Source organism: Marinimicrobium agarilyticum DSM 16975 (assembly GCF_000423345.1).
Lineage (GTDB): Bacteria > Pseudomonadota > Gammaproteobacteria > Pseudomonadales > Cellvibrionaceae > Marinimicrobium > Marinimicrobium agarilyticum.
In genome coordinates, this window is sequence record NZ_AUHU01000007.1 from 56,957 (window position 1) to 172,299 (window position 115,343).

Here is a 115,343-nt window from a genome sequence, read left to right on the forward strand (position 1 = left end):
CAGCTGTTCCCGGATATCGCCCACCGTGAATGCCAGCGGCAGCTGATTACGCAGCTGTTTCAGCTGCTTTCGAATACCGACCAGTTGCTTCAGACTGGTGGAGAGAACCGCCTCCAGCGACTGTGCCCGAGCCACCAGACCTTCCCGTACGGCCCGTTTGCAGGCCTCGTATTCGGCCTTGCGGCGTGGCAACTGGTCCAGAGGCAACCACTCGGCAACAGCACCTAGCAGAAGGTCGTCCACCACATCGACCCGCTTTCCCATCTCCGCAACCGACAGCGCCAGCTCGTCTTTTTTCAATAGCTCCTTGTGCAGGTACTTGGTGGTCTGCGCCAACTCCAGCAACAATAGGCGCGCCAAGCCGCGTTGGGTTTCGACCAACGCCTCGGACGCTTCGTCCCGCACCACGATCGCCACGGAGTTGAGCTGGTCAAGCAGAGCCGGGTAGGCACGAATGTCAATTCCGCCACGATTCAGGGACACCTGCTCGGGTAAATGATCCCAGTCCCACTCGGTCATGCCTTCACGTTCGATCCCCACCGCCGCGGACTGAATTTTCTCCTGAGCCTGCTCACGATACTGCTCCCGCAAGGCGTATAGATCCCGCCCTCGGGCGATACAGCGCCCCCGCTCATCCATCACCTGGATGTTCATCCGATAGAAATCATCAATGCGGGTCTGATCCCAGGCTTCCCGGGGAACCTCGATCAGCGTCTGCCGTTTCAACTGATGGGCCAGCGCGTCGGTCAGCGACGTATTATCCGGCTGCATACCCGCGAGTGCGCGATCGACCACATCCGGGACCGGCACAAAATGCTTGCGCCACTGTTTCGGAAGGCCTTTGATCAAACCGATGCACTTGTCTCTCAACAATCCGGGCACCAACCATTCCAGACGCTTCTCCGGAACCTGATGCAGCAGGCTGACCGGCACCTGCAGGTTGACGCCATCATCCTCGTGGCCCGGTTCAAACTGATACTTGAGTGGAAAGCGCACACCCCGCCACTCCAGTTCGTTGGGAAACTGGGCTTCGGTGACCTCCCCGGCCTCCCTCTGCATGAGTTGCTCGCGCTCAATAAACAACAGGCGGGGCTGAGTTTGCTCCACCTCCTTGCGCCAACGCTCAAAGCTCGCTCGGCTGACTACCTCCGCCGGCAGGCGTTCATCATAGAATTCGTAGAGCGCGTTGTCGTCGGCCAGGATATCCCGACGGCGACTTTTGGCTTCTAGCTCGTCCAGCTCGGCGATCAGTGCCCGGTTGTGGGTGAAAAACGGCGCGGTTTTTTCCTTTTCAGCGCGGCGGGCGTAGCGCCCCTCCACGAGGGCGGAGCGGATAAACACCTCCCGACTGGCCACTGGGTCCAGCTCAGTAAAATCGACCCGCTGCTTTTCCACCAACACCAAGCCATAGAGCGTCACCTTTTCAAACGCTTTGACCCGCCCGCTCTTGGGATCGTAGTGCGGCTCAAACTGCTGTCGCTTGACCAGGTGTTTGGCGGCGGCCAATGCCCATTGCGGATCAATTTTGGCAACGGTGTGGGCGTACAGTCGCGAGGTTTCCAGCAACTCCGCGGCCACCAGCCACTTGGGGGTTTTCTTGAACTGCGAGGAGCCAGGAAAGATCAGAAACTTCCGGTTGCGCGCCCCCAGGTATTCCCGCTCTTCAATATTGAAGCCGAGATTGCCCAGAAGCCCGGTCAGCAACGCCCGGTGGGTTACTTCATAATCCGCCGGCTCCTGGTTCTGCTTCAACGACAGTTCACGCAGGCTGACCTTGAGCTGGTGGTGAATGTCCCGCCACTCGCGCCAGCGCAAATAATTGAGGTACTCTTTTTTGCATTGCTTGCGCATCTGATTCTGCGACAGATCCTGGCGCAGCTTCTCAAAGTAGTCCCACAACTGCACAAAGCCGATAAAGTCCGATTTTTCGTGCCAGAAACGACGGTGGGACTGGTCCGCCGCCTGCTTCTTGTCCGCCGGGCGTTCGCGCGGGTCCTGCACTGACAGGGCACTGGTGATGATCAATACCTCCCGCAGACAGTTCAGTTCACCCGCCGCCAGCAGCATCCGGGACAGTTTGGGATCGAGTGGCAAACGGGTCAGCTGCTTACCCATGGGCGTCAAGCGCCCCTTGCCATTGACCGCCTGCAGCTCTTCCAGCAATTTAAAGCCGTCGTTGATCAGACGACGGTCGGGTGGGTCAATAAACGGAAACTGGTGAATATCACCCATCCGAAGCTGCAACATCTGCAGAATAACCGCGGCCAAATTGGTCCGCAAAATTTCCGCGTCGGTGAATTCGGGGCGGGAGAGAAAGTCTTCTTCGCTGTACAGGCGAATGCAGATCCCCTCGGCCACCCGACCGCAGCGGCCCTTGCGCTGATTGGCGCTGGCCTGGGATATGGGCTCGATGGGCAAGCGCTGCACTTTGGTGCGGTAACTGTAACGGCTCAACCGGGCAAAGCCCGGATCGATGACATAGCGGATGCCGGGCACGGTAATGGACGTTTCCGCCACGTTGGTGGCGAGCACGACCCGTCGCCCTTTGTGAGGGGCAAATACCTTTTGTTGTTCAGCCATGCTCAGGCGGGCATAGAACGGCAACACCTCCATATGCTGAAAACCGGCGCGCCGAATACTCTGGGCCGCCTCGCGGATTTCCCGCTCGCCGCTCATAAATACCAGAATATCGCCGCCGCGCTGCCCCTTGCCGGCACCGCGTTCATACTCCTCGATTTCGGTAATGGCATCGAGTAGGGGTTGGTAGCTGTCATCCCCATCGGAGTCCGTGTCCAGCGGCGGCCGGTACCAGACATCGACGGGGTAGGTCCGACCGGACACCTCAATGATGGGCGCATTATCAAAATGCCGCGAGAAGCGTTCCAGATCAATCGTCGCGGAGGTGATTATTACCTTCAGATCCGGGCGCTTGGGCAGGAGCTGTTTCAGAAAGCCCAGAAGAAAATCGATATTGAGGCTGCGCTCGTGGGCTTCATCAATGATGAGGGTGTCGTAACGGGACAAAAACCGGTCATTCTGAATCTCGGCCAGCAGGATACCGTCGGTCATGACCTTGACCAGGCTCTGTTCGCTGGTCTGATCGGTAAATCGAACCTGATACCCCACCCGATCCCCCAGAGGGCTTTGCAGCTCCTCGGCAATGCGTTGCGCCACCGTGTGCGCCGCCACGCGACGGGGTTGAGTGTGGCCGATCATGCCACTGACGCCGCGACCAAGCTCCAGGCAGATTTTGGGCAACTGGGTGGTTTTACCCGAGCCGGTTTCCCCCGCCAAGACCACCACTTGATGCTCCCGAATCAATGCGGCGATATCTTCCCGCTTATCACTGATCGGCAGATCCGGATAGACGATGGTCTCCGGCAGGCATTCCCGTCGCCGCTCGTAACGCTCGTGTGAGCGTTGATATTGCTCGCACCACTTTGTCGCGTCTCGGCCAAGAGGGTCGCCAGCGCGGCGGCGCTCATCCAGCTCGCGCCAACGCTTCCAGAGCCGGTGGCGATCCCGGCTGAGGATGGCGTCACCATCAAAACGATCGGGCAAGGTCGTGACCGAATGGTCTGTTACGGATGTGTTCTCTGACATTTCAGGCTCTCAAGGTTGAGCCGGGGATGATAACAGATGGGTTTTACACTCGCAGGGGCGAAGTGGAGGCGCACAAAAAAGCCCCGCCAAGCGGGGCTTTGGACTCGCGACTCCCAGGGTCGGGGAGCGCTGAGCGCCAAAATGGGTTTTACTCCAGCAGACTGCGCAGCATCCAGGCGGTTTTTTCGTGCAGCTGGATACGCTGAGTCAACAGGTCAGCCGTGGCCTCATCATTGGCCGATTCAACAGCGGGGAACAAGGAGCGCGCCGTGCGTACCACCGCTTCGTGACCTTCCACGGAGCGTTTGATCATGTCTTCCGCTTTGGGAACGCCCGGCTCCTCTTTAATGCTGCTGAGTTCAACGAACTCCTTATAGGTGCCCGGTGCCGGAAAACCGATTGAACGGATCCGCTCGGCAATCACATCCACCGCTTCGGCCAGCTCGGTATAGTGTTCCTCAAACATCAGGTGCAACGTCTGGAACATCGGACCGGTCACGTTCCAGTGGAAGTTGTGTGTTTTCAGATACAGGGTATAGCTATCCGCCAACAGGCGCGACAGGCCTTCAGCAATCTGCTCCCGATCACTTTGTTTAATACCAATATCGATTTCCATGACCTTCTCCTCAATGGTTGAGTAATAAACCTTTTGCCGAATGTCTTTGCAACCCAGCTTACCCCTTTACATGATAGCCGGGTAGCCATAATTCAAGGCTCCACCTCACATACACATCTATTGAGGTAATAGCCCGGCTTTATCGACCAGACGTAATCGGGGATTACTGGCGCGGCTCATCATCGTCCTCATCCGAGAGGGGGAACAGCGGATCTTCATTCTCCAAATCAAAGCTGTCGCCCGTCTCCGGCGCACTCTCATCCTTATCCTTCGGCGGTGGTGGCGCCGACTCGGTGTCGATGCTCTGCATGAGAGGGGGCTCACCCTCGGCCGTATCGGCGGCGTCGGTCGGCGCATCCTCCTCCAGGTCTGGTGAGGCCTTGCGCTCACCCACGATGATGCGGTACGCCAGATACGCCAGCACCAGCAACAGACCGTTGGCAAGGACCAGACTGCCAACCAGAACGGCCGGATGGGTTGGTTCACTCTGAGAGGTTGAAGGTTTTTCAGCCTGAGGCTGAGCCGTCGGTTCCGGCTCATCGAGGTTGCTCAAGGTGGTGCTCGACACTGGCGCTTCTGTCGCCTCGCCTCTCCTGGCAATCTCCGCGGCTTCGCGCTGCGCCTCAAGTTGGCCTTCCTCGTTTTCGATTGCCTCTCCAACAGGATCCGGTTGGGGGTCATCCGCCTCGGGATAACTGAAGTATTGACTGGGAAGGTGCTCCTCGAAACGTTTTCCCTCGAGCGTACGCCCACTCGCCTTGAGCGAAATTCGGTAATGGCCTCTCTGCTCCGGAGTCAGTTCCAGCCGCCAAAGCCCGCGCTCAACCGGCTCCAACGCCTTGACCGAACTCTCACCACCGGAGTTTCGAACGTGTGCCACCAGACTGGTTTGTTCGGGGTTCAGTGTGTCCTTCCCATCCACCACCAATGTCCAGATCACCTGGTCCTGTTCGTGCCGCTTGGTAAAGCTTACGTCGAACTGGGAGGCCACTGCCAACTGGTGGGCATACAGGCGCGAGAACGTTTTTCCGTCGAGCGTCAGGCGCACATCATATTCGCCAGGCCGCTCGGGGGCCGGCAGCGCGAGCTCGTAGACACCGTCAGCAGGCGAGGTCTTTGGCCCGGAACGCTGGAAGATGACTTCATCCTCCGGGCCACGGATTTCGACGGTCACCGTCAGTAAATCCAGGACCTCCGGCTGATCAATGACGCCATTGTCGTCTCGCAGGTGAAACCGCAACGGCAGGTCTTCCCCTACATGGACGTTGTTGGGGACTGGCTCGACCACCAGCTTCAGATCACTGATCACTGTGAGCCGACTGAAGGGCTGCATATCCGCCTGGATTTTCCACCGACCCGGCAACGGCTCCGTCACCGTAATCAGGTCGTAGTCCTCGGTATGGTGCCAATTCATGTTGGCGAGCTCAGAGGGGTACCGGTATTCCCGGTTTTTCGGGTCGATCAGCCGGGTGGGGGTCTGTCCCGGTTCGCGTCGAATCAGGGCGGTAAACTCCTGAACGCTCTTGTCGATCAGAAAGAAACCATCATTAATGGGCAGTTGATCCGCCGGCACAGTCTGCTGAAAGATGAGCAGCAGACTGTTCATCAGATCCTCCGCATTGCGGGCCCGACTGAACAGCCCATCGGAGGTACGGGCTATCTGACGCAGGAGGTCCTCATCAGCTTCGTCGGACAGACCGATGGTGTGTACCCGGTAGCCCGCCGCTCTGAGCTTAGGCACCAGGGTATTAACCACCCGTTGTTGCTCCCGGGCGCTGACGGCGGCATCCGGGCTGACATCGACCATACCGTCGGTCAGCAAAATAATATCGGCTCGCCGACCCTCTTCTTTCAGTAGAGCGCGATCGTACGCGGCCTCTTCCAGGGCGGCGCCGATATGGGTGTAAAGCGCAACGGAGTTGATATCGTCCACACGGGTAAGCGCATGGGCTTTCCAGCCCGCATCGGCCTGCTCGTGAGGAATCAGCGTGTTGACGGAGCCCCCAAACGTCCAGACGCCAGCCCGACTGTCGGGCGGAAGCAATCGGACAAGAAGGGAGAGCGCCGGGCGGCGCAGGTTGTCCGGGTCCGTTCGGGCCATACTGCCGGAAATGTCCACCACCAGGCGGATATCCGCCGGCGCCAACGTCTCGGGGACCTGCGCTTCACGCTCTGTGGCCACCTGCGCCTTGACCGGCACGCCGAAGGCGAGCAGGACCAACAACCACAACGCCAGGCACTGACCCTTCATCGCTAGACCATAATATCCAGAGCCCGCCGACCTTTCTCGGTCAGGTACCAGCGGATGCCTTTGCGGGTGTTAAGTCTGCCGGCCAACTGACGACTGACCAGCACATTGAGAGATTTCTGGATGGTGGTTTCATCCGCTCCCGCCTCGCGGCACAGCCCCGCCATGGAGCGGTAGATGTGGCGCCCCACTCCGAGGGTCTTGAGCACCTTGCTGGCCGCGATGTCCAACTCTTCCGGCTCCATGGGGCCGGCATTGTCGTCCAGATCGGTTTCCTGCTCGGTTTCGGTGTCCAGCAGAGGCAGCAACTCTTCCTGCATGATGCGCAACTCGTGCTGCATGTCTTCCACTTGAGTACGGGCCGCCATCGCCTCGCGCAGAATGCGTTTGGGTGTGCTGGTCAGCACCAGGCGCGAGGCGATGGCCACGATCAGACAGAAGCCGGTGTAAATCAGCAGACGGGAGGGGTCATCTCGAATTTCGGTAATCAGATCACTCTGCACGAAAAACAGTATGACCGGCACCAGAAATGCCGCGCCAATGCCCATGACGATGCAACGCGGCAGTGCCGCGTCGTCTTCCCGTTCCTGAGTCATCTGATAGTAGTTGATCAGACCGCCGAACACGCCAGCGATACTCATCACCGCCGCCAAGATAAAAATATGATTCGCCATGACGATCTCCTGTGACGTCAGCCACCGTGCCTCAATACCCAAAGCAAGGGACACAGCTGGCAGTTTAATTACTCTTAGTTATAGCAGTTCTGTCCCAGAGGGCAACATCAGTCCGACGACGGCTTGGGTCGTACCAGCAGTTGGAAGACCAGGGAAAGCACCAGCGCCATCAACCACACCCCCAACAAAATCAACCCGGAACGGGAGGCACTGGCCAGGGTATCGAACCACGCATCCAGAACCATCACAAAAAGTGCTGGCGCCAAAAACAACTGATCCTCAACCACAATGGGCCCAGGCGTCAAGAGCAGGGCCGCCACTGTCACCAGCAGCAAATGCCGCCACTCCCGCTTGGCGTTACGCGTGATCCGCCACGCGACCGCCAGCAGCGCGAGGCCGCCGGCTCCGTAAACCATCCAGGCAATGGCATAACCTGTTGTCATCACTTTGTCGGCTCCTATCAGCTCCACTTGAATCGGTGCGGCCCAATCACTGTTGCCGGACGATCAATTTTACAAGTTATTGGGTCTCATCGCCTCACACCCAGGTAATGGCGTATTCTTCCCAATCTTCCTCCGGGATGTCGCTTTCCGACACAAATCGACCGGCCGCGGACACGCCCGCCCGCCGCACACTGGTCGGGTCACCGCTCAGCAATGGGTGCCAGTCTGGCAACGGCTCACCCTCGGCCAGCAGCCGGTAGGCACAGGTATCGGGGAGCCAGTGAAACGCTTCCACATCTTCCGGTCGCAACACGGTGCAGTCGGGCACATTGCGCTGTCGGTTGGGATAATCCGTACAACAGGCGGTTTCGCCATCCAGATAGCGGCAGGCGATATTGGTGAACAGCAGTTCGCCAGTCTCCTCGTCCTCAAGCTTGTGCAGGCAGCATTTCCCACAGCCATCGCACAGGGATTCCCACTCCGCGGCGGTCATTTCCTCCAACCGTTTGCGTTCCCAGAAGGCGCGCTGAGCGACCACGGCTAATGCCCCAGTTTGCTGTTGTGACCGTGAATATTCGCCGCCTCTGCATCGGCCTCCGGCCCGGGGGGCAACTGCAGGTAGTAACCCGGCTCGTCCAGACAGGCGAGCACCCGCTCGGCGCTGGTACGCGCGAGTTTGCGCTCCGGAGTGAGCGCCAGAATCATGGCCGACTGGGGCTTGCCGAAGCGTTTCAGCAAGTCCTCCGGCACACGCTCCAGGCCCTCGGCACGCTTTACGTAAAGGTACATGCCCGCCTCTTTGGGGCTGCGAAACACTTCCACCAGGGTTTTCATTGCTCACTCTCCTCGCCCGTCTCCGGCAGACTCGATCGCTCTCGCTCGGCGGCCTCCAACAGGCCCTGCCCGAGCAGCTCGAAGCGCCAGCCCTTCAACCGCTGAGGCAATTCAAACGAACCTCCCTTGAGACCGGAGCGGACAATGGCCTCATATTCGCGTTTGCGCACCAGCAGCTCCGGCGGCAACGCCAATGACTCGGCGATGCCGCGAACATGGCGCTTGAGCGCCTTCATCATCGGGGCTTCAGCCCTTCCCAGAGGCGGGTCCAAGCGCTCGGGCCAGTCACTCTCGGGCTCGCTCAGCGCTACCTGAATTTCGGCCAGCAAGGCTTCCCCCTCTTCCACCTGGGTATGCGCGGGTACGTCTTTCAACGCCTGCAGCTGAGCCCGGTCCGACGGCTGGCGACGAGCCAATTCCCACAGCCCCGCTTCCTTGATCAGACGGTTGCGCGGGCGATCGCGCTCGCGCGCTTCGCGTTCACGCCAGGCGCTGAGACGCCGAAGCACGGCCAGTTCGCGCCGACGCAACTTCCAGGCCGAACCCAGTTTGAGATAGTACCGTTCGAAATCCGGCTCGGCCTTGGCATTGGCCACCAACTCCGCACTGTCGGCCCGCGCCCACTCAAGACGACCGGTCTCGCGCAACATCTTGAGCAGCTTGCCGTAAACCACGAGCATGTGTGCCACATCAAGGGCGGCGTATTTTTTCTGGGGCACAGAGAGCGGCCTTTGCAACCAGTCCGAGCGGGTCTCCCCTTTGGGAATGTCGATATCGAGCAGGGTATTGACGAGGTTGGCGTAGCCGATGGAAAAGCCCAACCCGGCAAAGGCGGCTCCGATCTGGGTATCAAACAGTGGTTCGGGCAGCACCCCCAACCAACGCTGGAATACCTCCAGATCTTCGGAGCAGGCGTGCAATACCTTGGTGACCTCCGGGTCCTGAAACAGGGTACGGAGCGGCTCGAGTTCATCGATCGCCAGCGGATCAATCAGGTAACAGCCTCGCCCGTCGCCGATCTGCAGCAGTCCGGCAATCGGATAAAAGGTTTCCGAGCGCATGAATTCGGTATCCACCGCGATCGCCCCCTGCCCTCGCCAGCGCTCGCACAGCTCTGCCAAGTCGTGGTTTTGATCAATCCAGATGGGGTCGGTCGGAATGGGGGCTGCGGGGTTGGTCGGAGTGCTGGTCATAAGGCCTTTCGACTGGAAAATGCATGGGCGAGGGTGCCACCGTCGACGAACTCCAATTCACCCCCGAGGGGCACGCCGTGAGCGATCCGCGAGACGGCCACACCCAGCTCCTTGGCACGCTCACTGATATAGAAGGCGGTGGTTTCGCCCTCCATGGTCGGGTTGGTGGCCAGAATGACTTCGTTCACTTCGCCGGTTTTCAACTGGTTGACGAGATGATCCATACCGATCTCCTCCGGCCCGATGCCGTCGATGGGAGAAAGGCGCCCGAGCAGCACAAAGTACTTGCCCTGGTAGCCGCCAGCCTGCTCAATGGCGACGACATCGGCCGGGGTTTCCACCACACACAGCACCGATCCGTCCCGGCGAGGGTTCTCGCAGATACCACAGACGGTTTGTTCGGTGAGCGTACGGCAGCGCTGGCAGCGCCCCACGCCCTCGATGGCCTTGTCCAGGCTTCGGGCGAGGCGGGCCGCCCCCTCGCGATTGTGCTCCAGCAGGTGCAACACCATCCGCTGGGCCGACTTGGGCCCGACACCGGGCAGACAGCGCAGCGCTGAAATCAGATCGTCAATCAGGGGACTGAACACAGAGGTCACCTTTAAAACGGCATCTTGAAATCCGGGGGGATACCCATGCCGGAGGTCATATCGGCCATTTTTTCCTTGCTGTTGGCCTCTACTTTGCGCACTGCGTCGTTGACGGCGGCGGCAAGCAGGTCCTCAAGCACCTCTTTGTCCTCGCTCATGAGGCTGTCATCAATGTTAACGCTGCGAACGTCGTGGCGTCCGGTCATGACCACGGACACCAGGCCAGCACCGGACTGGCCGGTCACTTCCGACTGAGCCAGTTCTTCCTGCATTTTCTGCATGTTGGCCTGCATTTCCTGGGCCTGCTTCATAAAATCGCCCAAACCTTTCATAACTCACCTCTTACTTGATGCCCACTAGCGGGCTGCCTGCCCCCTCTTACTCCAGGGGCTGAACGGTATCCTCGCGCAACGTTGCGCCAAAGTGTTCGACCAGCTGTTGTACGATGGGGTCCGTTTTCATGGCTTCAAGCGCCTGGACCCGATTCTCTTCTTTGATTCGCTGCGCCTGGGCGGCGGGCGTCTCACCCTCGACCTCGCCAGGCTGAATGCGCACCCGCACCGGCTCACCGTAATAGTCCGTGAGCACGTCCGCCAACCGCTGCTGCTGGCCTTCGTCAAACAGGGCACTGTGGCGCTCATCCAGGACAAAGCTCAGGTCGTTACCCTGACGGCCCACCAGAACGCAGTTGGCGGCGGTGCTCTGAAGCAGCCCGCCAGCGTTGAGCCCCAGAAACACCTGAGCCCAATTTTCCGGCCGGGTATCGGCAAGCGCCACCTTGGGAACGGTTTTCTTTCGCGGCGGCGGCGCTCCGGTCTCCACAGGCTTTGTGGGGGCCGCTGAGCTGGCGGGTGGAGGCGCCGGCGGCTCAGATCGAGGCTGAGGCTCAGGCGTTCGCGGCGGCGCATCGATTGCCCCTCGCGGCTCCGGTGCATGCTCAGAGCGCTCCCGCACTTTCTTCGGTGCGGGCTGGTAGGGACCGTCGAACGGCGGCATGTCTTCTTCCGTGTACGGCGGCGGCTCTTCTTGTTGCGGCATCGGTGGTTCTTGAGCCACAGGCGCGTCCTGAGTCACGGGAGACTCTGCCGAGCGCGGCGCTACCGGCTCGGGAGGTTTGTCAGCGAGCGGCTTTGGGTCGGTGGCCGGCTCCTCCCGAGCGGTGAAATCGGGAGCAGCTTCAGTCTTCGCCGCCGGCGTCTCTTCGGGAATCTGCTCTGCCAGACGCTCGCCCGGGCTGGTCGGAGGTGTATTTTCACCCGCGGCAGGCAATGGTTTCTTGGGGATTTCAGCCAGGCCCTGAGGCTTGAAGGCCAGCATCCGCAACAGCACCATTTCAAGGCCAGCGCGTGGATCCGGCGCCAGGGGCAGATCCCGCCGCCCGAGCAAAGCGGTCTGATAAAACAGCTGAATGTCTTCCGGTGGCAATGCCTGGGCCAACTCCAACACCTTGTCCCGGTCACCGTGACTGTTGTCCACCGCTTCGGGCAGGGCCTGGGCGATCGCCACCCGATGCATCAGCGCCAGTAGCTCGGCCAGAGCGGCGGCGTAGTCCGGCGCCTGCTCTGACATCTGCTCCACCGCGCCCAGCAACGCCTTGCCGTCCTGGCGGGCCAGCGCTCCGATCATCTCGTAAATGGCGCGCTGGTCAATGGTGCCCAGCATGGTGCGCACTTCGGCTTCGGTAATCTTGCCGGAGCCGTAAGCAATGGCCTGATCGGAGAGACTCATGGCGTCGCGCATACTGCCGTCTGCCGAGCGACCCAACAACCAGAGCGCGCTTTCTTCGAACGGGACCAGCTCCTTTTCCAGAATCTCTTTGAGGTGGTGCACGATCCACTCGGGATTCATGTTCTTCAGGTTGAACTGAAGGCACCGGGAGAGAATCGTGACCGGCAGCTTTTGCGGGTCGGTGGTGGCCAGCAGGAATTTGACGTGCGGCGGCGGCTCTTCCAGGGTTTTCAGCAGGGCATTAAAGCTGTGGCCGGAGAGCATGTGCACTTCGTCGATCAGGTAGACCTTGTAGCGGCCTCTTGTCGGAGCGTACTGGACGTTTTCCAGCAGTTCCCGGGTGTCTTCAACTTTGGTGCGGGAAGCCGCGTCCACCTCGATCAGGTCGACAAACCGGTTTTCGGCGATTTCCACGCAGGCGCTACACTGACCACAGGGCTCGGAGCTGACGCCGCTTTCGCAGTTGAGGCATTTGGCCAGGATACGGGCAATGGTGGTTTTGCCGACGCCGCGGGTACCGGTAAACAGGTAGGCGTGGTGCAGCCGGTTGTGGTCGAGGGCATTGATGAGCGCCTGGAGCACGTGCTCCTGCCCCACGGTCTCACGGAACGTGCGTGGGCGGTATTTGCGGGCCAGGACTTGGTAGCTCATGCCTTCCTCAGTGGATCGATGGTGCGAATCAAAGCGCGAGTATACCGGAAGATGCCCTTCTATATATACGCCACCGGCTTCCCTCCCACTGACTCTTGTTGAGGCGTCGCGTCCGGTCCGCTGTCGGGTGCATGGTTCCCGGACACGCCGTGAACCCATCCCTGGGGGCTCGAATCGCGGGTCCCCCGCTCCACGATCCGGGAACCATGCACCCGACAGCGGACCTCAGTGCCATTAGCCCCCAAAGGAGAAGAGTCGTGTTGAGGGTTGGTCTTCGCGCTGAGGCCCGAGGAGGGGTAGACCGGTTGTAGACTCTCTGAGGCATGGATGCCGATGAGAAGCCCCCATGGATGGGTTCACGGCGGGTCTACAACCGGTGTACCCCTCCTCGGGCCGTACGTGATGACAATGAAACACCTCCCTATTTTGGGGAGCTATATTAAATGCGCTTACGGCGGGTGCGCTTCGCTTACCGCGCCCTACAGGGATACAACGAGCGAGCAACTAAGGAAAGACGTAACGGGAGAATTAAGGAGGCGACCTCACCAGCCACACCCCGGCACATGAATGACTGCTACCGTTGCTCCCTTCCGGGCCTGGCGGGGTTCACAGCTTATCATTGCGAGGGGACCGGCAAGGCCACCATAGCGGCTCGAGCGTCCGAAGCACCGGGCGGCGCCTCTCTCGAGTGGGGCGCATTATCCGCAGTTTGCCCCCACTTTGCAACCGTCCTTGAGCCTCAATCCAGCAGCATCTCCGCTCCCGGGCCGAGTGGTAGGCCGAGCCAGAACCACAAAAGCATCAACAGGCTCCAGCTTGCCAGAAACGCCAGGCTGTAAGGCAGCATCATTGACATCATCGTACCGAGCCCCAGGTTGGGCCGATACCGTTGGGCAAAGGCCACCACGACTCCGAAGTACGGCATCAGCGGGGTGATGATGTTGGTGCTGCTGTCACCTATGCGAAACGCCATCTGAGTCGCTTCCGGACTGATGCCCAGCAGAAACAGCATGGGCACGAACACCGGCGCCAGCAGGCCCCACTTGGCCGAAGCGCTGCCGATGAACAGGTTGATAAACGCCGCCATAAACACAAACACCAGCAACAGCAGGCTCTCCGGCAACGCCAGGCTTTCCAGCCAGCCCGCCCCGGCAACCGCGAGCAGTGTCCCCAGGTTGCTCCAGGCGAAGTAGTTCACAAACTGAGCGGCGAAGAACATCAGCACAAGGTAGCCCGCCATGGTGGCCATGGTGGTTTCCATGGCATCGACCACTTCGGAACTGCGGGCGTAGCGACCGCTGAATCGGCCAAAGAGCCAGCCCGCCACGGCGGCGTAAAAGGCGATCAACACCACCACGCCACGCACGGCAGCCGACCCCAGCAAGCCGGGATTGTCGGGGTCTCTGAGCGGGGCGCCTTCCGGCACGGCGGCAAGCACCACCACGGTGATGAACAGCAGGGTCCAGAGGGCGACCGCCCAGAGGCCGCGAATGTCCTCGGGCGGCATGAAGGTGCCAGCATCCGGCTCTGAAGCCGGGGCGGTGTCTTCCGTTTCCGTCCTCTGCAAATAGGGTACGACCCAACGCTCCGTCACCAGCGCCCCAACAAGGCTGAGCAGCACCGTGGAGGCCACCGCAAAATAATAGTTACTTTCAATCCCCACGGTGTAGCCGGGGGAGACGATCCCCGCCGCTTCGGTAGACATTCCCGCCAGGATGGCATCCGCCGGTCCGAGGAGAAGATTGGCGCTGTAGCCGGCCGACACCCCAGCGAAGGCAGCGGCAATGCCCGCCAACGGCGGTCGCCCCGCCACGGAAAAAAGCACGCCGGCCAGGGGAATCAGCACGACATAGCCGGCGTCCATGGCCAGATTGGAGAGGATGCCGGCAAACACCACCACCCAAGTCATCAGCCATCGGGGCGCGCCGCGTACCAGCCGCTCCAGCAGCACCCGAAGCAGGCCGGAGTGCTCCGCGATACCCAGGCCCAGCATTGCCACCAACACGGTACCCACCGGGGCGAAGCTGACGAAATTCTCAACAGTATGGGTCAAAATCCAACGCAACCCTTCAGCACTGAGCAAACTGCGGGCTACTACGACCTGAGCCTGGCCCGGCACCCGCGTTTCCGCACCCAGAGCCGCGACCAGCGCGGACACCACCATCATTGCCACGCAGAGCCAGAAAAACAGCAGCGCCGGAGTCGGCAACCGATTTCCCCAGCGAGCAATGCTCGACAGTAGGCCGTCCTCCGTTGTCGGTGTTTGGTGTTCTTTGTTCATGGGTATTCCCTTGTGGATCACGATTACGGGTGGTTCGCGTATCAAGTAAAGAAACTATAACGCCACTTGCAATATGCTCGACTCAGCGTTGTAATGCCTATCTCGCGGTCTGTCCAGCAGCCCGTGTTTTTCTCACCATTCAGCAGGAGCACAGCATGGCAACTGTTACATTGAAAGGTAACCCGTTTAAAACCAGTGGCGAGCTGCCCGCCAAGGGAAATAAGGCCCCGGAATTCACCCTGGTAAAAACCGATCTGTCGGAAGTCAGCCTGAGCGACTTCAAAGGCCAGCGTGTAGTGCTGAACATCTTCCCCAGTGTCGACACTCCCACTTGTGCTCAGTCGGTGCGCGCCTTCAATGAAAAGGCCAGTTCACTGGAAAACACCGTGGTTCTGTGTGTCTCGCAGGACCTGCCTTTTGCCCTCGCCCGCTTTTGCGGCGCCGAAGGCCTGGACCAGGTCATTCCCGCTTCCGCCTTCCGCTCCAGTTTCTCAGAGGATTACGGCGTACGCATGGCCGAAGGGCCCCTGACCGGCCTGAACGCCCGTTCAGTGGTCATTGTTGACGAACAAGGCCAAGTCATTTACACCCAACTGGTTGGCGAAGTCGCCGATGAACCGGACTACGACGCCGCCATGAGTGCATTGGGCGCCTAGACTCCACCAGGGTGAACCACAAAAAAGCCAGCCTCTACGCTAAGGCTGGCTTTTTACGTTCGGTCGTCTCGACAACGCCACCGTCCCTTCCCTGGACGGCTGCGCTAACCCTACGCCACTTCGGCGGCGGTTTTGCGCCCGCGCAAGCCCACGCCCTCAGAGGAGCGCCCTTCAGGCTTGATCCACTCGCGAATTTTTTGGGCCCCCTGAATCAAACCGCGGCTATTACTCGCTGAGGACGGGAACTGACTGGCACCCCAGCCCCACAGGTAGCGGACCCCGGACGCGGGAAGGGCCGCTGACAGTTGGGCAATCCGTCGCTTAAGCGTCGCTACCCGCACGGAGGGGTGCAACACCATAAAGCTGTCAGTGCCATAGCGAACCACGTGCTCGGCGTTGTTGAACACCGCTTGCAGTTGCTGCGCAAAGGTTCGCAGGTCTTTGTCATCCATCAGCTCCACCTCGAAGTAAAGCAGCATGAAAGGCGACGGCTGAGCCCCCTGCTCATCCACCCGCAAACGGTTAAGCAGGCGTTGATCCATGAAACTCCGGTTCCCCAAGCCGGTAACGGTGTCGTAAAACGCGGCCTGATGAGCCTGTTCCTGGGCCGCCGTTTGAGCGTCCCGGGCCCGCTCACGCGTTTTAAGATCGCTGTAGGCCACATAAATTGCCAGCAATAAAAGCGCACTCGAGACAATCGCTGTCGGCACACCCATCCAGTCCCCTTGAAGCCCATTGGAGACAGCCATCGAGGCGCCCATGGGGTAAACCGCCCCCACCATTCCCGAGTAGTGCATACCGCAAATGGCGGCACCCATAACCAACGCCGCCAGCGCCTTGACCCATGGCGCCTGCTGGGCGGAAACGGTGCGAATCCAGCGGCAAATCACCAGGGCAGCGCCAGAGGCCCCCACGGCAATCACGCCTGAAATCGTGACCCATACCGGGTCGTATTGGATGGCGGGCTGCATTTGCATGGCATACATGCCGAGATAATGCATGGAGAAGATCCCCATCCCCATAATCAGCGACGCCAACACAACCCCCGGCGGCGTGACCCGCGGCAGGGTGATTACGTGCAACGCCAAACCGGAAGCAAACAGCGCGGGTAACCAGGACAACACCGTCAGGCCCGCACTGAACGACATTGTCATCTCCATCGGCATTTCATAGGCACTCATTCCGACGAAATGCATGGACCAGATACCGGTGCCCAGACACAGCGCCCCGGCAATCAGCCAGGTGCGCCGCTTGGCCCCGTCGAGATGAAAGACCCGAGAGCCGAAGTAGATGGCTGTATAGGAGGCAATAACCGCCACACAGTAGGAGGCGATTACCAGAATCGCATTGTAAGAGCCCGTCATAGAGAGTCCCCGCCGGAAATAGCGCAATCAGAATGGTTGGCAACCAGACGATTTACGCGACACCTCCTCAAACGGATCACTATTGACGGCTCATCCCGACACGCGTCGCACCCCTTTAAGATTGTGCAGGCAATGATCCCGGGCGAGTTTGAGAAAATCCTGCATATAGGGGGCCTCAAGCTGGGTTTCCCGCACCGCCGCGTAGAGAATCGGCCACACCCCCCGGACCCCCGCCGAGCGTACTGTCAGCAGCGATTGATCAACATACTCGGCCAAGACCCAGTTGGGTAGCGCGGTTACGCCCCGCCCACTGGCCACCAGCTGGACCATCATCATCGTCAGCTCGGTCGTGCGCACAGCCGCGGGCTCAACTCCAGCCGCCTCGAGAAACTGCTTGAATACATCGAGCCGACCGCGCTCGACCGGATAGGTAATCAGGGTTTGGTCCAGCAGGTCCTCCGCCTCCAGATAGGGACGTTCGGCCAGGGGGTGATTTTTGGCCAGGGCGAACTGCATTTCGTAGGCGAACAGCGGCACATACTCAACGCCGCGAATCAGCTGTGGGTCCGCAGTGACGACGAGATCAATATCTCCCTGAATCAGCGCCGGCAGGGGTTCGAAGGTAAACCCGCTGGAGAAATCCAACTCAATCGCCGGCCACTGGTTGCGGTAGACCTCGACTGTCGGCATCAGCCAATTGAAGCAACTATGGCATTCGATGGCCATGTTCAGCCGCCCGGCCTCGCCGTGCAGGAGTTTGTGAATGTCCCGCTCCGCCTCATCCAGCCGTGGCAGAACGTCATCGGCCAAAGCCAGCAGACGTTTCCCGGCCGCGGTAAAGCGAAGCGGCCGGCTTTTTCGGGTGAACAGCTCACCCCCCAACCGACTCTCCAGGTCTTTCAACTGATGGGAGAGTGCCGACTGGGTCAAATGCACTCGCTCGGCCGCTTCGACCAAGGAGCCGGTTTCCCGCAAAGCCACCAGTGTTTTCAAATGACGAATATCCAGCATACAGCGACACCTCTAATGAAAAGCGACTCTCTTGTCATCGCCAATCATTAATATTTTTCATGGTTAAACTGAAAAAACTCAGTTTGATTCATGTTACCACTTTGCCGAGAATACTGACCATCCTCAATCACATCATTTAGCGCAAAGGTGACAGCATGAGCCACATTCAAACGCACAATCTGGGGTTTCCCCGCATCGGTGCCCAGCGCGAACTCAAACGAGCCGTAGAGGCCTACTGGCGGGGAGACCTGCCCCTGAGCGAACTGGAAGAGGCGGGACGGGAGCTGCGTCAGCGCCACTGGCAACAGCAGGCCGACGCCGGCCTGGACTGGATTCCCACCGGGGACTTCGCCTGGTACGACCAGGTGCTGACCTTGTCTGCAACTCTGGGCAATGTGCCCGTCCGGCACCGCCCCGGGGCAGCCGCGGCCAATGAAGCGAGTGAACCGCACGACGGCGGCAACTGCTGCCAGCCGGAGGACGAGGCTCTGCCCGAGGCCCCGGCCGGCCCCTGCTCCGACGTCGACCTGGACACCCTGTTTCGTATGGCCCGTGGCCGTGCCCCCACGGGCGCCACGGCAAGCGCCAGCGAAATGACCAAATGGTTCGATACCAACTACCACTATCTGGTGCCCGAATTTCACCCGGAACAGACTTTTGAGCTTTGCTATCGCCAGATCATTGATGAAACCCGAGAGGCGATCGAACTGGGATACAAAGCCAAACCCGTTATTCTGGGCCCGCTCAGTTATCTGTGGCTGGGTAAAGAAAAGGCGGCCGGCTTCGACCGTCTGAGCCTGTTGCACAACCTGATCCCCGCCTACCAGGCTCTGCTGGATGCCCTGGCGCACGCGGGGGCCGAGTGGGTTCAGATTGACGAACCGATTCTGGTGCTGGATCTACCGGGGGAGTGGCAACAGGCGTTCGAGGCCTGTTACCACCAACTGCAGACGCGCTCGCCGAAGCTCTTGTTGGCCACCTATTTTGGCGGCCTGGGGGACAACCTCTCCACGGCCATCAACCTGCCGGTGGCCGGACTGCATATCGACGCGGTGCGCGCGCCGGAGCAGCTAGTGACCGTGGTGGACCGCCTGCCCACGCACAAGATTCTGTCCATCGGACAAATCAACGGACGCAACATCTGGCGCAACGATCTGCAGGCCTCGGTGGAAACCCTTCGCGGCTTGGCCAGGCGACTGGGCGAGCGGCTGTGGCTGGCCCCGTCATGCTCCCTGCTCCACGTCCCCGTTGACCTCAAACGCGAGGCGAAACTGGACGAGGAGCTCAAAAGCTGGTTGGCCTTTGCCCAGCAAAAGGTGGACGAGGTGGTGATTCTGGCCGACCTTTTGGGCGAATCGCCGAGCGAACGGGCCGAGTCCGCGTTGAGCGCGAGCGATGCGGCGGTCCATTCACGCAAAACGTCAAGGCGCATTCACAACGACGCTGTGCAGGGTCGCCTGAAAGCCATCACCCCGGCTGACAGCCAGCGCCACAGTCCGTTTGCGAAACGCATCCAGGCGCAACAGGCTTTATTGCAGTTGCCCCTGTTTCCGACCACAACGATCGGCTCCTTTCCCCAGACCACGGAAATTCGCCAGAACCGTCGCGCCTTCAAGCTGGGCCAGCTGTCCGAGGTGGAGTACCAGAGCCGTATCCGCCAGGAAATCGCGGACTGTATTGCCAAGCAGGAACAACTGGGACTGGATGTACTGGTTCACGGCGAGGCCGAACGCAATGACATGGTGGAGTACTTCGGCGAGCAGTTGGAAGGCTATGCCTTTACCCAGTTCGGCTGGGTACAGAGCTACGGCTCGCGCTGCGTGAAGCCGCCCATCATCTACGGAGACGTCTCCCGCCCCGGCCCCATGACGGTGGCGTGGGCTCGCTACGCCCAGTCTCTGAGCCGCAAACCGGTCAAAGGCATGCTCACCGGCCCGATCACGATGCTGTTCTGGTCATTTGTCCGGGACGATCAACCTCGCGCCACTACCGCCCGGCAGATCGCCCTGGCACTGCGGGATGAGGTAGTGGATCTGGAGTCGGCGGGGATTCGCATCATTCAGATTGACGAGCCGGCGCTTCGCGAAGGCCTGCCCCTGCGGCAGAAGGAATGGCAACCCTACCTCGACTGGGCCGTGGAGGCGTTCCGCCTGAGCGCCAGCGGGGTAAGCGATGAGACTCAGATTCACACGCATATGTGCTACTCGGAATTCAACGACATCATCGACGCCATCGCCGCGCTGGATGCGGACGTGATCACCATTGAAACATCGCGGTCTCAGGGGGAGTTACTGGAGGCGTTTGAGCGGTTCGACTACCCGAACGACATTGGCCCGGGGGTCTACGACATTCACTCGCCCAACGTGCCACCCACCGAAACCATGGCAAAAGTGATCGAGCGCGCCGCTCAGCACCTGCCCAAGGAAAGGTTGTGGGTGAACCCGGACTGTGGGCTCAAGACCCGCGGCTGGCCGGAAACCGAAGCCGCGCTGGTGGGAATGGTGGCGGCCGCCAAACGGCTGCGCAAGCGTTTGAGTGAGGCCGCCTGATAGCGACGGCCCCACAGCCATCAGGCTCGCCGACGGGTCTGATGGCGGCTGCGAGTGTCCACCCTACCGGCGAGCAGGTCATACAGCCCTTCCCGGGAGCTGTGTCCAACCGGCTCGGAACGCAAGGCCATTGGTGAACGGCCGACCCATTCGGCGCGCCAGCGCCAGAACTCCGGGTCCTCCGGGTCGCCTCTGAGCTCAATAATGGCGAGCCTTGAGGGGTCCAATGGCAAACGCTCCATCAACTGCACCAGGAAGGGCTCGGCGTTTTTGCCAAAAAAGCTGGAAGCCTGTTGTTTCGGCGCACAGACAAAGAGCGTGTCGCGCTTTTCGCCTTGCAGGAATTTGACACCAAGGGTGACTGGCTGGCCCAGACGATTGGTCAGAGACAGTGGTTCAACAGCGGGATGGGGCATAGCGTACAACATTCCAGGAGGCATTGGCCTCGGCAACCAGTAATGGCCGCGCAGTGTACCCATCCGCTTCGAAGTTACAAGTGAAAATTGCGTGAAAGTTGATCAAAAACAATCGGGGACCGGTTACAGCCTCACCCACTCAACAGGGGGCCGTCTCCTTCACGCCGGAGCGAACCACCCGATTGTGGCCATGGGTTTTGGCATAATAAAGCGCGCGGTCAGCCGAGGCGATCAGGCTTTCGAGATCCTGCCCGGGGTCGCTCGCCACACCGGCACTTAACGTCAACACCCCCAGCGGGCTGGGCGCGTGCTCAATGTGCAGATTCTGGACAGCTTCTCTCGCCCGGTTGGCCCCTTGCCATGCCCCCTCCAGATCCGTATCCAGCATCAGCAACAACAGCTCTTCACCGCCGTAACGGTAGAGAGAGTCGTGCTGGCGCAAATGCAGCTTGATAGCGCCACTGACGCGCTGAAGCGCGCGATCGCCCGCCAGGTGGCCGTAGTAGTCGTTGTACTTTTTGAACCAGTCCAGGTCCAGGAGTGCAAGCGCGTACTGGCGCCCCGGCTGGTGGCGAAGGGTCTCCAGATCCCTCTCCATGGCCCGTCGGTTGCCAATGCCCAGGAGCGAGTCCTGGAGGGATTCCATTTTCAGGGTCCGGTTGGCGCTGATCAGCTCGGACTGACGCTCGAGCACCTGGATATAGGCCTGAGTCATATCCGTCTGGGTGATCATGCCCACCAGAGCGTTATCTTCGCCGAGGACCGGAATCTGTCGCTGCTCGCTTTCACGGGCGAGCTTCAAGGCATCAAGCAGGGAGGCTTTGGCGGAAACACAGCGCGGATTGGGGCTCATGACGCTTCCCGCGCACACCTGAGACAGCGCATCGGCTTCCAGCATTCGGGCAAGAACGGACACCAGGTCGCGCTCGGTGATCAACCCCACCACCTCCCGCTCCTGCAGCACCACGGCGCAAGAGTGCCGGTTCCGCTGCATGAGCGCCAGCACCTCACAAAGCCCCTGCTCGGGCGCCACAAAGGTGCCCACGGGCGTCATTAATTCTTGCACGGTAATCATCAGGGACTCCGCTTGCGAACCCGGCCTACCCCCACTCGCTCTCCACCGCCTTCACGAGAGAGCGCCAAAGACCGGGCATCATAGCACAGATGGCGTCGAATTCATCTGCATATTGTCGGTTTTCTGTCGGCTCCACCAAACCAACACCCGAAGGCCTCGTCAGTTCTGCCCCCTCCACTTCAAGGACGCCCACAAAAAAGTTCCCTCGGTACGGATTTTATCGGCCAAATCCCGGTCCAACCGCCGGACACAGGCGCCAGCATTTGACACGGCGGCCCCAGGCGCCGAGAATCGCGGGCTTCCTTAAAATCTCAGGTACACAAAGGCATGCGTAACACTCGAGACACCGGATCGATCCCCTCCCATCGCCTATGGCTTCCCGTTTTACTCGCTCTGACTCTGGGCGCCTGTGGCAGCGATGATGACGACAACCCGTCCTCCTCCAGCTCTTCCAGCTCCAGTTCGAGCTCAAGCTACAGTGGCGGCATCGAGAATGCGGGCAACACCGGCGGTATTTCCGACGCCAAGTGGCCGGAAATCAACCTTGAATCCACCGAGCCGAAGCAGCTGCACTTTTCCTGGACCCCTGTCGAGGGTGCCGAGTACTACCAACTTTGGAAAAACCCCGACGGCAACAGCGGCTACGAGCTGGTTTCGGATAACCTGACGGCTCCGGAAGCGACTGACACCATTGCCGTCCATCAGCACGATTGGGACGACGCGCTTTATCAGGTCACCGCCTGTCTGGACGCGGAATGCACCGACTCGGAGAACTCCGACGAACTGGTGACCCTATCGGCCATGCTCGACACCATGGGCTTTGTGAAAGCCTCCAACACCAACGAAGGCGACTGGTTCGGCTGGAGCCTCACCCTGTCAGACGATGGCAGGACGCTCGCGGTGGGCGCGAGCCGGGAAGCGAGCCAGGCTCGCGGCGTGAATGGCGATCAGTCCGACAACTCGGTTTTCGGCGCCGGCGCTGCCTACGTGTTCGCTCTGGTTGACGGCCTCTGGCAACAGGAGGCCTACCTCAAGGCCTCCAACACCGAGGCCCCCGCCACCAATGACGAGGGCGAGGACATCACCCGCACCAATGACCGCTTCGGCTATCGGATCGAGCTGTCCGGTAACGGAGACGTACTGGCGGTCAGCGCCGCTTTCGAAGACGGCAACGGCACCGGCATCAATCCCGAAGAAGACAACAACGCCGGCTTCCAGACCGGAGCGGTCTACCTGTTCAAGCGCGGCGAGTCCGGCTGGAGCCAGGACGCGCTGATCAAGGCGTCCAACGCCGACCCGGCCGAGGAGGACGACGAAGAGTCCACCGAAGAAGAAGCGGCGGAAGAGGATGATGGCACCATCACCATTCCCAGCAACGCCGGCGACACCTTCGGCTATCGTCTGGCGTTGTCCGAAGACGGCACCACCCTCAGCGTGAGTGCAATCTATGAGAGTAGCAGCGACACCGGCATCAATGGTGACGAAAGCCTGAACGACGCTCCCAGCGCGGGCGCCGTCTACGTATTCAGCGATGGTAACGAAGGCTGGGCTCAGCAAGCGTACATCAAACCCTCCAATACCCGCGCGGGACAGCTGTTTGGCAGCGCCCTGGGCCTATCCGCCGATGGCAATACCCTGGCGGTTTCCGCTGAAGGGGAAGACAGCGCCGCTACCGGTATTGATGGCGACGATGAGAACGTCAACGCGAGCAACACCGGTGCGGTGTATCTTTTCAGCCGTGAGGACGGCGAGTGGAGCCAGACGACCTACATCAAACCAAGCCACACCTACGAGCCCGGGTTGATTGCCGCTGGCGTTGTTCAACGTTTTGGTAGCAGTCTGGGCCTTTCCGCCGACGGCACGACTCTCGCCGTTTCCAGTTTGGGCGATGCCAGCGGCGGCGACGGCGTGGACGCAAGTCCGGATGATTATGACCTTCAGGACGCCAGCACCATCGCTCCCTACAGCGGTGCGGTCTACCTGTTCGAGCAGGACGAGGACGGGTGGAGCCAGACGGCTTATCTGAAAGCCTCCAATAGCCGGCAGAACCTGCGCTTTGGCCAAACTCTCAGCCTTTCCGGCGACGGCAATCATTTGGCCGTGGGCAGCCTGCGCGAATCCAGCGCGGAAACCGGCATCAATGGGGACGCCACCGACACCTCCGTCACCCAGGCCGGTGCCGTCTACTACTTCGTCCGTGACGGTGAGGGCTGGCGCGAGCACGCGTACGTGAAATCACCCACCACGGAAGAATACGACAACTTCGGCCAGAGCCTGGACCTGTCCCTGGATGGCAGCACCCTCGCGGTCGGCAGCCATCGCGACGACAGCGAGGCCACCGGCATCAACAGCGGGCGCAACAACAACGATGCACGCGACTCCGGCGCCGTGTTTCTGTACTAATTGGGTCCAACCGTACCGATTGATCCCAGGGGGGCGGCCCGAGTCCGCCCCCCTGCACAGACCCCCTCCAACTGTTATCATAATCCCCAACGTTTTCAACTCAGGTCAATACGCTATGCTGCTTTTCGTCGACAATCTTGCCACCGTGGATTTCAGCTTTCTGGACCCCCGTCGGGGCCTGTTGGGAGAGACTTGGCTGGCCGATGTGAAACTGGCGGGGGACCTTGATGAGCAGGGTATGGTGTGCGACTTCAGCACCGTAAAAAAGGCTCTGAAAACCTGGCTGGACAAGGAAATTGACCACCGACTGCTGGTGCCGAGCCAATCCCCGCAACTGACGATGGAAGAAAAGGGGGACCAGATCACGCTGCACTGGCGTTTTGGGGACCGCGAGGAGTACGTCGATTTAACCTGCCCGCGCCAAGCCATTGCACTGGTGGACACCGACGAGCTGACCCGAGAGAGTGTGGCCAAATGGTGCGTTTCCCAGCTCGAGAAAGAGTCGCTCTTCCCGGCCGGGACCAAGCTGGATCTGAGTTTTACCACGGAGTCCATTGAAGGGGTTTTCTACCATTACAGCCATGGTCTGAAGAAGCACGAAGGCAATTGCCAGCGCATCGCCCACGGCCACCGTTCGACAATTTCGATCTGGGCGGATGATATTCCCTCACCGGCGCTGGAAGGCGAGTGGGCCAGCCGCCTGCGGGATATTTACCTGGGCACCACGGAGGATTTGGTATCGGAAAAGGACGACTATTATCGCTTTGCGTATTCGGCGCCTCAGGGGGATTTCGATATCACCCTGCCCCAGCGCTGTTGTTATCTGATGGAGACGGACACGACGGTTGAGCTGATCGCGGATCATATCGCGAAGGTGACCAAGTCGGAGTACCCCACCAGCACCATTCGCGTCAAAGCATTCGAAGGCATGAACAAAGGGGCGATTGCTGAAGCTTGATGTCAGACGGAGATGTTTTTCACTGCGTAGAGAGCCGGATCCGGCATCGGGTAGTCCCTTCTCAAAACGCGATGAATCCATCCCTGGAGCTCCCTCACTTCATCCCTGAAGTGAGGGTTTGAGATGGGACTACCCGACACCGTATCCTCCGTTCCAGTCTGAAAATTCGATCTACGTAGTAAAGTTCTATCCGTCCACCTCGGAGGGCCCGATGCCGGGTGAGCTGTTGTCAAACCCTCACTTCAGGGACGAAGTGAGGGAGCTATAGGGACATATTCATCGCGTTTTGACAACAGCTCACTCGGTAGCGGGCCCGGACTCCACTACGAAGCTACCACCAGAGAGAATCAAGAATAAAGAGGAGGCTCGCCCTCGGGGCGGGAGCGGAAGCGCGGTTGGGCCCAGAAGTATTGCTCTGGATGCTCGCGGGCTGCCGACTCCATAAACTGGCTCACCCGCAAGGTATCCTCATACTCATCCCCCGTCGGGAAATTCTCCAACGGCGGCAGCAACGCCAACTCATAGCCACGGCCGTTCGGCAACCGATAATGGGTAAACGGAATCACCCGCGCATTCCCCATTTTCACCAACTTACCCGTCGCACTGACCGTCGCCGCCTGTACCCCGAAAAACGGCACGAACACACTGTTCTTCGCACCCAGGTCCCGATCCGGCGCATACCAAATGAAACGCCCCTTTCGCAGCCGCGACACCATGGTGCGAAGGCTATCCCTTGGAATCGTCAAGGTTCCCGGCGCGTAAGACTCACGACGATTTTTCTGCAAATAATCGTACACCGGGTTGCTGTGGGGCCGATACATCGCATCGAAGTCAGCGCGTTGCCCCAGGAGCGCCCCCCCAATTTCCAGGGTCGTCAGGTGCAGGCCCAGCAGCAAAGCCCCCTCGCCCGCCTCTTGAGCGGCCTCGGCGTGTTCGAGCCCGGTGACGTGAAAGAGTCGGCGCAACCGCCAGTTGGGCCAGAACCAGGCAATGCCGGTTTCAAACACCACCATCGCCGTGGAAACCAGGTTTTCGTTGAGCAGTTTTTGCCGCTCGGCTTCGCTCAGTTGCGGAAAGCAGAGCTCGATATTGCGTCGGGCGTAGCGATAGCGTTTCTTGTTGAGTTTCAGTAGCGGCGCCAGCGCGCGCGCCAGCCACCACTGAAGACGATAAGGCAACTGCGCCAGCACAAACCAGAACCCCGCACCGATCCAGGAGGGCCAATGCCGGGGGGCTAGCAGTTCGCGGGGAAAAGAAGACATAGATCAACCGTGCAGGGGAATCACTCATTCGTTACGCGCATTATAGGCGCTCTGCTGGGTAACTGCATCCGTTCACAACGAGCGATCATGGATCAGACGCTCCAGACGCTGGTCTTTCTCACGCCACAGGTCGTTGACCCACGATTGGAAGCGCTCCCGAAACTCGGCATCGCCCGGGTAGTCACCAATCAGATCGTCGGTAATGGGCATTGAGCGGATGTGCATATGGACGTTTCGCACCCGGCCGCAGGCGTAGTCCCAGAAGCTGGGGCGGCCTTCGGGATAGGCGATGGTGACGTCCAGCAGCTGGCGAAGTTGGCCGTTCATGGCGGCGAGGGTGAAGGCCAGCCCTCCGGCTTTGGGTTGCAGCAGGTGGCGGTAGGTTTCACCTTGTGCTCGATGTTTGGCGGGGGTGAACCGGGTACCCTCGAGGAAGTTGATGATGGTGACGGGGCTGTGCCGGTACATTTCGCAGGCGCGCTGGGTGCGTTCTAGGTCTTGGTTGGCGAGTGCGGGGTTGCGCCGGATTTGGGCTTTGCTGTGGCGGCGCATGACGGGGAAGTCGACGGCCCAGAGGGCTTGCCCCAGGAGGGGAACCCAGAGCAGTTCTTGTTTGAAGAAGAATTTGACGTAGGGGATGCGTCGGTTGAGTACGCGCACGAGGATCATGATGTCGACCCAGGACTGGTGGTTGGCGATGAGCATGTACCAGTCGTTTTTGTTGAGTGTGTCGAGTTCGCCGCTGGTGTGGATGTGGGTGCGGGTGAGGCGTTTTTGGTGGTAGCTGTTAGCTTCGATCCAGCCGCTGGCGATTTGGTCGAGGATTTGGTTGCAGGGGCGTCTGAGTCCGGGAATGAGGAGTTTGATCAGGGCGACCGGCATGATGAGCAGGAAGGCGATGATGATGGTGATCACGTAGAGGGACAGGCTTAAAATGCCAGTAAACGGCTGGAGTAGTCGCATGCTAACTCATTATAAAAATTATCTAGACGTGAACCTGAAGCGCCCTATATTAACGTCCGGTGAGAGCAGTAATACCCGTTGGAGACCCGCCGTAAACCCATCCCTGGGGGCTTCTCATCGGCATCCATGCCTCAGAGAGTCTCCAACGGGTATTACTGCTCTCACCTCCGTGCCAAAAACCAACCTGACTAGTACATCCAAGACTTTGCCAGGTCGATTTCAACTGAAACAACAAGGTATGTCCGAAAACATACTTAATCAAAACGGCGCTTTGACGACCGGGTCGGTTTCGGCTTCGTAGTCCACGCCGTCGACGCCGAAGCCGAAGAGTTTGAGGAAGCCGTCGTTGTAGCCTTTGTAGTCGGTCAGTTCGAACAGGTTCTCTTCGGTGACCTGGGGCCAGATTTCCTCGACTTTGGTCTGGACGGAGGGGTCCAGTTCCAGGTTGTCGACGCGGAAGCGGTCTTCGCTGTCCAGGCGTGGGTTGGCGCTGTAGAGGCATTCGACGAACAGGCGTTGCAGTTGTTCGATGCAGTCTTCGTGGGTGCCCTGCTCTTTCATGACTTTGAACAGGATGGACATGTACAGCGGCATAACCGGGATGGCGGAGCTGGCCTGGGTGACGACGGCTTTGAGTACGGAGACGTGGGCGGTGCCGTTGATGTCGTCGAGCTTCTGGTCGATGGCGAGGGATGCACGGTCCAGGTCTTCTTTGGCTTTGCCGATGGTGGCTTTGCCGTAGATGGGCCAAGTCAGCTTGTCACCGAGATACGTGTAGGCGGTGGTCTGGCAGTTTTTGGCCAGGACGTCGGCTTCTTTCAGGGCGTCGATCCACAGTTCCCAGTCTTCACCTCCCATGACTTTGACGGTGTTCTGGATTTCTTCGTCAGTCGCGGGTTCGATGGTGTTTTCGTTGATTTTCAGCGTGTCGGTGTTAAGGCCTTTGGAGGTGTAGGCCTGGCCGATGGGCTTGAGTACGGAGTTGTAGATGTCGCCGGTTTTGGGGTCGACGCGGCGCGGGGACGCCAAGCTGTAGACCACCAGGTCGATCTGGCCCAGGTCTTTTTTGATCTGCTCGATGGTCTGCGCTTTGATTTCGTCGGAGAAGGCGTCGCCGTTGATAGTGTGGGCGTAAAGACCGTCGGCTTCGGCGAATTCGTGAAAAGCGGCGGTGTTGTAGTAGCCGGCCGAGGCGGTGCGCTTCTCGGTGGGCGGCTTTTCGAAGCAGACCCCGATGGTTTTGGCGCCAGAACCGTAGGCAGCGGTAACGCGGGAGGACAGGCCATAACCGGTGGAACAGCCAATCACCAGCACGTTCTTCGGTCCGCCGTTAATCTTGCCTTGCTGCTTGGTGTATTCGATTTGCTCGCGCACATTGGCGGCACAGCCCTGCGGGTGGGCGTTGGTGCAGATAAAACCGCGTACTTTTGGCTTGATAATCATAAATGTCCTACTGTTTACTGGATCTCAATCTAGACTCTCAGAAGCCCCACCGCTCTTCACCGGGGCGAAAAGCCGGTATTGTATCAGCAGATTGCTTGATTTACTTATTTGGCCAATCGACTCAGGTGTGGCACTGAGGTAGCGGCGGGGTGTAGCCTTCCAAGACCGTGGAGCGGGGGACCCGCGATTCGAGCCTACAGGGAAGTATTTACGGCGTGTCTTGGAAGGCTACACCCCGCCGCTACCGGACTCGATGACAATCTCGACTAGGGAAAATGACTATGCTAAACCCCATGCTCGCCCTGATGTTCTGGACCCTCTGTGTCGCACTCTACCTGCTCACCCTTCGAATCCGGGCGGTTCGCCGGGGCGATGCCTCGCTGGGCTACTTTCGGCTCTATACCGACACCGACAAGGCGCCTCCCACTCGGGCGATCGCCGCCTCGCGCCACTACGACAACCTCTTCCAGGTGCCCGTCCTGTTCTACCTGGCCTGCGTTACCGCCCTCGCTCTGGGGCTGCCGGGGGCGCCGGTGCTGGCCTGGGCGTTTGTGGTGCTGCGGCTCATTCACGGATTCATCCACATGGGCTACAACAACGTACGTCATAGACTCGTCGCCTTTTTGGCCGGTAACCTCGTTCTGTTGGGCATCTGGGTATTGATCGCCCTCCAGGTCAGCAGCCGAGGCTGAAAGCCGGGCGGGTTTTGGCATTGGAGAAACCGCTGCCAAACCCGTAAAATGGCGCCCCCAACTTGTCCAGAGCACTACGTCCTAGATGATACCGAGCATTCGCCACACCTCCCCCATCCAGAGCCGCTACCTTGATTTTATCGAGGCGCTGCGTCAGACCGACTTTCAGGGCGACCTGAACCCGGACTACGCCAACCGCACGGTGCTGGCCACGGACAACTCCATCTACCAGGTGCTGCCCCAGGGGGTGGTCTACCCCAAAACCGTGGACGATCTGGTGACTCTGACCACCCTGAGCCACCGGGCGGAGTTTCAGGACGTCGTGCTCAGCCCCCGTGGTGGCGGCACCGGGACCAACGGCCAGTCCCTGACCGACGGGCTGGTGGTGGATACCTCCAAGTACATGAACGAGATCCTGGAGATCAACGTCGAGGAACGCTGGGTGCGGGTCCAGTGCGGCGTGGTGAAGGACCAGTTGAACAAGGCGCTCAAGCCCCACGGCCTGTTTTTTGCGCCAGAGCTGTCCACCAGCAACCGGGCCACCATTGGCGGTATGATCAACACCGATGCGTCGGGCCAGGGCTCCTGCCGCTATGGCAAGACTCGGGACCATGTGCTTGAGCTGCGCACGGTGTTTCTGGATGGCAGCGACTGGACCTCACGCCCCGTGGACGATGCCGAGCTGACCGACATCAGTCAGCGCGAGAATCGGGTGGGTGAAGTCCACCGCACAGTCAACCAGATTTACACCGACCACGCCGAGCAGATCGAAGCGCGCTTTCCCAAGCTGAACCGCTGCCTGACCGGCTACGACCTGGCCCATATCCGCACGGCCGAGGGATTGTTTGACCTGAACAGCGTGCTGTGCGGCAGCGAAGGGACGCTTGGCTTTATCGCCGAGGCCAAGCTCAACCTGCTGCCCATTCCCAAGGTCTCGGCCCTGGTGAACGTCAATTACCGGGACTTCAATGCCGCGCTGCGCGATGCCACCGAACTGATGAAAGCGGAGCCCACCTCCATCGAAACCGTGGACTCCAAGGTACTGAATTTGGCGATGAACGACATCGTCTGGCACAGCGTTTCGGAATTTTTCCCGCCCTCCTCCACCGGCGAGCCCATTCAGGGCATCAATCTGGTGGAGTACACCGCCGATACCGAGGAAGACCTCGACGCGGCGGTCAAGCGCCTGACCGGGCGGCTGGACGCCGAACTTGAAAACGACAACGGCCGACTCGGCTACAGTCTGGCCTGGGGCTCCGAGGCCGTGGCCAAAATCTGGGCCATGCGCAAAAAATCCGTGGGCCTTTTGGGCAACGCCGAGGGCGAAGCCCGCCCCATTCCGTTTGTGGAAGACACCGCGGTGCCGCCGGAGAACCTGGCCGACTTCATCATGGAGTTTCGCGCCGCACTGGATCAACGCGGCCTGGCCTACGGCATGTTCGGTCATGTCGATGCCGGCGTGCTGCACGTGCGCCCCGCCATCGACATGAAGGACCCGGCACAGGAAGCGTTGATTCGCCCAATCACCGACGAAGTGGTCGCGCTGGTGAAAAAATACAACGGCCTGCTCTGGGGCGAACACGGCAAGGGCGTGCGCGCCGAATACGCCCCGGAATTTTTTGGTGAGCTTTACCCGCAACTGCAGCGCCTGAAAGCCTGCTTCGACCCCAACAACCAGCTCAACCCGGGCAAAATCGCCACTCCCAAGACGGAGCTGGAACTGCTGACCATTGACGGCGTCACCACCCGCGGCCAACAGGACCGGAAAATTCCGGTTCAGGTCTGGGAGGGCTACAGCGAAGGCATGCACTGCAACGGCAACGGCCAGTGCCACAACTGGAACCCCAACGATGCCATGTGCCCCTCCTGGAAAGGGACCCGCCTGCGCACCCACACCCCCAAGGGTCGGGCGTCGCTGGTCCGCGAATGGTTGAAACAGCTGAGCGAGCGGGACGTGAATGCGATCGAGGAGAGTGAGGCAACGCGTAAACAGTCGTTCCTGCTGAGCTTCCCCTCGCGTCTGAAAAATACGCTCTCGAAAAAACGAGGAGAATACGACTTTTCTCACGAAGTGCACGAGTCCATGATGGGCTGTCTGGCCTGTAAATCCTGCACGGGCCAATGCCCGATCAAGGTGGACGTGCCCAGTTTTCGCAGCAAGTTTCTGGAGCTTTACTACGGCCGCTACCTGCGCCCGCTGAAAGACTATTTTATCGGCGGACTGGAATACATGGTCCCGACCCTGGCGCGGGTACCCTGGCTCTACAACGGCCTGATGAAACCGCGCTTTATGCAGGCCATCATGGCCAAAGTCGCGGGCATGGTGGACAGCCCATTGCTCACCGGAATCTCGCTGGACAACGCCCTGCACGAGCGCCGCATCCGCTACGCCAGCCCCGCCAATATCGCCGCTTTGACGCAAGTGCAACGCGATAACGCCGTGATCGTGGTACAGGATGCCTTTACCAGTTACTTTGAAACCCAACTGGTATTGGACAGCCTCGACCTGCTCACCAAACTGGGCTTCACCCCGCTGGTGGCGCCCTTCAAACCCAACGGAAAACCTCTGCACGTGCACGGTTTCCTCGGTCCGTTTGCCAAGGCCGCGGTTAAAAACGCCGCGCATCTGAACGACCTGGCTCGCAGTGGCATTCCGCTGGTGGGGCTGGAACCGTCCATGACCTTGGCGTATCGGAGCGAATACCAGAAAGTGCTGGGCAGAGAGGCTCCCGAAGTCGCGTTGATTCAGGAGTGGCTGGCCCGGCAAGGCGAGCAGTTGGAGCCTCGCAAGGATCTGTTGGAACCCAACACCTTTGCCCTGCTGGCCCATTGCACGGAAAAGACCAACGCGGCCGCGTCGATCAAGGATTGGCAGTCGGTGTTCACCGCGCTGGGGCAAAAGCTGGAGGTGGTCGATGTGGGCTGCTGCGGCATGGCCGGCACTTATGGACATGAGGCCAGCAATGTGGAAACGTCGAAGAAGATTTACGGTCTATCTTGGGCGGAAGTGGTGAACAAACCGGAAAATGCGGGCAAGCTGACGGCGACCGGTTATTCCTGTCGCAGCCAGGCGAAGCGAATTGACGGCGCGTCGATTCCTCACCCGTTGCAGGTGTTGTTGGCGCAGATGTGATGGTTGGTGGTTGCGGGACGTCCGGCCCAAATTTCAGTGCGTAGGGCACGGTAAGGCGTGAGCCGCCACCTGCCGTAAAAACCCGAATGACACGACAATATATTGCGGCGGTAATATGGTTTGGGTTCTATGGTAGGTGGCGCGCTTCGCGCTTACCATACCCTACGCCGAACTGCAGGTGTGGCACGTAGGGCTTGGGAGGAGTAAACCCTTGCAAGACCGTGGAGCGGGGGACCCGCGATTCGAGCCTACAGGGATGTATTCACGGCGTGTCTTGCAAGGGTTTACTCCTCCCCAGCCCGGACGCGACTCAACCTCCAAACCCGGAGACGAAGTATGTCCCTCCAAGACAAGAAATTCTCACTGCTCGAACTCGCATCGGTAAGAGAAGACGGCTCCATCACCGAAACGCTGCAAGACAGCCTCCGGTACGCCCAAAAAGCCGATGAACTGGGCTTCGAACGCTTCTGGCTCGCCGAACACCACAACATGGAAGGCATCGCCAGCGCCGCCACCTCCGTATTGATCGGCCACATCGCCGGCGGCACCGAACGCATCAAAGTCGGCTCCGGCGGCATCATGCTCCCCAACCACCCACCACTGGTCATCGCCGAACAGTTCGGCACCCTCGCCAGCCTCTACCCCGGGCGCATCGAACTGGGCCTCGGCCGGGCGCCTGGCACCGACGCCATCACCATGCGAGCCCTGCGCCGGGACATGCGCGCGGCGGACGACTTCCCTCAAGAAGTCGGCCTTCTGCAAAAACTGCTCGCGCCGCTCAAACCCGGGCAGAAACTCAAAGCCATACCCGGCGCCGGCACCGAAGTGCCCATCTGGCTACTGGGTTCCAGCCTGTTCAGCGCTCAACTGGCCGCACAGAAAGGCCTGCCCTACGCCTTCGCCGGCCATTTCGCGCCGCGCATGGTGCGCGAGGCGCTGCACCTCTACCGCGAGGCTTTCCAACCCTCCGAGGTACTGGATCGGCCCTACGCCATGCTGGGCGTCCCCCTGGTCGCGGCTGACACCGACGCCGAAGCCCGCTACCTGGCGACAACCAGTCACCAACGCATTCTGGCGCTGCTGCGAGGCCAGCCGCTGTGGCTCAAGCCGCCAGTCGAGGATATGACGCCGCTCTGGTCGCCCGAGGAAGAAGCCGCCGTAAAAGATTTCCTGGGCCTCGCCGTCGTCGGTGGTCCTGATACGGTGCGGGAAACGCTCGAGACACTGGCAGATGAACTGCCCTTTGACGAGTTCATGTTTACCATTGATCTGTACGATCCAAGGCGGCGTCAGCACGCCCTGGAACTGCTGGCCAAGTTGAAACTCCCGCCCGTTGGCGGTTGAGGCGGGGCGCTGCGCCTCGCGCCTCAAATCTGCTATCATCCCGCGTCTAAAGGGCCTTTGGCCCTCGCTCACTTCCGTCTGGGACATAACCGGAAACATTGCCTATGCCTCTTGCCGATGCTGTACTGGCCGTCAACAACGACCTGCCCATTCGCACTGATCAGCCCGTTCACAGCGGCAAAGTGCGCTCGGTCTACTGGCTTAACGCCACCGACAGCGAACGGCTGATCAAAGAAAAAGGCTACCCCGTCTCCGCCGACACGCCCCTGGCGATCATGGTCATCAGCGACCGGATCTCCGCCTTCGAGTGTCTGTGGAAGGGCGAAGGTGGCATGGAGGGGATTCCCGGCAAGGGCGCGGCGCTCAACGCCATTTCCAATCATTGGTTCCGGCGCTTTCGCGAAGAAGGCCTCGCTGACAGCCATATTCTCGATATTCCGCACCCGCTGGTCTGGATCGTTCAGAAAGCCAGGCCGGTGATGGTCGAAGCCATTTGCCGACAATACATCACCGGCTCCATGTGGCGCGCTTACGCCAAGGGTGAGCGCACCTTCTGTGGCATCACCCTGCCCGAGGGGCTCGAGCGCGATCAAAAATTGCCGGAGTTGCTGGTGACCCCCTCCACCAAAGGTATTTTGAAAGGCCTGGAAGGCGTACCCGAGGCGGACGACGTCAACGTCAGCCGCGCCGATCTGGAGCGCCACTATCAGGCCTTCAACTTCCGCCGGCCCGAGGACATCGACCACTACGAGCGGTTATTGAAAGAAGGCTTTGGGGTTATCAGCCAGGACCTGGCGAAGATCGACCAGATATTCGTCGATACCAAGTTCGAGTTTGGTTACGTTCGCGACAGCCGGGGCGAGGACAAGCTGATTTATATGGACGAAGTCGGCACCCCCGACTCCTCCCGCATCTGGGACGGCCCCAGCTACCGGAAGGGCCAGATCGTGGAACAGTCCAAGGAAGCCTTCCGCCAGGCCCTGCTACACTACGTTGATGACCCGGATGTGCTGCTCGACAAAAGCCGCATGAAAGAACGTTCGGCCCTGGCGGAACAGACCGAACTGCCCAGGGAGCTGATGATGCGAGTCTCCAACACCTACGTCGCCATCGCCGAGAAAATTACCGGCACGCCCCTGCCGCTGTCGGAGAACCCCCGGGCGGAAATTATCGACACACTGCGGACCGATTACGGCCTGATCGACTGACCCGAATGCCCGGAGCGTCACATTGTCGACGCCCGGGCTGAAGTACAATGGGTCTCATGGATTCCTAATAGTCAATAATGAGCTGACACTGCTATGGCACCACTGAAGCGTTTATTCGGCGCCCGAAACCGCCAACCCTCTCTGGACGAGCAAATCAAGGCGCTTGAGACCCGCTCGGAGTCCGAGCTTCTGGCGCTGGTGCAAAGTGACACCCAGGAAGCCCTGCGAGAGGCCGCCCTGAACCACCTCAGCTACAATCAGACGCTGCTCAACCTCTCCCTCGGCGATGGCAAGGGCCGCTTGCAGCAGGCCGCGCGCAAACGCATTGGCCAGTTGCTCGAAGAGGAACACCTGACACTGGAAGAGCTGGGCAAAGCGGTTTCGGACGAAGCCCAGTTGCTCGCACTCAGCAGCTACTCATCCCGGGCGGGGCAGCAGGTATTGGAGCAGATCAACGAGCCGGCGGTGTTACTGGAGCTGGCGGTTCAGGGGGCCAGCATTCAGATACGCCGCGCCGCTGCGGAAAAAATCACCACACGCCCGGAGCTGGAGCAGCTTCAGAAGGCCGCCCAGGGGCGCGACAAAACCGTCTACAAGCTGGCCAAGCAGCGTCTCGACGCCTTCAAGGCGGAAGATGCCCGCCGGGCCGAGGCCGAAGCCCAGGCTTTGGTCATTTGCGAGAAACTGGAATCGTTGCTGAAAACGGAAAACGACCCCCAGTTCGAGGCCAAGCTCGACAAACTTCAGCAGGACTGGAGAGAGCTCTCGGTCGAACCGCCCGAGGCTCTGAAACAGCGTTACGAAAGCGCCTTTGACGCCTACCGTCAGCGCGAGTCCGAGCGCGCCGCCGAACAGGCGCAGCTTGCCGCACAAGCCGAGGCCGAAGCGGCGGAAAAAGCCGAGCGCCGGGCCCGGGCCGAACAGCTGGAAGGCGAGATTCACGAGCTGCGCGCCAAACTGTACCAGGCCACCGCCGAGCAGCTTCACGACGCCCACTGGGAAGAGCAGCTCCAAAACCTGGCGGGCTCACTGCAAGAGGTGGACCGCGAGGCGCTATCCGAGAAGGCGAGAAATCGCGTCGAGCGGGAACACAATCGCGCCGCCGAACTGTTGAGCCAACTGCGCGACCAGGGCGCCCTCCCCGAATGGCTGGAACGCTGGCACAGTGAGGATGCCGAGCAGCGCCAGCAGGCGCGCCAGAGGCTGAAACAATTGCTCAAGGGAGCCCGCCAGTGGCCGGATGCGCCCGAGGCCATCACCACCGTCCTGAACGAGCTGAAAGAAGCCGAAGAGGCAGAACAGGCCGACCTTCAGGCGCAACGGAAACAACAGCGCGAACTGGAAGGGTTAGTGCGGCAAGGCTTGAGCGCTGCCCAACGCGGCCAGGTCCGCCGGGCGCGGGGCCTGCACAGGGCCAGCCATGAAAAGCGCGAGAGCGTGGGCCCCGTTTCCGCTCACTTGACCGGCAAACTCGAAGAACTGGACCAGGCCATAGAACGCCTGAGCGACTGGCACGAGTTTGCCGTTACGCCGAAGAAAGAGGCGCTGATCCGCTCCATGCAGGCGCTGGAAAACAGTCAGATGAACCCGGAGGAACTGGCCCGGAAAATTCATCACCTGCAGGACGACTGGCGCGAAGTCAGCAAGGGCGTCCCTCACCACGACGAGGACCTGTGGCACCAGTTCCAGGAAGCCTCGCACCGGGCCTTCGAGCCCTGCAAAGAATTTTTTGAAGCTCAGGCTCGCGAGCGGGAAGCCAACCAGGCCAAACGGGAAGAGTTGATCGAACAGGTCCAACTATACCTCAATGGCTACCACTGGGACGCCCCGGTCTGGAAGGATGTGGAGCACACCCTCAAGCAGGCCCGGCGCGAATGGCGTGACGCCTGGCCCGTGCCTCGGCAAGCGATCAAAGCTCAAGAGGAACGGTTCGAACCGTTAATGGACCAACTGCACGCCAAACTCAGCGAGGGCTATGACGCCCATCGGGCCACCAAAGAGGCGCTGGTGGCCCGCGCGAAAGAGCTGTGCGAACTGAGCGATTTACCTCAGGCCATTGAAAGCGCCAAGCAACTGCAGGCGCAATGGAAACAGGTGGGTCAATGTCGCCCGAGAGAAGACCAGGCGCTGTGGAAGCAGTTCCGGGCGCACTGCGACGCGATTTTCGCCCGCCGCCAGGCCGAATTCGATGCAGCCGATCAGGCTCGTCAGGCACAGGCCGAGGAAGCGAAACAACTGATTCAATCCCTCAAGGCGCTGCAAACCTCACCGCTCGACAGCGCCGGCGCCCAACGGGCCAAGGTCGATGAGCTCAAAACCGCCTACAAGCAGCTCAATGAGTTACCACGCAACCAGGCACAGACGCTCAATGACGAGTTTTATCAGACACTGAAAGCGCTAGAGCAGAAGCAGCAACAGGCTCGCACCGAAGCCAAAGAGCGCCAGCGCCAACAACTTTTCAACGCCGCTGAAGCGGTTCGGGCGTTTGAACTGGCCAGCCTGGAAGGCAGCGCGCCCGCCGCGGCCCGGGAAGAAGCGGAGATCGCTCTGGACGCGGTGGAACACTGGCCCGGAGACGCCCAGGCCCTGCTCCAGCAACGCATGGCGAACGCCGAGCAATTGAGCGGCGCCGACCAGCAGCGGAACCGGGACGCCATGAGACTGCTGTGCATTCGTGCCGAAATTCTGGCCGAGCAACCGACACCCGAAGAGGACAAGGCGCAGCGTATGGCTTACCAGATGGAGTTATTACAGCAGGGCCTGGGCAAGTCGGAGGAGTCTATTGATAACCTGATGAGCGAATGGCTGGGGTTGGCCGCCGTGCCAGACCCGGAACACACCCAGTTGTTACGGCGTTTTCAGGGCTGTCTGGTGACACCTTGATAGGCAGACGAGCTGAGCGCCACCCGGGCGCTCAGCTCGCAGGCTCAACGCAAATGACGGTTTAAAAATTCGATCATGTCATCCAGGGTATCCGGCGCATCCTCATCAAAACAGTTGCCCAGGTGCTCGTTGCAGCCGCTATCCAGAAACGCGTGATTCTTCCCTTCGTAAACCTTGTACACCACGTCGTGTCCCTTCTCCCGTAGCGTCCCGACAAACGCTTCCACCGCCTCGGGGGGCGTGGTGGTATCTTCACTGCCCACATGCACGAACATTGGCGGCAAATCGTAGGCGTCCGCCTCCGGCACAAGGTAGATGGGAGACACCGCCCGATACAGTTCCGGGTCATCCTCGACATTGACGCCTTCGCCAAACAGGCCCCGCGCTTCAACGCCCGCCAGCTGCCAGAAAAAATTATTCCGGGTTTCAAAGCCCCCCTTGGCCGCCGCGTGCAGATCGAACGCTCCGTAGCTCAGCACGGCCGCCTGCACGGCCAGGCCATCCTCAACCGCCACGGCTTCGGCCGTTTTGCCGTCGGGCAGATAGGTTGGGGTAAAACCCGGTGGGTCGTTGGAAAGCCCGTCGCTGCTCAACCGACGGCCGGCCGTAAGAATCATGGCGCTCAGGTGCCCACCGGCACTGTCACCGGTCACCGCTACCCGGCTCGGGTCCCCGCCGTACTGCGCAATGTGGTCTTTCACCCAAAGCAGACCACCGAACACGTCTTCAATGATCTCATTCATGTAGGTGGTATTGTCGTTGTCAGGCAGCAGCCGGTAATTCATATTGGCCACCACAAACCCGCCGTTCTCCGCCAGATAGCGGGCGGTGGAATCCATAATGCTTTCATCATTGATGAGCCAACCCCCACCGTGATAGATCACCACCACCGGAAAGCCCTCTTCCGCCGGCTTTGTAGCGGCGCCTTTCGGGGTATAGATGTCGACGGTCAGCGTTGTCCCGCCGGGCTCGGCCCAGGGAATATCCTCGTGAACGGTCACCTCGGCGGCGGCCCCTACAGAGAAAAAGAACGTGAGCAGCCAAAAGCCGAGTGCGGAACGCCATCTCGAAAGTGATCCATGTTTCGTCATAGTGTTATCCTCTTCGCCGATTCAATACCGTCAATACGGTTTACCCTCCTGGGTACTGTACCCAGAAACGCCCGGCCTCTGCCAGCCAGGGAACATAAAGGAGTCAAGATGGTTCTTAGAGCCCTCGGTGATGACACGGTAGCCAACCTATGAATGGTCCCTCCGATATCAACCACGAGCCGGAGCGGCCTCGTCCGCTTTACCGGCGGATGATCGACGGCTTTATCCTGTGGTTGAAACAACATCCTCGAGCCTTGGCGTGGGCGGGCTTCGTGTCGGGGGTGGGCAGCTTCTTCCTGGTGGAACGCAAACCGGCACTGGCACAGGTGGTGGCGTTGATGATGCTCGCCAGCTGGGTCTGGCTCATGGCCGAGAACACTCTGCGGCGCAACGCCCTGCGGCTATTGAAAGTCCGGGTTCCCCGCCCGGCTCTGCATTTCATTACCCAGATGGTGCATCAGGAAAGCCTCTTTTTTGTGCTCCCGTTCTTCTTTTTCACCCTGACCTGGAACAGCGGCCAGGTGGTGTTTATGGCACTGCTTTGTCTGGCCGCCCTGGTTTCGGTGATCGACCCCATTTACTACAACCACTTGGCCCGACGGCGCTGGATTTACCTGGGGTTTCATTCGTTGGCCCTGTTTGCTGTATTGTTGACTGCACTGCCCATCATCCTGCACCTGAGCACCGCCCAAAGTTATCCCTGGGCACTGGGGACCGCCGTGGTGCTCGCCATTCCCAGTATTATCAAGGCGCTGCCGCCGCGTCGATGGTGGCGAGGCCTGGCGTTAGTCGGCGTTGTGTTGGTATTGGGGTTCAGCGGCTGGCAAGCTCGACTCTGGGTGCCCCCCGCCACCCTCTGGCTGACGCATGTGTCCATCAGCTTCGACGTCGACTATGACGAAAAACAACCGGGCCGCTCAGTGGCGCATCTCACTGACGAAGCCCTGCACAAGAATGGCCTGTTCGCCTATACCGCCATTCGCGCCCCCCGGGGGCTGAAGGAGCGGATCTACCACGTCTGGCGGCACGAGGGCGAAGTGGTGGACACCATTGCCCTGGATATTCAGGGCGGTCGACAGGAAGGTTATCGGGCCTGGACCCATAAGCAACACTTCCCCGAAAACGCTGTGGGCCACTGGCAGGTACAGGTGGTAACCGAGGCCAATCAGATGATCGGGATGCTGCGTTTTGAGGTAACGAATGAATAGCTCAACCCATAACGTGCACACGCTTTCCTTCCTTGGAGGATCTTGGTGGTCCCTGCGGGCCCTATAGCCTGTGACCTGTGCCATAGCCGTGATCGGTTGAACGTGTTTGAATGGGCCGCCTATTCCTATAACGACAAAAACCCATAGCCCATGCCATGCAAAATCCAAAATCTGTTGTCGCCCTTATCGCGCTTGCGGGCGCCATTCTGCTCGCCACGCCATTCTTAAACGCGCCCGCTCCAAGCTCCGAGGGGCCTATCCTATACCGTGCCGAGGTGCTGGACCCCGATTTCACCGGCGGTGCCATCGCGCCCGACTCCGGCGACTATGTGGCATGGGGCAGCGACGGCGTGGTGATGCGTTCCTCGGACGGGGAGCGCTGGCACCAGCTCGATACGCCCACCACTGCAGAAATTCTACAGCTTGGCTTTGACAACGCGGGCACCTGGGTCGCGGTGGGTGAAGCGGGCACCTTGCTTGTCTCCTCGGACCAGGGCGACCATTGGCAAACAAAAACACCCGACACCTTCGCCCTGTCGATTAACGATGTACTCTACATTCGCCCGGAAGCCGGCCTCCCTGTTCCCGAGAAGGGTCTATGGTTGGCAGTGGCCGCCGACGGCCATTTCCTCAGCTCTATTGATGGCGGCAACCGTTGGCAGACAAGTCGCATCGATACCGACGACGACCTGCTGACTCTGACTTGGGTGAAAGACCAAGGCCGCGTGCTGGTGGGGGGCGAAAATGGATTGGTCGGCACCTCCGAAGACGGTGCGGCATGGACCATCCAGCGCGCGGACACTGAAACCCCCATAACGAATTTCCACGTCTTTGAGGATCTGGTGCTGGGCACCAGTGCTTGGGGTCGTTTGCTGCTGTCCCGGAATGGGGGCACCAACTGGCATCTGGTACAGGCCGAGAAGTCCCTCTATTTCAACGACGCCGCCTATGATCCGGTTCACCGGTCCATTGTTCTGACCAGTCACAACGGTCATATTTTCCACAGCGATGATGCCGGCGAAAGCTGGCACCTGATCGAAGCCCCCTACCAAGGGGCGGGCCACTCACTCGGCGACGTTCTATTCGACCCACAAACCCGCCGCCTGCTTGCCTTCGGGTCTCACGGCGCAGTATTGCAATCCGATGACGGCGGCAAAAACTGGCAAGAGCGGCCCTCCGGCCTTCGCGAGTCCTTTGTGAAGGTACTCTACCACCCCCAACGGCAGACCTACCTCGCGTTGGGGAATCGCGGCTTTCGCGCGGTGAGCGAGAATGCGGCGGCCTCGTGGCAGGTGCTACGGCACAGCTTCGACTTCTATTGGCGCGAAGGTGTGGTGACACCGTCGGGAGCGATTGTCATCGTGGGTGAGTTGGGACAAATACTGCGCTCAGACAACGCTGGCGAAAACTGGAGTTATGTCAACGTTACCTATCCCGACCCGCGCACCCCGCCCACTTACCGGGCGTTGGCATCGCTCGACAAGGGTGTGCTGCTTGCCGCCGGCCCCACAGGCTTGATCCTGCGTTCGTCCGATCAGGGTCGCAACTGGACGGTCGTGCACCACACGCCCTTCAGTGCAGGCGAGGCGTTCACTGATTTGATGGCCTCATCCGATGGCAGTACGGCAATAGCGGTAGAGGCCTTTGGCGGCCCCTATTTCTCCACCGACAACGGACGCACTTGGAACCGTGCACCGACCGACGATGAACGTAACTTCTGGCATGGCAGTGCACTAGGCTCTACGGCGCTGAGCGTGGGACAGAGCGGACTGCTCGCGATGAGCGGGGATGCCGGCAGGAACTGGACACGGGTGGAGCTGGCGGCGGTTTCCGGCAAGGACCTGTATGGCAGTTTTGCCAGCCGATCCCACCAGGCACTCTTCGCCTTTGGGGAAGGCGGTGTCATGGCGCGCACAGAGGACTGGGGCCGCACCTGGCATAAGGTCTCCGTGCCGACCACGGCCACATTAAGACGTATGCTGGAAATACCACAAAGTGGCGTACTGATCGCCTTCGGTGAGAAGGGCACAATCATCCGTTCCCTCGACGGGGGCCTTCATTGGCAAGGTGCCGACAGTGGTGTCAGCGTTGAGCTACGCGCGGGTCTGATTGAGCCCCATACGGGATACCCCTTGATTGTGGGACGGTCAGGGACGCTTTTACGCTCGGTCGACGAAGGCCTTAGTTGGGCGCGGCTGCCGACCCATACGCAGGCGCACTTTCGCAACGGACTGGTTCACCCGGATACCGGTGATCTGTTCGTTTTCGGCGACCGCATTGTGCGTTTGCAACGCCACACACAATAAAGGCAGCGACCGGATGGCCGCTGCCTTTAGACTTCAGTTGATTGAGATACAACGGTTCTTTTGAGCACCCGATGGTTCAGGTTTTAGAAGCTGGTGAGCCCCGAAGAACCGCAGCTCGCCCAAGCCCCGATGCAGACATCGCCCGCATTGCTCACTTCACTGTTACTGATGAAAGCCGTGGAATTCGGGCTATCAGAACGGAAAATACCTTCGCCAAGGTTGGACAACCGGCAGCGTTCAACGGTGACGTCAGTACGGAAGGTTGAGCCGCCGTTCTGACGCAGAAATTTGCCCATGCTATCGACGATGCAGTTCTCCACATGCAGGTCGGATTCAGCGTTGACCTGAATAAACTTGTCCTCGCCGTTATAACCTTCAACATTGCGAACGGTGACGCTGCCCGGTGATTTAATGGTCATGGCATCTTCGCCGACGTTGGTCCAATGGATGTTGTCCAGCGTACCACCGTTGTAGACGTGGATACCGTCAACCCCATTGTTGCCAATGATCACGTTGCGCAGGGTTGCCCCATTTTCAACCCGAAACGCGGGATCCTGGCCTTCGTCCTGGCTGCCATCACCCAGCGCCGAGGTCGGATTAAACGTCTGGCAGCCACCATCATAGCTACCGCTGGTCACGTAGATAGTGGAAGACACGGATGTGCTGCCGGTGGACTGACACGAGGAACCGGTAATGGCACCACCACCGCCGCCATTCTGGCCGACGGGAGTAAAGGTCCAGCGCTGGCTGTCGCCACCCCAGTAGGTCCACAGACCAATGTTGCCGCCGTTGGCCGTGCTGAAGTCAAAGACTTCGAGCGCGGTACCGGCGAAGCGGGACGTGATCACATACTGTCCGCTGCCAATCGCATCAATGGCCCAATGCTGGTTGGTGCCGTTCAGCCACGTCCATTGACGTGCATCGGCCCCGTCATTGGCGTTCCATTCAAACACATCAATGGATTTACCGGTGTGCGCGGCACGGATGGAGTAGTAGCCGTTACCGAGATTGGTCACGTCCCATTGCTGGTTCTGACCGCCCAGGTAGTCCCACTGGATGATGTTGGCGCCATCATCTTGACTGGCGTTTTCGACCTCCATGGGTTTGCCACTGAGAACGTTGGTGATGATGTAACGCCCATCGGCTATTTGCGCCAGAGATGTGGAGGCCATAAGGCCCAGCACAAGCGCTACGGTTGATTTAACGATTAAGTTCTTAAACATGAATCTCTCCTTCTGTATTTATCGATTATTCCACGGAGATTGCCTTTGAACCTGCCTGACCGGATCGGTCTTCAAATCGCTCCGTGATGGTGACCATCAGGGTGCTCGCGGCCGATACTAACCACACTAAAAGCGATTTGTAAGTAATATAGTCACATAATAAAAAAATAATTTAATACTATAACTCAACGAAATCACCGGACTTTCGCCTCACTTCCAATCACAATATCGACATTCTGAAAAATGCTGCATATCACGCCAACGGCCTCCGAAAGGACTAAAGGGCTCTTTAAATTGACAGATTCCTCGTTTTCCTTTTCACTTGGACCCCTACCGATAATCATAATAGTGGGAGCTACACCATGGCTTTTCAGTCTAAGGAGGCCGCCAAACAGTACTGGCGTGCCAACATCAAACTGCTCGTTGTCCTCTTGAGTATCTGGTTTATCGTTTCTTTCGGGGCCGGCATTCTGTTCGTGGACTGGCTGAATCAGTTCCGACTCGGCGGCTTCAAGCTCGGCTTCTGGTTCGCCCAGCAGGGTTCGATCTACACCTTCCTGGTGTTGATTTTCGTATACGTGCTCAAGATGAACCAGCTCGATCGCCGCTTTGGTGTCCGGGAAGACGAGGAGTAAGCCGTGGACCAGCAAACCTTAATCTACCTGGCGGTAGGTAGTACCTTCGCCCTCTATATCGCGATTGCCATCTGGTCCCGGGCCGGCAGCACCGGGGACTTCTACGTCGCCGGCGGCGGCGTGCACCCCATTGCCAACGGCATGGCCACCGCGGCTGACTGGATGTCCGCCGCTTCCTTCATCTCCATGGCCGGCCTGATCGCCTTTCTCGGTTACGATGGCAGCGTGTATCTGATGGGCTGGACCGGTGGCTACGTGCTGCTCGCGCTGTGCCTGGCACCCTACCTGCGGAAGTTCGGCAAATTTACCGTGCCCGACTTCATCGGCGACCGGTACTACTCCCAGATGGCCCGCACCGTAGCCGTCATCTGTGCCATTTTCGTATCGTTTACCTACGTGGCGGGACAGATGCGCGGAGTCGGGGTGGTCTTCTCGCGCTTTCTGGAGGTGGAAGTCACCACTGGCGTATTGATCGGCATGGGCGTGGTGTTTTTCTACGCCGTTCTCGGCGGCATGAAAGGCATTACCTACACCCAGGTCGCGCAGTACTGCGTGATGATCTTCGCCTATACCGTCCCGGCTATTTATATAAGCTTGCTGATCACCGGCAACCCGATACCGCAGCTGGGCTTCGGTGACACCCTGGCCGATGGCTCCGGGGTCCACCTGCTGGACCGGTTGGATGGCCTCACCCGGGAGCTGGGGTTCACCGCCTTCACAGATGGCAAAAAGTCCACCATTGATATGTTCTGCATCACCGCAGCGCTGATGGTAGGCACAGCTGGCCTGCCCCACGTGATCGTGCGCTTTTTCACGGTCCCCAAAGTCCGGGACGCCCGCAAAAGCGCCGGTTGGGCCCTACTGTTCATCGCCATTCTCTACACCACCGCGCCGGCGGTGGGCGCCTTCGCCCGTCTCAATATGATCAATACCATCAACGGCCCGGAAGCCCAGGGCGTCCCTCGCGAGGATATGCCCGAGTGGGTGGAGACCTGGGAGACCACGGGTCTGATTCAGTGGAAGGATGACAATGGCGATGGCCGGCTGTTTTACAGTAATGACAGCCGGAACGAAATGACCATCGACCCGGACATCATGGTCCTCGCCAACCCCGAAATCGCCGAACTGCCCAACTGGGTCATCGCCCTGGTGGCCGCCGGTGGCCTGGCCGCGGCCCTGTCGACCGCCGCCGGGCTGCTACTGGTGATCTCCACCTCGATCTCCCACGACCTGCTCAAACGCAACCTCATGCCCCGGATCTCGGAAAAGCACGAGTTGCTCGCCGCACGCCTGGCCGCCGCGGCCGCTATTGGGCTGGCGGGCTATCTGGGGATCAACCCGCCGGGGTTTGTGGCGGAAGTGGTTGCCTTCGCCTTCGGGTTGGCGGCCGCCAGTTTCTTCCCGGCGATCATCATGGGGATATTCTTCAAGCCGATGAACCAGTGGGGGGCCGTCGCTGGCATGCTGAGCGGCCTGGTGTTCACCGCCGGATACATACTGGTGTTCAAGGGCGTGTTCTTCGAGCCGCTACTGCCGAACACGCGGGAGTACTGGCTGCTGGGCATTTCACCCGAAGGTATCGGTTTCGTGGGCATGCTGCTGAACCTGGCCGTCGCCTTGACAGTGCGCCAATTCACGCCGGACGCCCCACCCCACGTTCAGGACATGGTGGAGAACATCCGCTTCCCCAAAGGCTCCAGTGGCCCGGGCGGGTTTCACGATGAGCTTCACTAAGAGCCCTCAGCGGTGAACTAAGGAGCCATCAGCGGTGAATTAAGAGCCGCCAGCAGTAAGACGAAAAAAGGGGCCACTGACGCGGCCCCTTTTTTACAGCAGCTCTCTGCAGCGTCTCAGCTTTCCAGCCACACCTCGCTGGCCCACTGCCAGACGTCGTCCCAGGCTTCATCGGTGAGGTCGCCATCGCGCCAATACAGCACCTCCCCTTCCGGCTCGACACAGTAGTAATTGCCGTTCACCTCACACAGAGGCAGCAGGTAGCGTGGGAGCCCCATGGCCCAGGCCGTCGCCGCCACCTCCGGCAGATAGTTGTGGGCGTGGGGATCAGCGGCCGTGACCGGCTCCAGAGAGCCGGTGACCACATCGCTGACCAACAGCAGGAAACGCCGCATCTCCCGCGGAATGGGCATCAGGACTTCCTCTTCCACATCCACCAGATCTTCGTGACTGGGGAGTTCCAGGGGGACCGGCACCGGTTGATGCGCGGCCCTGAGTCGTTCCAGGGTCTCTTCCATTGTGGGCTCTTGCGTTGCGAAAGGACTGCCAATGCTAGCGCCCAACCCGACGCCTGACAAGATCTCTGGCCCCGGTTACCGGACCAGCGCTTCCAGCGGGGCCTGAACTACCGGGATGAACAGATTATTATCTATAAATACTCGCTCCCACGGCTTTCGTCTGCTAGAAACCTATATGATGATCTGGCTCAACCTGGACCAAGAGCGGCTGAAAGCCTTTGACGGCTTGAAGACAATCTGACTAAAAGCCCTCTATAATGCACCACAAAGATAATTTAAGCGCCAACCGGGGTCGCCCATGTCCAACATCCAAGACACCTCCATGGAACACTTGTTATTGCGTACCCTTGCGGCGCACTCGCTGGACCTGATTTACGCCAAGGACCGGCAAAGCCGGTTTATGTTCGTAAGCGCCGCGCTGGCCAACCTCTACGGTTGCGCCGCCACGGACGAGATGTTGGGGAAAAACGACTTCGACTTTTACCCGGAAGCGTTGGCATTGGGTTACTACCGGGATGACCAGAGCGTCATCCATTCGGGCGAGCCGGTGGTGGACCGGGAGGAGCAGATGCTAGACGTTACCAGCGGCCAGCACCGCTGGTATTCCACGACCAAGGTTCCCCTGAAAAGCGCTCAGGGAGAAGTTGTTGGTCTGCTGGGGATTACCCGCGATATATCCGCCAGTCGCGACAGTGCCTTCAAAACACAAGAGCTTAACCGCGAACTTGAGGGGCGCGTAGCCCGAAGAACCAACGAACTGGAACAGTTGGCCGCCACTTTGGAAAAAGAGCGGCGCTTGATGCGCACCCTGATTGATGCCTTACCCGACAACATCTACGCCAAGGATCTGAACAGTCGTTTCCTGCTCGCTAACCACTCGGTAGCGGAGAGTATGGGCACCAACCCCGACGATATTCTGGGCAAAGACGACTTCGACTTTTTCCCCGCCCCTCTGGCGCAACAGTATCTTGACGATGAACAAGTAGTCCTGACAAGCGGCGACCCCCTTCTGGAACGGGAGGAACCCACCGTGGACCAGGCAACGGGCAACACGCGCTGGCTGCTGACCAGCAAGGTTCCGTTCCGCAACAAGAGCGGCAAGATCGTGGGGTTGGTGGGGATTGGCAGAGACATCAGCCGCCGGAGGAAGGCCGAGTTGGCCCTGCGGAGAAGCGAGTCACGCTTTCGCAGCCTGACCGAACTGTCTTCAGACTGGTACTGGGAGCAAAACGAACGGGGCGAATTCACTGACCTGACCGATCCCAACGGCAAGTCCGGATTCGCCGATGTGGATATTCTGGGTCGCCGCGTGTCCGAGCTGCCCCATTGCAAACCGCTGAACGGCTGGTGGGCCGAACTGGACACGGCACTAAACGCGCGCGAACCCTTCCGGGAGTTTGAGATGCGCTGCGAACGACCCGGCCAACCGCCCCGGTTTCTCAGCCTGAGTGGCCTGCCCGTATTCGACGACGACGGAGGCTTTCTCGGCTACCGGGGTATCGGGCAGGACATCACCGCACGTCGGCAGTCCGAAGAGCGGGTGCACTTCCTCGCCACCCACGACAGCCTGACAGAGCTTCCCAACCGTTTCATGTTCCATCAGATTCTCGATGTGGCCGTCAACTCCGCCCGCCGCCACCAGCGTGTGCTGGCCGTGCTGTTCATCGACCTGGACCGCTTCAAAAATATCAACGACACCCTCGGCCATGATGCGGGGGACCAGCTGTTGCAAACCATCGGTCAACGCTTTACCCAAAACCTGCGCGCCAGCGATGTGGTCGCCCGCCTGGGGGGCGACGAATTCGTGGTATTACTGCAGGATATCCACTCTGAGCAAGACGCCCGCCTGATCGCCCAGAAGCTGATTGCTACAGCGGTGGAGCCAATCTCCGTTCTGGGACAGGAGTGCCGGGTGACCGCCAGCATCGGCATCTGCATGTATCCGGCGGATGCCGACGACGGCCAGAGCCTGATGAAAAACGCCGACATCGCCATGTACCGGGCCAAGGAGGAAGGCAAAAACACCTACCAGTTCTACTCCCCCAACCTGCAGGCCCGCTCCCTGGAGCGGTTAGACATGGAGAACCATCTGCGCCGGGCCGTGGAACAGAACCAGCTATTTCTGCATTACCAGGCCAAACGGGACCTGAAAACCGGCTCCGTAGCGGGCGTGGAAGCCTTGGTGCGTTGGCAACACCCAACACTGGGTGTCGTACCACCCAATGACTTTATCCCTCTGGCCGAAGAGACCGGTCTGATCGTGCTGATCGGCCGCTGGGTGCTGAACACCGCCTGCGAACAGAGCGCACGCTGGCAGAAACAAGGCCTGCTACCGGTGTGTATGTCTGTGAACCTGTCGCCCCGACAATTCTTTGACGAGCACCTGATCGGAGATATTCAACGGGCGCTGGAGGACTCCGGGTTGCGAGCGGAAAATCTGGAACTGGAAATCACCGAAAGCATGGTCATGCAGAACACCGACCGGGCCATCGACATTCTCAAGGGGATCAAGGCGCTCGGCGTGCGTCTGGCCATAGATGACTTTGGGGTGGGGTATTCCTCTCTGGCCCAGATCAAACGCTTCCCCATCGATACGCTGAAAGTCGACAGCTCGTTTATCCGCGATATTCCCAGCAACTTTGAGGACAAGGCCATTACCCAGGCCATTATCGCCATGGGCAAAACCCTGAGCTTGACCGTAATCGCCGAAGGCGTGGAAACCGTGGAGCAGGAATCCTTCCTCAGAGACCACGACTGCGATCAGTCTCAGGGTTTTTACTTCAGCCGGCCACTGGCGGCGGACGGGTTTGAAGCGTTGCTAAGGGGCGACAACGAGGTATAAGCGGGGCGAGGGACAGCGGACGCCCCTTGTTGAGCGAGTATTCACTAACTGTAAAGACGCTGGCAAGAGCCCCCTCTATCCGCTACCATTCGTTATACAGGGATCAGGAAGCCCTCACATAACACTTTTGGAAAAGCCACACGAGCCCCCTGATTCACTCTTTGTCACAGAACCCCCATGCCCGATATCGATTTATTGTCCCGCCATTTTCTCGGTTACTACTTCCTGTTCATTGGCCTGCATTACATCAGCACCAGCCTGGGCCTATGGCGGCGTACAGGTGTGAGCCACATCCAATATGGCAGAACGGGCTCCGCCACCTGGTGGTACCGGCAGACCTTCAATGTTTTTCGAGCCACTATCCTGCTGGTATGCCTGGCGCGCATCCTGTGGCCAGAGATTGATCGCTGGCTGGGCATCATCCCTGCCCTTTACCAACCGCCGATTTTACTTGCCGGTGTGGCGGCCCTGCTGGCCTCCTACAGCATCATCAGCTACGTCCACGCCTACATGCGCCAGGACTGGCGTTCGGGCATCGACCCGCACAAGCGCCACCCCCTGTTGACCCAGGGCCCTTATGGTCGCACCCGCAACCCGCTGTTTCTGGGCATCATGCTGGGCCAGCTTGGGCTCTTTATGGCGCTGCCCAGTGTGTTTACGCTTATCTGCCTGGTGGCGGGTGTCCTTGTCATCGCACTGCAGGCCCGGCGGGAAGAACGCGCCCTCGCCGATATCTATGGCGAAGAGTACAGCCACTACCGGAGCGAAGTGCGCCGATGGTGGTGAAGCGACGGGTTCCTAGCCCCTTTATGATGTGGTACTTTTGACTACGTGAAGCTTTTAACGAACAATAACTGGCGTTGCTCTGAGTAGCATATCGCCCACGGATTGGGACAGGAGACCCCGATGAACCCTTCGCGCATGCTCATTGCTGCTTTACTCATCATCACCCTTGCCAGCTGTGGGGGAGGGAGTGAGTCTCGCAAAGAAAAGGCTACCCAGCTACCAGAAAAAGAGCCGGTCCCTGCCAACCTATTTGAGTTGGCTTCCATCAGCAACTTCCAACCCTCTGTTCAAAAACCTCAGTACACAGGATCTTTCAACCGAGCCACAATCACCCAAGAAAACGGCCCGCATTTTGCTTGGGCCCTTTTTGAAATGCTCGCCGCAGCCTACTCGGTAGGCAATGACATGGACCTGCAGAAGCCGTTTCCTTTTCACAGGGATTACAAGCCGGTCAATATGCGGAACATGTCCTGTCAGACAGGCTCCAGAGATCGCGAGGCCCTTGAGTTCTCTGACCACCTTGTAGAAATAATTACTTATAACAACTGTGTTACTGCAAAAGGCACTGTCACTGGACAAATCGTCTTAAAGAGCCGACTGAACTTACTCAGGAAACCTGACAAGAGAGAAGCCCTCTTTCGACAATTGACTTTTCACCGGGACGATGAGTATACAATGGTAGACGGCTTGGTGGAGCTGAATGACCACCGCCAATACACAATTATGCTTACCTTGGTGAACTCAGTTTTAGGTGAACTTTATTACACTGAGGACTTATTCGTTAACGGCGTATCTCCTCAAGGAAAAATTTACCATAACCGTTGGGGTTATGTGGATGTTGAAAGCGGGCTTGTGGGAAATTCCTGGGTCAGGCAAAAAGGAGAAAATTACACCCTTCAGGAGTTCGACTTTCACTTGGATGAGGAATGGAAACTGGGGCTTAAACTGACGTCCGACAGGAAAAACGCGCGTTACTCGTCGTTCCCTCAGTCTAAATTTCCAGACTTCCCACACACTAACCGCCCTCCGGTACTTCAATGGACCGTTATCAAAGCTCAGGATAGCATCTATTCCACTACGCTCGACTTCAGTTTGAGCAACGATCCTGATCAAGACTATCTTTCATTTGAGTGGGACTATGTCCAAGCGCCTCCCGGGTGCGATTCATACAGCTTACAAGGTTTCAACGAGCCCCCCGATTTCGGCACCTTGTGGGTATACTCCTCTTGCCCCGGACGTCACCTGATTCGAGCGTCTCTATTTGATGGTACCACTACCGTTTCAGAAATAATCACCATCAAAAAATAAAACGTTTTCGCGGAACTTTAGCGCCAACGCGAGAGCACGGCATCAGAGCGACTGCCCAACATACCGGCGGAGCAGAACGGGCAGCAGGGTCAGGTCGGCGACCAGTGCCGTCAACATGGCCAAACCGGACAAAATGCCGAAATAGACACTCGGCAGGAAATCGGACAAGATAAGCATAGAGAACCCGACCATAATAACGGTGGTCGTAAAAAGCAGCGCATAGCCAACCGATGAATGGGTACGTCTTAAGGCTTCTTCGGGACCTTGGGCCGCCACCTCCTCGCGATACCGATGCATGTAGTGAATGGTGTCATCCACCGCGATGCCCATGGCAATGGAGGCGATGGTGATGGTCATCAGATCCAAGGGTATTCCGAGCCAGCCCATCACACCAAGCACGGTCAGCGTCGACAGGACGTTAGGAGCAATACCGATCAACGCCATGCGCCAAGAACGAAACAGAACCAGAAAGGCCAGCGTGAGCAATAGGTACACGATGGCCAGGGACAATACCTGGGACTTGAACAGCTTCTGCAAAATATCCTGATACAGGACAAACAGATTGGTCAACTCATAACGGCCTTCCGGCACACCCAATGCGTGAAGATCCGCGCGGATATCGGCCAGCAACTGGTCCCGGTCCAGCCCTTCGGTGGTGTCCTGTATGCGAATGCTGATTCGGGCCTGTTGGGCCTCTCGATTGAAATAGGAACCAATCAGCTCTTCGCGCAACGCTTTATCAACGGTCCAATACACGGAGGTGAGCTCGTACTCGGTTAAGGGTTTATCGTTATTGATCTGCCTTCCGAGCGCCGTGAGGTTGACGATGGACAGCGTCTTCCCCACTGCCTCGTATTCATTCAGCAGCTTCTGAATGCGCTGAAGCTGTTGAACGGTATCGGCAGTAATAACCAGGTCCTCTTCCTTGGACTGCTCCTCTTCGGGGATGGTGTAGACCAGATCCATGGGGGTCGATCCACCCAGCTCCCGGTCAATAAACGCCAGCTCCTGATGGACTTTGGTGGAGTCTCGGAAGTAGTTGATGAAACTGTTCTCGACACTGAGCCCGAACAGGCCCGCCAATGCCAGAAGCCCCACAAGAAGACTCGCGATCACCGTGCCGCGCCCCCAACGGAGGGAAATATGGGTAAACCCTCGAAGCACCGCGCCGGAGAGTCGGGACTCCCCCGCTGGCGCTTCCCGGCCAAACAACGCCAATAGTGCGGGAAACAGCACCAGACTGACCGCAATGGACAGGCCCATGGCAATTATCATCATCCAGCCGAAGGCAATCACCGGCTGGATGTCAGTCACAATCAGGGAAGCAAAACCAATGGACGTGGTAACACCGGCGTAAAGACAGGGGCGGACTTTGCGAGCGAGTGTGGTCTGAATCAGTTGCGACTGACTCCAGTCCCCGTGGGCCGCACTGTACTCACGGTACTGCACGATCAGATGCATCACAATCGCCAGCGTGAGTATCAGTTGCAGAGCGATGAAATTCGCGGAAATCACCGTCGCCTTGAGCCCGAGCAGCCCCAACAGGCCCACTGTGCAGATGACACTGGAGGCACAACAAAGTACCGGTATCAGGACCCAGCGCCATCGCCGGAAGAGGATCAATAATATTGCGCAGATGATCGCTGCAATGGCGCCACCAAAAACCACCAGGTCATTTCTGATGATATTGATCAGCTGGTAGCCCAATACATGCACGCCACCGAGATAGAGATTGGCATCGTCCTCATACGGCTTGATAAGACCCCGGATGGTTTCGATCTCTCGAATTCTCCGCTCGTCGAGATTTTTCTCAAGCGGGGCCGCCTTCTCCTCCAACGTTCGAAGTTTCTCCTCCTCGGCGTCCGTGAGCTCGCCATTCAGCCCCTTTTCCTCTAACGCAATGATACGCCGGTTGATGTCTTCGAGCGCCTCGTTCGGGCGGAACAGCACTTGAATGGCGGTGGCGGTCTGGTCCTTATTGATGACCAGATCTTCGTAGATGGGGTGGCCTGAGAAGGCCCGCCTCAACGTTTCTTTATCAAAATTTTGCTGCTCAATGGTCCACTGCGAAGCCTCCGTCTGAGCCAGATTGCCCCCGGCCAAACTCAATAGGGGCACATTCAGGATAGATCGAACGGATTCTACCCGCTCCAGTTTCCGGAGATCGTCACTGAGCGCACGCAGGTCCTCAAAGCTCTGCTCCGAAAGCACGGAGTGGCTGGTGGGTTGATAGGCCACCAACAGAAACTCCTGGGGAGAGAAGCGCTCGGAGGCCACCCGGGATTTTACATAGAGCTCGTTGTCCCGGGTGAGCAGCGTATCGGCGGAGGCATCAATTTCAAATCGGGTGGCCTGCCAGGCCAAAGCCGAGGTCAGCACCAGGAAGAAAACCAGGATGGTCTTGGGGTAATGGGTCAGAAGGTGGGCGAGGCGATTACTGGTAGTCGGCATCGCGCTGAACCCCTTGCAGGTACATGTTGCGGAAGTAGATGTAAGGGTCCTCACTCTTCTCGCGCAAGGTGCTGTAGCGATCCGCCCCCGCCGCATTTTCCTGAAGATAATCGAAACTCTGGATCATCAGGCGTTCCGGGTTCTCTGTCAGGTGAAAAACCGGGTTCAGCACCATATCCGCCAGCTCCGAAGGAGCGTTCCGAAGATCCGAAGGGCCCAGGAACGGTATCACCACATAGATCCCATACCCTGCGCCGTAAGAGATCAACGCGTCTTCGAGATGCGCTTCCGCCCTTTCTACTCCCAACCAAGCATCGGCGGTATCAAAAAGTCCCAGCACCCCCGTAGTGGTGTTCATGCCAAAACGCACCAGGTTGTCCCCCGCCGCGCCGAAGTCCAGCTGCAGCAGGTTGCCTACGAGATAAATTGGGGTCTTAAGGTTGTAGAAAAAGTTACTGACAGACTGTCGCGCGGGTGCTGGCACCGCGGCCACATAGCCTTTACTGGCAGGAATCAGTAGGTACCGATAGGTGACATCATTAAAAGCGAATACCGCGCGATTGACGCCGATCAGTGGGTCGTTATAGTCCGTGTACTCAACCACGGTTGGTTCAATATCAACCACATCTGAGTCTGTGGCTCCCTCGGCGTCTGCCGCTTTCGATTCTTCGGGTTTGTTCCCCGGCTCGGGCCGCCGCTCTGAATTGGCACAGCCCACACAAAGACTCAGGAACAGACACCCGATTAACAAAACGGTCCCCGATGAAGAGGTGTCAGAATGGTCTTTGCGGCGCCCTTCTCTGCCGCCCTCTGCGTTCCGGCTCCTTTGAACGACTGTCATGTACTGCCCCCTGCGGCCCAAAGACTGAGTCGCACCGGCCCGAGTTCGGACCGGTGCGGGGCGAAAACGATTTATGGCGCCATTTTAAGCCGCTCGGCAAAGTCGCTAACCCCCTCCTTTGTTCTTTTTACCTTCTGAATAGTTCCATCTTCATTAAATTGCAAATATTCGGCCGCGACATGGCGCTGCTTTTTGTTACAGTCGGATTCAGGCGTATCCAGCCACCGATGGTAGAACAGCAGCCACTGGCCTTTGTACTCGACAATCGAGTGATGGTTGTTGCTCTCGTGCTCCTGCTCCATGATCACCCCTTGATATTCCCAGGGGCCTTTGGGTGAGTCCGCCATATAGTACGTCAGCACCCGGTTACCCTCGGGCATGGTGAAGTAATACTTATCGCCCCGCTTGAAGACCCATGGCCCCTCCATTTTGGGCTCATGGCCACCCATATCCATTTTCTGGAAATCACCCTTGATGCTGCGCATATCGTCGGCCATTTCCGCGACATAGTAATCAAAATTACTGCCATGGAAATACAGGTAGGCTTGACCATCGTCGTCGATAAACAGGGCGGGGTCGTTGGCATAAGGCTCGCGCCACAGGGGCTCGCCAATTGCATCCTTAAACGGCCCGGTCGGCGAGTCACTGACCGCGACCCCAATGCCCATCCACTTGGTGCTCTTCTCGGGATTCACCCGGTCCTTGTGACCGGTACCGGCGGGAAACACAAAGTAGTATTTACCGTCTTTATACGCCGCATCCGGCGCCCAAGCGTAGTTGTCCGCCCAAGACAGGTCATCGACCGACAGAACCGCACCATGATCAGTCCAGTTCACCAGATCGGTGGAGGAAAAGACATGCCAGTCTTTCATGAAGAAGTCTGGTTGGCATTCCTCGTCGTGTGAGGTGTACAGGTACATTTTCCCGTCCTGCCATACGTGCGCGGAAGGGTCGGCGGTTCGGATGTCGCTGCCAAAATCAAGCGGGTTTTGTGCAGAAGAAACCGGCGCCAACAACGCCATGGCGACGGCTACAGAGGATAATAATTCACGTTTCATCGTTGATTTCCTTTGGTTGATTTAAAGCGGCTCTCTTAATTGTGTTGAGAGCTCTGGTTGAAATAGTTTTTATTGTAAAACGCTCACGCTGATCAACCGCGATCCAACAAGCTGCGCAGATCAATCAAAGCCGCATTGGCACGGGCAATATAAGAGGCCATGACCAACGAGTGATTGGCCAGCACGCCAAAACCACTGCCATTGAGAATGACCGGGCTCATGACCGGACGCTGGGTGGCCTCCAGTTCGCGGACAATCTGGCCGAGGCTGACGCGCGCGTTCTTGTCTTCGAGTACGTCGGCGAATTCGATTTCGGCGGCTTTAAGCAGATGAATCATGGCCCAGGCCGAGCCGCGGGCCTCGTAGTAGACGTCGTCCAGCTGCGTCCAGGGGGTTTCGACGAGCACTTCTCCCGAGTCGCTTTCTTGGGTCTCCCCCATCGGGGTGGGGAAGTCGGTATTGAGCCGGCGTTGCCCCACGCTTGCGCTCAAGCGTTGAGACAGGCTGCCCAGACGGGTCTCCACGGTGCTGAGCCAGTAACGCAGATTATCCGCACGGGTATAAAATTCGGCGTTGCCGCCCCGTTCAATACCTGTCAGCCGATCCAGGTAGTCGCGGGTGTATTCAATACCCTCCCGGTACTGGTTTTCCGTGGCGGGCATGATCCAGCTGTCGGTGTTGAAGTTGAAGCGGGACTCGGCCAGCGCCAGGTCCTGGTCTTCCCGGGACTGGGTCTGGGAGCGACTGAACGCTTCGCGCATGGCCTTGCTGGCATCGCGCACCTGGATGATCACGCCATACTCCCAACTGGGCATGTTGTCGAGCCACAAGCCGGGGAGCGTAATATCGTTGGTGAGATAGCCGCCCGGCTTGTCCAGCAGGGTTTCCGCCACATTGATCAGCGTGGCGGTCATGACCGCGCCGCGTTCGCGCTGGCCGCCGCGCTCTTCCACCTCGGCACTGACGCCATCACGCACCGAGAACAGATCCGGGGTCATACTCCAATAGATACCGATGATCAATGCAAAGAGCAGATAAAACACAATGGCGGCGATGCCGACCCGAACCCAGACACCGGAGCGCGACACATCTTCCCGGGTGTCGGCCATCATGTCCCGAATTTTCCGTTGGGTGGCGACCCAAAACTGTTTGGCTTTTGAGAGTGGCATGGTGACGTCCTTACCTTTTGCGCTAGAAAATGGGGTTTCGTTTAATGATGGGGACGATCAAAGACGCTGACGGCGAACGCCTTCACCGGCACCTCTACGCCACCATCGAAGATCAGGGTTAAGTGTAGCGGGTCTCCGGTGCGGGGACGCCGATCAAGGTCGAATAACATGACGTGATGGCCACCGGACTTAAACCGAAGCGTCCCCTGAGCCGGCACCGTGACGGACTCCACCGGACGCATCCGCATCATACCGTCCACCATTTGATGACTGTGAATTTCCGCCCGTTGGGCAAACGCTGCCTTTACTCCTGTCAGGGTCATCGGCTTGTCTGAACTATTGCGCAACAGAAAGTAGGCAGAGGTCAGGTTTTTGCCCGGTAACGGAACCCGAACCGTAGCGTCGACCACCTCAATGGAGGCCGGAGCCTGAGCCTGAACCGGCATCAGCACCCCCAACGTCAAAAAGCAGGGGGCGAGCAGACGAAACATCCAGCGGATTGACATCATTCTTTCTCCTTTCGCGGTCACCATTTCCGGTCACCATAATTGGGATAGCAGTCACAGGGGCGATTGCAGCTCAATGCGGGGCGGCGATCCGAGCTTGATATCCCCCCGAAGCACGTAATCAGAAACGCCGTCCCGCATCTGCTGGTAGACCCAACGGCCTTCAGCATCGGTGCGGGTGACAATCAACACGAACTTTCCCGACTCTTTGACCCGCTGAGCCAGGGAGTGCAAGTCGGCCACCAGCGAGTCCGCCCGCTGGCTCAGCAGTGTAGGGTCGAGAGAAATGGTACGTCCCTTTTCTACCATTGCCTCGGCACTCACCATTCGTTCACGCTGAGTCTGCAGGCTTTGCCGAAGCTCCTCTACCAACGGGTTGCCCGGATCAACGGTCTCCGCCAGCTCCAGGTAGCCCCGCGCCTGGGTCAGGGCGCTGCGCGCCGCCGCGGAGCGGGCCAAGTCGAGATACCGCAGGGCGATAGCCTGAAGCCCGGTAATCGCGCGGGTATTGTCAGCATCGTACAGCAGTACCGCCCGGTAGCGGTCATGGGCATTATCCGCCAGTGGAGACAGCAAGCGGTCATTGGCCAGAGCCCTGTCGGCCTGCTCCAGCCACTGCTCGACCTTCTCTTCCCGGGTTTGCGCAGGCGCGGGCTCTGAGGCGGGCACCTCGGTGGTGAGGGCCTCTGGCTCGTCGGGCTCTGGAACGGGCGGTTCGGTGGCGCAAGCACACAACAAAAAACCGGCCGCCACCAAGCGGGTCGCTGTCCACCCGTGCGTCGCGCGCCCGGGTGTTACAAGGTATCGCATCATAATGGTTGTCAGTGGTCCCACTTTATTCGTTATTCGGGTGCCACGCTCCAGCCAGCCATCATTCAGAGAGCCAGTTGGCAGTTTTTGGCACCCTATCACGCTACACTGGCACCCAATCCGCCGCGCCGACGAACGATGTCGGCGGCGCAAGGTCCCAGCGAGGCCGCGCTGTTTACGCGGAATTCATGATACTCTTTTGGCAATGATAACGTCACCCAACCCGGATTGAATCGGCACATGCTTGCTCAACGCTTATTGACACCATTTCGCCTGGCCTTTGCATTAATCCTCCTAGTAGCCTGGAATCCGCTATCCGCTCAAGATCTGCTGGGCGGTCAAAGCGACAGTGGCCAGAGCCTGCTGGGCGGAAATGATGAGTTTCTCCCGGTCACCGAAGCCTTTCAGCTCGAGACCTATTACAACGATGACGAATTGGTACTGCGCTGGGAGATCGCCCCTGAATATTACCTCTATAAGGCGCATTTCGGATTCAGTGCAAACCCCAAACCCGAGGGTTTCAACCCCACACTGAGTGACAATACCGTCGAAAAGTATGACGAGTATTTCGAAAAGGACATGGCGGTCTACTATGGCGATGCCACCGTCCGGGCCGCCATTCCCGGGGACGCTGCCCCCTTCGTGCTCGCGGTGGAGTCGCAGGGCTGCGCCGACGCGGGCTTGTGCTACCCCCCTCAGACGGACTATCTGCGCATCGACCCCTCAAACGGCACGGTCGGCGTCACTTCCGCGCCGCCACCCGGTGGCGCGGCGAGCGGCAATGGAGACCCGACGTCGACGCCCAGCTCCCAGCCCCCCACCTGGCTCCCCTACGCGCTCGGGCTGGCGCTGCTCGGTGGCATCATCCTGAACCTGATGCCCTGCGTGTTTCCGGTGCTCTCCATTAAGGTGATGAGTCTGGCCCAGGCCGACCGGAATCGCATGGGATTGCACGGCTGGGCTTATACCGCGGGCATCATCGCCTGCTTTCTTTTGTTCGGTCTGGCACTGCTGGTCGCCCGGGCGGGCGGAGAGGCGATTGGTTGGGGCTTCCAGCTACAGTCCCCACTGCTGATCGCCGCCCTGGCTTACCTGTTTTTTGTGATGGGCCTCAGTCTCTCCGGGCTGGTCACCATCGGCACTCGTTGGATGGGTGTGGGCCAGAATCTGACGCAAAGCAGCGGGCTCGGCGGCTCTTTCTTTACCGGCGTTCTGGCCGCGGTGGTGGCCAGCCCCTGCACGGCTCCCTTTATGGGGGCGGCGCTCGGCTTCGCCCTGACCCAACCGGCCGTGATCAGCCTGAGCATTTTCGTGGCGCTGGGGCTGGGTATGGCCTTACCTCTGCTGGCCCTTTGCTATATTCCCGCGCTGGTGCGCCACCTGCCCCGGCCGGGTCCGTGGATGGATACGCTGAAACAACTGCTGGCCTTTCCGTTATACCTGACCGCCGTGTGGTTGCTCTGGGTCCTGGGTCGCCAGGCGGGCGCCAACGCCGTCGCGGCGGTGGGCGTGGGCGCCGTGGCCATTGCGTTCGCCGGTTGGCTGCTGACCCGCCAGCCGCAATCGTCAATCGGGCGCTGGAGTCGCTACAGTCTGGTGGCGCTGGCTTGGGTCGCTGCTTTGATTCTGCCCTGGCAAACACTGAATTCAACCGGAGAGGACAGCCTGTGGGAACCCTATTCCGCCAGCCGACTGGCGGAATTGCGACGCCGGGGCGAACCGGTCTTCATCAATCTTACCGCCGACTGGTGCGTGACGTGTTTGGCCAACGAAAAAGTCACCTTGGGCACCGATGATGTGGAAGCCGCCTTCGACCGTCTGGGTATTACCGCCCTGAAAGGCGACTGGACCCGCCGGGACCCGACCATTACCGCTTTGCTGGAGGAGTATGGCCGAAGTGGCGTCCCGCTCTACCTTTGGTTTCCCGCCGACCACCGTGGCCCCGGAATCGTCTTACCGCAAATTTTGCGCAAAGACAGCCTTCTCGCCACTCTGGAAAACCCGAAAACCTCACAATTGAACCAAAATTGAAGACGATCGGGACTTTTACAAGAAAGTTGAGGCATCCTCTGCTATCTTGTATCAAAATCGCCGCGTTTGTCGCTCAAAATGACCGACAAATGCCATTTGCGTTGTGGTAAACGCATCTTCCTTCCGGATATCAGGGCGAACGTCTGCCATCTTGTCGCCATATGGGGACAATTTGGCAAAAACTCGGTTAGACCGTGGACACTGTTGCTTTTTTGCGGCAAACTCGCCCCCATAACGTGCTCACGACAAGGCAGCGCTCGACACGTCGCAGCAAAACGGGATTGATATGGCAACCATTCTGGTTTTACACGGCCCCAACCTGAACCTGCTCGGACACCGCGAGCCTGGCATTTATGGGGCCCAGAGCCTGGACACCATCAATCAGGCCCTGACTGAGCAATGCCGCAGCGCCGGCCACCACTTATTGACGCTGCAAAGCAACGCCGAATACGAGTTGATCGAGCGAATCCACGACGCCCGCCACGAGGGAGTGGATTTCATCCTGATCAACCCGGCCGCCTTCACGCACACCAGCGTGGCACTGCGGGACGCGCTGCTCGGCGTAGCCATTCCCTTTATCGAAGTTCACTTGTCGAATGTGCACGCCCGAGAGCCGTTTCGGCAACACTCGTATTTTTCCGACGTCGCCCGCGGCGTCATTTGTGGCTTCGGCCCACAAAGTTATGAATTGGCGCTGGCAGCGGCCATCCGTCAACTTGAGCAGACACAGTAACCGCACCCCGGCAGGGTGCGGCTCCACCATTCATCCGTTGCTTTAAGAGAGGCCCCAATGGATATTCGCAAAGTCAAAAAACTCATCGAATTGCTTGAAGAGTCGGATATCGGCGAGCTGGAAATCAAAGAGGGCGAAGAGTCCGTCCGCATCAGCCGCAACAATCCCCACGCCCAGTACTACGCCACAACAGCGGCGCCTGCGCCTGCCGCCCCGGCAGCTCCTGCCCCGGCTCCAGCCGCCAGCGAAGGCGGCGACTCGGCCTCCAGTGCTCAGGACTCCAGCCCCAGCGGCCACTCGGTCAAATCTCCCATGGTCGGCACTTTCTACCGTTCACCCAGCCCCGGCTCGGCGGCCTTCGTGGAAGTGGGACAGCACGTCAAGGTGGGCGATGTCATCTGCATCGTGGAAGCGATGAAAATGATGAACCAAATCGAAGCGGATAAAGCTGGCGTGATCGAAGCCATTCTGGTGGAAGATGGCGAGCCGGTTGAGTTCGACCAACCCCTGGTCACGATTGTATAAATCCAGCACCGAGGATTTGGTTTATGTTTGAGAAAGTGTTAATCGCCAACCGCGGCGAGATCGCCCTGCGTATTTTGCGTGCCTGCAAAGAGATGGGCATCAAGACCGTCGCCGTTCATTCCGTGATCGATCGCGACCTGAAGCATGTGCGCCTGGCGGATGAGTCGGTCTGTATTGGTCCGAACCCCTCTCCCCAGAGCTACCTGAACATTCCCGCGATCATCAGCGCGATGGAAGTCACCGATTCAGTGGCCGTCCACCCGGGCTACGGTTTTCTGGCCGAAAACGCCGATTTCGCCGAGCAGGTTCAGAAAAGCGGTTTTGTCTTCATCGGCCCCGACCCGGATACCATTCGCATGATGGGCGACAAAGTCGCCGCCATCGCCGCCATGAAAAAGGCCGGCGTACCGACGGTGCCAGGCTCCGATGGCCCGCTGCCCTCGCACGATCGGGAGCGCTGCCAGGAAATTGGTCGCCAGGTCGGTTACCCGGTGATCATCAAAGCCGCCGCCGGTGGCGGCGGCCGCGGTATGCGCGTGGTGCATACCGAAGCGTCTCTGATGAACTCCATCCATATCACCCAGAATGAGGCAAAATCCGCCTTTGGTGACGATACCGTGTATATGGAGAAGTTCTTGCAGAATCCCCGCCACGTGGAGATTCAGGTCCTCTCCGACGGCCAGGGCAATGCCATTCACCTGGGCGACCGGGACTGCTCTCTGCAGCGCCGCCACCAGAAAGTGATTGAGGAGGCGCCGGCGCCGGGCATTCCGGACGATGTCCGCCAATCGACCGCCGAAGCCTGCGTTCAGGCCTGTATCAACATGAAATACAAGGGCGCCGGTACCTTTGAATTTCTGTACGAAAACGGCGAATTTTTCTTCATCGAGATGAATACCCGAATTCAGGTAGAGCACCCGGTGTCAGAGATGGTGACCGGTATCGACATCATCAAAGAGCAGATTCGTGTCTGCTCCGGTCAAAAGCTCTCCATCAAGCAGGAAGATGTAATCATCCGTGGCCACTCTTTCGAGTGCCGCCTGAACGCCGAGGACCCGAAGACCTTTATGCCCTGCCCCGGCAAGGTCAAGAACTTCCACCCCCCCGGCGGGCTGGGCGTTCGGGTGGACTCTCACCTGTACAGTGGCTACACGGTGCCACCGAATTACGATTCGATGATTGCCAAAATCATCACCTACGGCGAAACCCGGGAAGAAGCACTGAACCGGATGCGGCATGCGTTGGATGAAACCATCATAGACGGCATTCGCACCAACATCTCGCTTCAACAGTGGCTGGTACGGGACGACGAGTTCCGCAAGGGCGGCGTCAACATCCATTACCTGGAGAAAAAGCTGAACAGCTGACCCTCATGCCCTGGCTTCAACTGAAACTGACCACGGACCGAGACCGCGCCGAATCGCTGGAAGATCTGCTTCTGGCGAGCGGCGCGGTCTCGGTGACCCTGGAGGACAACGCCGACCAGCCCATTCTTGAGCCCGCCCTGGGAGAAACACCGCTGTGGGATCAAGTGCGGCTGACCGGTCTTTACGACGCCGACATCGACACCGCCGACATCAGTCGACGCTTGAGTCAGGCCCACGGCTCTGACTTACCCGCGCATACCTGGGAGCAGTTGGAGGACAAAGACTGGGAGCGGGAGTGGATGAGCCACTACCAGGCCATTCGCTGCGGCGAGCGCCTCTGGGTATGCCCCAGCTGGCAGGAGCCACCGGAACCCGACAAGGTCAACCTGATGCTGGACCCGGGGCTGGCCTTTGGCACCGGCACCCACCCCACCACTTTCTTGTGCTTGCAGTGGCTGGACCAACAACCGGTTGAGGGCCTGGACCTGGTCGACTACGGTTGCGGCTCCGGTATTCTCGGGGTGGCCGCGCTGTTGCTGGGCGCCCGACGGGTCACGGGTGTCGATATCGATCCTCAGGCCCTCGTGGCGACTCAGGCCAACGCCAGCCGCAACCGACTGCCCGAAGACGCCATGCCGGTCTTCCTGCCGGAACGCTGCCCGGCGCTGACCGTGGACATCATGCTCGCCAACATCCTGGCGGGACCGCTGGTAAAACTGGCCCCTACGCTTCAGGCGAAAACTCGCACTGGTGGAAAAATCTGCCTCTCTGGTATTCTTGCCAACCAGGCCGAAACCGTGATGGCCGCCTACCGCCCCTGGTTTGACTTCGACCCGGTGGCGGAACGCGATGAGTGGGTGCGCCTGACCGGCACCAAAGTTCGCGACTGAGCCGTCTGCACGAGGAGAGACCCCCGAGATCATGGCGCCGACCAAAATGGTGACTCGATGCCCGCAGTGCGGGACATCCTTTCGTATCACGCCCGCGCAGCTTCAGTCCGCGCGCGGCGCGGTGCGTTGTGGCGCCTGCCTGCATATCTTCAAGGCGAGGGATCACCTGGTGGGGGATCAGGCCCTGGCCAGCGAGTCCGCTCTGGTGCGCAAGCCGAACCAGCCTGCGAGCCAGCAGCCCGCAAAACCCGGTCGTGCCCCCAAAGCTCCGCAGAAAACCGCAGGTTCTGCAACGCGCTCCCCGAGGGACACAAGCCCGGGAAAAGGTGCCCCGTCGAAAACCCCAGGTAAGCCCGCGCCCTCCGCCAAGACATCCTCCGGGAAGTCCGCGCTGCGTTTTGATCAGTCACTGATCGACGAAGAATCCACCCAGATGGATGACGATGACTTCCTGATCAGCGACGACATGGGCGAACCCGGCGCCAGCCAGGTCGAGGACCCTTTCGGCATTGGCAAGCAAGTGAAAAGCTCCCACTCCCTGTTCGACCGCCGCCCGAAGAAAGAAGAGGAAGAGCACAACGACGAGACCGACGAATCCTGGGCCATGAGCCTGCTCGAAGAGGAAGAGGAGCGCAGCGCGGATATCAATGTCACGCCCCGGGAAGATGAGCCTGAGAACGACGCTTCGACGTTCGAGATGATGGAGCAACCCGAGACCCCTCCCACGCGGGAAGAAGAAGAGGAAGCCCAAATCCGCTTTCACCTGGAAGGGGCGGACGACGAAGACGACTATCAGCCGGAACGGCTCAGCGCCCGGGATCCGGAACGCTCCGCCCTGCTGATGAACATCGATCCCGAGCCGGTCGAAATGGATTGGGTACGCAAAAACAACCGCGAAAACCGCCGCCGTTGGCTCTGGCCCGGCCTGGCTGCACTGGCAATAGTACTGCTCGTACTACAGGTAGCCTGGCTGCAGTTTGACCGGCTCAGTCGCCTCGAGCCTTACCGTTCGGTTTACGGCGCAATCTGTCCGCTGGTGGGCTGTGAACTCCCCACCCTGATCGATCGCAGCCAGATTCGCGCCTATAACCTGGTAGTGCGCAACCACCCGGAGCGAGAGGGCGCACTGATCGTGGATGCCATTCTGCTCAATACCGCGCCGTTCGACCAACCCTTCCCCGACCTGGTGCTAGAGTTCAGCGAACTGGGCGGCGATACGGTCGCGGCCCGCCAGTTCTCACCCGACGAGTACCTTTCCGGCGAACTGGCCGGACGTGAAATCATGCCGGCCAACCAGCCCGTGCACCTGACGCTGGAATTGGTGGACCCGGGCGAAGAGGCCGTGAACTACCGGGCCTACATTCCCGAATAGCCCTTTAAATAGAGCGACCACTCAATGTCGCTTGCCATAACCTGCGATCAAAAAAACACCAATTTTGCCAATTTGCTCGTTCCCAATCCGTAGGCAAACGGGTATCATGGCGGACCTTTTCCGGGGCTGTCGGCCAAGGCCGATTATCGGTCAGTGAGAACCTCGTCTAAGGGTGTGTCGCGTGTTTCAGATAGGTCCCCATCAGATTGACAGCCAGGTGATTCTCGCCCCCATGGCGGGTGTGACGGATCGCCCGTTTCGACAGCTCTGTCGGAAACTGGGCGCGGGTCTGGTGGTCTCTGAAATGGTCACTTCGGACGCCAGCCTCTGGCAGAGCCGAAAAAGCCGGTTACGACTGGACCACACTGGCGAAGCCGAGCCCATTTCGGTTCAGATCGCCGGGGGCGACGCAAAAATGATGGCCGACGCGGCCCGGCTCAACGCCGACAACGGCGCCCAGATTATTGATATCAACATGGGCTGCCCGGCAAAGAAGGTGTGTAAAAAAGCCGCCGGTTCGGCACTGCTCCGGGACGAACCGCTGGTGGCGGACATTCTTCAGGCGGTGGTGGCTGCGGTGGACCTTCCCGTCACCCTGAAGATCCGCACGGGATGGGACCGGGACAGCCGCAACGCCGTGCGCATCGCGCGTATGGCCGAGGACATCGGCATTACCGCTCTCGCCGTTCACGGCAGAACGCGGGCCGACCGCTATCAAGGCGAGGCGGAGTACGACACCATTGCCGCCGTGGTGGATGCGGTCAGCCTTCCCGTATTCGCCAACGGCGATATCGATACCCCGCTTAAAGCGCGGCAGGTACTTGATGAAACCGGCGCCCGGGCCGTCATGGTCGGCCGAGCAGCACAGGGGCGCCCCTGGATTTTTCGGGAAATAGACCATTTTCTCCGGTATGGAGACAATGTCCCCGAACCGTCTCTGATTGAGGTCAGAGACATTCTCAGCAGTCACTTGCGCGACCTCTACGGTTTTTACGGCGATTTTATGGGCCCTCGCATCGCCCGCAAGCACCTGGGCTGGTACTTGCAGACGGTGCCCGGCAGCGAGCACTTCCGCCAGGCTTTCAACCGTATGGATAGCGCTCAAGAACAACACGACAGCGTTCTGCAGTATTTCGAACAGCTGAAAGCAAGAGAGGATCAAGCGGCATGAACACAGCACAAAACTTTTTGGCCGAAGCCCCCATGGAAGAACCCGGCCAGACCCAGAATCTGACTCAAAACCAGGATCTGACCCAGGGCCCGAACCTGACTCAAGGCCAACCTCTGACTCAAGGAAAATCCCTGCGCGGCTGCGTAGAGCAGGCCATGGAGAACTACTTTCAAAACCTCGACGGCCAGCCCGTCAGCGACGTGTACACCATGGTCATGGCGGAAGTAGAAGCCCCCATGCTCGAAATCGTTTTAAAATACACGCGCCACAACCAGACCCGCGCTGCCCAGGTTCTGGGCTTGAACCGCGGCACTCTGCGCAAAAAGCTCAAGCAGTACGACCTGCTCTGACCGAGCAAACCCGAATTACGAGGGGGTGGTATCAGCCACCCCCTTTGCATTTGTACCGCCATCCATTTTTAACCAGACACTTTTGAACAGGCACTGGGGGAAACTCGCCAACCATGACCAGCGTTAATCATCTCGCACCTGTGAACCGGGCGCTTATCAGCGTCTCCGACAAAACCGGCATTGTGGAATTCGCCAAGGCCCTGAACGAGCGTGGAGTGGAAATCCTGTCCACCGGCGGCACCTTCCGCCTGCTCAAGGACAACGGCATTCCCGCCGTGGAAGTGTCCGACTATACCGGCTTCCCCGAAATGATGGACGGGAGGGTAAAAACCCTGCACCCGAAAGTCCACGGCGGTATTCTCGGGCGTCGGGGGCAGGATGACACCATCATGGGCGAGCACGGTATCAGCGCCATCGACATGGTGGTGGTCAACCTCTACCCCTTCGAGCAAACCGTCGCCAACCCCGACTGCTCCCTGGAAGACGCCGTGGAGAACATCGATATCGGCGGCCCCACCATGGTCCGCGCTGCGGCCAAGAACCACGCCCACGTCAATATTGTGGTCAATGCGGGCGACTACGCTCGGGTGCTGGCGGAGTTGGACGCTCACGACGGGCACACCACCTACGAAACCCGGTTTGATCTGGCCATCAAGGCTTACGAGCATACCGCCGCCTATGATGGCGCCATCGCCAATTATTTCGGTAGAAAAGTCGAGGGCGGCAGCGACAATTTCCCCCGCACCTTCAACAGCCAGTTCCTGAAAACCCAGGAAATGCGCTACGGCGAAAATCCCCATCAAAAGGCCGCATTTTACGTTGAAAAAAAACCGGCCGAGGCCAGCATCGCCACCGCCACTCAGTTACAGGGCAAGGAGCTGTCCTACAATAATGTGGCGGACACCGACGCGGCGCTGGAGTGCGTCAAGAGTTTTGACGAGCCTGCCTGCGTGATCGTCAAGCATGCCAACCCTTGCGGTGTGGCCACCGCCGGCAACCTTAAAGCCGCTTACGACCTTGCCTTTGCCACCGACCCGGAATCTGCCTTCGGCGGTATTATCGCGTTCAACCGCGAGCTGGACGTCGAGACGGCCAAGGCCATTGTCGAGCGCCAGTTTGTGGAAGTGATCATCGCTCCGAGCGTTTCCGAAGCGGCGATCGAGGTGGTCAGCACCAAGAAAAACCTTCGCCTGCTGGCCTGTGGCCAATGGGGCAACGAACGCGTCGCCGGACTGGATTACAAGCGTGTCAACGGCGGCCTGCTGGTGCAGGATCGCGACAGTGGCATGGTGAGCGAAAGCGACCTGAAAGTGGTCACCAAGCGCGCGCCGAGCGAGCAGGAGATTCGCGATCTGCTGTTCGCCTGGAAAGTGGCGAAATTCGTTAAATCCAATGCAATTGTCTATGCCAAGAACAACCAGACTGTGGGAGTCGGTGCTGGCCAGATGAGCCGGGTCAACTCCGCCCGTATCGCCGGCATCAAAGCCGAGCATGCGGGCCTGGAGGTGAAAGGCTCGGTGATGGCTTCGGACGCTTTCTTTCCCTTCCGCGATGGACTCGACAACGCCGGTGCCGCGGGCATTGCTGCCGTGATTCAACCCGGCGGCTCCATGCGTGATGAAGAGGTAATCACCGCGGCGGATGAACACAACATCGCCATGGTCTTCACCGGCATGCGCCATTTCCGGCACTAAGGAGTCCAGAATGAACTTACTGATCATCGGCGGTGGCGGCAGAGAGCACGCCCTCGCCTGGAAAGCGGCCCAAAGCTCTGAAGTGACCACCGTTTTCGTTGCGCCGGGCAACGCCGGCACCGCACTGGAAAAGAAACTGGAAAACGTTGCCATCGACGTGCTGGACTTTCCCGCCCTGGCGGAGTTTGCCCAGCAAAATGATGTGGCACTGACCATCGTTGGCCCGGAAGCCCCTCTGGTCGAGGGCGTGGTGGACTATTTTTCCGAACGGAACTTGCCCTGCTTTGGCCCGAGCAAGGGCGCCGCGCAGTTGGAAGGCTCCAAGTCGTTTACCAAGGACTTTCTCGCGCGCCACAAGATTCCCACGGCGGATTACCAGACCTTCACGGAAGTGGAACCCGCCCTCGCCTATCTGGACGAGAAAGGCGCCCCCATCGTGATCAAGGCCGACGGCCTGGCCGCCGGCAAGGGCGTGATCGTCGCGCAGACCCTGGAAGAAGCCAAGACCGCCGTGCGTGACATGCTCTCTGGGAACGCCTTCGGCGATGCGGGCTGTCGCGTCGTCATTGAGGAGTTTCTGACCGGAGAAGAAGCCAGCTTCATTGTCATGGTCGATGGTAAGAACGTGTTGCCCATGGCCACCAGCCAGGATCACAAACCCGTGGGTGAAGGCGACACCGGCCCCAATACCGGTGGGATGGGTGCGTACTCCCCTGCACCGGTAGTGACTGATGAAGTCTACCAACGCATTATGGATCAGGTGATCACGCCCACCGTGGAAGGCATGGCGGCCGAGGGCAACCCCTATACCGGGTTTCTGTATGCGGGCCTTATGATCAGCCCCGAAGGCCAACCCAAGGTCATCGAGTACAACTGCCGCTTTGGCGACCCCGAAACCCAACCGATCATGTTGCGTCTGAAGTCCGACCTGGCCGCTCTGTGTCAATCAGCGCTGGTGGGCAAGCTCAACGTCACCACCGCCGAATGGGACGATCGCGCCGCGGTGGGTGTCGTACTCGCTGCCGGGGGCTATCCCGGCGCCTACCGGAAAGGCGACGAAATCACCGGCTTACCCGCGGAAGAGACCCCGGGTGAACGTGTGTTCCACGCCGGCACCAACACCCGGGACGGAAAAGTGGTCACCAGCGGCGGTCGTGTACTCTGTGCCACAGCACTCGGCAGCACCGTCGGCGAAGCGCAGAAGCGGGCTTACGCCCTCGCGGACCGCATTCATTGGAACGGCGTCTTTTACCGCAAGGATATCGGCTACCGGGCGATCGCGCGGGAAGAGCAGCGGTAACACCAGCACACAAGCCCGGGCCGCCTTGCGCGGGCCGGGCAAACTGGCGCTCGCGGCGCTGAATGCTATAATCCAAGAGGCACGGTCAAAACTCCCATTTACCGGGACTTATGGCTACGCTCCCTCAAGCCACTATTCAAGGTATTACCCGAACCAAGGTACTACCCGAAAAGCATTATGAAATTCCGCTTTCGCCTGAACATCATAACAATGCTGTCACTAAAAGGCTCTCGATGAAACGCTTTCACACTCTTATTTTGGGCTTGACGGTATTGGTGCTACCTATTGGCGCCATCTCCGCAAGCGCCAACCCCGACTCATCATCCTGGAGTGTCAACGGCTTCGGAACACTCGGCGTGGTCCGTTCCGACGAGGAGCAGGCGGATTTCACATCGGGCCTGCTGGCGGATGAAGGCGCCGGTTACAGCGACCAATGGAGCGCGAAAGTTGACAGTAAGGTCGGTGTTCAGCTCACATCGAATTTCGCTTCAAAATTCCAGGCAGTACTTCAAGTTGTCTCGGAGCAAGGCCACGACGGTTCATTTGACCCTCAGGTGGAATGGGCAAACGTCAGTTACAAGGCTACACCAAATCTTACCGTTCGCCTCGGACGAACCGTGCTGCCCACGTTTATGGCATCCGAGTACCGAAAAGTCGGTTACGCCATGCCCACTGTTCGTCCTGCGGCAGAGGTCTACAATTTGGTGCCCATTACCAACTCCGATGGCATCGACATCATTTACAAAAAGCGCTTTGGAGAGATTACCAACGCGCTACATTTTCTTTACGGACAGAAAAATACCGACCTGCCCGACGGCTTTGATATAAACGCAGACAACGCCTTTACCCTGGCCAACACACTGGAATGGAAAAACACCACGCTTTTCGCAAGCTATTCGCAAGCCGACCTCACCACAGAGGTACTGAACTCTTTCTTTGAGAGCTTCCGCGCCTTTGGTCCCGAAGGAGAGCGTCTGGCCGATCGCTTTGACCTGAACGAAACTACCGTGCACATTGCCAGCGTCGGTGTGCGCTATGACCCGGGCGACTGGTTTGTCACGAGCGAGTGGACCAATAGCCGGTCACGGTCCTTCATCGGCGAGCACCAGGGCTGGTACGCGACGGGAGGCGTTCGCATCAAGGCACTGACCCCCTACCTGACGGTGGCCGACCTGCAAGCAAAAGGGGCTTTGTCTCACCCGGGTTTGCCCATCCCTCAGGCGGAGCCGTTGAACCGGGCGCTCAATCAACTGCTGCAGGGAAACACCAGCGATCAGATGCGCCTGGCCATCGGAGCACGTTGGGACTTTTCCCCGAGTATGGCCCTGAAGATCCAGTATGATCATATTGACCTGAGGCGCGGCACCCGTGGCGTACTGTCAAACACACAGCCGGGGTTTGAGGGCAATGAACCCGTCGGGTTGTTCAGCACCACTATCGACTTCGTCTTTTAGGTTTCCAGATCATGCCACAGACTTTCGTAAAAATAATAATCATCGGGCTTCTGAGCGGACTGGGAAGTGTGACCTGGGCCGACGTGGTTGTGGTCGTGTCCGAGAAAAGCCCGATTCAGGCACTGACCTCGACTCAACTGACGGATATCTACCTGGGCCGCCTGACCCGTTTGCCTGAGGCTGGTTCTGTTGTGCCCGTCGATCAGGTGGAGCAGAGCAATACCCACCACGACTTTTACCAACAGTATTTGGGGCGTACACCGGCACAAATTCGCGCGCACTGGTCCCGGTTGATTTTCACCGGCCGAGGTCAGCCACCGAAGGCCGTAGAGAGCGACGCGGCTATGGCTGAAGCGCTGCGCCGCAACCCCAGCGCCATCGGTTACATGGATTCCGAAACGTTGCCCGAGGGTATGCGGGTCATCGATATCGAGTCCTAAGCATATGACAGAGACGGCGTCGAAAACTCCACCAAGAACCCCGAACAAAAAACTTCAAAAGCTCTTGGAGGTGCCGGTGCTGATGGGTGCTCTGGGCCTCATTGGCGTGGTTCTGATTTGGGCCGCGACGTTTCACCTGGCAGGAGACGTGGTAAGAAATGCTTCCAGAAATGCCGCGTCAGCGGCAACCGACGCGGCGGACACTTATGAGGCGCAAGTGGTTCGTGCCTTGCGCGAGATTGACCAGACGCTGAAACTGGTACGGTATGATGTTCAGCGCCACCCCCCCAACGTCGCCATCAATGCTCTCAACGAACGGAACCTGCTGCCCCCCAGCCTACTGTTTTCCGTGGCCGTCCTCAGTCCCCGGGGGGAAATTCTGGCAACCCATGGCCGGTTCGGCCTGGAGCATCCCGAGGAGCATGATTTCTTTCAGCGCGCGCGTCGCACTGACCAACTGACCCTCAGTCAACCGGTCGAGACCCCAGAGGGTCCATTTCTTTACTTCGCAAGGGGCATGACAGAGAACCAGACCTCCGAGGTGATTGTCCTGGCCGTGCACGCCGGCTACTTCGTCAGCGGTTACGACCGTGCCACTCTGGGCGAGCAGGGAGTGCTTGGAATCACTGGCGAAGACGACCACTTTCGGGTTCGTCGCACGGGTGAAGAGATCAGCGTGGGCGCCCCTTTGGGCATTGTCGCTACAGCGGTTCCAGAGAATGACGAGCAGTCATTCGCACCGCTGATTGAACACCCCCGGGATCAGATCGAGCGCTATACGGTGGTGCGCGCGCTATTCGATTTCCCTGTCTCGGTCGTTGTCGGTTTGTCGCGTGCAGAACAGTTAGCGCCAGCTCGAGCGACGGCGCACGAGTACTACTGGCGGGCGGGGCTCGCCAGCGCCCTGCTGATTCTGACAATCGGGATTTTGGGCCGTTTGAGCTGGCGGCTGCAGAAGGCACGGCGGCAAACCATGGAAGAGCGCGTGCAGCACGCCCAAAAGGTGGAATACCTGGCTTTTCATGACAGCCTGACGGATTTACCCAACCGTGCCTACTTCAGCCGCATGCTGACACAATCCATGCTTGAGGCCCGACGTTATCACCGAGAATTCGCTCTGCTTTTTCTCGATCTGGACCGATTCAAGAACATCAACGACTCTCTGGGACACGACGCCGGGGATGAGCTATTGCAGGAAATTGCACGGCGGCTGACGCTCTCCATCAGAGAGAGTGATATCGTAGCCCGCCTTGGCGGCGATGAGTTTGTGGTGCTGCTGCCCGAGATCACCAACCCGGAACAGGTGGTTCCCGTCGCCGAAAAAATATTGGCCGCCTGCGCCAGGCCATTTACCTTGGTCGGGCAGGAGTTTCGGGTCACGGTCAGTATCGGCATCACACTCTTCCCCCAAGACGGGGACGATGAGCAGACCCTGATGAAAAACGCCGACATGGCCATGTACCATGCCAAGGAAATGGGGAAAAATAATTTCCAGTTTTTCTCTGAATCCCTCAGTAACGACTCCCTGGAAAGGCTGACATTGGAATCCAGCCTTCGCCACGCCCTGGAGCGGGATGAGTTTCGCCTGTATTACCAACCCAAACGAAACATGAAAAGTGGTGAAATTACCGGCGTGGAGGCCCTGCTGCGCTGGAAACACCCGGAGCTGGGCTTGATTCTGCCAATGCAGTTCATCCCAATGGCCGAGGAAAACGGATTGATTGTCCCGATCGGGCGCTGGGTGTTTCGCACCGCCTGCCAACAGAGTGTCGACTGGCAGGCCCAGGGGATGCCCCCGATCAGCATGGCTATCAACTTGTCGGCCCGCCAGTTTATCGACGAACACCTGTTGGATGACATCAAGTTGGCCCTCGAAGAAACCGGCATGAACCCGTCGCTGCTGGAACTCGAGATTACCGAGAGCATGGTCATGCGCGACGTCGACGCCACACTGGCCATCCTGAATGAACTGAAGGCCATGGGCGTCCGGGTCGCCATTGACGATTTCGGGACCGGTTATTCTTCCCTATCAACGCTGAAACAGTTTCCGGTGGACACCATCAAGATAGACGCTTCTTTCATCCGGGACCTGACACGTAGCCTGGAGGATCGCGGGCTGACCGAGGCCATTATCGCCGTCGGGCGCAACCTCAGCCTGAACGTCATCGCAGAGGGAGTGGAAACCTCCGAGCAGTATGAGTTTCTGCAAGGGCAGGCGTGTGATGAGTTCCAGGGTTTTTATGGAAACGAAGCTTTACCGGCCGAGGAGTTCAGACACCTGGTTGCTACGGGCTCTTTGAAAGCACCTCGTGCCGGTGATCACTGAACCACCGTATAGGTCCTGGCAGCCAACAACGGCAACGCCTCATTGGTGCCGAAGATTTCGACCCGGTAGGTCCCCGGTTCCCAACCGCTTTTTGGCCTGACCCATGCTTCCTGCCGCTGGCCCGGGCCCGTTGTGACGGGGTGGTAATCGAAATGACTCAGCCCCGAACCACCTTCGTGCACCCAACGGATGACCACAGAGGCCGCGCTATAGTCCTGCGGGACCGTGTAGTGAAGGTAGACCGTGCGGTCTTCTGATTGAAAACCGTTCTGAATCCGATAGGGTCCGCCGTCATGGCGCGGAGAATACCGACTGAGCAGAACGTCGCCTGGTGCCAGCTCCCACGCTTTCCTATCCGAACCGGCGGCCCAGCGCGCGTACAGTGGGCGCAGATGCTCCGGAGGCAGGCCGGAACGATGCAGCCAGTCGGGGGAGATATGGGAATGGGCTTCAAAAAACGCCGCCAGAACCTCAAGCTCAACCTGGCGCGCCAGCGCAAGCGCTTCTTCCCGCGTGAAACCCACGGCAAGGCCGAGCCTCAGCTCCTCCAGAGTTTCGGCGTTGACCGAGTCGGTCGCGGGCGGTTGGCTTGCACTTTCATGACGCTCTCGTTCACCCAACGTCGCTCCTGGACGTTTCATTGGGGCCTCCTCTCTGGCCTCGCCTCTGTGCCCTTCCCTGGGCAGAGAATCAGTCGCTTCCAACTCGGTGCTCCCGGTGACATCAGCGGGCTGCAGCCACCGCGCCCAGGCCAACAGGCTGACCAACGTAAAGACCACGGCCACCGCTTTCACCAAGGTGTTCATGGCGCGGCCTAGGCGTCGTTCAGGTAATCATCACGCGCCGTAATGCACTCATTCAGTGAGTTGTAACGCGTCACGTAACTGGCGGCGTTGCCCTCAATCGGGTTGCAAGCCGTATCGGAATACTGCACAGGCCCCTGGCAGGACGCGTAGATGTAATCACTCGTCTGAGCGGTACACAATCGGTAATACTCCGCTTCGGTCGGGTCCTCAATGGTGACACCGCCACCGCCCGAGCTACCCGGCTCACAATCATAGCCCTCTGCGACACTACGGGCATAATCGACCTGAGATTCGTAATTGTCGTAGTACTCATCCGCCCCCGAGGTGCTACCCTCCGAACAGAGGCTAAGGGCTGTCTCCAGGTAGCCGTCTGCCGCCACGAACTGCACTGACACCTGGGTGCCGCAAGCATTGGCTGCCTCCCGTTCGCTGGCCGTGATGATATCCGGGTAAGAGCCACTGCAAGAACCACCCCCGGAGCTTTCAAGCTCGCGGGTCTCTTCACCCTCGTCCTCTTCTGCGGCGCATCCGGCCAGTAGCACGGTCACCGTCAAGGCCCATAGTAACGTCTGAATCCAGATTTTCATTTGAGGTATTCCGCCCTTTATCAACAGAGTGTTTATGTGATTCTAGGCGCCGTCGATTTTTTTGACATACCCCATATGGGTGATTTTTGACGTGGAAATACAAAAAAAGCCGGCCAGCACCCGGAAAGGGGCGCGGACCGGCTTTGAAAGAGGCTCACCAAAGGAGGCAGCCTCGGCTCGGCAGGGAGATCAATCCGCCGCTTGGGTCAATACATCGACCAGCTCCGGCTCTATGATGCTGCCGTTATAGCGGTCAAACAGGGCGAAGCCGCCATTGCCGGCATAGCCATTATCCCAATAGACCGGCACCATATCGTGGTCCACCGCCGACTGGGTGATGTACTCGTTCCAGTAACGGCGATAGACGTCATGACCTTCGACGTTGTCCCGGGAAATGACGCCGTACTCACCGAGAATCACACCGATGCCCTGCTCGACAAAGTGCGTCTGCATACGGTCGAACTGGGAATCCACGTAGGATTCGTTGGCCCAGGTTTCGGTGGCGTTGGGATCGGTGGCAATTGACCCCCACTGAGTGATGTTGCTGCTTTCGTTCAAGGTAAAGTTGTAGGGGTCATAGTAGTGGACCTCCATCAACAAACGATCCTGAACCGTGTCATCGGGAATTTCGGCAAAATTCACGGTGTGGTCAATGTTGGTGTTGAAGCCCTGAACCACGAGGTAACGATCGGCGTTGTTGCCTCCAGTCGCTCGCACCGTGTCAACAAAGGTCTGATTAAAGCTGTTCTGTACCGTGTAGTACTCCTCGGTAGGCGTACCATAATCCCCTTCCACCATGACCTCGTTGGTGCCAGCGAACAACAGGCGGTGATCGTACCCTTCAAAATGTTCGGCGATCTGGGTCCACATGATGGTCAGGCGATTGTTGACATATTCCTGATCGGCGTAAGTGGGCTGCATCCAGCCGTTGTCCCAGTGGATGTTCATGATTACGTACATGTCCGCATCCAGGGCGTAGTTCACGACCTCTTCCACCCGGTTCAACCAGCTTTGTTCAATCACGAAATTTTCGGCGTCGGAAAACTTGCTCCAGGCAACGGGCAGGCGCAGGGTATCGAAACCGGCGGCTTTTACCGAGTCGATCAGCTCACGGGTAATCATGGGGTTACCCCAGGCCGTTTCACCGCCGACCGCATCGAGCGAATTGCCAACGTTCCAGCCCACGCCCATTTCATCGGTCAACTCCACCGCTGTCAGCCCGCTGGGAACCGAGGCAGCCGAACTGGCACTGCTGGAGACGCTACTGGAAACACTCGAACGGCTACTAACCGCCGAGCTGACGCTGCTCGACGCGCTGGAGCAGCTTTCTCCACCCTCAATGCCGTAGGGAGCGGGTTGGCTGCTACAGGTACTGGGGGAGACGCAGCTTTGCTGGCTTTCCCAGCCCCACCCGGATTCAGTCTGCTCGCACAGGAGGTAGGAAGTCCCGTACCAGTTGCAACTATCACCGCCTGTACATTGCGCGGCGGAGCTGGCTGAGGAGCTCACAGAGCTCTCTACGGAGGAACTGGAGGATTCAGCGGCGCTACTGGATACCGCCACACTGCTGGAGCTCGCCGCGGAGCCTCCGCAAACAGCGCCACTCACGGTCGGCGTTTCGAGACCGTTGGTGGACTCGACCTGAAACCCGAAGGAGACGGTCTGCCCGGGCTGAACCGTTGCGTTCCAGCCCATGTCGGAGGCGGTATAAGGGTTGTCACCACTCAGGCTGGCGTTCCAGCTATTGGTAACGGTGCTGTGGTCGTAGGACCAACTGACACTCCAGCCATTGATGGCACTGGTGCTGGTGTTGGTGATTTCAATAGAGGCAGTGGCACCGCCGCCCCAGTCATTCTGAATCAGATAGTCACAACGGGCGGACTGAGCGCTGACCGACTGAGAAGCCAACACACTGGCACTCAGTAAAAGCGCACTGCCGATCTGTTTCAATGCGGAAATCGTCATGGGAACGTCTCTCCTGTTATCGTTTTATGCAGGAAATAAAGGACCGACTTCGCTGCCGCGAAGCAAATGACGCGCAAAAGTAGCGGACAGCGACTTGTCGATACGACTCAATCGCCCGCAACGTTGCTTACCGCGCTTTATTCTTAACCACATGCAGGCCTCTGGATTATAACCAGAGGTTTTTCAAATAAAATAACTTTTTCACTTTTGATTGAGATGTGAGTCACAGAATGGGGGAGTTGGCGGGGGATCCCACAAAAGAGCGGCAGGCAACGCCCGCCGCTTCGGTCTCAAGCGTCCTCTTTCCATTTGATATTGCAACCCAGACTCGGTTTTTGTTGATCGGCGGGCGGTTCTTTTCCCTGCGCCACCTGCTCCGCCGCCGCCAACAAGTCGGCGCCGGAAACCGGTATGTCGTTGCCCGGGCGACTGTCATCCAGTTGTCCGCGATACACCAGACGGCGATTGCGATCAAACAGGAAGAAGTCTGGCGTACAGGCCGCCTCAAAGGAACGGGCCACTTTCTGGCTCTCATCGTAAAGATACGGAAATGCCAGCTTGTACTCCTTCGCAAATAGCGCCATTTTGTCGGGCGCATCGTCGGGGTACGCTTTCACATCATTGGAGCTGATGGCAATACAGCGAATGCCCATATCATTGAGCTTGTCATTGAGTGTTTCCAGGAAAGGCGCGATGTGCAGAACAAACGGGCAGTGATTGCAGATGAACATCACCAACAAGCCTTTGTCACCCATGCGTTGGCTCAACTTCCAGGTCTCACCAGCCGGATCCGGCAAGATGGTATCCGGCAATTCGGTACCGAGAGGCAACATATTGGATGGAGTTCGGGCCATTGAGGCATCCTCCTGATTATGGGGCCCTTACCGGCATTATTGCTCAACACTTCAGCAATAATGCCCGTAAGAGCCCCGGTGAAACGAAAGTGGTAAACCTAATTGTATACCTCGGGCAGGTCACTGTTAAACAGGGTGAAGTCGTCCTGGTAAAACGCCCGGAAGTCTTCCAGCGTGCCACGCTCGCGGTCGTGAGGCAGGGTTGTCGGCACCCAATAATGAGGCTTGCCGCCATCAACGCCCTCAGGCGCATTACGCCACACCAGTAAATAGGCGACTTTACGCGCCTGTTCGTCGCTCTTCAGCGCTTCGAGCAACTTGCGGTACCAGCGGTTGTCGTATTGACCCGCTTCGATGTCCGGCGCGCGAATGCCAATCTCGGCGATGGCGGCTATCTTGCCTCTCGCCTCTGCCATGCGGACCACCAGGGCGGCATTGTCCTGCACGTTCTGAAACCAATCGGCATTGTCAGAAGCCGGCCCATAGGCATCAAAGGCCAGTACATCCACCCATTGGTCACCGGGGTAACGCTCTTCGTAAGCCGCTTCGGTGGCCGGCCAGAAGGCGTTGGGAGAATAGGCATACAGGAAATTGTGAACGCCTTTCTCCCCCCTCAAGTAATCGACCGTAAAGCGATAGAGGGCCTTGTACTGCTCTGGGGTCGACTGATCCGCGCCCCACCAGAACCAACTCCCGGTATTTTCATGCAGCACCCGGTAGATCACGGGGATGGCCGTCCCGTCCTCGGCCCTCAGGTTCAAGGCCCACTGAGCGAGCTGATCCAGGTATCCGGTGTAGACCTCATGGGCCTCACCCCCGGGAAGAGCGGCCTCCACCGCCGGGGTGGTATCCCAGGAGGTGCCCGTGGGAAAAGTCCCTTTCTGAGCCTCGGTCAGGGGGTTGTCCAGGTGTGTGCTGATGGTGATGATGCCACCGCGCTCATAGGCTTTGATCGCCTGCTCTGTGATATCGCCTTCTATCTTGGGCGCCACGATCGAGAGCGTGTCCCAGCCGTAAACGGCCGCGAAATCGCCCACCGCGTTGTCGGTATCCGACTGGGTGCCATCGGTGGTGTCGATGGTGAGCCCCTGAGTGGTCTCGTGTTGGTGACCGAACAGAATCCCCCGCCCCATTTGCCGTCGCAGGAAATGAAACAGCGCCCGGGTCTGGGTAGTGGCAGCAGGATCGGCCGGGGCCAGCGCTTCCGGGGAGGGGCCACCGCTCGCGCAGCCGGTGAGAACCAGGCCCAACAGTGCGGCAATGACCGCTTTTTGCATTTTTTGCATTGAAGTACCTCATCCAGTATTGGCGAATATTGCCGTCTTGTGGTCTAGGCCTCCGCGTCGGTGAGCTCTACCCTGGTTATTGCTTTAGTGCGTACCTGAAGCGATCCGGCTTCCCGCCAGCGCTGCCGACCGGAGAATGCCGAACCGGCCCGTCGATGTAAAGGAGATCGCTATGGCTCAAATAGCCTGACTTTATTTCACTTTGACTATAACTTTGGTATCATTGACCCACAAAGTTAGCAAGCGCTTACAGCAAAGCGACACCCCTTTCAGGCGCTGTTTATATTTGCTCGAACAGGAGGTAAACTGCTGGAGATCCGCATTATAAGCGGCGCCGGGCGATCTGGGTGACCCCGGAATAACCAGTGACGGCCAAAGGACGAGGGCAACAACCTTTGGGCCGACACACAATAATCAACCTTGGCAGTAAACGAGCAAGACAGCGCGCTGTGGTGCCATTGTGTCACTCGCTGTATGTTCTGCCTAAACCCCTGCACAACCGACACCAGGGTCCACCCGGCTCCCGGTGACGGCGTTTGTGTGTTGAGAGGAACTGTGAGAATGACTTTTATTAACGACGATTTTTTGCTCGACACCGAGCAAGCCAAGGCGTTGTACCACGATTACGCCAAAGACATGCCGATCATCGATTATCACTGCCACCTCCCCCCGGACCAGATTGGCGAGAACAAACAGTTCAAGAATCTGAGCGAAGTCTGGCTTGCGGGCGATCACTACAAGTGGCGTGCCATGCGCTCTAACGGGGTCAGCGAGAAGTACTGCACAGGCGATGCCAGCGACTGGGAGAAGTTTCAGGCCTGGGCGGAAACCGTGCCTTACACGCTGCGCAACCCGCTGTATCATTGGACCCACCTGGAACTGAAGAAGCCGTTCGGAATTACCGGCAAGCTGCTCAACGGGGACAATGCCCGGGAAGTGTGGGACCAGTGCAACGAATTGCTCGCGACACCGGAATTCAGCGCCAAGGGGCTGATTACCCAGGCCAACGTGAAAGTGATCTGCACCACTGATGATCCGACCCACGACCTGCGCCACCACCGGAACATTGCCGCGGACAGCGACTTCAACACCAACGTGCTGCCCACTTGGCGCCCGGACAAGGCAATGGCCGCCGAGGACACTCAGGCGTACAACACCTACTTGGACCGTCTGGCCGAGGTCAGCGACACCGAAATCAGCAGCTATGACGACCTGATGTCCGCCCTCCAGAAGCGGCACGACTTCTTTCACCAACAGGGCTGTCGCCTCTCGGACCACGGGCTGGAAACCGTCCATGCGGCGGATTACACCGAAGCGGAGATCAAAGCGATTTTTGCCAAAGTGCGCGGCGGCACCGACCTGTCGGAGGAGGAGTTGGAGAAGTTCTACTCCGCCATGCTGGTGGAATTTGCCCGTCAGGACCACGAGAAAGGCTGGGTGCAGCAGTACCACATTGGGGCGATTCGCAATAACAACCCACGTCTGTTCCGCTCCCTCGGCCCTGACACCGGTTTTGACTCCATCGGCGACCATAACTATGCCAAACCCCTGGCGAAGTTCCTGGGGCGTCTGGACAACGACGATCGCCTGGCCAAGACCATCCTGTACAACCTGAACCCGCGCGACAATGAGATGATTGCCACCATGATCGGCAACTTCCAGGACGGCTCGGCACCCGGGAAAATGCAGTTCGGCAGCGGCTGGTGGTTCATGGATCAGCTCGATGGCATGAAACGCCAGATGGAAGCGTTGAGCCAGCTCGGGTTACTGAGCCGTTTTGTGGGTATGCTCACTGACAGCCGTAGCTTCCTGAGTTACTCCCGGCATGAATATTTTCGTCGCCTGCTGTGCCGCACCCTCGGTAACGACATGGTCAATGGGCTGGTGCCCAACGACCTGCCGATGGTCGGCGGTATGGTTCAGGATATCAGCTTCAATAACGCGCGGGACTACTTCCCGTTTGACGTACCGAAGTAAACGTCGACGGCTGCGGTTTGGCGAAGCACTTATACGCCCGGCTCTACGCCGGGCGTTCTGTTTCCAAGCGGAGCTCTCATGCGAGGCCTGCCCATCTTGACAGAACGCACGCCAAAAGCCGACGCTATTAAAACACTCATCCCCTTGGTAGCGACGTGAACAACAGCGATCTTCTGTCTACTTTTCTGTTTTCCCTGTCGGTGACCACGCCCATCTTTTTGATGGTGGCACTCGGTTCGGTGCTACGCCGTCTGGGACTGATTGACGAAGCGTTTATCAATACGGCCTCGCGCCTGGTGTTTTCCGTCGGGCTACCGGTCCTTCTGTTTTTCAGCAACGCCACAGCAGATTTCGGTGCGGCCACCGACGGGCGCATTCTGGTCGCCGTGGTCGCTGGCGCGGTGCTCATTTTTACCTTGAGTCTTGCCACCGCCGACTGGTTTGTTCAAGACAAAAGGGATCGGGGGGTGCTCACGCAGGCAGCTTTTCGCGGCAACCTGGTGATCATCGGTCTGGCTTACTGCGCCAACGCCTACGGGGAGAGCGGCGTGGCCATGGCGGCTTTGCCTCTGGCCGTCACCATCGTGCTCTACAACGTTCTCTCCGTCGTGGCGCTCAACCGGGATCTGGATAGCGAACGGGGCCTACACGGGGTCTTTGTGGGTATCGTGCGCAATCCACTGATCATCGGTATCGTGGCCGGCCTGGTTTACGGCGCCCTGGCACCACCAATCGCCGAGCCGATTCGCCGGGCGGGCAATTACCTGGGAGAGATGACTCTGCCCCTGGCATTACTTTGTGTTGGCGGTTCTCTCGACCTGAAATCACTGGGGCAAATCGGCGGCGGAGCCTTGGCAGCCAACTGCTGGAAGCTGATCATTTCGCCGCTGGTTGCGGTGGCGCTGGCTCTGTTGCTGGGGCTACAGGGAGAGGCGGTGGCCGTAGTCTTCCTGTTGGCCGCTTCACCGACCGCCACGGCGAGCTTCGTCATGGTGCGGGCCATGGGCGGTAATGCCGCCTTGGCCGCCACCATGATTGTTCAGACCACCCTGTTCGGACTGATCACGGTCACCCTCGGACTCTGGCTGGTGGAAGCCTTTCTGCCCACTCTATAGGGGAGCGGACGACCGGCTAGTCTGCTTTGTCGTCCTGAATCTGCTCCTGGATTTCGTCGTAAGTCTCGTGCCGGACGTCCTCGCCTTTCACCAAGTACACGACGTATTGCGCCAGGTTGCGTGCGTGGTCCCCAATACGTTCAAGGGCGCGCAAACTCCACATAATGTTCAGCGCGCGAGTGATCGAACGAGGGTCTTCGATCATGAACGTAATCATCTCGCGCATGGCGGAGTTGTATTCCATGTCGACCGTTCTGTCGGTCTGCACCACCCGCAATGCCAGCTCGATATCAAGGCGGGCAAAGGCATCCAGGGCATCGCTCAACATACGCGAGACGTGCCCACCAATGTGGCGCACCTCGACATAACCGCGCGGCGCGCTGGAGCCTTCACCGCTCAGCGCGAGCGCCTGCCGTGCAATTTTGCTGGCTTCATCACCCACACGCTCCAGGTCGGTGATCGCCTTGGTCACGGCAATCACCAAGCGCAAGTCGCTTGCCGCAGGCTGTCGCCGGGCCAAGATTCGGATACAGTCTTCATCAATGTCCACTTCCATATCGTTGACATCGTCGTCATCCCGGACCACCCGCTCAGCGGTTTCGGAGTCCGCATCAATCAGCGATTGAATCGCGTCATTGACCTGCCGCTGCGCCAGGCCGCCCATTTCCGAGAGCTTGGTTTTGATCTCATCAAGCTCCAGGTTGTATTGCTGTGAAATATGGTGCGTGTGGGACTTGATATCCATAACCATAATGAACAACCCTCCTAGCCGTAACGACCGGTGATGTAATCTTCAGTTTGCTTGTTGGTCGGGTTGGTGAACAACGAATCGGTATCACCGAACTCAACCAGATCCCCCATATACATGAACGCAGTATAGTCCGAAACCCGGGCCGCCTGCTGCATATTGTGGGTGACTATCACAATAGTGTAATGATTCTTCAGCTCGTAGATCAGCTCCTCGATTTTGAGCGTCGAGATCGGATCCAGAGCGGAAGCCGGCTCATCCAGCAGAATGACCTCGGGCTCGATGGCGATGGCGCGCGCGATAACCAGACGCTGCTGCTGACCGCCGGAAAGACCGAAGGCGTTGTCGTGCAGACGATCTTTCACCTCTTCCCACAAAGCGGCGCCGCGCAAGGATTTCTCAACCACCTCATCCAGAACGCGACGGGATTTCACGCCCTGGAGCCGCAGACCATAAGCCACATTTTCATAAATGGATTTCGGAAAGGGGTTGGGTTTCTGAAACACCATACCGACCTGTCGACGCAACTCGGCCACATCCACCTTCTTATCGTAGATGTTGTTGCCGTCCATCAGCAACTTCCCCTCAATGCGACAGCTGTCCACCAGATCGTTCATCCGGTTGAAGCAACGCAACAAGGTGGACTTGCCACACCCGGACGGGCCGATAAACGCCGTTACTTTCTTTTCCGGAATTTTCAGGTTGATGTTTTTCAGTGCCTGGTCTTTGCCGTAGAAAAGATTCAGGTTATTGATTTCGAGCTTGATTGACTCGTCTTCCATTGCCATGGGGTTACCCTGTGTCTGCGGTCGGGGCGCGGCGGCCACCGCTGCATCAGCGGAGCTGGCCGGTGCCGTTTCATGGTTTCGTTTGGTGGTCTCTTCTAGCATGGTTCGCTCCCGCTATCAATCCGAGGCGCTGCGGTACTTTTCCCGCAGACTGTTGCGAATTTTGATCGCTGCCAGGTTCAATACAATAATCAACATCACCAACGTCAGCGCCGTGGCATAAACCAGCGGGCGGGCGGCTTCCACATTCGGGCTCTGGAAGCCGACATCGTAAATATGAAAACCAAGGTGCATGATTTTCTGGTCCAGATGCAGGTAGGGGTAGTTGCCGTCAACCGGCAGGCTCGGAGCCAACTTCACAACCCCGACCAACATCAGCGGGGCCACTTCCCCCGCCGCGCGGGCAATGGCGAGAATCAGCCCGGTCATCATGCCCGGCGTAGCCAAGGGCACGACTACCTTCCAAAGAGTCTCGGACTTGGTCGCGCCCAGCGCAAGGCTACCCTGGCGAATCGTGCTGGGAATTCGAGCCAGCCCCTCTTCGGTCGAGACGATCACCACCGGCAGGGTCAGAAGCGCCAAGGTGAGCGATGCCCAAAACAAGCCCGGTGTACCAAAGGTGGGCGCTGGCAGTGACGCCGGGAAGAACAGCTCATCGATATTCCCGCCAAGAAAATAGACAAAAAAGCCCAGACCAAACACGCCATACACGATGGAGGGCACACCGGCCAGGTTGTAAACGGAAATGCGTATCAGCTTCAGGAAAGTGCCCTGATGGGCATACTCACGCAGGTAAATAGCGGCAAGCACACCCAGAGGTGTCACCATGATGGACATGACCAGAACCATGGTCACGGTACCGAAAATGGCAGGGAAAATGCCGCCCTCGGTGTTGGCCTCCCGGGGTTCGTCCGTTAGAAACTCCCAGAAGCGCTCCAAGTAGTGACCAAACTTCCCGAGCAAACCCAACTGATTCGGACGGGTCACGCGAACGATGTTGTCCATTCCAATGGTTCGCTCAACACCATCAACAGTTACCACATCAAGGCTGTCGCGCTCCAACTGCCTATAGAGGGCATCGCGTTCCTGTTTGATTTCGACATACTGGGCGTTGAGCATCTCCCGTTTCTCGGCGATACGCGCCTGCGCTTCAGCCAATTCCTGGCCGGATACGCCTTCGAGCTCCAAGCGTCGCTCGTCGAGTCGCAACCGCTCGAGCTCGTGGTTCACTCCACCAATTTCCACCTCTTCCATGTGGTTGATCCGATGGTGCAATTCCACACTGCGCTCAACCCGTTGATGCAACTCCTCCCAGAAGCCGGCCTTACCAACACGAGTGACTTGCTCGCCCTGTTCGTTGAGGGCCACCGGGAAGCCATAGAAATTGCCCCATTCGCGCCGTTCGATCATCATGGCGTTTTCGGGGTAGCTCCACTCGCCCATGCCGACGTCGAGGTACCAACTGAAGTCGGCTCCCAGGTCCCGGTTACCCTCTTTGATCAAATAGCGGGTCACCAGTTTGACATCACCGTTCACGGCATAACCGTTCGTACGCGCCACTTCTGCGGAAATGACTTCTTTACGGACCAGCTCGCCCAGCACCGCTTCCGACCCACCGGATTCGTTAACGACAGTGGTTTTGAGAATATCCGCTGGCCAGAAGTGGCCGAAACCGCGCACGGCAATCAGACCCAGAAGGCCCACCACCATAATCATACACAGTGCAACTGCGCCGCCGTTGAGCCAGACCCAGGGGGCACCGCTTTTAAACCAGGCTTTCATCAATCAGGCTCCCGAATCGTTACAGATTGCTATAGCGTTTGCGTAAACGCTGGCGAATCACTTCTGCGAGGGTGTTGACCAGGAAGGTCAGCGACAACAGCACCAGCGCCGCCAAAAACAGGACCCGGAAGTGGGTGCTGTCAATGGCCGTTTCCGGCAATTCCACGGCGATATTGGCCGAGAGCGTACGCATGCCCTCGAAGATATTGAAGTTCAGAACCGGACTGTTACCGGTCGCCATCAACACAATCATGGTTTCCCCGACCGCACGACCGAAACCCATCATCACGGCAGAAAAAATACCCGGACTGGCCGTTGGTAGCACGACACCCATGACGGTCTGCCAGCGGGTCGCCCCCAATGCCAGGGACCCCTGAGTCAAGTGGCGCGGCACATTGAAAACGGCATCCTCGGCGATAGAGAAAATGGTGGGAATCACCGCAAAGCCCATCGCCAGTCCCACCACAAGGGCATTGCGCTGGTCATAGTCGATGTTGTGGTTGGTCAACCACTGTCGCATGCTGCCGTCAAAAAACCATATTTCAATGTAAGGACTGAGCGCCACGCAACCCCACCCAATCATAATCAGTGGAATGACCAGGATGGCCGCCTCCCATCCCTCGGAGACGCTGTTGCGAATGCTCGACGGCAGCCGACTCCAGAGCAACCCCACCACCAACATGGTGACCGGCAACATGATCAGAATGCTGAAGACCGCAGGCAGATGGTTTTCCAGAAAGGGCGCCAACCACAGACCCGCGAGAAAACCGAGAATTACCGTGGGCAATGCTTCCATGATTTCAATGGTCGGTTTCACTACACCGCGCAGCTTGGGCGTCATGAAGTAAGCGGTGTACACCGCCCCCATTACGCCCAAGGGTATGGCGAACAGCATCGCGAAAAAAGCTGCCTTGAGCGTACCGATGGAGAGCGGCACCAGGCTCATTTTCGGTTCAAAGGAATCCGAGGAACCCGAAGCCTGCCAGACGTACTCCGGTTGCTGGCGTCCTTCGTACCAGACTTTCTGCCACATCGAACTGAACGACACCTCGGGGTGCTTGTTCCACACATCAGCAATGTACAACCGCTGCTGGTCATCGAGAGCCAACATTCGACCGTTGATCGGCGAGAGCGCCAATTGCTCAATAGCTCTATCGGCGATGGATTTGATAATCAGAGTGTCGGAGGATGTGCCGTAAAAAAGACCAACCTGACCCCGGGCGTCGCCGGCGGCAAAGCCTTTGCGGGTGTACTCCGGGGCAATAGCGGTCACCGGCCCGGACAAGGACTCAAAATCCCTGACCGGTGTCAGGTGAAAGCGGTTGCTATCGTCACGGATCAGGTACCACTGGCTGACGGAGCCGGTTTCCGTTCCCACAATCACAGAGAGCGTGCCAACCAGGAACTCCATGGCGGTGACTTGGCCCCGTTCGGTCGGAACGGTTTCCAGCAGATGGGCATTGCTTGGCACTTCGACATCGTAGAAATGCAACTGGGCCTTGTCATCCGCAACGATCAAAAAGCGGCCCGAGTCGTCCACCAGAAGGTCCTGAACCTCAGCCCCACCCGGAAGTGGAGGCAAACTGAAGCGAGTGGCGCTCACAGAGCCGCTGCCACCAAACAGGCTCTGGCTCATGCGGAACCGTCCCATCACCAGGCGTCCGTCTTTCGCAACCCCCGCCAGCACGACACCCATATCTGTATTCTGCACGCTCAGATCGGTAATCGCCTGACCATTCTCGTCGAGCACTACCGGCTCTTCGCCCAAGGGGTACTCAAGGTCCGGGGTCACCAGCCGCTGATCGTTGGGGTAACTGAGTTCGTAATTCTCGCGCACCACAGAGGCTTGGCCGTTGGCGAAACCGTAAGCCACCAACCTGTCACTGGGCACGCTGTGCCCGACTGCACTGACCACCAGACGGTCTGAGCCAGGCGCTTCAAACGAGGCCAGCACCTGGCCCGAATCTACATTGAAGAACTGTATTTCACCGGAGTCATTGAACGTCGCCCCCATTTTCTCGTAACGTTCAAGCACAAGATGGCGGGACCGGTCGTCACTTTCGGAAAGACCAAAGGGATAGTCTGCGGTCACCTCAATACTGCTACCTCGCAGCAGAGGGGCCACTTCGGAGAAAAGGTACAGAAAAATCAGCGCCAATGACGCTACAACCATCAGTCCTGCGGTACCGACGCCGTAACGGGAGAGACCATCCTTGAATCGCCGAACCTTGCGCAGACGGGCGCGCTGCTCGGCATTGGGCATCAAGCTGGCGCGAGCCTGATCGTTAGACTGTCGCTCTGACATAGTGCATCAATCCTGGGCCGGAGAATCTCAATCAGAGCGCTCACAAAGAGGACTCTGACGAAAGCGCGTGCATCCTAACAGCGTAAGATGACACTTTTGTGACAACCATATGACAAAGGGGCACCCCACCTGATGGCGGTGCCCCTCTGCCGGCTCTTCCCTGAAAACACGTCGGTTGGCCGGTATCTCCCTTTCTAATACCTGAACGTCTTAGACGGAGCCGCTCGCGGCCGGTCGTTTACAGCTCCAACTCTTTATACACGCGCTCGACAACGCTAGCGGGCAGCGGAATATAGCCGTCCCGCACAACCACTTCCTGCCCCTGCTTGGAAAGCACCATTTTCAGGAATTCCGCCTGCATTGGGGCCAGCGGCCGATTGGGGTGCTTATTGACATAGATATACAGGAAACGAGACAACGGATAGGAACCGTTGGACGCGTTCTCCGCGTTGGGAGCGGCGAAGTCCTGCCCGTCCTCGCGTGCCAGGGGCACAGCGCGAACACTGGAGGTGTTGTAGCCGATACCAGAGTAGCCGATGGCATTGCGGCTCTCGCTGACACCCTGGACGACGGAAGCTGAGCCCGGTTGTTCGTTGATGCCCGGCTTATAATCGCCCCCGCACAGCGCGTGCTCTTTGAAGTATCCATAGGTACCCGATACCGCATTGCGACTGTACAGCGCGATATCGCGGTTGGCCCAATCACCTTCCAGGCCGACCTGGCCCCAGCGGGTGATATCTTCCGGGTAGCCACAGCGCCGGGTGACGGAAAACATGGCATCAACCTGTGGAAGCGTCAGACCTTTGATCGGGTTGTCTTTGTTGACGTAAACCGCCAGAACGTCGACCGCCACAGGAACCGCCGTGGGTTTGTAACCTTGAGCCTGCTCGAACGCGCGAATCTCGGAGGATTTCATTTCGCGGCTCATGGGGCCGAAGTTGGCGGTGCCCTGCGTCAAAGCAGGCGGAGCCGTTGATGAGCCCGCGCCCTGAATCTGGATATTGACGTTGGGGTAGAACTTGGCGAACTCTTCTGCCCAGAGTGTCATCAGGTTGTTCAGGGTATCGGAGCCGATACTGGTGACGTTGCCGGAAACGCCGGATACCGCCTCGTAGTCGGGTAGATTCGGGTCCACTTCGGTTTGAGCCTGAGTGGCCGCGGCACACACCATGGAGCCGGCCAGAGCCAGACCTTTGAAGAATTTGATAGCGTTCATAGAGCGCTCCTCTGGTTCAGTGAATTGGGTGCCCGGATTTGGGTCATCCCCACCTGAGGCGCACTCTACCGACCCAATATGACAACTATGTGACAGACCTGCCATAAATCTGTCACCTTTTCGCAATAAATGACCAGCCCCAACATGCAAAAGGCGGCCCATGGGCCGCCTTTTGAAAATCATCACGTTATTCCGGCCCGAGGACCTAACTGATATAGACGGGACCAGCGCCAGAACTCCAGACGATGACGGTGGAGACCATCACCACCACAGCGAGTACCAGACCGACGGTGATCACCGAACTCGCATAGATGAAGCCCCGCTCTTTGGGGATGTTCATCAGAATGGGGATACCTTCGTAAATGAGGTATACCGAGTAGCAGGCCGCCAGAATGTACACTGACACCACCAGCCACAACTGGGGATAGACGAGCACCACACCCGCCAGCATCATCGGAATCGCCGAGTAAACCGCGAGCGCCGTGCCCTCGTAATGGCGGCGATTGGCCTCATCCGCCACCCCAAAACTACGGGACATCCAGTTGATGTATTCGCCCAACACATACACCGCCACCAATTGCGCGATGTAGGTCGCAATGCACATCAGCAGCGCGCTCTCGCTGGTCAAACGGACCACCCCGCCGTTACCCACACTCCAGCCCACCTCGGTCACGCCGAAATAGGCCGCGATACAGGGAATTAACGCCAAAAGCGGCACATGTCGGAGGTACACTTTGAGGAAAGATTCGTTATCGCTGCGGATACGCTGCCACTCGCGATCGGGGTTGGTAAAGATACCCAGGGTGTGTTGCAACATCGCCATACCACCATACTCCTGTTACTGCTTGTTATTAGGCTATACGCACAGTATCCAGCAGTCAGACGCGGCCCGCAAAGAAGTATTCGCAATAACCAAAATCTGTTAATCAATTTCAGTTATAAATTGATGGCTATTTTACCACCTTCAGATTGGGCCGTTTCGCCCCTTCTTTCTGCGCTGTTTTCTTTCCGGAATCAGGCTCTGGCTTCGGGGGTTCCGGGTTGGGCTCCGGCTCAAACACCATGCCCTGGCCGTTTTCTCGGGCATAGATGCCAAGTACCGCCGGGCACGGAATCAGCAAGTCCGTGGGGATACCCCCAAAACGGGCATTGAAGTTGATTTGCTCCAGCCCGATAAACAGGTCCTTGACGGCCGTGGGATTGATATTGAGGACGATCTGGCCGTCCTTATTGACATGCTGCTGTGGCACCTCAACCCCCGGCGCCTGGGCATCCACCAAGATATAGGGGGTACAGCCATTATCGACGATCCACTCATAGAGCGCGCGGATCATATAGGGCCTGCTGGAGGTCATTGCCATAAGATGGTCTCCCCTCGTAACTGCGTGGGATTTCCCCAGGAGTGCAAAGTGTGAGTATGGGGCTTAACGGGCCTGCATATCCCGTTCGATTTCAGTCAGGCTTTTGATAAAGCCCTCACGGGCGAATAGCCGCTTTTGATAGACGAGCAACGGCTCGGCCTGACGGCCTTTCCCCAGCTCAATCTCGAGCATCGGCAGGCGCCACAATATCGGAGCCAGGCAGCAGTCCACAATCGTGAACTCCTCACTCATGAAAAAGGGCATTTCCGCGAAGATCGGCGAGATTGCCAAAAGGCTCTCGCGAAGCGCTTTACGGGCCTTGGTCACCGTCTCCTTGCTCTTGCTATAGAGGATGGTGTCCACCAAGGGAGCCCAGTCGCGTTCCAGACGGTACATCCAGAGCCGGCTCTGGGCTCGGGCCACGGGGTACACCGGCAACAACGGCGGATGCGGAAACCGCTCATCCAGGTATTCCATGATGACCTTGGACTCATACAGCGCCAGGTCGCGATCCACCAGCGTGGGCAGATTATTGTAGGGATTCAGCTCCGCCAGTTCCTGGGGTTTGTGTTTGGGGTCGACATCGATCACATCGGCCGACACCCCTTTTTCCGCAAGCACTATCCTTACCCGATGGCTGTAATGGTCCCGGCCGTCGGAAAAAAGAGTCATGGATGAGCGTTTGGTCACCACACCCATTGGTAAATACCTCCCCAGAGATCAAACCGGGGCGCCGGAAGGCGCCCCACGGTTACCCAGTCCTAGTGAATTCCTTTCCAGTACTCGCGATTGAGCAGGTACACGAAAACAAACAGCACAGACAGGAATAGCAGCACGAACACACCGATGCGCTCGCGATCCATCGCCGCGGGCTCACCCAAATACTCCAGGAAGTTCACCAGGTCGTAGATGGCCTGATCGAACTCCTCTTGAGTCATACTGCCCTCAATTTCTCCAGGCTCCAGACTACCACACTCTTCATCGATCACCGGGTTTCCAGCGCCATCGCGCACAATATGACCGTGGCTGTCACGCTCAGGGCCGGCGGAACACTCCATCAACCCCTGTAGCTCGACCATCACATGAGGCATGCCCACATTCTCAAAGACGCGGTTGTTCACGCCAAACGGACGGCTCTCGTCTTTGTAGAAGTTGCGCAGATAGGTATAGAGCCACTCCGGGCTACGCGAGCGAGCTACCAATGTCAGGTCCGGCGGTTGAACGCCGAACCATTGCTTGCCCTGCTCCTCACTCATGGCGGTGGTCATCAGCTCACCGATCGCCTGCTCGCCGAAAATCAGCCGCTCCCGGGCAACCTCCTCGGGAATACCCAGATCTTCCGCTACCCGCCCGTAGCGAGAAAACTTGGCCGAGTGGCACCCCATGCAATAGTTGACGAAATACTTGGCTCCACGCTGCAACGACGCTTTGTTGCTCAAGTCAGGCTCCATCACATCGCAGGGGATAGAGCCACAGGCGCCACCTTCGGCACCCACCGCTTTGATTGGAACCACAACCAGGATAGCGAAGAGTGCCAACCCGCCCAGAACCAACCGCAACGGTAGGCCTTTCGCCTGCACACGCTCCGGCACAGGGCTTTCGCTATCACGTCTGGCCAGCCAGGGCAGCACGGCAAAGACGCCAGCCAAGGCTATACCGAACAACCTGAGGAAAACCGGAATGTCCACGTTTTCATCGGTAATTCCAGAGAAAGCCAGTGCCAAGAACAACAGCGCAAAGACCCAGCAAACGGCTATAGCAATGATCGATGCCAAGCCCGAGCGGTCTTCCGGCGCCCGATTGCTGGTCCAGATCGGCATGGTAATGAAGTAGGCAAAATAAAAGGCAGTGCAGATCTGAGCCAGCAGAGTGCGCCCCGCCGTCGGGGATTGCACACCCAAGTATCCCAGTACGACAAACATAGCGGCAAACACCATGAGCATGACGCGGGGAATATGCCCCTTGAACCGCAGGGATTTGGCGTTTGCCCGATCCAGCCATGGCAGGACAAAGAGGATAGCAATGGCTGCCCCCATCGCTACGAGCCCCAGAAACTTCGCGTTAAGGGGGCCTATCTCAATGGTGATTGCCCGCAAAATGGCGTAAAACGGTGTGAAATACCACACTGGCGCAATATGCGCGGGCGTCTTCAGGTTATTGGCTTCCTCAAAGTTGGCGTACTCGAGGAAAAACCCGCCCATTTCGGGCATAAAGAACAGAACGAAACAGAAAGCGAACAAAAAGACCGTTACACCCACCAGATCGTGCACGGTGTAGTAGGGGTGAAACTGTACCCCATCTTTGGGAATACCGTTTTCGTCTTTGACTTTCTTGATATCGACGCCGTCGGGGTTGTTGGAGCCCACTTCGTGCAACGCCAAAATGTGTAGAACCACCAGTCCCAACAACACGATCGGCAACGCCACCACATGTAAGGCGAAGAAGCGGTTCAGGGTAATGCCTGAAATCAGGTAGTCCCCTCGAATCCAGGTGACCAGTTCATCCCCGATACCGGGTATCGCGCCAAACAGCGAGACGATGACCTGAGCCCCCCAATAGGACATTTGCCCCCAGGGCAATACGTAGCCCATGAAGGCTTCCGCCATCAGCACCACGTAGATGGTCATACCGAAGATCCAAACCAGCTCACGCGGCGCTTTATAGGAGCCATACATCAGGCCACGGAACATATGCAGGTAGACAACCACAAAGAAGGCGGAAGCCCCCGTGGAATGCAGGTACCGCAGGATCCAACCGTATTCAACATCACGCATGATGTACTCGACCGAGGCGAAAGCGCCCTCGGCGGTCGGTGTGTAGTTCATGGTAAGCCAGATGCCGGTCAACAGTTGGTTGACCAGCACCAGAAGGGAAAGTACCCCAAAAAAGTACCAGAAGTTGAAGTTTTTGGGCGCATAGTATTTGCCCATGTGGGTATCCCAGGCCCGCTGTACCGGGAGGCGCTGGTCGACCCACTGCCACAATCCTGTTAACCAATTCATGCGCTTGCCTCCGGATCCTCACCTATAACTATCAGGCTCTCAGTCTCGTAATGATGCGGCGGTACCTGGAGGTTCAGCGGGGCGGGAACACCCTGATAAACACGACCGGCCATATCGAATTTGGACCCGTGACAAGGGCAGAAGAACCCGCCCTGCCAGTTTTCGCCTCCGAGGTCGGCAATACCAACTTCAGGGCGAAACAGAGGGGCACAACCCAAATGGGTACAAAGACCCAAAAGCACCAGATATTCGGGCTTGATCGAGCGAGTGGCGTTCTGAGCGTACTCCGGCTGCTGTGGCGCCTGCGAGGTGGGGTCACGCAAAACGTCGCGCACCAGTTCCAGCCCCTCGAGAGCCTCTTCAGTACGGCGCACGATATAGACCGGTTTCCCCCGCCACTCGACGGTGATCATTTGCCCGGGCTCCATCTTGCCGATATTGGCCCGAACCGGTGCGCCGGCGGCCTTAGCCTTGGCACTGGGATTCCAGGACCCCACGAAAGGAACGGCGGCACCCACGACGCCGACAGCACCCACCACAGAGGTGGCTGCTGTCAACACGCGGCGGCGCGTTTTATTGACAACGTCATCGGTCATGACGATCTTCTCCCCTAACAGCTTCCGACGGCCAGTAAATCACTGAAATTCAACGATTTAGAATGATGTTATTGATACTCAAAAAATGGCCAATCTTAAAGAAATTGCGCGCCGCTTACAACAATAAGCCACTCCCCGGACTTTGGGGTAGCCTGCCAATCGGGTAAACGGACATAAAAAAACGCCCGGGCCAGCAGACGGCCTGGGCGTTTTCGCTCGGAGGTGCCGCGCCTCTTCCACCGGGTGGAGAGAGGCCACTCCCATTAACGCTTGGAGTATTGCGGACGCTTACGGGCTTTGCGCAGACCCACTTTCTTACGCTCAACGGCGCGAGAATCGCGAGTCACGTAGCCAGCTTCACGCAGAGAACCACGCAGCGCTTCATCGTACTGCATCAAGGCGCGAGTCAGGCCGTGACGGATAGCGCCGGCCTGGCCGAAGCTACCGCCACCTTTGACGGTGACCTGCACATCGAAATTTTCGGTCATTTCCACGTTTTCCAGCGGCTGACGCACGATCATACGAGCCACTTCACGACCAAAATACTGGTCCAGCGGACGGCCGTTGACCGTGATAACGCCGTTACCCTGGGCAATGAACACCCGGGCGGTGGAGGTCTTGCGGCGACCGGTACCGTAATATTGAGTAACTGCCATAATCAGCTTCCCGGTTAGATAGTCAGTTCTTGAGGCTGCTGCGCGGTATGAGGATGCTCATTACCCGCGTAGACCTTGAGTTTTTTGAACATGGCGCGACCCAGCGGCCCGCGGGGCAGCATGCCCTTGACGGCGGTCTGGATGGTGCGCTCGGGGGCCTTGTCGATCAACTTTTCGAAGCTGATGGACTTGATGCCGCCGATATAACCGGTGTGATGATAGTAGATCTTGTCTCTGGCCTTCTTACCGGTCACACGTACTTTCTCGGCGTTGATCACGACAATATAGTCGCCCGTGTCCACATGGGGGGTGTACTCGGGCTTGTGCTTGCCGCGCAGACGACTGGCAATCTCTGCGGCCATACGGCCCAGAGTTTTGCCCTCTGCGTCAACGACGAACCAGTCGCGAGAGACGGTTTCAGGTTTAGCACTGTAAGTCTTCATGTTATTTCCTGCCTCAGGAGGTGCTTCCCACAAAAAGAGCGCGAATACTATAGAAGTCCCGCCCGGTTTTCAAGGGGGATCAGGGTGATTTTTCGCCAGTCGATGTCCCTCGGAGGCCCTGTCAGGGCTTATGCGGCTGGGCCAGATAGTCGTGGCTTTGCATCTCCAGCAGGCGACTGACGGTACGCTGGAATTCAAAGGCCAACCGGCCCTCGCCGTACAGCGCTGTTAACGGCTTGGCCGCGGATATTACCAGCTTGACCCGCCGATCGTAAAACTCGTCCACGAGATTGATAAAGCGCCGGGCCTGATCTTCGTTGTTCCGACCCAAAGCCGGCACATTGCTCAGCACCACGGCGTGGTACTCCCGCGCCAGCTCAATATAATCATTCTGGGAACGTGGGCCGTCGCACAGAGCGGTAAACTCAAACCAGACAACATCCTCCCCCAGGTAGCGGGCATGCAACCGCCGCCCCTCCACCTCCAACGCCTGGTCGGAGCAGATCTCGCCTTCCGCGGGCACCAGGCTTTTGAAACTGGCCATCAGACTGTCGTCCGCCGCTTCGTCTAACGGGGTATGGTACAGCTCGGCCTGCTCCAGGGCGCGCAGACGAAAGTCATTGTCGCTGTCGAGCTCGGTAACACGGGTATGGCGTTTGATCTGGTCGATAGCGGGGAGAAACCGGGCGCGTTGAAGGCCGTCTCTGTAAAGACCATCCGGCTCAATATTGGAAGTCGCCACCAGGGTGACGCCGCGCCGGAACAGCGCCTGCATCAGGGTTCCCAGCAGCATGGCATCGGTAATGTCGGAGACAAAGAATTCGTCAAAACACAGTACCCTGGCCTCCCCGGCAATCCGGTCGGCCACCTGTTCGAGGGGGTTCTTCTGGCCATCCAGTTGCCGCAGTTCAGCGTGGACCCGGCGCATGAACCGATGAAAGTGCGCCCGCAACTTGCGCTCGAACGGCAGACTTTCGTAGAAATTGTCCATCAGATAGGTCTTGCCGCGGCCCACACCACCCCAGATGTACAACCCGGTCACCGGGGTTTTCGGCGTCTTGCGCAGGCGACGCCACCACTCGGCCAACGCATTCGTGCCGTCGGGTTCGACCAGCAATCGCTCGTACACATCCTGGAGCTCAGCCACCACTCGCGCCTGGGCCGGGTCCCGGACAAAGTCGGGGCGCTGCAGATCGCGCTGGTAACGCGCTTGGGGGCCGGCAGAGGTATCCAACATCAGGCTTGCGCCTCCAGCTGCTCGGGGATCACGGCCATCAGGTCGCGCTTGAGTCCGGTCAGGCGGCCGTGAAAGAAATGCCCCGCATCGTCGTAGCGCAAAAGCCGGCGAGAGGAGGCCAGGTGGTGCTCATACCATCGGAATACGCCTTCGGGCACGACCACATCATCGGCGCCGCCTTGAACCACACACACCGGGCACGGGAAATGGCCGTCGCGATCATAGGCGTAGCGCTCCACCGGGGGCGCGACGAGCGTCAGATGCTCGACCGCCGCCACGGCTCGATAGACGGCCGCAGCGGCCACTGCCGACCCGAATGAGAAACCGGCAAGCAACTGCCTGGCTTTTGGGCGCTGGGCAATCGCCCAGGACTGAACCGCGAGCAGATCGTCCACTTCCCCCACCGCTCGATCAAACTGCCCTTCGCTCTTTCCGACCCCGCGGAAATTGAAACGTACCGTATCGACGCCGAGCTCGCGATACACCCGCACCAGAGTCGATACCACCTTGTTATCCATGGTCCCGCCATGCTGGGGATGAGGATGGCAGATCAGCGCGATTCGACCGGCGCCCGCCAAGACTCCGTCGGGATTGCCGCCCTGGGAACGGGCCTCGAGCACTCCCGCCGGGCCATCGATGGTAATTGCAGTCTCGGTTTGCGAAAATACAGTCACAGATACCTCAGTTGCCAATACCGGCGGCGCAACGCCGGACAGAAAGTCCCGGTCGAATTTATGCCGCTGGAAAAAAAGCGGAAACCATTGGGCGTAACCACGCCCCAAACGGCAAAAGGCCGTATAATAGCGCGAGCGCTCGTTATTTGCAGGCCATCCCTTGATTGATCGAGCAACGGAGCGATTCATTGAGCCATAGAACGGCATACACCGAGAGGAGAAATTTGTGTTTTCATTCGGCACCCTGATCATCACCGCACTCCTTTGCCTTCTGGGCGGCGCCGCCCTGGGCGCGGTTCTGTTTAAGCTGGTAGGCCCGGGCGGCCAGAATCGCGAGCTGGAAGAGCGGGTGCAGCGCGCCGAGGACGAGCTCAAACGTTATCAACAGGACGTCGCCGAGCACTTCGCCCGGACCTCCGACCTGGTCAACAACCTGACCCAGAGTTACCGCGATGTGTACGAACATCTGGCCAACAGCGCGCTCAAGCTGACGACCCCCGCATTGAGCCGCCAGATCCTTGAGTCCGCCAACACCCAGTTGCTCGGCAGCGAAAAGACCTACTTGAGCGAAGAGCACATCGAGGCGCCCCGCGACTGGGCCCCCAAAAACGGAACCGGCCAGCTCAGTGAGGAATATGGTCTGCACGAGGAGACCGATTACGAATCACCCTACCACCACTTCGGGACCACGAGGCCCTATGCGGCGGACGAGCAGTCGGACAACGATCCGGAAGCTCCGGAGTCCGAAGCCTCAGCTCAGCGGAACCGCTAACCGGCCCCCAAGGCGCCCCTGTCTACGTGACGGGGCTCATCCAATAACAGAAACCGCCGCGGAGATTCATAATGAGCGCAAGACGCCTGATCCAGTCACTGGGCTGGCCGGTCGCCACCGGGCTATTGATTGCACTCATTGCGCTGATGGCGTTCCCCGAGCTGCGCCCCCCCGGCAACACGTCAAGCTCGCAGACGCCAGCATCCCGACAGGCACAGGTCAGCTCCTATGCCGATGCGGTCGATCGGGCCGCCCCCGCCGTAGTGAGCATCTACACCCAGAAGATGCGGGAACAACAGCGCCATCCACTGGCGGATCACCCCTATTTCCGCCGGTTCTTTCGCAACTCCGACCGCCCACAGCAGGAACGCATGCAATCCGCTCTTGGCTCGGGGGTTATCGTCGATGAAAGCGGCTACCTGTTGACTAACGAACATGTGATTGAAAACGCAGAAGAGATTCTGGTGGTGCTCTACGACGGCCGGGAAACCCGGGCTGAACTGGTGGGTACCGACCCGGAAAGCGACCTGGCCGTTTTGAAAATCGAGCTGGACAACCTGACCGCCATCACGGTTCCAGAGCCGACCCAGGCCAGAATTGGCGATGTGGTGCTGGCCATCGGCAACCCCTTCGGGATGGGGCAGACCGTCACCCAGGGCATCCTGAGTGCCACCGGGCGCTACAACCTCAACCTGAGCGAGTACGAGAACTTCCTTCAGACCGACGCGGCGGTAAACGTGGGCAATTCCGGCGGCGCCCTGATTGATGCCAGCGGTCAGTTACTGGGCATCAATACCGCCATCCTGGGCGAGGGCAATACCAATGTCGGGATCAGTTTCGCCATTCCGGCCGACTCGGCCATGGACGCGTTGCGCCAGATTATCGAGCACGGGCGGGTTGTGAGAGGCTGGCTCGGGCTCGCCGTGCGGCCACTGACCGGCGGCGTTCAGAGTTCCGCCAGCGACGAGAGCAGGGGGGTTCTGGTCACAGAAGTAATGCCCAACAGCCCGGCGGAGCGTGCCGGACTTCGGCCCGGAGACATCCTGACACATATTGACGACGTACACGTGGGCGATGGTCGCCGGGGAATGGACAAGATCGCGGCGACTGCCCCCGGCAGCAAAGTCACACTGAGTATTCGCCGCAACGGCGAATCCATGGAACTGAGCACCGTCATCGCCGAGCGCCCCGTACCAACCAGCTAAGGCCTGCCGCCTGCACTAAAACGACGCCACACACAAAAAAGCCCACACAGACGCGGGCTTTTTTGTGTGATGGCAGGTGAGTTTTATCCGGACCGGCGCAGCGTGCCATCAATCCCGGTAACGGTACTCAGCAGAGCGGGCGTGAGCCTCCAGCGCTTCTCCTCGCGCCAACACCGACGCCGTTCGCGCCAACTTCGACGCCCCCTCGGGTGAGCAATAAATAATGGAACTGCGTTTCTGGAAATCGTAGACCCCCAGCGGCGAGGAGAACCGGGCCGTGCCGGAGGTGGGCAACACGTGATTGGGGCCGGCACAGTAGTCCCCCAAGGCTTCCGGCGTGTGGCGTCCCATAAAAATGGCACCCGCGTGCTCAACCTGAGACAGGAGAGCATCGGGATCCTCCACAGACAACTCCAGGTGCTCTGGCGCCACTCGATTGCTGACTGCCAGCGCCTGATCCATGCTCGCCACCTTGATCAGGGCGCCGCGATTGGCCAACGAGGTTCGGGCGATGCGCTCACGCTCAAGCGTGGGCAACAGGCGCTCCATGGCCGCTTCGACTCTATCCAGAAAATCCCCATCCGGGCTGACCAAAATCGACTGGGCCTGCTCATCGTGTTCGGCCTGACTGAACAGGTCCATGGCAATCCAGTCCGGGTCGGTTTTACCGTCGCAGATCACCAGAATTTCGGAGGGACCGGCGATCATGTCGATATCCACCAGACCGAACACGGCGCGCTTGGCGGTGGCAACGTAAATATTCCCCGGTCCGACAATTTTGTCGACCTTGGGCAGGGTCTCGGTGCCATAGGCCAGTGCAGCAATCGCCTGGGCCCCACCGATGGTGACGACCTTATCCACACCCGCGACAGCGGCGGCGGCGAGCACCATCGGGCTCAACTCACCGCCCGGTGCCGGCACCACCATGACCAACTCGGCCACCCCGGCCACTTTGGCAGGGATTGCATTCATCAGTACCGAGGAGGGGTAAGAAGCCTTGCCCCCGGGGACGTACAGCCCCACTCTCGCCATGGCGGTGACTTTCTGACCCAAGCGGGTTCCATCCTCTTCGGTAAAGTCCCAGGAGGGCTGGCGCTGATACTCGTGGTACGTCCGAATCCGTTCGGCCGCCACCTGCAGGGCCTGCTGTTGCTCAGCCGGCAGACTCTCCAGCGCCGAGGTCAACTGCTCCTCTGGCACCATAAAATCCGCCAGGGTCTGGCCATCACGTCGATCAAGCTTATTGGTGTACTCCACCACGGCGGCGTCACCCCGGTGTTTTACCGCCTCCAGAATGTCATTCACCACTCGGGCCACGTCGGAATCGGACACACTGTCCCAGGCGAGAAGATCGTCCAGGTGCGCATTGAAGTCGGCACTGCTGGCGTCCAGACGGGCGATTAAAGGCGTTTTTTCAGACATGACTCATCTCTTACTGTCGTAGGGCGGCGGCTCAACGGTTCACTGCATACAATACAGAGCGAGCGGACTCGCGTCAGGCGTTCTCGGGCTCGCGCCGGGCATCGACGGCGGCACCGACCGCATCGATCACGGACTGGATCAGCACGTGCTTCATCTTCATGGACGCCTTGTTCACAATCAACCGGGAGCTGATATCGGCAATATGTTCCCGCGGCTCCAGGCCGTTAGCCCGCAAGGTGTTGCCGGTGTCCACGATATCCACGATTTCGTCGGCCAGATTCATGATCGGTGCCAGTTCCATGGCGCCGTACAATTTGATGATGTCAGTCTGACGACCGCAGGTGGCGTAATACTGCTTGGCGACATTGACGTATTTGGTCGCGACCTTCAAACGCCCCTGGCGCGGCGGCGCCCCCTTGATGGCGGCGGTCATCAGCCGACAACGGGCAATGTTGAGATCAAGCGGCTCATACAGGCCATCGACACCGTTTTCCATCAGCGTATCCTTGCCGGAAATGCCCATATCGGCCGCACCAAACTGCACGTAGGTGGGCACGTCCACCCCACGCAACACCAGCAGGCGGACTTCCGCCCGGTTGGTTTCAAACACCAGCTTGCGGCTCTTATCGATATCCTCGGCCGGCTCAATACCCGCCGCCGCCAACAGGGGCAGCGTTTCTTTCAGGATCCGGCCCTTGGTCAGGGCAATGGTCAATGTCTGGCTCATGGCTTTCGTCTAACTCAGTTGGGCGTCTGACTCAATTGGGTACTCGGCGAATATTGGCGCCCAGCATTTGCAGTTTTTCCTCAATACACTCGTAACCGCGATCGATGTGGTAGATGCGATCCACCAGCGTAGCGCCCTCGGCCACCAGCCCGGCGATTACCAGACTGGCGGAGGCGCGCAGGTCGGTCGCCATCACGGGGGCGCCTTTTAACTTCTCCACCCCTTGAATCATCGCAGTGTTACCTTCCAGCGTGATCTTGGCTCCCATGCGGTTCAGCTCGTGGACCTGAATCAGCCGGTTCTCGAAAATGGTCTCGGTCACCGAGCTCGACCCCTCGGCCACCGCGTTCATGGCGGTAAACTGGGCCTGCATATCAGTGGGGAAAGCCGGATAGGGCGCCGTGCGCAAATTGACCGCCTTGGGGCGCTTGCCTTTCATGTCCAGCTCGATCCAACCCTCACCGTAGCTCAGGTGGGCACCCGCCTCTTCGAGCTTAAGCAAGACCGCTTCAAGGATATCCGCGCGCGTGTCCTTCAAACGCACCCGGCCCCGAGTGGTCGCCGCCGCCACCAGATAAGTGCCGGTTTCGATCCGGTCCGGCATCACGCTGTAGGTGCAGGAGTGCAGTCGCTCAACGCCGTGGATGGTCAGCGTTGGGGACCCGATGCCTTCGATCTTCGCGCCCATGGTGACCAGGCAGTTGGCCAAATCCACCACTTCCGGCTCGCGGGCGGCGTTTTCCAGAACAGTCGTGCCTTCAGCCAGAGCGGCCGCCATCAGGAGGTTTTCGGTCCCACCGACTGTGACGGTATCCATCAGGATGTGGGCGCCTTTCAGGCGTCCCGTACAGCGGGCGCGAATGTACCCTTCGTCCACATCGATTTCAGCGCCCATGGCCTCCAGGCCGCGCAGGTGAATATCCACCGGCCGGCTGCCGATGGCACAGCCACCGGGAAAGGACACATTGGCCTCCCCAAACCGGGCCAGCAACGGCCCCAGCACCAGGATCGAGGCGCGCATGGTTTTCACCAACTCATAGGGCGCGGTCAAATCGTTGATGCTGGTAGGGTCGACCTCAACGCACATTTTCTCGTCAATGGTGACGCCCACTCCCATGCAGCGCAGCAACGCCAGCATGGTGGTAATGTCGTTCAGGTGCGGCATATTGCACACGTGCACCGGCCCATCGGCCAGAAGGGTCGCCGCCAGAATCGGTAGGGCCGAGTTCTTGGAGCCGGAGATCCGAATCTCGCCATTGAGCGGTGGCCCGCCCTGAATCATCAATTTATCCATAGATTGTCACTTGTGAGTCATCGGTCTGAGGGAGACGCGGACTTATTGCTGTTGCTGCCACTCTTCCGGCGTAAGGGTTTTCATGTGCACCGCGTGGATGGTGCCCTGAGCAATACTGTCGGACAGGGCCGAGTACACCAGTTGCTGCTTTTTCACCGGGCTCATGCCGCGGAAGGTCGGACTGACCACCAAAAGGTTGATATGACTGCCATCAATGCCCACCTCCACTTCGCTTTCGGGAACCTGAGCTTCAACCAATGCTTTGATCTGTTCGGGTTGCATAGACTATCCAAGATTGTAAAAACCAGAGCGGAATCTTACCTTAATGAGGCTACAACCGCATCCCAAAAACCCTCGCACCGGTCAAATACCAGTGCCGCCAAACAACAATGCCGCCACCTTGCGGCGACGGCATTGCAGGCCTGACATCGGCTCAGGTCACATTTCGTCGAGCCAATTGTCGATCACCTTATCGATGTCGCCATCGTGTTTCTTCACAGCCTGGCCGAACTGACTGCGGAACGAACGGCCGAGATTCACCCCATCAAGCACGAGGTTGATCAACTTCCATTCACCCTGACGGTTCTGAGCCATGGTGTAGGACAGGCGATAGGTCGAACCCTCATGGGTCACTTTCTGATCGACGCTCACGCGGCGCTTGTCCGACAGGTCCCCTTTGGGCGACTCGATCTCGATATCACTGTCGATGTAGTTGGCAATGCCCTTGGCATAGGTGGCCACCAGGCCCCTCTTGAACACCCCGACGAAGCGCTCGACCTGCTCTTCCGAAGCCTCTTTGCGGTGTTCGCCCATCACGGCTTTGGCGATGAATTCAAAGTCCACCACCGGCTCCAGAGTCTCCTGAATAGCCTTGTAATAGGCTTTCGTATCGTTTTCACCCCCATTGTATTCCTTGACGGTATCGAACATGACGCCAGTCACTTCTTCCACCACAGCATGTGGCGTCTCCTTTTTTGCATCCACGGCGGAGGCCGCCGCGACACCCGCTGACAGCAGGCTGAGCCACGCCAGCATTCCGACGGTGCTCACCGCCGTTTTCCAATTGCGTAAAGTTGCCATACAGGGTTCCTTAAAGCCTCAATACCAAACCAATCGCTGCATCCCGTCGCCACCGAGCTTTGGCTCTGCCACTGACAATGCAACAGCTACACTATAACATTAGGGTGTACTCGGGACCTACTGTTCGAGCCTGCCCGAGCGTAAAAGAATGTTAGAGCGGACCGCCCCCGGGCACCGCACAACCCTTGACAACCGAGCTGCGAGCGAAGTCCATGACGCAACTTTGGCTGCCTTGCCTGAGCATCTTGATCGGCTTTATCGGCCTAGTCTGGAGCGCCGATCGCTTTGTTGGCGGCAGCGCCGCCCTCGCCCACCGACTCGGCGTCCCCAAACTGTTGGTGGGTCTCACCATTGTCGCCTTTGGCACCTCGGCACCGGAAATCGTCGTCTCCATCAGTGCCTCTGCTCGAAATGCGGGAGAGCTGGCGGTGGGCAACGCCCTCGGCTCCAATCTCGCCAACATGGGCCTTGTACTGGCCGTAACGGCTCTGGTCGCGCCGCTCCCGATCCGTAGACAGCTGTTAACCCGAGAAGTGCCGACGCTGTTGATCGTTACCGCCTTGGCCGGAATCGCACTACGGGACGGACATCTGGCTTTGTGGGAAGGCCTCGTTTTGATTCTACTGCTCCCGGCGGTGCTGACATTGATGGTCAAGACCAACCGGGAAACATCCATCGCGCTCGCCGAAGACGTGCCCCACTACGACTTGAAACAGGCTCTATTCTGGTTTCTGTTGGGGCTGGCGGTGCTGGTAGGCAGCTCAGAAGTGCTGGTCTGGGGCGCCAGCGAACTGGCGTTGGCACTGGGCGTCCCGTCATTGGTGGTGGGGCTGACCGTCATTGCCATTGGCACCAGCCTGCCGGAGCTGGCCGCCTCCGTGGCCAGCGCCCTCAAGGGCCATCTGGAATTGGCACTGGGCAACATTGTCGGCTCCAACCTGTTCAACCTGCTGGCCGTCATGGCCATTCCCGCCCTGATTCAGCAGCCGCGCATGGACCCGGCGGTATTCGCGCGCGACTACCTCGCCATGGCGGCAATCACACTCTTGCTCGCCGTAGCAATTGGCACGGACTACCGGCTGCGCCACCGGACAGCGGCGGGCAGCGCCCCCACGGCAGGCCAACTGGGGCGCCTTATCGGCCTTCTTCTGTTGGCGAGTTACGGCGGTTATTACGCCTGGCTGTTCGCCTCACTTTGACGCCAGTACCGAGATCGGAACAGAGCATTCGTCACAGCGCTGCCCGAACCGTATAATGACCCGCTTTAGATTCCTGAGCGAGCCCACTGCGCATGAGCGACTTCGACTTCATCCACTCTGGACGCCGCACCATCGACATCGAGCAGCAGGCCGTTGCCGCGCTGCGCGAGCGAATTGATGAGCGCTTTACCCGGGCCTGCGAAGTGCTCCTGGGCGTGCCGGGACGGGTCATCGTCACCGGCATGGGCAAGTCCGGTCATATCGGCAAAAAAATCGCGGCCACCCTCGCGAGCACCGGCACTCCGGCGTTTTTTGTCCACCCCGGCGAAGCCAGCCACGGCGATCTGGGCATGATTACCCGGGACGATGCCGTCATTGCCATCTCCTACTCCGGCAATTCCGATGAAATCATCACACTGTTGCCGCTGCTCAAGCGCCTGGGCATTCCGATCATCAGCATGACCGGCCGCGCCCAGTCACCACTGGCCCAGGAGGCTGAGGTCAATCTGGACATCAGCGTCGTCACCGAAGCCTGCCCTCTGGCCCTGGCCCCCACCGCCAGCACCACCGCGACGCTGGTGATCGGCGACGCCCTGGCCATCGCACTGCTGGAAGCGCGTGGCTTTACCGCAGAAGACTTTGCCTTTTCCCACCCCGGCGGCACCCTGGGCCGCAAGCTGCTGCTTCGGGCGGAAGACATCATGCACAGAGGCGAGGCCATACCCCGTGTCCCAGAGGACTTCAGCCTTTCCGCGGCGTTACTGGAAATGACTAAAAAAGGCTTCGGCATGACCACCATCGTGGACGAGGCGGGGCATCTGCTCGGGGTCTACACCGATGGCGACCTGCGTCGCAGCATTGACCGGGGCACCGACCTGACCGGGGCCCGAATCGGGAACCTGATGAACCGCACGCCGAAAACCATTGAGCCCCATACTCTCGCCGCCGAGGCGCTCAAGATCATGGAAGATAAAAAGATCACCGCACTGATTGTGCTCGACGAACAAAAACGCCCAAGCGGAGTCGTACATATGCACGACATACTGCGAGCGGGCATCATTTAATTCGAGGTTCTCTCTCCCCATGACCGATTCCCGCTTCGAGCCGCGCGCTCGCCGGATTCAATGGCTGTTCCTGGACGTCGATGGCGTTCTGACCGACGGACGGCTCTACTTCAGTGAGCGCGGCGACGAGCTGAAAGCGTTCAGCACTCTGGACGGCCTGGGCATCAAACTGCTCCGACGCAGCGGCGTCAAAGTGGGCATCCTGAGCGGTCGCAACACCCAGTTGGTGGCTCGCCGGGCCGAGAGTCTGGGTCTGGACCTTGTCATTCAGGGACGGGAAGACAAATGGGAAGCGCTGAGTGAGTGGCGCCAACAATGCCCGATACCGCTGGAGGCGATTGCCTTTATGGGGGACGACTGGCCCGATCTGACCATCATGACCCGCGTCGGCCTGGCCCTGACCGTCGCCAACGCCCATTCCGCCGTGGTGGAACGCTCGCACTGGCAGAGTTCGTTCCGTGGCGGAGAGGGTGCGGTACGTGAGGCCTGCGACCAACTGCTGCGTGCGCGTGGCGACTACGAGCGCCTGCTGAGCGACTACATCGCCCCGGCTGGCCGGGACACAACGGGTACCAGCGACGCACCGGAGGCCTGATATGTGGAAACACCCCCTGACCTGGGTCGGCCTGTTCCTGCTGATCGGCGTAGTCGCCGTTTGGGACTATTCGCCCGAGGACCTACTGCGACAACCTCAACCGGAGCAAGAGCGCTTTCCGCAGGCGTACATGCTCCAATCGCAGACCCGACGCTACAATACCGAGGGCGAACTTCACTACCGTATGACGAGCGCCCGAGCCGACTATTTTCAGTACTTGCCCGAGCGCAGCAGCCCGCGGGACTACTCCCTGATTCAGTCCCCCGACGTCACTGTTTTTGGGGAAGGCGAACAACCCTGGCGGCTCACCGCCCGCCTCGGGCACAGTAACGCCGCTGCCGATCGCCTCCGCTTTACCGGCGATGTTCGGGTCTGGCAGGCGCACGCCGGGGGGCGGACGGAAATTACCACGCCCGAGCTGCTGGTGGAGCCAAACCGCCAATACGCGGAAACGAGCAAAGCTGTTAAGATGCGCTCCCCGCAGGGCCAGCACGAAGCGATCGGAATGCGCGCGGACCTGAGTAAAAACCACATTGAACTGCTATCGGAGGTGCGGGGCACCTATGAACCAACTACGGCGAATTAAGCGTCCGCGCACGCCCGCCCGAGTAGCGCTAATGGCGCTATTGGGGGCACTGGTGGCGCCCATGGCCCTCGCCCTGCCCGAGGACCGGGAACAGCCCATTTACATCGAATCCGACCGCCTCGAGCGTAACGGACTCAACGGCGTCACCACCTATGAGGGGGACGTGCAGTTGCGCCAGGGAAGCCTGAATATCAGGGCCGACCGACTGACGGTGCACACTGGCGCCGACAACCAGGTCCAACGGGTGATCGCCGAAGGCTCGCCCGCGCGCTTTGAACAAAAACCCAACGCCGAAGACCCGCCCATCGCCGCCCAGGCGCTGACCATCCGCTACGATGTGGACCAGGAACAACTGGAACTCCTGCGCGACGCCTGGATGGAACAGGGCGAAGCCACCATGAGCGGCAACCGCATCGACTACGACATGGCGTCCGAAGTGCTCAAAGCCGAAGGCGACGCCGACAGCGAACGGCCGCGTATCGAAATGGTACTGCCACCTCAAAGCGACCGCTCATCACAGGATTGATTTCATGCCCAGCTTGCACGCGCTGAACCTGGCCAAGAGTTACAAGACCCGAAAAGTGGTTATCGATGTGTCCCTGTCCGTGTCCACGGGCCAGATTGTGGGCCTGCTGGGCCCCAACGGGGCGGGCAAGACCACCTGTTTCTACATGATTGCCGGCCTGGTGGGCGCCGACAATGGCCGGGTCTGTATCGACGACCGGGACATCACCCACCTGCCGATCCACGGCCGGGCCCGAGCCGGAATCGGCTACCTCCCCCAGGAGGCCTCGGTATTCCGCAAGCTCACCGTGGCAGACAACATCATGGCCATTCTGGAGACTCGCAAAGAGCTCAATCGCAAGCAGCGCCTGGCCAAACTGGATGCGCTGCTGCGCGAATTCCACATCACCCACATCAAAGACAGCCTCGGCATGTCACTCTCCGGGGGTGAGCGCCGACGGGTGGAAATCGCCCGAGCGCTCGCGACCGAGCCTGAATTCATCCTTCTGGATGAGCCTTTCGCCGGCGTGGACCCCATCTCGGTCACCGACATCAAGCAGATTGTCCGCCACCTCAGAGACCGCGGAATCGGCGTATTGATCACCGACCACAACGTCCGGGAAACGCTCGATATCTGCGAGAACGCCTACATCGTCTCGGAAGGCCATATTATCGCCGAGGGAGATGCGCAGACGGTACTCGCCAACGAGCGGGTGCGCGAAGTCTACCTGGGCGAGCACTTCCGCTTGTAGCATGTCACACTTGAAGCGACGTGCGCCGCTAACCAGAGCCCCAGAGGACTTGACAAAACCGATAAACGGCGCCTTAGGCACAAACATTGCTTTAAAAAGTGGTTGAGGTTATTGCCACTGAGCCTCAGGCTGACTAAACTCTGAAGTATTCGACACATTCGGTTTCGACCAGGGTCCAAGCAGCACACCCATGAAACAATCCCTACAGCTCAAGCTCGGCCAACAGCTGACCATGACGCCTCAGCTGCAGCAGGCTATCCGCCTTTTGCAGCTCTCGACCCTGGACCTGCAGCAGGAAATCCAGGAGGCCCTCGATTCCAACCCCATGCTGGAGGTTGAAGAGAGCCAGGACACCCCCGAGGAGAAGAGCAACGACGACCGGGAGTCCGAAGCCCGCAACGGCACGGACACTACCGACACCCGCACCGCAAGCTCCGACGATAGTCCTCAGACGGACAGCGACTGGAACGATGAGATTCCCAACGACCTGCCGGTCGACACCAGTTGGGATGACGTCTACCAATTGGCGCCGGCCGCCACCTCCTCCACCCCCTTCGAAGGCGATGAAAACAGCGACTACGACAGCCGGCGCGGGACAACGGATTCACTCTACGACCACCTGATGTGGCAGCTCAACCTGACCCCCATGTCCGACCGGGACCGCATCATCGCCATGACTCTGATCGACGCGGTGGAGCCCAGTGGCATGCTCTCCACCAGCCTTGAAGAGATTTTCGAGGGATTGAAAGACGACTGGGAAGAACTCGAGTTCGACGAACTGGAAGCCGTTCAACACCGGCTGCAACAGTTCGACCCGGTGGGCGTCGCCAGCCAGAACCTGTCCGAGTGCCTGCTGGTCCAACTGCAGCAGTTCCCCAAAGACACCCCCTACCTGGAGGCGGCCAAAACCATCGTTCGCCAATATCTGCCCCAGTTGGGCAGCCGGGACTACCGCCAGTTGATGCGCCGCACCCGCCTGAAAGAGCCCGAGCTACGCGACGCCATCACCCTGATCCAGAGCCTCACCCCCCGTCCGGGCGACCAGATCGCCAGCGGCGATGTCGAGTACGTTGTCCCCGACGTTTTCGTAGAAAAACGCGAGGGCCGCTGGATGGTGGAGCTCAACCCGGACATTGCGCCACGCCTACGGATCAATTCCGACTACGCCTCCATGGTCAAGCGCGCCGATTCAAGCACGGACAACACCTTTCTGAAAGACAACCTTCAGGAGGCGCGCTGGTTCCTCAAGAGCCTGCAAAGCCGCAACGAAACCCTGCTGAAAGTGGCCAGCTGTATTGTCGAAAAGCAGCGCGGCTTTCTGGACCAGGGCGCCGAAGCCATGCGGCCACTGGTCCTGCACGACATTGCCGAGCTGGTAGATATGCACGAGTCCACGATCTCGCGCGTCACCACCCAGAAGTACATGCATACCCCTCAGGGAATCTTTGAGCTCAAGTACTTCTTCTCCAGCCATGTCAGTACGGAATCCGGTGGCGAGTGCTCTTCCACCGCAATCCGGGCTATCATAAAGAAGCTGGTGGCGGCCGAGTCGCCCCAGAAGCCGCTCAGTGACAGCAAAATCACCGCGCTGTTGGCGGATCAGGGCATCAAGGTCGCCCGGCGCACCATCGCCAAATACCGTGAATCGCTGGGTATTCCCCCATCGAACGAACGCAAAACCCTGGGCCCGGCGTAAGTCCGGGCGGGGCTCGAACATTTGTCACGCGATAGCCACGCCAAAGAGGATGTTGCCATGCAGATCAATATCAGCGGCCACCACCTGGACCTGACCGATGCACTCAAAGACTACGTCAACAACAAACTCGAGCGCCTGACCCACCACCACGATAAGATCACAGGCACGGACGTCATCCTGTCCGTGGAAAAGCTTGAGCAAAAGGCTGAAGCCCGCGTCCACGTCAGCGGCAAAGACCTGTTTGCCGATGCCACCGACCTGGATATGTACGCCGCGATTGACCAGCTGATCGACAAGCTGGATCGGCAATTGATCAAACACAAAGAGAAGCTGCGCAGCCACCGATAAGCTATGGATATAAAAAGCATTATTACCCCCAGCCGCACGCTGTGCGGCATCGAAGGGGTCAGCAAAAAACGCGCTCTGGAAATCCTGGCCAATACCATCGCCGAGGACTGTCCCGAGATTGATGCCGACGATCTGTTCCGACGGCTCATCGGTCGGGAACGGCTGGGTTCCACCGGCATCGGCCACGGGATCGCCATTCCCCACTGCCGGGTCAGCAACTGTGAAGGCACCATCGGCGCTCTGATTACGCTGAAGGAGCCCATCGACTTCGATGCGATCGATTCCGAGCCCGTGGACGTACTCTTTGCCATGCTGGTGCCGGAAAACGCGCACGGCGAGCATCTGCAGACGTTGGCATCGCTGGCCAGCATGCTCAACGATGCCGATTTCAGAGCGAGGTTGCGCGAGGCCGACAGCAACGAGACTCTGTACCAGGTTGCCGTGGGCGAGCCAGCCGCCGCGACCGGAAACCCACGTTAACGCCCCACGGGGCTCTCATCGTCTCTCAGGAACGTCAGACTCATGCATTTGATCATCGTCAGCGGCCTGTCCGGCTCGGGTAAGAGTACGGCGCTGCATGTCCTGGAAGATGTCGGCTACAACTGTATCGACAACCTTCCGGTCAGCCTTCTGCCCGCACTGGTGGCCCAGATCCAAATCCACCGGGACGCCGATGACCAGAAGTTCGCCATCGGGGTCGATGTGCGCAACGCCTGGCAGGATCTGAACATCTTCCCCGAGATGATCGATACGCTGAAAGACGCCCATATCCCGATTCACGTTCTGTTTTTGGACACCGGACTGCCGGTACTGATGCAGCGCTTCAGCGAAACCCGGCGCAAACACCCACTGAGCGATCGCGACACCAACCTGCAAGAGGCCATCCGGGAAGAGCAGTCACTGCTCGAGCCGATCCGGGATACCGCCGATCAGGTACTGGATACCAGCCACCTGAACCTGCATGAGCTGCGCGATCTGGTTAAAGACCGGGTGGTCGGTCAGCACGATGCGACCATGGCGATTCAGTTCGAGTCATTCGGCTTCAAGCACGGTGTGCCGGTCAACGCTGACCTGGTGTTCGACGCCCGCTGCCTGCCCAATCCCCACTGGAAACCCAATTTGCGGGCGCAAACCGGTCAAGACACCGAGGTGGTTGCCTTTCTTGAGGGGGAAGAGAAAGTTCAGGCCATGTACCGGGACATCGAGAACTTTTTAAGCCGCTGGCTGCCCCACTATCAGGCCAACAGCCGCAGCTACATTACCATTGCCATCGGCTGTACCGGCGGGCAGCATCGCTCGGTTTATCTGGCGGAGCGCCTGCAGAGGCATTTTGCCAGCCAATACGAAAACGTTCTGGTGCGCCACCGGGAACTCAACAAAGCCGAACAGCACTGATCCCAATGCCATCAAAAACGATAACATTGATCAACAAAAAAGGCCTGCATGCTCGCGCCGCCGCCAAGCTCGCCACCATCGCCGGGCAGTACCAGTGTCAGATCCAGGTGCGTTGCCTGGGGGGCGACACCTGGGTCGACGGCAAGAGCGTCATGTCTCTGATGTTACTGGCGGCCGCCTGTGGCACTGAGCTCGAGCTGTGCGCCGAGGGCGAGGACGCCCCCGACGCCCTGGTCGCCATCGGCGACTTGATCAACGACCGGTTTGAGGAGGGCGAATAGCGCCCTTTCCTCGCACCTCTTTAAGGACTCAAGAAATGACACCGACGCCCCTATTGCTTCGTCTGCTTTTTACCCTGGCGATTGCCACCCTTCTGAGCGCTTGTGGCAGTGACGGTGAAAGCATCGGACGCCTGGACATGCGCACCCCGGACTCTGGGCTGAGACCCGCCCGCCCCGGGGCCACCTACGCCCCGGCACTGGGCGCCTGTGCCCGCCTTTTTGTCCGGGGAGGAGACAACAGCTTCACCCCCTGTACTCTGGAACAACTCCCGCTACTGGGCCAATCCCAGAGCGAGATCACGGTCGAGGCGATCATGAGCCGGACCCTGGTCAGTCACGACTGGATGGCCATGCGGTTTGAGCAAGCGTTGACTGCTCTGCCCCAAGACCTGCGAACCCTGTTCGGCGGCGTAACGGCCGTGGTGATCGGCGCGGATGTCAGACCGTCCTATTATTGGCTCGCCACCGGCGCCATTTACCTCGACCCGGCCAACCTTTGGCTGACCATTGAGGAGCGGGACACCATTTCCCGGGAGCCGGACTATCGCAGCGGGTTCGCGGCCGAACTTCAGTTCGACACCCTGGGACGCTACGTCCGCAATGGCGATTACGCCTGGTCCAGCGCCCCGCTGAGTGGGCCGGGCGAGGATCGTCCTCTGGACGCCATTCTCACCCCCATGGCCGCCCTTCTGTTTCATGAGTTGGCCCATGCCAACGACTATATTCCCCCGAGTGAGCACGCCACACTGGACCCCGAATGGCGCGTCGCCGAAGCCGCGACACAGTTACAATCAGAGAGCGTTTCAGCCACGGTGGCCAGCACTTTTCCGCTCAGCTCCACACTCATGATGGACCTGGCCGAAGTCATGTTTCAGGGGCGTGAAGCGACACAGAGTGAGCGCTCCCTGACGGCCCAAGAAGTGGGATTGGAATTCGCCACGGACTTCGCCACCGACAGTTACGCCTACGTCAATGGTGGCGATCGGCAGTTGTTTTTTGAAGATACCGCCATGATGTTTGAAGAAGCCATGATGCAGCATCATTTCAACGTGATGCGCGACATGGCCTTTACCGACCGCCCGGAAGGAGAGAACATCTACTGCAACGACTACGTGGTTCGCTGGGGCACCCGCGGCCGGGTCGGCGACGAACAGATCCAGCCTCGATTGGCCCTGGCCCTGTCGCTGCTTCTCGACGAGACCGATGTCTCCCCCTATATCGAGCAGCTTGAACCGGCCGAACCTTTGACCAACAACATCGGCTGGTGTGCCAACCTCCAACCGCAGGCCATCGGTATTCACGGCGCGGCCGGCACCCGGTGGCAAGAACCGCTCCCCAATCAGCTGCGCAACCGGCACGCGCCCGGTCACCCGCACCACAATCACTAGCGCACGGCGTTTTGATGGATTTTTATGAAGACTGACAACGATTACGACTTTGACGATTCCGAGAAAAGCAAAACCCAGGTCAAAAAAGAAATGCATGCACTGCAGACCCTGGGCAAACAACTCTCGGAGCTCAATGATGACCAACTGGGCCGCATGCCGCTCGAGCCCAAGTTGCACAATGCCCTACTGGAGTACCGCCGGCTGAGACACAACGAAGCCCGTCGCCGGCAGTTGCAGTTTATCGGGCGGCTGATGCGCGAGGCCGACCAGGAAGGGATTCAGAAAGTCATGGATCAGTTCAACCAGCAGAGTCGGGCCAACGTCCAACTGCACCACTCGGCCGAGCAGTGGCGCGACCGGTTGCTGGCGGAGCCCGACGCGGTTCAGGCGTTCATTGAAGAGCATACGGTCTCGGACATCCAGCACTTCCGCCAACTGCTGCGCCAGGCCCAGAAAGAAGCCACTCAGAACAAGCCCCCGGCCGCATCACGAAAACTGTTCAAGGAAATTCGCGATACCCTGGCGAAGGACATTTTCGGCTGACGCGCAACCACCCTACCAGGGCAAGTCGCTCCCATCCCAATGAACAAACCGCCCGGTGTCCTCCGGGCGCAGCGCGTCGATCACACTCCAGAGACGTTCGGCGGTCAACGCCGGGGTAAAGAGCTTGTCCTCGGGCAGTGATCGAGTGAAAGGCTTGGACAGCGGGGTATCGGTGGTTCCCGGATGCATGGCCACCAGACAGAGCTTGCGATGAGAGCGGGCAAGCTCCACCGCCGCGGTTTTGACGAGCATGTTCAGCGCCGCCTTGGAGGCTCGATAACCGTACCATCCACCCAGGCGGTTATCACTGATGCCGGCGATTTTGGCGCTCAGCACAATGGCTTTGGCGGGTTCTGATCGGGGCATGACCGGAATCAGGTACTTGAGAATCAGCGCCGGCACGATGCTGTTGATGGCGAAATAATGGGTCAGTTGCTCGCTGTTCAACTCCGCCAGTTTTTTCTCCGGCATACTTCCCTCGCGATGAAGCACCCCCACGGCACAGAACAAGAGGGTCAGAGGCTCTTCTCGGTTTTGGAGTTTCTCAGCCAGCGACTGCAGCGCTGATTCGCTGTAATCGCACTGGACATGCTCTACGCCCTCGGGCACTTCCATCGTTTCGTGACGGCTGACCGCCAGCACTTGGTAGTGCCTGTTCAAGTGGGCAATAATGGCTTGAGCAATGGCGCTGTTCGCGCCGAGAACGACGGCCAGGGGTTTCATGGGGGCTCCTC

The 115,343-nt window shown here is 59.0% G+C and carries 99 protein-coding genes and 1 other RNA gene (1 of these 100 cut by a window edge); 46 read left to right on the forward strand and 54 right to left on the reverse strand.

The genetic code is table 11. The features are described 5' to 3' along the window. From hrpA to G547_RS0108795, 13 genes are all read right to left on the reverse strand, one after another. A protein-coding gene (gene hrpA / locus G547_RS0108740; RefSeq protein ID WP_084645812.1) for an ATP-dependent RNA helicase HrpA crosses the window boundary here: on the reverse strand, positions 1-3,603 show its 5' portion. The gene continues 348 nt to the left of window position 1, outside the view; 3,603 of the gene's 3,951 nt are visible here — the first part of the coding sequence; the start codon lies at positions 3,601-3,603; its stop codon lies beyond the left edge, outside the window. A gap of 148 nt (positions 3,604-3,751) precedes the next feature. After that, positions 3,752-4,219: a Dps family protein gene (locus tag G547_RS0108745; protein ID WP_027329536.1), complete on the reverse strand. Its 468-nt coding sequence runs from the start codon at positions 4,217-4,219 to the stop codon at positions 3,752-3,754. A 163-nt stretch (positions 4,220-4,382) separates the two neighbouring features. Further along, positions 4,383-6,470 carry a vWA domain-containing protein gene (locus G547_RS20730; RefSeq protein WP_036187829.1) on the reverse strand — a complete coding sequence of 696 codons (2,088 nt, stop codon included), beginning with the start codon at positions 6,468-6,470 and terminating at the stop codon, positions 4,383-4,385. A gap of 2 nt (positions 6,471-6,472) precedes the next feature. Next, complete coding sequence (locus tag G547_RS0108755) at positions 6,473-7,141, reverse strand: YEATS-associated helix-containing protein (protein WP_027329537.1); 669 nt, start codon at positions 7,139-7,141, stop codon at positions 6,473-6,475. Positions 7,142-7,248: 107 nt separating this feature from the next. Further along, positions 7,249-7,587, reverse strand: a complete 339-nt coding sequence (locus G547_RS20735) for a hypothetical protein (RefSeq protein WP_157209822.1) — start codon at positions 7,585-7,587, stop codon at positions 7,249-7,251. 91 nt (positions 7,588-7,678) lie between these two features. After that, the gene (locus G547_RS0108765; RefSeq protein WP_027329538.1) at positions 7,679-8,122 is read right to left on the reverse strand and encodes a YcgN family cysteine cluster protein; all 444 of its coding nucleotides are present in this window, start codon (positions 8,120-8,122) and stop codon (positions 7,679-7,681) included. A gap of 2 nt (positions 8,123-8,124) precedes the next feature. Next, positions 8,125-8,418 carry a YcgL domain-containing protein gene (locus G547_RS0108770; protein WP_027329539.1) on the reverse strand — a complete coding sequence of 98 codons (294 nt, stop codon included), beginning with the start codon at positions 8,416-8,418 and terminating at the stop codon, positions 8,125-8,127. Next, positions 8,415-9,611 carry a ribonuclease D gene (rnd, locus tag G547_RS0108775; RefSeq protein WP_051235112.1) on the reverse strand — a complete coding sequence of 399 codons (1,197 nt, stop codon included), beginning with the start codon at positions 9,609-9,611 and terminating at the stop codon, positions 8,415-8,417. The genes G547_RS0108770 and rnd overlap by 4 nt, the downstream gene beginning before the upstream one ends. Further along, positions 9,608-10,201 carry a recombination mediator RecR gene (recR, locus tag G547_RS0108780; protein ID WP_027329541.1) on the reverse strand — a complete coding sequence of 198 codons (594 nt, stop codon included), beginning with the start codon at positions 10,199-10,201 and terminating at the stop codon, positions 9,608-9,610. The genes rnd and recR overlap by 4 nt, the downstream gene beginning before the upstream one ends. An 11-nt stretch (positions 10,202-10,212) precedes the next feature. After that, complete coding sequence (locus G547_RS0108785) at positions 10,213-10,533, reverse strand: YbaB/EbfC family nucleoid-associated protein (RefSeq protein WP_027329542.1); 321 nt, start codon at positions 10,531-10,533, stop codon at positions 10,213-10,215. 46 nt (positions 10,534-10,579) lie between these two features. Further along, positions 10,580-12,580, reverse strand: coding sequence for a DNA polymerase III subunit gamma/tau (dnaX, locus tag G547_RS0108790; protein WP_027329543.1), 2,001 nt, complete (start codon positions 12,578-12,580; stop codon positions 10,580-10,582). A 540-nt stretch (positions 12,581-13,120) separates the two neighbouring features. Further along, positions 13,121-13,216: signal recognition particle sRNA small type (ffs, locus tag G547_RS23025), an RNA gene on the reverse strand. A 103-nt stretch (positions 13,217-13,319) separates the two neighbouring features. Then, on the reverse strand, positions 13,320-14,861 hold the full coding sequence (locus tag G547_RS0108795) for an AbgT family transporter (RefSeq protein WP_051235114.1): 1,542 nt from the start codon (positions 14,859-14,861) through the stop codon (positions 13,320-13,322). A 155-nt stretch (positions 14,862-15,016) separates the two neighbouring features. On the opposite strand from G547_RS0108795, the gene tpx reads away from it, so the two are divergent. Next, positions 15,017-15,517 (forward strand): thiol peroxidase, encoded by a 501-nt coding sequence (tpx, locus tag G547_RS0108800; RefSeq protein WP_027329545.1) that lies wholly within the window; start codon positions 15,017-15,019, stop codon positions 15,515-15,517. A 110-nt stretch (positions 15,518-15,627) separates the two neighbouring features. Here tpx and G547_RS20740 read toward each other — a convergent pair whose 3' ends face one another. Both G547_RS20740 and G547_RS0108810 read right to left on the reverse strand, forming a co-directional pair. Beyond that, complete coding sequence (locus G547_RS20740) at positions 15,628-16,881, reverse strand: MHYT domain-containing protein (protein WP_084645814.1); 1,254 nt, start codon at positions 16,879-16,881, stop codon at positions 15,628-15,630. A gap of 90 nt (positions 16,882-16,971) precedes the next feature. Then, positions 16,972-17,892 carry a LysR family transcriptional regulator gene (locus G547_RS0108810; RefSeq protein WP_027329546.1) on the reverse strand — a complete coding sequence of 307 codons (921 nt, stop codon included), beginning with the start codon at positions 17,890-17,892 and terminating at the stop codon, positions 16,972-16,974. Positions 17,893-18,047: 155 nt separating this feature from the next. On the opposite strand from G547_RS0108810, the gene metE reads away from it, so the two are divergent. Further along, entirely contained in the window at positions 18,048-20,441 is a 2,394-nt protein-coding gene (metE, locus tag G547_RS0108815) for a 5-methyltetrahydropteroyltriglutamate--homocysteine S-methyltransferase (RefSeq protein ID WP_027329547.1), read from the forward strand. 20 nt (positions 20,442-20,461) lie between these two features. Here metE and G547_RS0108820 read toward each other — a convergent pair whose 3' ends face one another. Both G547_RS0108820 and G547_RS22625 read right to left on the reverse strand, forming a co-directional pair. Then, positions 20,462-20,857 (reverse strand): hypothetical protein, encoded by a 396-nt coding sequence (locus tag G547_RS0108820; RefSeq protein ID WP_027329548.1) that lies wholly within the window; start codon positions 20,855-20,857, stop codon positions 20,462-20,464. Between the two features lie 139 nt (positions 20,858-20,996). Beyond that, positions 20,997-21,932, reverse strand: a complete 936-nt coding sequence (locus G547_RS22625) for a diguanylate cyclase (protein ID WP_051235115.1) — start codon at positions 21,930-21,932, stop codon at positions 20,997-20,999. Positions 21,933-22,259: 327 nt separating this feature from the next. On the opposite strand from G547_RS22625, the gene G547_RS20750 reads away from it, so the two are divergent. Beyond that, positions 22,260-24,335, forward strand: coding sequence for a hypothetical protein (locus G547_RS20750; RefSeq protein WP_027329549.1), 2,076 nt, complete (start codon positions 22,260-22,262; stop codon positions 24,333-24,335). A 115-nt stretch (positions 24,336-24,450) separates the two neighbouring features. Next, positions 24,451-25,293 (forward strand): 6-pyruvoyl trahydropterin synthase family protein, encoded by an 843-nt coding sequence (locus G547_RS0108840; protein ID WP_027329550.1) that lies wholly within the window; start codon positions 24,451-24,453, stop codon positions 25,291-25,293. A gap of 347 nt (positions 25,294-25,640) precedes the next feature. Here G547_RS0108840 and lpxL read toward each other — a convergent pair whose 3' ends face one another. From lpxL to fabV, 3 genes are all read right to left on the reverse strand, one after another. Then, positions 25,641-26,555 carry an LpxL/LpxP family Kdo(2)-lipid IV(A) lauroyl/palmitoleoyl acyltransferase gene (lpxL, locus tag G547_RS0108845; RefSeq protein ID WP_027329551.1) on the reverse strand — a complete coding sequence of 305 codons (915 nt, stop codon included), beginning with the start codon at positions 26,553-26,555 and terminating at the stop codon, positions 25,641-25,643. Between the two features lie 72 nt (positions 26,556-26,627). Beyond that, the gene (locus tag G547_RS0108850) at positions 26,628-27,518 is read right to left on the reverse strand and encodes an acyltransferase (RefSeq protein WP_027329552.1); all 891 of its coding nucleotides are present in this window, start codon (positions 27,516-27,518) and stop codon (positions 26,628-26,630) included. Between the two features lie 258 nt (positions 27,519-27,776). Next, on the reverse strand, positions 27,777-28,961 hold the full coding sequence (gene fabV, locus G547_RS0108855; protein ID WP_027329553.1) for an enoyl-ACP reductase FabV: 1,185 nt from the start codon (positions 28,959-28,961) through the stop codon (positions 27,777-27,779). 281 nt (positions 28,962-29,242) lie between these two features. Here fabV and G547_RS0108860 point away from each other — a divergent pair, with 281 nt between their 5' ends. From G547_RS0108860 to G547_RS20755, 5 genes are all read left to right on the forward strand, one after another. Further along, complete coding sequence (locus G547_RS0108860; RefSeq protein ID WP_027329554.1) at positions 29,243-29,653, forward strand: MAPEG family protein; 411 nt, start codon at positions 29,243-29,245, stop codon at positions 29,651-29,653. Positions 29,654-29,738: 85 nt separating this feature from the next. Then, positions 29,739-32,786 carry a D-2-hydroxyglutarate dehydrogenase YdiJ gene (ydiJ, locus tag G547_RS0108865; RefSeq protein WP_027329555.1) on the forward strand — a complete coding sequence of 1,016 codons (3,048 nt, stop codon included), beginning with the start codon at positions 29,739-29,741 and terminating at the stop codon, positions 32,784-32,786. 336 nt (positions 32,787-33,122) lie between these two features. Continuing rightward, positions 33,123-34,130, forward strand: a complete 1,008-nt coding sequence (locus tag G547_RS0108870; RefSeq protein ID WP_027329556.1) for an LLM class flavin-dependent oxidoreductase — start codon at positions 33,123-33,125, stop codon at positions 34,128-34,130. A gap of 104 nt (positions 34,131-34,234) precedes the next feature. Beyond that, entirely contained in the window at positions 34,235-35,338 is a 1,104-nt protein-coding gene (locus G547_RS0108875) for a phosphoribosylaminoimidazolesuccinocarboxamide synthase (RefSeq protein WP_027329557.1), read from the forward strand. 93 nt (positions 35,339-35,431) lie between these two features. After that, positions 35,432-38,221 (forward strand): DUF349 domain-containing protein, encoded by a 2,790-nt coding sequence (locus G547_RS20755; RefSeq protein WP_051235118.1) that lies wholly within the window; start codon positions 35,432-35,434, stop codon positions 38,219-38,221. Positions 38,222-38,265: 44 nt separating this feature from the next. On the opposite strand, the gene G547_RS20760 is transcribed toward G547_RS20755, so the two are convergent. Further along, positions 38,266-39,312 carry an alpha/beta hydrolase gene (locus G547_RS20760; RefSeq protein ID WP_084645818.1) on the reverse strand — a complete coding sequence of 349 codons (1,047 nt, stop codon included), beginning with the start codon at positions 39,310-39,312 and terminating at the stop codon, positions 38,266-38,268. A 149-nt stretch (positions 39,313-39,461) separates the two neighbouring features. Between G547_RS20760 and G547_RS0108890 the strand changes: the two genes are divergently transcribed. Together G547_RS0108890 and G547_RS0108895 are read left to right on the forward strand one after the other, a co-directional pair. After that, positions 39,462-40,520 carry a DUF5924 family protein gene (locus G547_RS0108890; RefSeq protein ID WP_051235120.1) on the forward strand — a complete coding sequence of 353 codons (1,059 nt, stop codon included), beginning with the start codon at positions 39,462-39,464 and terminating at the stop codon, positions 40,518-40,520. Positions 40,521-40,675: 155 nt separating this feature from the next. Further along, positions 40,676-42,826 (forward strand): WD40/YVTN/BNR-like repeat-containing protein, encoded by a 2,151-nt coding sequence (locus G547_RS0108895; RefSeq protein WP_027329559.1) that lies wholly within the window; start codon positions 40,676-40,678, stop codon positions 42,824-42,826. An 83-nt stretch (positions 42,827-42,909) separates the two neighbouring features. Here G547_RS0108895 and G547_RS20765 read toward each other — a convergent pair whose 3' ends face one another. Beyond that, complete coding sequence (locus G547_RS20765; protein ID WP_051235122.1) at positions 42,910-44,049, reverse strand: pectate lyase; 1,140 nt, start codon at positions 44,047-44,049, stop codon at positions 42,910-42,912. A 362-nt stretch (positions 44,050-44,411) separates the two neighbouring features. On the opposite strand from G547_RS20765, the gene G547_RS0108905 reads away from it, so the two are divergent. After that, positions 44,412-44,684, forward strand: coding sequence for a DUF4212 domain-containing protein (locus G547_RS0108905; protein ID WP_027329560.1), 273 nt, complete (start codon positions 44,412-44,414; stop codon positions 44,682-44,684). 3 nt (positions 44,685-44,687) lie between these two features. Further along, the gene (locus G547_RS0108910; protein WP_027329561.1) at positions 44,688-46,418 is read left to right on the forward strand and encodes a sodium:solute symporter family protein; all 1,731 of its coding nucleotides are present in this window, start codon (positions 44,688-44,690) and stop codon (positions 46,416-46,418) included. 116 nt (positions 46,419-46,534) lie between these two features. On the opposite strand, the gene G547_RS0108915 is transcribed toward G547_RS0108910, so the two are convergent. After that, positions 46,535-46,936: an SMI1/KNR4 family protein gene (locus G547_RS0108915; RefSeq protein WP_027329562.1), complete on the reverse strand. Its 402-nt coding sequence runs from the start codon at positions 46,934-46,936 to the stop codon at positions 46,535-46,537. A 298-nt stretch (positions 46,937-47,234) separates the two neighbouring features. Between G547_RS0108915 and G547_RS22630 the strand changes: the two genes are divergently transcribed. The 3 genes from G547_RS22630 to G547_RS0108930 all read left to right on the forward strand — a co-directional run bounded on the left by G547_RS22630 (position 47,235) and on the right by G547_RS0108930 (position 51,872). Continuing rightward, positions 47,235-49,778, forward strand: coding sequence for a sensor domain-containing protein (locus tag G547_RS22630; RefSeq protein WP_051235124.1), 2,544 nt, complete (start codon positions 47,235-47,237; stop codon positions 49,776-49,778). 177 nt (positions 49,779-49,955) lie between these two features. Then, on the forward strand, positions 49,956-50,564 hold the full coding sequence (locus G547_RS0108925) for a methyltransferase family protein (RefSeq protein ID WP_027329563.1): 609 nt from the start codon (positions 49,956-49,958) through the stop codon (positions 50,562-50,564). 120 nt (positions 50,565-50,684) lie between these two features. After that, positions 50,685-51,872, forward strand: a complete 1,188-nt coding sequence (locus tag G547_RS0108930; protein ID WP_027329564.1) for a hypothetical protein — start codon at positions 50,685-50,687, stop codon at positions 51,870-51,872. Between the two features lie 42 nt (positions 51,873-51,914). Here the strand turns inward: G547_RS0108930 and G547_RS0108935 are convergent, their stop codons facing one another. From G547_RS0108935 to G547_RS20780, 6 genes are all read right to left on the reverse strand, one after another. Beyond that, on the reverse strand, positions 51,915-54,323 hold the full coding sequence (locus tag G547_RS0108935; RefSeq protein ID WP_036187846.1) for an efflux RND transporter permease subunit: 2,409 nt from the start codon (positions 54,321-54,323) through the stop codon (positions 51,915-51,917). Next, entirely contained in the window at positions 54,307-54,948 is a 642-nt protein-coding gene (locus G547_RS20775; protein WP_169449437.1) for an MlaA family lipoprotein, read from the reverse strand. The genes G547_RS0108935 and G547_RS20775 overlap by 17 nt, the downstream gene beginning before the upstream one ends. A 287-nt stretch (positions 54,949-55,235) precedes the next feature. After that, the gene (locus tag G547_RS0108945) at positions 55,236-56,222 is read right to left on the reverse strand and encodes a family 43 glycosylhydrolase (protein WP_027329566.1); all 987 of its coding nucleotides are present in this window, start codon (positions 56,220-56,222) and stop codon (positions 55,236-55,238) included. Between the two features lie 92 nt (positions 56,223-56,314). Beyond that, positions 56,315-57,334 carry a DUF2333 family protein gene (locus G547_RS0108950; protein WP_425411494.1) on the reverse strand — a complete coding sequence of 340 codons (1,020 nt, stop codon included), beginning with the start codon at positions 57,332-57,334 and terminating at the stop codon, positions 56,315-56,317. 98 nt (positions 57,335-57,432) lie between these two features. Beyond that, the gene (locus G547_RS0108955; RefSeq protein ID WP_051235130.1) at positions 57,433-57,900 is read right to left on the reverse strand and encodes a copper chaperone PCu(A)C; all 468 of its coding nucleotides are present in this window, start codon (positions 57,898-57,900) and stop codon (positions 57,433-57,435) included. 51 nt (positions 57,901-57,951) lie between these two features. Then, positions 57,952-58,710 (reverse strand): hypothetical protein, encoded by a 759-nt coding sequence (locus G547_RS20780; RefSeq protein WP_157209823.1) that lies wholly within the window; start codon positions 58,708-58,710, stop codon positions 57,952-57,954. A 237-nt stretch (positions 58,711-58,947) separates the two neighbouring features. Between G547_RS20780 and G547_RS0108965 the strand changes: the two genes are divergently transcribed. The 13 genes from G547_RS0108965 to G547_RS20790 all read left to right on the forward strand — a co-directional run bounded on the left by G547_RS0108965 (position 58,948) and on the right by G547_RS20790 (position 74,360). Next, entirely contained in the window at positions 58,948-60,738 is a 1,791-nt protein-coding gene (locus G547_RS0108965) for a protein-disulfide reductase DsbD family protein (RefSeq protein ID WP_027329569.1), read from the forward strand. Between the two features lie 286 nt (positions 60,739-61,024). After that, positions 61,025-61,471, forward strand: coding sequence for a type II 3-dehydroquinate dehydratase (gene aroQ, locus G547_RS0108970; RefSeq protein ID WP_027329570.1), 447 nt, complete (start codon positions 61,025-61,027; stop codon positions 61,469-61,471). A 57-nt stretch (positions 61,472-61,528) separates the two neighbouring features. Next, positions 61,529-61,996, forward strand: coding sequence for an acetyl-CoA carboxylase biotin carboxyl carrier protein (gene accB / locus G547_RS0108975; protein WP_027329571.1), 468 nt, complete (start codon positions 61,529-61,531; stop codon positions 61,994-61,996). A 23-nt stretch (positions 61,997-62,019) separates the two neighbouring features. Then, complete coding sequence (accC, locus tag G547_RS0108980; protein ID WP_027329572.1) at positions 62,020-63,363, forward strand: acetyl-CoA carboxylase biotin carboxylase subunit; 1,344 nt, start codon at positions 62,020-62,022, stop codon at positions 63,361-63,363. A 5-nt stretch (positions 63,364-63,368) separates the two neighbouring features. Continuing rightward, positions 63,369-64,253 (forward strand): 50S ribosomal protein L11 methyltransferase, encoded by an 885-nt coding sequence (gene prmA / locus G547_RS0108985; protein ID WP_027329573.1) that lies wholly within the window; start codon positions 63,369-63,371, stop codon positions 64,251-64,253. 31 nt (positions 64,254-64,284) lie between these two features. After that, positions 64,285-65,625 (forward strand): DUF3426 domain-containing protein, encoded by a 1,341-nt coding sequence (locus tag G547_RS0108990; RefSeq protein WP_027329574.1) that lies wholly within the window; start codon positions 64,285-64,287, stop codon positions 65,623-65,625. Positions 65,626-65,806: 181 nt separating this feature from the next. Further along, on the forward strand, positions 65,807-66,796 hold the full coding sequence (gene dusB, locus G547_RS0108995) for a tRNA dihydrouridine synthase DusB (protein ID WP_027329575.1): 990 nt from the start codon (positions 65,807-65,809) through the stop codon (positions 66,794-66,796). Beyond that, entirely contained in the window at positions 66,793-67,146 is a 354-nt protein-coding gene (fis, locus tag G547_RS0109000) for a DNA-binding transcriptional regulator Fis (protein WP_245573450.1), read from the forward strand. Before dusB ends, fis begins: the two co-directional genes overlap by 4 nt. Positions 67,147-67,259: 113 nt before the next feature. Further along, complete coding sequence (purH, locus tag G547_RS0109005; protein WP_027329577.1) at positions 67,260-68,840, forward strand: bifunctional phosphoribosylaminoimidazolecarboxamide formyltransferase/IMP cyclohydrolase; 1,581 nt, start codon at positions 67,260-67,262, stop codon at positions 68,838-68,840. A gap of 10 nt (positions 68,841-68,850) precedes the next feature. Next, positions 68,851-70,140 (forward strand): phosphoribosylamine--glycine ligase, encoded by a 1,290-nt coding sequence (purD, locus tag G547_RS0109010; RefSeq protein ID WP_027329578.1) that lies wholly within the window; start codon positions 68,851-68,853, stop codon positions 70,138-70,140. A gap of 233 nt (positions 70,141-70,373) precedes the next feature. Then, a complete protein-coding gene (locus tag G547_RS0109015; protein ID WP_027329579.1) occupies positions 70,374-71,594 on the forward strand; it encodes a porin in 1,221 nt (406 codons plus the stop codon). An 11-nt stretch (positions 71,595-71,605) separates the two neighbouring features. Next, complete coding sequence (locus G547_RS20785; RefSeq protein WP_036187849.1) at positions 71,606-72,034, forward strand: type 2 periplasmic-binding domain-containing protein; 429 nt, start codon at positions 71,606-71,608, stop codon at positions 72,032-72,034. Between the two features lie 82 nt (positions 72,035-72,116). After that, complete coding sequence (locus G547_RS20790; RefSeq protein ID WP_245573453.1) at positions 72,117-74,360, forward strand: putative bifunctional diguanylate cyclase/phosphodiesterase; 2,244 nt, start codon at positions 72,117-72,119, stop codon at positions 74,358-74,360. Here G547_RS20790 and G547_RS0109035 read toward each other — a convergent pair. From G547_RS0109035 to G547_RS20795, 5 genes are all read right to left on the reverse strand, one after another. Further along, positions 74,354-75,166 (reverse strand): hypothetical protein, encoded by an 813-nt coding sequence (locus G547_RS0109035; protein WP_027329580.1) that lies wholly within the window; start codon positions 75,164-75,166, stop codon positions 74,354-74,356. The two genes, G547_RS20790 and G547_RS0109035, sit on opposite strands and share 7 nt — an antisense overlap. A gap of 8 nt (positions 75,167-75,174) precedes the next feature. After that, positions 75,175-75,753, reverse strand: a complete 579-nt coding sequence (locus G547_RS0109040; RefSeq protein ID WP_027329581.1) for a hypothetical protein — start codon at positions 75,751-75,753, stop codon at positions 75,175-75,177. Between the two features lie 189 nt (positions 75,754-75,942). Continuing rightward, positions 75,943-77,718 carry a cellulase family glycosylhydrolase gene (locus G547_RS0109045; RefSeq protein ID WP_027329582.1) on the reverse strand — a complete coding sequence of 592 codons (1,776 nt, stop codon included), beginning with the start codon at positions 77,716-77,718 and terminating at the stop codon, positions 75,943-75,945. A gap of 290 nt (positions 77,719-78,008) precedes the next feature. Continuing rightward, positions 78,009-78,572 carry a thioredoxin family protein gene (locus G547_RS0109050; RefSeq protein WP_027329583.1) on the reverse strand — a complete coding sequence of 188 codons (564 nt, stop codon included), beginning with the start codon at positions 78,570-78,572 and terminating at the stop codon, positions 78,009-78,011. A 98-nt stretch (positions 78,573-78,670) separates the two neighbouring features. After that, complete coding sequence (locus G547_RS20795; protein ID WP_051235135.1) at positions 78,671-79,858, reverse strand: glycosyl hydrolase; 1,188 nt, start codon at positions 79,856-79,858, stop codon at positions 78,671-78,673. A gap of 561 nt (positions 79,859-80,419) precedes the next feature. On the opposite strand from G547_RS20795, the gene uxaC reads away from it, so the two are divergent. Beyond that, positions 80,420-81,835, forward strand: a complete 1,416-nt coding sequence (gene uxaC / locus G547_RS0109060) for a glucuronate isomerase (protein WP_027329584.1) — start codon at positions 80,420-80,422, stop codon at positions 81,833-81,835. Positions 81,836-81,990: 155 nt separating this feature from the next. Then, positions 81,991-82,950: an AEC family transporter gene (locus G547_RS0109065; protein WP_027329585.1), complete on the forward strand. Its 960-nt coding sequence runs from the start codon at positions 81,991-81,993 to the stop codon at positions 82,948-82,950. 16 nt (positions 82,951-82,966) lie between these two features. Here the strand turns inward: G547_RS0109065 and phoU are convergent, their stop codons facing one another. From phoU to G547_RS0109135, 14 genes are all read right to left on the reverse strand, one after another. Further along, positions 82,967-83,695 carry a phosphate signaling complex protein PhoU gene (phoU, locus tag G547_RS0109070; protein ID WP_027329586.1) on the reverse strand — a complete coding sequence of 243 codons (729 nt, stop codon included), beginning with the start codon at positions 83,693-83,695 and terminating at the stop codon, positions 82,967-82,969. 20 nt (positions 83,696-83,715) lie between these two features. Next, positions 83,716-84,480 carry a phosphate ABC transporter ATP-binding protein PstB gene (gene pstB, locus G547_RS0109075; protein WP_425411495.1) on the reverse strand — a complete coding sequence of 255 codons (765 nt, stop codon included), beginning with the start codon at positions 84,478-84,480 and terminating at the stop codon, positions 83,716-83,718. Between the two features lie 123 nt (positions 84,481-84,603). Further along, a complete protein-coding gene (gene pstA, locus G547_RS0109080; protein ID WP_027329588.1) occupies positions 84,604-86,268 on the reverse strand; it encodes a phosphate ABC transporter permease PstA in 1,665 nt (554 codons plus the stop codon). 19 nt (positions 86,269-86,287) lie between these two features. Next, complete coding sequence (locus G547_RS0109085; protein WP_027329589.1) at positions 86,288-88,573, reverse strand: ABC transporter permease subunit; 2,286 nt, start codon at positions 88,571-88,573, stop codon at positions 86,288-86,290. Positions 88,574-88,811: 238 nt separating this feature from the next. Further along, positions 88,812-89,789, reverse strand: a complete 978-nt coding sequence (locus tag G547_RS0109090; RefSeq protein ID WP_027329590.1) for a PstS family phosphate ABC transporter substrate-binding protein — start codon at positions 89,787-89,789, stop codon at positions 88,812-88,814. Between the two features lie 205 nt (positions 89,790-89,994). Then, complete coding sequence (locus tag G547_RS0109095) at positions 89,995-90,612, reverse strand: Yip1 family protein (protein WP_027329591.1); 618 nt, start codon at positions 90,610-90,612, stop codon at positions 89,995-89,997. Positions 90,613-90,739: 127 nt separating this feature from the next. Then, positions 90,740-91,150, reverse strand: coding sequence for a ClpXP protease specificity-enhancing factor (locus tag G547_RS0109100; RefSeq protein WP_027329592.1), 411 nt, complete (start codon positions 91,148-91,150; stop codon positions 90,740-90,742). 63 nt (positions 91,151-91,213) lie between these two features. After that, positions 91,214-91,849 (reverse strand): glutathione S-transferase N-terminal domain-containing protein, encoded by a 636-nt coding sequence (locus G547_RS0109105; protein WP_027329593.1) that lies wholly within the window; start codon positions 91,847-91,849, stop codon positions 91,214-91,216. 62 nt (positions 91,850-91,911) lie between these two features. Beyond that, entirely contained in the window at positions 91,912-94,152 is a 2,241-nt protein-coding gene (locus G547_RS0109110) for a ubiquinol-cytochrome c reductase (RefSeq protein ID WP_027329594.1), read from the reverse strand. Beyond that, on the reverse strand, positions 94,149-94,748 hold the full coding sequence (gene petA / locus G547_RS0109115) for a ubiquinol-cytochrome c reductase iron-sulfur subunit (protein ID WP_027329595.1): 600 nt from the start codon (positions 94,746-94,748) through the stop codon (positions 94,149-94,151). Before petA ends, G547_RS0109110 begins: the two co-directional genes overlap by 4 nt. Before the next feature lie 263 nt (positions 94,749-95,011). Beyond that, entirely contained in the window at positions 95,012-95,404 is a 393-nt protein-coding gene (gene rpsI / locus G547_RS0109120; protein ID WP_027329596.1) for a 30S ribosomal protein S9, read from the reverse strand. 14 nt (positions 95,405-95,418) lie between these two features. Next, positions 95,419-95,847 carry a 50S ribosomal protein L13 gene (gene rplM, locus G547_RS0109125; RefSeq protein ID WP_027329597.1) on the reverse strand — a complete coding sequence of 143 codons (429 nt, stop codon included), beginning with the start codon at positions 95,845-95,847 and terminating at the stop codon, positions 95,419-95,421. Between the two features lie 121 nt (positions 95,848-95,968). Then, on the reverse strand, positions 95,969-97,084 hold the full coding sequence (gene zapE, locus G547_RS0109130; RefSeq protein WP_036187854.1) for a cell division protein ZapE: 1,116 nt from the start codon (positions 97,082-97,084) through the stop codon (positions 95,969-95,971). Beyond that, on the reverse strand, positions 97,084-97,758 hold the full coding sequence (locus G547_RS0109135; protein WP_027329599.1) for an alpha/beta hydrolase: 675 nt from the start codon (positions 97,756-97,758) through the stop codon (positions 97,084-97,086). Before G547_RS0109135 ends, zapE begins: the two co-directional genes overlap by 1 nt. Before the next feature lie 226 nt (positions 97,759-97,984). Here G547_RS0109135 and G547_RS20800 point away from each other — a divergent pair, with 226 nt between their 5' ends. Next, on the forward strand, positions 97,985-98,530 hold the full coding sequence (locus G547_RS20800; RefSeq protein ID WP_051235137.1) for a Z-ring associated ZapG family protein: 546 nt from the start codon (positions 97,985-97,987) through the stop codon (positions 98,528-98,530). Positions 98,531-98,598: 68 nt separating this feature from the next. Continuing rightward, positions 98,599-99,735, forward strand: coding sequence for a trypsin-like peptidase domain-containing protein (locus tag G547_RS0109145; protein ID WP_027329600.1), 1,137 nt, complete (start codon positions 98,599-98,601; stop codon positions 99,733-99,735). A 108-nt stretch (positions 99,736-99,843) separates the two neighbouring features. Here the strand turns inward: G547_RS0109145 and hisD are convergent, their stop codons facing one another. From hisD to G547_RS0109170, 5 genes are all read right to left on the reverse strand, one after another. Continuing rightward, positions 99,844-101,157 (reverse strand): histidinol dehydrogenase, encoded by a 1,314-nt coding sequence (gene hisD, locus G547_RS0109150; RefSeq protein WP_027329601.1) that lies wholly within the window; start codon positions 101,155-101,157, stop codon positions 99,844-99,846. A gap of 73 nt (positions 101,158-101,230) precedes the next feature. Continuing rightward, positions 101,231-101,884, reverse strand: coding sequence for an ATP phosphoribosyltransferase (gene hisG, locus G547_RS0109155; protein WP_027329602.1), 654 nt, complete (start codon positions 101,882-101,884; stop codon positions 101,231-101,233). Positions 101,885-101,915: 31 nt separating this feature from the next. Then, the gene (murA, locus tag G547_RS0109160; RefSeq protein WP_027329603.1) at positions 101,916-103,178 is read right to left on the reverse strand and encodes a UDP-N-acetylglucosamine 1-carboxyvinyltransferase; all 1,263 of its coding nucleotides are present in this window, start codon (positions 103,176-103,178) and stop codon (positions 101,916-101,918) included. Positions 103,179-103,220: 42 nt separating this feature from the next. Then, the gene (locus G547_RS0109165; protein ID WP_027329604.1) at positions 103,221-103,460 is read right to left on the reverse strand and encodes a BolA family protein; all 240 of its coding nucleotides are present in this window, start codon (positions 103,458-103,460) and stop codon (positions 103,221-103,223) included. Between the two features lie 156 nt (positions 103,461-103,616). After that, a complete protein-coding gene (locus tag G547_RS0109170) occupies positions 103,617-104,258 on the reverse strand; it encodes an MlaC/ttg2D family ABC transporter substrate-binding protein (protein WP_051235140.1) in 642 nt (213 codons plus the stop codon). A 212-nt stretch (positions 104,259-104,470) separates the two neighbouring features. Here G547_RS0109170 and G547_RS0109175 point away from each other — a divergent pair, with 212 nt between their 5' ends. The 13 genes from G547_RS0109175 (at position 104,471) to yjgA (ending at position 114,609) form a co-directional block, all read left to right on the forward strand. After that, on the forward strand, positions 104,471-105,457 hold the full coding sequence (locus tag G547_RS0109175) for a calcium/sodium antiporter (RefSeq protein ID WP_027329606.1): 987 nt from the start codon (positions 104,471-104,473) through the stop codon (positions 105,455-105,457). 92 nt (positions 105,458-105,549) lie between these two features. Further along, on the forward strand, positions 105,550-106,521 hold the full coding sequence (locus G547_RS0109180) for a KpsF/GutQ family sugar-phosphate isomerase (RefSeq protein WP_036187859.1): 972 nt from the start codon (positions 105,550-105,552) through the stop codon (positions 106,519-106,521). 19 nt (positions 106,522-106,540) lie between these two features. Next, the gene (locus tag G547_RS20805) at positions 106,541-107,116 is read left to right on the forward strand and encodes a KdsC family phosphatase (protein ID WP_051235142.1); all 576 of its coding nucleotides are present in this window, start codon (positions 106,541-106,543) and stop codon (positions 107,114-107,116) included. Position 107,117: 1 nt separating this feature from the next. Further along, on the forward strand, positions 107,118-107,702 hold the full coding sequence (gene lptC, locus G547_RS0109190; RefSeq protein ID WP_027329608.1) for an LPS export ABC transporter periplasmic protein LptC: 585 nt from the start codon (positions 107,118-107,120) through the stop codon (positions 107,700-107,702). Beyond that, complete coding sequence (gene lptA / locus G547_RS0109195) at positions 107,680-108,228, forward strand: lipopolysaccharide transport periplasmic protein LptA (RefSeq protein ID WP_084645828.1); 549 nt, start codon at positions 107,680-107,682, stop codon at positions 108,226-108,228. Before lptC ends, lptA begins: the two co-directional genes overlap by 23 nt. Before the next feature lie 4 nt (positions 108,229-108,232). Beyond that, positions 108,233-108,958: an LPS export ABC transporter ATP-binding protein gene (gene lptB, locus G547_RS0109200; protein WP_027329610.1), complete on the forward strand. Its 726-nt coding sequence runs from the start codon at positions 108,233-108,235 to the stop codon at positions 108,956-108,958. Positions 108,959-109,148: 190 nt separating this feature from the next. Next, entirely contained in the window at positions 109,149-110,654 is a 1,506-nt protein-coding gene (locus G547_RS0109205; protein WP_027329611.1) for an RNA polymerase factor sigma-54, read from the forward strand. A 57-nt stretch (positions 110,655-110,711) separates the two neighbouring features. Further along, entirely contained in the window at positions 110,712-111,002 is a 291-nt protein-coding gene (gene hpf, locus G547_RS0109210) for a ribosome hibernation-promoting factor, HPF/YfiA family (RefSeq protein WP_027329612.1), read from the forward strand. A gap of 3 nt (positions 111,003-111,005) precedes the next feature. Next, on the forward strand, positions 111,006-111,482 hold the full coding sequence (ptsN, locus tag G547_RS0109215; RefSeq protein WP_027329613.1) for a PTS IIA-like nitrogen regulatory protein PtsN: 477 nt from the start codon (positions 111,006-111,008) through the stop codon (positions 111,480-111,482). A 42-nt stretch (positions 111,483-111,524) separates the two neighbouring features. Then, on the forward strand, positions 111,525-112,397 hold the full coding sequence (gene rapZ / locus G547_RS0109220; RefSeq protein WP_027329614.1) for an RNase adapter RapZ: 873 nt from the start codon (positions 111,525-111,527) through the stop codon (positions 112,395-112,397). 5 nt (positions 112,398-112,402) lie between these two features. Beyond that, the gene (locus G547_RS0109225; RefSeq protein ID WP_027329615.1) at positions 112,403-112,678 is read left to right on the forward strand and encodes an HPr family phosphocarrier protein; all 276 of its coding nucleotides are present in this window, start codon (positions 112,403-112,405) and stop codon (positions 112,676-112,678) included. A gap of 35 nt (positions 112,679-112,713) precedes the next feature. Further along, positions 112,714-114,066, forward strand: a complete 1,353-nt coding sequence (locus tag G547_RS20810) for a hypothetical protein (RefSeq protein WP_051235146.1) — start codon at positions 112,714-112,716, stop codon at positions 114,064-114,066. A 24-nt stretch (positions 114,067-114,090) separates the two neighbouring features. Next, positions 114,091-114,609, forward strand: a complete 519-nt coding sequence (yjgA, locus tag G547_RS0109235) for a ribosome biogenesis factor YjgA (protein ID WP_027329616.1) — start codon at positions 114,091-114,093, stop codon at positions 114,607-114,609. A 12-nt stretch (positions 114,610-114,621) separates the two neighbouring features. Here yjgA and G547_RS0109240 read toward each other — a convergent pair whose 3' ends face one another. Beyond that, positions 114,622-115,332, reverse strand: coding sequence for an SDR family NAD(P)-dependent oxidoreductase (locus G547_RS0109240; RefSeq protein WP_027329617.1), 711 nt, complete (start codon positions 115,330-115,332; stop codon positions 114,622-114,624). Positions 115,333-115,343: the final 11 nt, after the last annotated feature.

Bases quoted from the DNA above. Each gene is read 5' to 3' on its own strand.
- G547_RS0108745 (WP_027329536.1), bottom strand. From the start codon at position 4,219: ATGGAAATCGATATTGGTATTAAACAAAGTGATCGGGAGCAGATTGCT.
- G547_RS20730 (WP_036187829.1), bottom strand. From the start codon at position 6,470: ATGAAGGGTCAGTGCCTGGCGTTGTGGTTGTTGGTCCTGCTCGCCTTC.
- G547_RS0108755 (WP_027329537.1), bottom strand. From the start codon at position 7,141: ATGGCGAATCATATTTTTATCTTGGCGGCGGTGATGAGTATCGCTGGC.
- G547_RS0108770 (WP_027329539.1), bottom strand. From the start codon at position 8,418: ATGAAAACCCTGGTGGAAGTGTTTCGCAGCCCCAAAGAGGCGGGCATG.
- rnd (WP_051235112.1), bottom strand. From the start codon at position 9,611: ATGACCAGCACTCCGACCAACCCCGCAGCCCCCATTCCGACCGACCCC.
- G547_RS0108785 (WP_027329542.1), bottom strand. From the start codon at position 10,533: ATGAAAGGTTTGGGCGATTTTATGAAGCAGGCCCAGGAAATGCAGGCC.
- dnaX (WP_027329543.1), bottom strand. From the start codon at position 12,580: ATGAGCTACCAAGTCCTGGCCCGCAAATACCGCCCACGCACGTTCCGT.
- G547_RS0108795 (WP_051235114.1), bottom strand. From the start codon at position 14,861: ATGAACAAAGAACACCAAACACCGACAACGGAGGACGGCCTACTGTCG.
- tpx (WP_027329545.1), top strand. From the start codon at position 15,017: ATGGCAACTGTTACATTGAAAGGTAACCCGTTTAAAACCAGTGGCGAG.
- G547_RS20740 (WP_084645814.1), bottom strand. From the start codon at position 16,881: ATGACGGGCTCTTACAATGCGATTCTGGTAATCGCCTCCTACTGTGTG.
- G547_RS0108810 (WP_027329546.1), bottom strand. From the start codon at position 17,892: ATGCTGGATATTCGTCATTTGAAAACACTGGTGGCTTTGCGGGAAACC.
- metE (WP_027329547.1), top strand. From the start codon at position 18,048: ATGAGCCACATTCAAACGCACAATCTGGGGTTTCCCCGCATCGGTGCC.
- G547_RS0108820 (WP_027329548.1), bottom strand. From the start codon at position 20,857: ATGCCCCATCCCGCTGTTGAACCACTGTCTCTGACCAATCGTCTGGGC.
- G547_RS22625 (WP_051235115.1), bottom strand. From the start codon at position 21,932: ATGATTACCGTGCAAGAATTAATGACGCCCGTGGGCACCTTTGTGGCG.
- G547_RS20750 (WP_027329549.1), top strand. From the start codon at position 22,260: ATGCGTAACACTCGAGACACCGGATCGATCCCCTCCCATCGCCTATGG.
- G547_RS0108840 (WP_027329550.1), top strand. From the start codon at position 24,451: ATGCTGCTTTTCGTCGACAATCTTGCCACCGTGGATTTCAGCTTTCTG.
- lpxL (WP_027329551.1), bottom strand. From the start codon at position 26,555: ATGTCTTCTTTTCCCCGCGAACTGCTAGCCCCCCGGCATTGGCCCTCC.
- G547_RS0108850 (WP_027329552.1), bottom strand. From the start codon at position 27,518: ATGCGACTACTCCAGCCGTTTACTGGCATTTTAAGCCTGTCCCTCTAC.
- fabV (WP_027329553.1), bottom strand. From the start codon at position 28,961: ATGATTATCAAGCCAAAAGTACGCGGTTTTATCTGCACCAACGCCCAC.
- G547_RS0108860 (WP_027329554.1), top strand. From the start codon at position 29,243: ATGCTAAACCCCATGCTCGCCCTGATGTTCTGGACCCTCTGTGTCGCA.
- ydiJ (WP_027329555.1), top strand. From the start codon at position 29,739: ATGATACCGAGCATTCGCCACACCTCCCCCATCCAGAGCCGCTACCTT.
- G547_RS0108870 (WP_027329556.1), top strand. From the start codon at position 33,123: ATGTCCCTCCAAGACAAGAAATTCTCACTGCTCGAACTCGCATCGGTA.
- G547_RS0108875 (WP_027329557.1), top strand. From the start codon at position 34,235: ATGCCTCTTGCCGATGCTGTACTGGCCGTCAACAACGACCTGCCCATT.
- G547_RS20755 (WP_051235118.1), top strand. From the start codon at position 35,432: ATGGCACCACTGAAGCGTTTATTCGGCGCCCGAAACCGCCAACCCTCT.
- G547_RS20760 (WP_084645818.1), bottom strand. From the start codon at position 39,312: ATGACGAAACATGGATCACTTTCGAGATGGCGTTCCGCACTCGGCTTT.
- G547_RS0108890 (WP_051235120.1), top strand. From the start codon at position 39,462: ATGAATGGTCCCTCCGATATCAACCACGAGCCGGAGCGGCCTCGTCCG.
- G547_RS0108895 (WP_027329559.1), top strand. From the start codon at position 40,676: ATGCAAAATCCAAAATCTGTTGTCGCCCTTATCGCGCTTGCGGGCGCC.
- G547_RS20765 (WP_051235122.1), bottom strand. From the start codon at position 44,049: ATGTTTAAGAACTTAATCGTTAAATCAACCGTAGCGCTTGTGCTGGGC.
- G547_RS0108905 (WP_027329560.1), top strand. From the start codon at position 44,412: ATGGCTTTTCAGTCTAAGGAGGCCGCCAAACAGTACTGGCGTGCCAAC.
- G547_RS0108915 (WP_027329562.1), bottom strand. From the start codon at position 46,936: ATGGAAGAGACCCTGGAACGACTCAGGGCCGCGCATCAACCGGTGCCG.
- G547_RS22630 (WP_051235124.1), top strand. From the start codon at position 47,235: ATGTCCAACATCCAAGACACCTCCATGGAACACTTGTTATTGCGTACC.
- G547_RS0108925 (WP_027329563.1), top strand. From the start codon at position 49,956: ATGCCCGATATCGATTTATTGTCCCGCCATTTTCTCGGTTACTACTTC.
- G547_RS0108930 (WP_027329564.1), top strand. From the start codon at position 50,685: ATGAACCCTTCGCGCATGCTCATTGCTGCTTTACTCATCATCACCCTT.
- G547_RS0108935 (WP_036187846.1), bottom strand. From the start codon at position 54,323: ATGCCGACTACCAGTAATCGCCTCGCCCACCTTCTGACCCATTACCCC.
- G547_RS0108945 (WP_027329566.1), bottom strand. From the start codon at position 56,222: ATGAAACGTGAATTATTATCCTCTGTAGCCGTCGCCATGGCGTTGTTG.
- G547_RS0108950 (WP_425411494.1), bottom strand. From the start codon at position 57,334: ATGATGGCCGACACCCGGGAAGATGTGTCGCGCTCCGGTGTCTGGGTT.
- G547_RS0108955 (WP_051235130.1), bottom strand. From the start codon at position 57,900: ATGATGTCAATCCGCTGGATGTTTCGTCTGCTCGCCCCCTGCTTTTTG.
- G547_RS20780 (WP_157209823.1), bottom strand. From the start codon at position 58,710: ATGATGCGATACCTTGTAACACCCGGGCGCGCGACGCACGGGTGGACA.
- G547_RS0108965 (WP_027329569.1), top strand. From the start codon at position 58,948: ATGCTTGCTCAACGCTTATTGACACCATTTCGCCTGGCCTTTGCATTA.
- aroQ (WP_027329570.1), top strand. From the start codon at position 61,025: ATGGCAACCATTCTGGTTTTACACGGCCCCAACCTGAACCTGCTCGGA.
- accB (WP_027329571.1), top strand. From the start codon at position 61,529: ATGGATATTCGCAAAGTCAAAAAACTCATCGAATTGCTTGAAGAGTCG.
- accC (WP_027329572.1), top strand. From the start codon at position 62,020: ATGTTTGAGAAAGTGTTAATCGCCAACCGCGGCGAGATCGCCCTGCGT.
- prmA (WP_027329573.1), top strand. From the start codon at position 63,369: ATGCCCTGGCTTCAACTGAAACTGACCACGGACCGAGACCGCGCCGAA.
- G547_RS0108990 (WP_027329574.1), top strand. From the start codon at position 64,285: ATGGCGCCGACCAAAATGGTGACTCGATGCCCGCAGTGCGGGACATCC.
- fis (WP_245573450.1), top strand. From the start codon at position 66,793: ATGAACACAGCACAAAACTTTTTGGCCGAAGCCCCCATGGAAGAACCC.
- purH (WP_027329577.1), top strand. From the start codon at position 67,260: ATGACCAGCGTTAATCATCTCGCACCTGTGAACCGGGCGCTTATCAGC.
- purD (WP_027329578.1), top strand. From the start codon at position 68,851: ATGAACTTACTGATCATCGGCGGTGGCGGCAGAGAGCACGCCCTCGCC.
- G547_RS0109015 (WP_027329579.1), top strand. From the start codon at position 70,374: ATGAAACGCTTTCACACTCTTATTTTGGGCTTGACGGTATTGGTGCTA.
- G547_RS20785 (WP_036187849.1), top strand. From the start codon at position 71,606: ATGCCACAGACTTTCGTAAAAATAATAATCATCGGGCTTCTGAGCGGA.
- G547_RS20790 (WP_245573453.1), top strand. From the start codon at position 72,117: ATGGGTGCTCTGGGCCTCATTGGCGTGGTTCTGATTTGGGCCGCGACG.
- G547_RS0109035 (WP_027329580.1), bottom strand. From the start codon at position 75,166: ATGAACACCTTGGTGAAAGCGGTGGCCGTGGTCTTTACGTTGGTCAGC.
- G547_RS0109040 (WP_027329581.1), bottom strand. From the start codon at position 75,753: ATGAAAATCTGGATTCAGACGTTACTATGGGCCTTGACGGTGACCGTG.
- G547_RS0109045 (WP_027329582.1), bottom strand. From the start codon at position 77,718: ATGACGATTTCCGCATTGAAACAGATCGGCAGTGCGCTTTTACTGAGT.
- G547_RS0109050 (WP_027329583.1), bottom strand. From the start codon at position 78,572: ATGGCCCGAACTCCATCCAATATGTTGCCTCTCGGTACCGAATTGCCG.
- G547_RS20795 (WP_051235135.1), bottom strand. From the start codon at position 79,858: ATGCAAAAAATGCAAAAAGCGGTCATTGCCGCACTGTTGGGCCTGGTT.
- uxaC (WP_027329584.1), top strand. From the start codon at position 80,420: ATGACTTTTATTAACGACGATTTTTTGCTCGACACCGAGCAAGCCAAG.
- phoU (WP_027329586.1), bottom strand. From the start codon at position 83,695: ATGGATATCAAGTCCCACACGCACCATATTTCACAGCAATACAACCTG.
- pstB (WP_425411495.1), bottom strand. From the start codon at position 84,480: ATGGAAGACGAGTCAATCAAGCTCGAAATCAATAACCTGAATCTTTTC.
- pstA (WP_027329588.1), bottom strand. From the start codon at position 86,268: ATGAAAGCCTGGTTTAAAAGCGGTGCCCCCTGGGTCTGGCTCAACGGC.
- G547_RS0109085 (WP_027329589.1), bottom strand. From the start codon at position 88,573: ATGTCAGAGCGACAGTCTAACGATCAGGCTCGCGCCAGCTTGATGCCC.
- G547_RS0109090 (WP_027329590.1), bottom strand. From the start codon at position 89,789: ATGAACGCTATCAAATTCTTCAAAGGTCTGGCTCTGGCCGGCTCCATG.
- G547_RS0109095 (WP_027329591.1), bottom strand. From the start codon at position 90,612: ATGGCGATGTTGCAACACACCCTGGGTATCTTTACCAACCCCGATCGC.
- G547_RS0109100 (WP_027329592.1), bottom strand. From the start codon at position 91,150: ATGGCAATGACCTCCAGCAGGCCCTATATGATCCGCGCGCTCTATGAG.
- G547_RS0109105 (WP_027329593.1), bottom strand. From the start codon at position 91,849: ATGGGTGTGGTGACCAAACGCTCATCCATGACTCTTTTTTCCGACGGC.
- G547_RS0109110 (WP_027329594.1), bottom strand. From the start codon at position 94,152: ATGAATTGGTTAACAGGATTGTGGCAGTGGGTCGACCAGCGCCTCCCG.
- petA (WP_027329595.1), bottom strand. From the start codon at position 94,748: ATGACCGATGACGTTGTCAATAAAACGCGCCGCCGCGTGTTGACAGCA.
- rpsI (WP_027329596.1), bottom strand. From the start codon at position 95,404: ATGGCAGTTACTCAATATTACGGTACCGGTCGCCGCAAGACCTCCACC.
- rplM (WP_027329597.1), bottom strand. From the start codon at position 95,847: ATGAAGACTTACAGTGCTAAACCTGAAACCGTCTCTCGCGACTGGTTC.
- zapE (WP_036187854.1), bottom strand. From the start codon at position 97,084: ATGTTGGATACCTCTGCCGGCCCCCAAGCGCGTTACCAGCGCGATCTG.
- hisD (WP_027329601.1), bottom strand. From the start codon at position 101,157: ATGTCTGAAAAAACGCCTTTAATCGCCCGTCTGGACGCCAGCAGTGCC.
- hisG (WP_027329602.1), bottom strand. From the start codon at position 101,884: ATGAGCCAGACATTGACCATTGCCCTGACCAAGGGCCGGATCCTGAAA.
- murA (WP_027329603.1), bottom strand. From the start codon at position 103,178: ATGGATAAATTGATGATTCAGGGCGGGCCACCGCTCAATGGCGAGATT.
- G547_RS0109165 (WP_027329604.1), bottom strand. From the start codon at position 103,460: ATGCAACCCGAACAGATCAAAGCATTGGTTGAAGCTCAGGTTCCCGAA.
- G547_RS0109170 (WP_051235140.1), bottom strand. From the start codon at position 104,258: ATGGCAACTTTACGCAATTGGAAAACGGCGGTGAGCACCGTCGGAATG.
- G547_RS0109175 (WP_027329606.1), top strand. From the start codon at position 104,471: ATGACGCAACTTTGGCTGCCTTGCCTGAGCATCTTGATCGGCTTTATC.
- G547_RS0109180 (WP_036187859.1), top strand. From the start codon at position 105,550: ATGAGCGACTTCGACTTCATCCACTCTGGACGCCGCACCATCGACATC.
- G547_RS20805 (WP_051235142.1), top strand. From the start codon at position 106,541: ATGACCGATTCCCGCTTCGAGCCGCGCGCTCGCCGGATTCAATGGCTG.
- lptC (WP_027329608.1), top strand. From the start codon at position 107,118: ATGTGGAAACACCCCCTGACCTGGGTCGGCCTGTTCCTGCTGATCGGC.
- lptA (WP_084645828.1), top strand. From the start codon at position 107,680: ATGAACCAACTACGGCGAATTAAGCGTCCGCGCACGCCCGCCCGAGTA.
- lptB (WP_027329610.1), top strand. From the start codon at position 108,233: ATGCCCAGCTTGCACGCGCTGAACCTGGCCAAGAGTTACAAGACCCGA.
- G547_RS0109205 (WP_027329611.1), top strand. From the start codon at position 109,149: ATGAAACAATCCCTACAGCTCAAGCTCGGCCAACAGCTGACCATGACG.
- hpf (WP_027329612.1), top strand. From the start codon at position 110,712: ATGCAGATCAATATCAGCGGCCACCACCTGGACCTGACCGATGCACTC.
- ptsN (WP_027329613.1), top strand. From the start codon at position 111,006: ATGGATATAAAAAGCATTATTACCCCCAGCCGCACGCTGTGCGGCATC.
- rapZ (WP_027329614.1), top strand. From the start codon at position 111,525: ATGCATTTGATCATCGTCAGCGGCCTGTCCGGCTCGGGTAAGAGTACG.
- G547_RS0109225 (WP_027329615.1), top strand. From the start codon at position 112,403: ATGCCATCAAAAACGATAACATTGATCAACAAAAAAGGCCTGCATGCT.
- G547_RS20810 (WP_051235146.1), top strand. From the start codon at position 112,714: ATGACACCGACGCCCCTATTGCTTCGTCTGCTTTTTACCCTGGCGATT.
- yjgA (WP_027329616.1), top strand. From the start codon at position 114,091: ATGAAGACTGACAACGATTACGACTTTGACGATTCCGAGAAAAGCAAA.
- G547_RS0109240 (WP_027329617.1), bottom strand. From the start codon at position 115,332: ATGAAACCCCTGGCCGTCGTTCTCGGCGCGAACAGCGCCATTGCTCAA.